The sequence below is a fragment of the Streptomyces sp. ID05-26A genome, from assembly GCF_033794685.1.
Lineage (GTDB): Bacteria > Actinomycetota > Actinomycetes > Mycobacteriales > Pseudonocardiaceae > Lentzea.
On record NZ_JARAYZ010000005.1, the window covers coordinates 338029 to 452420 of the forward strand.

103 protein-coding genes and 4 tRNA genes (2 of these 107 only partly in view) are annotated in these 114392 nt (G+C 68.9%); 45 read left to right on the forward strand and 62 right to left on the reverse strand.

Annotated features, from left to right (window positions below):
• Together PV646_RS36275 and PV646_RS36280 are read left to right on the forward strand one after the other, a co-directional pair.
• On the forward strand, window positions 1-262 hold the end of the coding sequence (locus PV646_RS36275; protein WP_500346824.1) for a 4-hydroxybenzoate 3-monooxygenase. It extends 887 nt beyond the left edge of the window; 262 of the gene's 1149 nt are visible here — the last part of the coding sequence; its start codon lies off the left edge, out of view; its stop codon occupies window positions 260-262.
• Between the two features lie 19 nt (window positions 263-281).
• Window positions 282-1934 (forward strand): methyltransferase, encoded by a 1653-nt coding sequence (locus PV646_RS36280; RefSeq protein WP_500346825.1) that lies wholly within the window; start codon window positions 282-284, stop codon window positions 1932-1934.
• Here PV646_RS36280 and PV646_RS36285 read toward each other — a convergent pair.
• The 3 genes from PV646_RS36285 to sigK are packed head-to-tail and all read right to left on the reverse strand — an operon-like array spanning window position 1931 to window position 3643.
• Entirely contained in the window at window positions 1931-2278 is a 348-nt protein-coding gene (locus tag PV646_RS36285; protein ID WP_500346826.1) for a VOC family protein, read from the reverse strand. The genes PV646_RS36280 and PV646_RS36285 overlap by 4 nt on opposite strands.
• 43 nt (window positions 2279-2321) lie before the next feature.
• Window positions 2322-3047 carry an anti-sigma factor gene (locus tag PV646_RS36290; protein ID WP_500346827.1) on the reverse strand — a complete coding sequence of 242 codons (726 nt, stop codon included), beginning with the start codon at window positions 3045-3047 and terminating at the stop codon, window positions 2322-2324.
• Entirely contained in the window at window positions 3044-3643 is a 600-nt protein-coding gene (gene sigK, locus PV646_RS36295; RefSeq protein ID WP_500346828.1) for an ECF RNA polymerase sigma factor SigK, read from the reverse strand. The genes PV646_RS36290 and sigK overlap by 4 nt, the downstream gene beginning before the upstream one ends.
• Before the next feature lie 185 nt (window positions 3644-3828).
• On the opposite strand from sigK, the gene PV646_RS36300 reads away from it, so the two are divergent.
• From PV646_RS36300 to PV646_RS36320, 5 genes are all read left to right on the forward strand, one after another.
• A complete protein-coding gene (locus PV646_RS36300; protein WP_500346829.1) occupies window positions 3829-4479 on the forward strand; it encodes a fasciclin domain-containing protein in 651 nt (216 codons plus the stop codon).
• 221 nt (window positions 4480-4700) lie between these two features.
• Window positions 4701-5939 carry an MFS transporter gene (locus tag PV646_RS36305; protein ID WP_500346830.1) on the forward strand — a complete coding sequence of 413 codons (1239 nt, stop codon included), beginning with the start codon at window positions 4701-4703 and terminating at the stop codon, window positions 5937-5939.
• Window positions 5940-6278: 339 nt separating this feature from the next.
• Complete coding sequence (locus tag PV646_RS36310) at window positions 6279-7871, forward strand: glycoside hydrolase family 64 protein (protein ID WP_500346831.1); 1593 nt, start codon at window positions 6279-6281, stop codon at window positions 7869-7871.
• A gap of 132 nt (window positions 7872-8003) precedes the next feature.
• Window positions 8004-8492 (forward strand): SigE family RNA polymerase sigma factor, encoded by a 489-nt coding sequence (locus PV646_RS36315; protein ID WP_500346832.1) that lies wholly within the window; start codon window positions 8004-8006, stop codon window positions 8490-8492.
• Window positions 8489-9271 carry a hypothetical protein gene (locus PV646_RS36320; RefSeq protein WP_500346833.1) on the forward strand — a complete coding sequence of 261 codons (783 nt, stop codon included), beginning with the start codon at window positions 8489-8491 and terminating at the stop codon, window positions 9269-9271. Before PV646_RS36315 ends, PV646_RS36320 begins: the two co-directional genes overlap by 4 nt.
• Before the next feature lie 73 nt (window positions 9272-9344).
• On the opposite strand, the gene PV646_RS36325 is transcribed toward PV646_RS36320, so the two are convergent.
• The 4 genes from PV646_RS36325 to PV646_RS36340 all read right to left on the reverse strand — a co-directional run bounded on the left by PV646_RS36325 (window position 9345) and on the right by PV646_RS36340 (window position 13395).
• Window positions 9345-9418, reverse strand: a tRNA-Lys gene (locus PV646_RS36325).
• Between the two features lie 77 nt (window positions 9419-9495).
• The gene (locus tag PV646_RS36330) at window positions 9496-10107 is read right to left on the reverse strand and encodes a lysoplasmalogenase (RefSeq protein ID WP_500346834.1); all 612 of its coding nucleotides are present in this window, start codon (window positions 10105-10107) and stop codon (window positions 9496-9498) included.
• A 36-nt stretch (window positions 10108-10143) separates the two neighbouring features.
• Window positions 10144-12411, reverse strand: coding sequence for a M4 family metallopeptidase (locus tag PV646_RS36335; protein ID WP_500346835.1), 2268 nt, complete (start codon window positions 12409-12411; stop codon window positions 10144-10146).
• 132 nt (window positions 12412-12543) lie between these two features.
• Entirely contained in the window at window positions 12544-13395 is an 852-nt protein-coding gene (locus PV646_RS36340; RefSeq protein ID WP_500346836.1) for a helix-turn-helix domain-containing protein, read from the reverse strand.
• A gap of 109 nt (window positions 13396-13504) precedes the next feature.
• Here PV646_RS36340 and PV646_RS36345 point away from each other — a divergent pair, with 109 nt between their 5' ends.
• Together PV646_RS36345 and PV646_RS36350 are read left to right on the forward strand one after the other, a co-directional pair.
• On the forward strand, window positions 13505-13858 hold the full coding sequence (locus tag PV646_RS36345; RefSeq protein WP_500346837.1) for a VOC family protein: 354 nt from the start codon (window positions 13505-13507) through the stop codon (window positions 13856-13858).
• Window positions 13859-13863: 5 nt separating this feature from the next.
• Entirely contained in the window at window positions 13864-14262 is a 399-nt protein-coding gene (locus PV646_RS36350; protein ID WP_500346838.1) for an SRPBCC family protein, read from the forward strand.
• A 40-nt stretch (window positions 14263-14302) separates the two neighbouring features.
• On the opposite strand, the gene PV646_RS36355 is transcribed toward PV646_RS36350, so the two are convergent.
• Window positions 14303-15784: a flavin-containing monooxygenase gene (locus PV646_RS36355; protein WP_500346839.1), complete on the reverse strand. Its 1482-nt coding sequence runs from the start codon at window positions 15782-15784 to the stop codon at window positions 14303-14305.
• Window positions 15785-15884: 100 nt separating this feature from the next.
• Here PV646_RS36355 and PV646_RS36360 point away from each other — a divergent pair, with 100 nt between their 5' ends.
• The 4 genes from PV646_RS36360 (at window position 15885) to PV646_RS36375 (ending at window position 29757) form a co-directional block, all read left to right on the forward strand.
• Entirely contained in the window at window positions 15885-16511 is a 627-nt protein-coding gene (locus PV646_RS36360) for a TetR/AcrR family transcriptional regulator (RefSeq protein ID WP_500346840.1), read from the forward strand.
• A gap of 371 nt (window positions 16512-16882) precedes the next feature.
• Window positions 16883-26542, forward strand: coding sequence for a polymorphic toxin-type HINT domain-containing protein (locus tag PV646_RS36365; RefSeq protein ID WP_500346841.1), 9660 nt, complete (start codon window positions 16883-16885; stop codon window positions 26540-26542).
• Window position 26543: 1 nt separating this feature from the next.
• The gene (locus PV646_RS36370) at window positions 26544-26972 is read left to right on the forward strand and encodes a hypothetical protein (protein ID WP_500346842.1); all 429 of its coding nucleotides are present in this window, start codon (window positions 26544-26546) and stop codon (window positions 26970-26972) included.
• A gap of 34 nt (window positions 26973-27006) precedes the next feature.
• Complete coding sequence (locus tag PV646_RS36375; protein WP_500346843.1) at window positions 27007-29757, forward strand: tachylectin-related carbohydrate-binding protein; 2751 nt, start codon at window positions 27007-27009, stop codon at window positions 29755-29757.
• Between the two features lie 70 nt (window positions 29758-29827).
• On the opposite strand, the gene PV646_RS36380 is transcribed toward PV646_RS36375, so the two are convergent.
• On the reverse strand, window positions 29828-31018 hold the full coding sequence (locus PV646_RS36380; RefSeq protein ID WP_500346844.1) for an amidohydrolase: 1191 nt from the start codon (window positions 31016-31018) through the stop codon (window positions 29828-29830).
• A 12-nt stretch (window positions 31019-31030) separates the two neighbouring features.
• Window positions 31031-31462: a MarR family winged helix-turn-helix transcriptional regulator gene (locus PV646_RS36385; protein WP_500346845.1), complete on the reverse strand. Its 432-nt coding sequence runs from the start codon at window positions 31460-31462 to the stop codon at window positions 31031-31033.
• A 55-nt stretch (window positions 31463-31517) separates the two neighbouring features.
• Here PV646_RS36385 and PV646_RS36390 point away from each other — a divergent pair, with 55 nt between their 5' ends.
• Window positions 31518-32087, forward strand: coding sequence for a TIGR03086 family metal-binding protein (locus PV646_RS36390; protein ID WP_500346846.1), 570 nt, complete (start codon window positions 31518-31520; stop codon window positions 32085-32087).
• On the opposite strand, the gene PV646_RS36395 is transcribed toward PV646_RS36390, so the two are convergent.
• Window positions 32084-32821, reverse strand: a complete 738-nt coding sequence (locus tag PV646_RS36395) for a class I SAM-dependent methyltransferase (protein WP_500346847.1) — start codon at window positions 32819-32821, stop codon at window positions 32084-32086. The genes PV646_RS36390 and PV646_RS36395 overlap by 4 nt on opposite strands.
• Window positions 32822-32935: 114 nt before the next feature.
• On the opposite strand from PV646_RS36395, the gene PV646_RS36400 reads away from it, so the two are divergent.
• Window positions 32936-33577, forward strand: a complete 642-nt coding sequence (locus PV646_RS36400) for a hypothetical protein (RefSeq protein WP_500346848.1) — start codon at window positions 32936-32938, stop codon at window positions 33575-33577.
• Here PV646_RS36400 and PV646_RS36405 read toward each other — a convergent pair.
• Both PV646_RS36405 and PV646_RS36410 read right to left on the reverse strand, forming a co-directional pair.
• Window positions 33574-34374, reverse strand: a complete 801-nt coding sequence (locus PV646_RS36405; RefSeq protein ID WP_500346849.1) for a hypothetical protein — start codon at window positions 34372-34374, stop codon at window positions 33574-33576. The two genes, PV646_RS36400 and PV646_RS36405, sit on opposite strands and share 4 nt — an antisense overlap.
• Entirely contained in the window at window positions 34371-35249 is an 879-nt protein-coding gene (locus tag PV646_RS36410; RefSeq protein ID WP_500346850.1) for an ATP-binding cassette domain-containing protein, read from the reverse strand. The genes PV646_RS36405 and PV646_RS36410 overlap by 4 nt, the downstream gene beginning before the upstream one ends.
• A gap of 163 nt (window positions 35250-35412) precedes the next feature.
• Between PV646_RS36410 and PV646_RS36415 the strand changes: the two genes are divergently transcribed.
• Window positions 35413-36912: a molybdopterin-dependent oxidoreductase gene (locus PV646_RS36415; RefSeq protein WP_500346851.1), complete on the forward strand. Its 1500-nt coding sequence runs from the start codon at window positions 35413-35415 to the stop codon at window positions 36910-36912.
• Between the two features lie 40 nt (window positions 36913-36952).
• Here the strand turns inward: PV646_RS36415 and PV646_RS36420 are convergent, their stop codons facing one another.
• The gene (locus PV646_RS36420; RefSeq protein WP_500346852.1) at window positions 36953-37405 is read right to left on the reverse strand and encodes a peroxiredoxin; all 453 of its coding nucleotides are present in this window, start codon (window positions 37403-37405) and stop codon (window positions 36953-36955) included.
• Between the two features lie 209 nt (window positions 37406-37614).
• Here PV646_RS36420 and PV646_RS36425 point away from each other — a divergent pair, with 209 nt between their 5' ends.
• Complete coding sequence (locus PV646_RS36425; protein WP_500346853.1) at window positions 37615-38265, forward strand: fasciclin domain-containing protein; 651 nt, start codon at window positions 37615-37617, stop codon at window positions 38263-38265.
• 63 nt (window positions 38266-38328) lie between these two features.
• Here the strand turns inward: PV646_RS36425 and PV646_RS36430 are convergent, their stop codons facing one another.
• The 3 genes from PV646_RS36430 to PV646_RS36440 form a co-directional block, all read right to left on the reverse strand.
• Complete coding sequence (locus PV646_RS36430; protein WP_500346854.1) at window positions 38329-38718, reverse strand: NAD-binding protein; 390 nt, start codon at window positions 38716-38718, stop codon at window positions 38329-38331.
• 42 nt (window positions 38719-38760) lie between these two features.
• Complete coding sequence (locus PV646_RS36435; RefSeq protein WP_500346855.1) at window positions 38761-39477, reverse strand: anti-sigma factor; 717 nt, start codon at window positions 39475-39477, stop codon at window positions 38761-38763.
• A 132-nt stretch (window positions 39478-39609) separates the two neighbouring features.
• The gene (locus PV646_RS36440; RefSeq protein WP_500346856.1) at window positions 39610-40374 is read right to left on the reverse strand and encodes an IniB N-terminal domain-containing protein; all 765 of its coding nucleotides are present in this window, start codon (window positions 40372-40374) and stop codon (window positions 39610-39612) included.
• Window positions 40375-40536: 162 nt separating this feature from the next.
• On the opposite strand from PV646_RS36440, the gene PV646_RS36445 reads away from it, so the two are divergent.
• Together PV646_RS36445 and PV646_RS36450 are read left to right on the forward strand one after the other, a co-directional pair.
• A complete protein-coding gene (locus tag PV646_RS36445; RefSeq protein WP_500346857.1) occupies window positions 40537-42894 on the forward strand; it encodes a LuxR C-terminal-related transcriptional regulator in 2358 nt (785 codons plus the stop codon).
• Window positions 42895-43213: 319 nt separating this feature from the next.
• The gene (locus PV646_RS36450) at window positions 43214-45130 is read left to right on the forward strand and encodes a DUF1996 domain-containing protein (RefSeq protein WP_500346858.1); all 1917 of its coding nucleotides are present in this window, start codon (window positions 43214-43216) and stop codon (window positions 45128-45130) included.
• 221 nt (window positions 45131-45351) lie between these two features.
• Here PV646_RS36450 and PV646_RS36455 read toward each other — a convergent pair.
• Window positions 45352-45425, reverse strand: a tRNA-Lys gene (locus PV646_RS36455).
• Window positions 45426-45692: 267 nt separating this feature from the next.
• Here PV646_RS36455 and PV646_RS36460 point away from each other — a divergent pair.
• Window positions 45693-46844 (forward strand): L,D-transpeptidase, encoded by a 1152-nt coding sequence (locus PV646_RS36460; protein ID WP_500346859.1) that lies wholly within the window; start codon window positions 45693-45695, stop codon window positions 46842-46844.
• A gap of 4 nt (window positions 46845-46848) precedes the next feature.
• On the opposite strand, the gene PV646_RS36465 is transcribed toward PV646_RS36460, so the two are convergent.
• From PV646_RS36465 to orn, 3 genes are all read right to left on the reverse strand, one after another.
• Complete coding sequence (locus PV646_RS36465; protein ID WP_500346860.1) at window positions 46849-48474, reverse strand: ABC-F family ATP-binding cassette domain-containing protein; 1626 nt, start codon at window positions 48472-48474, stop codon at window positions 46849-46851.
• A gap of 58 nt (window positions 48475-48532) precedes the next feature.
• A tRNA-His gene (locus tag PV646_RS36470) sits at window positions 48533-48605 on the reverse strand.
• 66 nt (window positions 48606-48671) lie between these two features.
• Window positions 48672-49277, reverse strand: coding sequence for an oligoribonuclease (gene orn / locus PV646_RS36475; protein WP_500346861.1), 606 nt, complete (start codon window positions 49275-49277; stop codon window positions 48672-48674).
• A 72-nt stretch (window positions 49278-49349) separates the two neighbouring features.
• Here orn and PV646_RS36480 point away from each other — a divergent pair, with 72 nt between their 5' ends.
• On the forward strand, window positions 49350-50873 hold the full coding sequence (locus PV646_RS36480; protein ID WP_500346862.1) for a helicase HerA-like domain-containing protein: 1524 nt from the start codon (window positions 49350-49352) through the stop codon (window positions 50871-50873).
• On the opposite strand, the gene PV646_RS36485 is transcribed toward PV646_RS36480, so the two are convergent.
• A complete protein-coding gene (locus PV646_RS36485) occupies window positions 50805-52070 on the reverse strand; it encodes an MFS transporter (protein ID WP_500346863.1) in 1266 nt (421 codons plus the stop codon). The genes PV646_RS36480 and PV646_RS36485 overlap by 69 nt on opposite strands.
• Window positions 52071-52141: 71 nt before the next feature.
• On the opposite strand from PV646_RS36485, the gene PV646_RS36490 reads away from it, so the two are divergent.
• Window positions 52142-53077 carry a GlxA family transcriptional regulator gene (locus PV646_RS36490; RefSeq protein ID WP_500346864.1) on the forward strand — a complete coding sequence of 312 codons (936 nt, stop codon included), beginning with the start codon at window positions 52142-52144 and terminating at the stop codon, window positions 53075-53077.
• Here PV646_RS36490 and PV646_RS36495 read toward each other — a convergent pair.
• The 3 genes from PV646_RS36495 to PV646_RS36505 all read right to left on the reverse strand — a co-directional run bounded on the left by PV646_RS36495 (window position 53056) and on the right by PV646_RS36505 (window position 55342).
• The gene (locus PV646_RS36495) at window positions 53056-54606 is read right to left on the reverse strand and encodes a PH domain-containing protein (RefSeq protein WP_500346865.1); all 1551 of its coding nucleotides are present in this window, start codon (window positions 54604-54606) and stop codon (window positions 53056-53058) included. The two genes, PV646_RS36490 and PV646_RS36495, sit on opposite strands and share 22 nt — an antisense overlap.
• Window positions 54603-55091: a PH domain-containing protein gene (locus PV646_RS36500; protein WP_500346866.1), complete on the reverse strand. Its 489-nt coding sequence runs from the start codon at window positions 55089-55091 to the stop codon at window positions 54603-54605. Before PV646_RS36500 ends, PV646_RS36495 begins: the two co-directional genes overlap by 4 nt.
• Window positions 55092-55210: 119 nt before the next feature.
• Window positions 55211-55342, reverse strand: a complete 132-nt coding sequence (locus tag PV646_RS36505; RefSeq protein ID WP_500346867.1) for a hypothetical protein — start codon at window positions 55340-55342, stop codon at window positions 55211-55213.
• Window positions 55343-55370: 28 nt separating this feature from the next.
• Between PV646_RS36505 and PV646_RS36510 the strand changes: the two genes are divergently transcribed.
• Window positions 55371-56609, forward strand: coding sequence for a helix-turn-helix domain-containing protein (locus PV646_RS36510; RefSeq protein WP_500346868.1), 1239 nt, complete (start codon window positions 55371-55373; stop codon window positions 56607-56609).
• 234 nt (window positions 56610-56843) lie between these two features.
• Here PV646_RS36510 and PV646_RS36515 read toward each other — a convergent pair whose 3' ends face one another.
• From PV646_RS36515 to PV646_RS36525, 3 genes are read right to left on the reverse strand one after another with little or no spacing between them, the layout of a single operon-like run.
• Complete coding sequence (locus PV646_RS36515; protein WP_500346869.1) at window positions 56844-58154, reverse strand: helix-turn-helix transcriptional regulator; 1311 nt, start codon at window positions 58152-58154, stop codon at window positions 56844-56846.
• A 30-nt stretch (window positions 58155-58184) separates the two neighbouring features.
• Window positions 58185-59684: an AMP-binding protein gene (locus PV646_RS36520; protein WP_500346870.1), complete on the reverse strand. Its 1500-nt coding sequence runs from the start codon at window positions 59682-59684 to the stop codon at window positions 58185-58187.
• Between the two features lie 53 nt (window positions 59685-59737).
• Window positions 59738-59938, reverse strand: a complete 201-nt coding sequence (locus PV646_RS36525; protein ID WP_090010112.1) for a hypothetical protein — start codon at window positions 59936-59938, stop codon at window positions 59738-59740.
• 176 nt (window positions 59939-60114) lie between these two features.
• Here PV646_RS36525 and PV646_RS36530 point away from each other — a divergent pair, with 176 nt between their 5' ends.
• Entirely contained in the window at window positions 60115-61302 is a 1188-nt protein-coding gene (locus PV646_RS36530) for an NAD(P)/FAD-dependent oxidoreductase (protein ID WP_500346871.1), read from the forward strand.
• Here PV646_RS36530 and PV646_RS36535 read toward each other — a convergent pair.
• Window positions 61299-61772 (reverse strand): MarR family winged helix-turn-helix transcriptional regulator, encoded by a 474-nt coding sequence (locus tag PV646_RS36535; RefSeq protein WP_500346872.1) that lies wholly within the window; start codon window positions 61770-61772, stop codon window positions 61299-61301. The two genes, PV646_RS36530 and PV646_RS36535, sit on opposite strands and share 4 nt — an antisense overlap.
• An 82-nt stretch (window positions 61773-61854) precedes the next feature.
• Here PV646_RS36535 and PV646_RS36540 point away from each other — a divergent pair, with 82 nt between their 5' ends.
• On the forward strand, window positions 61855-62436 hold the full coding sequence (locus PV646_RS36540) for an FMN-dependent NADH-azoreductase (protein WP_500346873.1): 582 nt from the start codon (window positions 61855-61857) through the stop codon (window positions 62434-62436).
• Between the two features lie 10 nt (window positions 62437-62446).
• Window positions 62447-62839 (forward strand): NUDIX hydrolase, encoded by a 393-nt coding sequence (locus tag PV646_RS36545; protein WP_500346874.1) that lies wholly within the window; start codon window positions 62447-62449, stop codon window positions 62837-62839.
• Here the strand turns inward: PV646_RS36545 and PV646_RS36550 are convergent.
• Window positions 62783-63931, reverse strand: coding sequence for an MFS transporter (locus tag PV646_RS36550; RefSeq protein WP_500346875.1), 1149 nt, complete (start codon window positions 63929-63931; stop codon window positions 62783-62785). The two genes, PV646_RS36545 and PV646_RS36550, sit on opposite strands and share 57 nt — an antisense overlap.
• Before the next feature lie 149 nt (window positions 63932-64080).
• Here PV646_RS36550 and rox point away from each other — a divergent pair, with 149 nt between their 5' ends.
• From rox to PV646_RS36575, 5 genes are read left to right on the forward strand one after another with little or no spacing between them, the layout of a single operon-like run.
• The gene (gene rox, locus PV646_RS36555; RefSeq protein ID WP_500346876.1) at window positions 64081-65511 is read left to right on the forward strand and encodes a rifampin monooxygenase; all 1431 of its coding nucleotides are present in this window, start codon (window positions 64081-64083) and stop codon (window positions 65509-65511) included.
• A 45-nt stretch (window positions 65512-65556) separates the two neighbouring features.
• Window positions 65557-66507 (forward strand): tetratricopeptide repeat protein, encoded by a 951-nt coding sequence (locus tag PV646_RS36560; RefSeq protein ID WP_500346877.1) that lies wholly within the window; start codon window positions 65557-65559, stop codon window positions 66505-66507.
• Window positions 66507-66830, forward strand: a complete 324-nt coding sequence (locus PV646_RS36565; protein WP_500346878.1) for a hypothetical protein — start codon at window positions 66507-66509, stop codon at window positions 66828-66830. Before PV646_RS36560 ends, PV646_RS36565 begins: the two co-directional genes overlap by 1 nt.
• Window positions 66831-66871: 41 nt before the next feature.
• Window positions 66872-69028: a protein translocase subunit SecD gene (gene secD, locus PV646_RS36570; RefSeq protein WP_500346879.1), complete on the forward strand. Its 2157-nt coding sequence runs from the start codon at window positions 66872-66874 to the stop codon at window positions 69026-69028.
• 34 nt (window positions 69029-69062) lie between these two features.
• The gene (locus tag PV646_RS36575) at window positions 69063-70223 is read left to right on the forward strand and encodes a lactate 2-monooxygenase (protein ID WP_500346880.1); all 1161 of its coding nucleotides are present in this window, start codon (window positions 69063-69065) and stop codon (window positions 70221-70223) included.
• Window positions 70224-70229: 6 nt separating this feature from the next.
• Here PV646_RS36575 and PV646_RS36580 read toward each other — a convergent pair whose 3' ends face one another.
• Genes PV646_RS36580 through PV646_RS36595 form a run of 4 tightly spaced genes read right to left on the reverse strand, consistent with a single transcriptional unit; the run spans window position 70230 to window position 73372 of the window.
• Window positions 70230-71012: an ESX secretion-associated protein EspG gene (locus PV646_RS36580; RefSeq protein ID WP_500346881.1), complete on the reverse strand. Its 783-nt coding sequence runs from the start codon at window positions 71010-71012 to the stop codon at window positions 70230-70232.
• A 9-nt stretch (window positions 71013-71021) separates the two neighbouring features.
• Window positions 71022-72350: a PPE domain-containing protein gene (locus tag PV646_RS36585; protein WP_500346882.1), complete on the reverse strand. Its 1329-nt coding sequence runs from the start codon at window positions 72348-72350 to the stop codon at window positions 71022-71024.
• A 4-nt stretch (window positions 72351-72354) separates the two neighbouring features.
• Window positions 72355-72930 carry a DUF3558 domain-containing protein gene (locus PV646_RS36590; RefSeq protein WP_500346883.1) on the reverse strand — a complete coding sequence of 192 codons (576 nt, stop codon included), beginning with the start codon at window positions 72928-72930 and terminating at the stop codon, window positions 72355-72357.
• A gap of 16 nt (window positions 72931-72946) precedes the next feature.
• Window positions 72947-73372 carry a hypothetical protein gene (locus PV646_RS36595; protein ID WP_500346884.1) on the reverse strand — a complete coding sequence of 142 codons (426 nt, stop codon included), beginning with the start codon at window positions 73370-73372 and terminating at the stop codon, window positions 72947-72949.
• 147 nt (window positions 73373-73519) lie between these two features.
• Here PV646_RS36595 and PV646_RS36600 point away from each other — a divergent pair, with 147 nt between their 5' ends.
• Window positions 73520-74347: a hypothetical protein gene (locus PV646_RS36600; protein WP_500346885.1), complete on the forward strand. Its 828-nt coding sequence runs from the start codon at window positions 73520-73522 to the stop codon at window positions 74345-74347.
• On the opposite strand, the gene PV646_RS36605 is transcribed toward PV646_RS36600, so the two are convergent.
• From PV646_RS36605 to PV646_RS36620, 4 genes are all read right to left on the reverse strand, one after another.
• Window positions 74329-75030, reverse strand: coding sequence for a helix-turn-helix domain-containing protein (locus PV646_RS36605; RefSeq protein ID WP_500346886.1), 702 nt, complete (start codon window positions 75028-75030; stop codon window positions 74329-74331). The genes PV646_RS36600 and PV646_RS36605 overlap by 19 nt on opposite strands.
• A gap of 66 nt (window positions 75031-75096) precedes the next feature.
• Window positions 75097-75168, reverse strand: a tRNA-Val gene (locus PV646_RS36610).
• 56 nt (window positions 75169-75224) lie between these two features.
• Window positions 75225-76604: a carbohydrate-binding protein gene (locus PV646_RS36615; protein ID WP_500346887.1), complete on the reverse strand. Its 1380-nt coding sequence runs from the start codon at window positions 76602-76604 to the stop codon at window positions 75225-75227.
• A 112-nt stretch (window positions 76605-76716) separates the two neighbouring features.
• The gene (locus tag PV646_RS36620) at window positions 76717-78360 is read right to left on the reverse strand and encodes a bifunctional 3'-5' exonuclease/DNA polymerase (protein WP_500346888.1); all 1644 of its coding nucleotides are present in this window, start codon (window positions 78358-78360) and stop codon (window positions 76717-76719) included.
• Window positions 78361-78545: 185 nt separating this feature from the next.
• Between PV646_RS36620 and PV646_RS36625 the strand changes: the two genes are divergently transcribed.
• On the forward strand, window positions 78546-80960 hold the full coding sequence (locus PV646_RS36625) for a hypothetical protein (RefSeq protein ID WP_500346889.1): 2415 nt from the start codon (window positions 78546-78548) through the stop codon (window positions 80958-80960).
• Here the strand turns inward: PV646_RS36625 and PV646_RS36630 are convergent.
• Window positions 80947-81870 (reverse strand): proline dehydrogenase family protein, encoded by a 924-nt coding sequence (locus tag PV646_RS36630; RefSeq protein WP_500346890.1) that lies wholly within the window; start codon window positions 81868-81870, stop codon window positions 80947-80949. The two genes, PV646_RS36625 and PV646_RS36630, sit on opposite strands and share 14 nt — an antisense overlap.
• A gap of 87 nt (window positions 81871-81957) precedes the next feature.
• On the reverse strand, window positions 81958-83583 hold the full coding sequence (gene pruA, locus PV646_RS36635; RefSeq protein WP_500346891.1) for an L-glutamate gamma-semialdehyde dehydrogenase: 1626 nt from the start codon (window positions 83581-83583) through the stop codon (window positions 81958-81960).
• A 110-nt stretch (window positions 83584-83693) separates the two neighbouring features.
• Between pruA and PV646_RS36640 the strand changes: the two genes are divergently transcribed.
• A complete protein-coding gene (locus PV646_RS36640; RefSeq protein ID WP_500346892.1) occupies window positions 83694-85217 on the forward strand; it encodes a PucR family transcriptional regulator in 1524 nt (507 codons plus the stop codon).
• Here PV646_RS36640 and PV646_RS36645 read toward each other — a convergent pair.
• Genes PV646_RS36645 through PV646_RS36680 form a run of 8 tightly spaced genes read right to left on the reverse strand, consistent with a single transcriptional unit; the run spans window position 85199 to window position 91358 of the window.
• The gene (locus tag PV646_RS36645) at window positions 85199-85816 is read right to left on the reverse strand and encodes a YidC/Oxa1 family membrane protein insertase (protein ID WP_500346893.1); all 618 of its coding nucleotides are present in this window, start codon (window positions 85814-85816) and stop codon (window positions 85199-85201) included. The genes PV646_RS36640 and PV646_RS36645 overlap by 19 nt on opposite strands.
• 39 nt (window positions 85817-85855) lie before the next feature.
• Window positions 85856-86140 (reverse strand): DUF6412 domain-containing protein, encoded by a 285-nt coding sequence (locus PV646_RS36650; protein ID WP_500346894.1) that lies wholly within the window; start codon window positions 86138-86140, stop codon window positions 85856-85858.
• 10 nt (window positions 86141-86150) lie between these two features.
• Window positions 86151-86870 carry a hypothetical protein gene (locus tag PV646_RS36655; protein ID WP_500346895.1) on the reverse strand — a complete coding sequence of 240 codons (720 nt, stop codon included), beginning with the start codon at window positions 86868-86870 and terminating at the stop codon, window positions 86151-86153.
• Entirely contained in the window at window positions 86867-87412 is a 546-nt protein-coding gene (locus tag PV646_RS36660; protein WP_500346896.1) for an RNA polymerase sigma factor, read from the reverse strand. The genes PV646_RS36655 and PV646_RS36660 overlap by 4 nt, the downstream gene beginning before the upstream one ends.
• A 46-nt stretch (window positions 87413-87458) precedes the next feature.
• Window positions 87459-88046 (reverse strand): nucleoside/nucleotide kinase family protein, encoded by a 588-nt coding sequence (locus tag PV646_RS36665; protein WP_500346897.1) that lies wholly within the window; start codon window positions 88044-88046, stop codon window positions 87459-87461.
• The gene (locus tag PV646_RS36670; protein ID WP_500346898.1) at window positions 88043-88585 is read right to left on the reverse strand and encodes a DUF402 domain-containing protein; all 543 of its coding nucleotides are present in this window, start codon (window positions 88583-88585) and stop codon (window positions 88043-88045) included. The genes PV646_RS36665 and PV646_RS36670 overlap by 4 nt, the downstream gene beginning before the upstream one ends.
• Entirely contained in the window at window positions 88563-89837 is a 1275-nt protein-coding gene (locus PV646_RS36675; protein ID WP_500346899.1) for an FAD-dependent oxidoreductase, read from the reverse strand. Before PV646_RS36675 ends, PV646_RS36670 begins: the two co-directional genes overlap by 23 nt.
• Window positions 89838-89897: 60 nt before the next feature.
• A complete protein-coding gene (locus PV646_RS36680) occupies window positions 89898-91358 on the reverse strand; it encodes a GAF domain-containing protein (protein WP_500346900.1) in 1461 nt (486 codons plus the stop codon).
• Between the two features lie 92 nt (window positions 91359-91450).
• Between PV646_RS36680 and PV646_RS36685 the strand changes: the two genes are divergently transcribed.
• Window positions 91451-92788 (forward strand): aldehyde dehydrogenase family protein, encoded by a 1338-nt coding sequence (locus PV646_RS36685; RefSeq protein ID WP_500346901.1) that lies wholly within the window; start codon window positions 91451-91453, stop codon window positions 92786-92788.
• Here the strand turns inward: PV646_RS36685 and PV646_RS36690 are convergent.
• On the reverse strand, window positions 92785-94389 hold the full coding sequence (locus PV646_RS36690; protein ID WP_500346902.1) for a beta-N-acetylhexosaminidase: 1605 nt from the start codon (window positions 94387-94389) through the stop codon (window positions 92785-92787). The two genes, PV646_RS36685 and PV646_RS36690, sit on opposite strands and share 4 nt — an antisense overlap.
• A gap of 363 nt (window positions 94390-94752) precedes the next feature.
• A complete protein-coding gene (locus PV646_RS36695; protein WP_500346903.1) occupies window positions 94753-96225 on the reverse strand; it encodes a CYTH and CHAD domain-containing protein in 1473 nt (490 codons plus the stop codon).
• A gap of 150 nt (window positions 96226-96375) precedes the next feature.
• On the opposite strand from PV646_RS36695, the gene PV646_RS36700 reads away from it, so the two are divergent.
• Together PV646_RS36700 and PV646_RS36705 are read left to right on the forward strand one after the other, a co-directional pair.
• Entirely contained in the window at window positions 96376-97185 is an 810-nt protein-coding gene (locus PV646_RS36700) for a hypothetical protein (protein ID WP_500346904.1), read from the forward strand.
• A gap of 38 nt (window positions 97186-97223) precedes the next feature.
• A complete protein-coding gene (locus tag PV646_RS36705; RefSeq protein ID WP_189158398.1) occupies window positions 97224-97535 on the forward strand; it encodes an ArsR/SmtB family transcription factor in 312 nt (103 codons plus the stop codon).
• Here the strand turns inward: PV646_RS36705 and PV646_RS36710 are convergent.
• Together PV646_RS36710 and PV646_RS36715 are read right to left on the reverse strand one after the other, a co-directional pair.
• Entirely contained in the window at window positions 97513-99048 is a 1536-nt protein-coding gene (locus PV646_RS36710; protein ID WP_500346905.1) for an amidohydrolase, read from the reverse strand. The genes PV646_RS36705 and PV646_RS36710 overlap by 23 nt on opposite strands.
• Window positions 99045-100295, reverse strand: a complete 1251-nt coding sequence (locus tag PV646_RS36715; RefSeq protein ID WP_500347073.1) for a lysine N(6)-hydroxylase/L-ornithine N(5)-oxygenase family protein — start codon at window positions 100293-100295, stop codon at window positions 99045-99047. The genes PV646_RS36710 and PV646_RS36715 overlap by 4 nt, the downstream gene beginning before the upstream one ends.
• A 94-nt stretch (window positions 100296-100389) precedes the next feature.
• Here PV646_RS36715 and PV646_RS36720 point away from each other — a divergent pair, with 94 nt between their 5' ends.
• Window positions 100390-101337, forward strand: coding sequence for a methionyl-tRNA formyltransferase (locus tag PV646_RS36720; RefSeq protein ID WP_500346906.1), 948 nt, complete (start codon window positions 100390-100392; stop codon window positions 101335-101337).
• A gap of 63 nt (window positions 101338-101400) precedes the next feature.
• Entirely contained in the window at window positions 101401-102051 is a 651-nt protein-coding gene (locus tag PV646_RS36725) for an HNH endonuclease family protein (RefSeq protein ID WP_500346907.1), read from the forward strand.
• Here PV646_RS36725 and PV646_RS36730 read toward each other — a convergent pair.
• Both PV646_RS36730 and PV646_RS36735 read right to left on the reverse strand, forming a co-directional pair.
• Complete coding sequence (locus tag PV646_RS36730; RefSeq protein WP_500346908.1) at window positions 102038-102505, reverse strand: SMI1/KNR4 family protein; 468 nt, start codon at window positions 102503-102505, stop codon at window positions 102038-102040. The genes PV646_RS36725 and PV646_RS36730 overlap by 14 nt on opposite strands.
• A gap of 63 nt (window positions 102506-102568) precedes the next feature.
• Complete coding sequence (locus PV646_RS36735) at window positions 102569-103249, reverse strand: hypothetical protein (RefSeq protein ID WP_500346909.1); 681 nt, start codon at window positions 103247-103249, stop codon at window positions 102569-102571.
• Window positions 103250-103535: 286 nt separating this feature from the next.
• On the opposite strand from PV646_RS36735, the gene PV646_RS36740 reads away from it, so the two are divergent.
• Window positions 103536-103793 (forward strand): hypothetical protein, encoded by a 258-nt coding sequence (locus PV646_RS36740; RefSeq protein WP_500346910.1) that lies wholly within the window; start codon window positions 103536-103538, stop codon window positions 103791-103793.
• A gap of 102 nt (window positions 103794-103895) precedes the next feature.
• Here PV646_RS36740 and PV646_RS36745 read toward each other — a convergent pair whose 3' ends face one another.
• The gene (locus tag PV646_RS36745) at window positions 103896-104165 is read right to left on the reverse strand and encodes a DUF2277 domain-containing protein (RefSeq protein ID WP_500346911.1); all 270 of its coding nucleotides are present in this window, start codon (window positions 104163-104165) and stop codon (window positions 103896-103898) included.
• A 7-nt stretch (window positions 104166-104172) separates the two neighbouring features.
• The gene (locus PV646_RS36750) at window positions 104173-104733 is read right to left on the reverse strand and encodes a helix-turn-helix domain-containing protein (RefSeq protein ID WP_500346912.1); all 561 of its coding nucleotides are present in this window, start codon (window positions 104731-104733) and stop codon (window positions 104173-104175) included.
• A gap of 50 nt (window positions 104734-104783) precedes the next feature.
• On the opposite strand from PV646_RS36750, the gene PV646_RS36755 reads away from it, so the two are divergent.
• Entirely contained in the window at window positions 104784-105599 is an 816-nt protein-coding gene (locus PV646_RS36755; RefSeq protein ID WP_500346913.1) for an NAD(P)/FAD-dependent oxidoreductase, read from the forward strand.
• On the opposite strand, the gene PV646_RS36760 is transcribed toward PV646_RS36755, so the two are convergent.
• Window positions 105580-107292, reverse strand: a complete 1713-nt coding sequence (locus PV646_RS36760) for a sensor histidine kinase (RefSeq protein ID WP_500346914.1) — start codon at window positions 107290-107292, stop codon at window positions 105580-105582. The two genes, PV646_RS36755 and PV646_RS36760, sit on opposite strands and share 20 nt — an antisense overlap.
• Window positions 107293-107438: 146 nt before the next feature.
• Here PV646_RS36760 and PV646_RS36765 point away from each other — a divergent pair, with 146 nt between their 5' ends.
• Window positions 107439-108632: an RNA-guided endonuclease InsQ/TnpB family protein gene (locus PV646_RS36765; protein ID WP_500346915.1), complete on the forward strand. Its 1194-nt coding sequence runs from the start codon at window positions 107439-107441 to the stop codon at window positions 108630-108632.
• Window positions 108633-108662: 30 nt separating this feature from the next.
• Here the strand turns inward: PV646_RS36765 and PV646_RS36770 are convergent, their stop codons facing one another.
• The gene (locus PV646_RS36770) at window positions 108663-109328 is read right to left on the reverse strand and encodes a response regulator (protein WP_500346916.1); all 666 of its coding nucleotides are present in this window, start codon (window positions 109326-109328) and stop codon (window positions 108663-108665) included.
• Between the two features lie 80 nt (window positions 109329-109408).
• On the opposite strand from PV646_RS36770, the gene PV646_RS36775 reads away from it, so the two are divergent.
• Together PV646_RS36775 and PV646_RS36780 are read left to right on the forward strand one after the other, a co-directional pair.
• Window positions 109409-110197 (forward strand): DUF3152 domain-containing protein, encoded by a 789-nt coding sequence (locus PV646_RS36775; protein WP_500346917.1) that lies wholly within the window; start codon window positions 109409-109411, stop codon window positions 110195-110197.
• Between the two features lie 42 nt (window positions 110198-110239).
• Window positions 110240-111145 (forward strand): LysR family transcriptional regulator, encoded by a 906-nt coding sequence (locus PV646_RS36780; RefSeq protein ID WP_500346918.1) that lies wholly within the window; start codon window positions 110240-110242, stop codon window positions 111143-111145.
• Here PV646_RS36780 and PV646_RS36785 read toward each other — a convergent pair.
• Window positions 111102-111863: an AraC family transcriptional regulator gene (locus PV646_RS36785; RefSeq protein ID WP_500346919.1), complete on the reverse strand. Its 762-nt coding sequence runs from the start codon at window positions 111861-111863 to the stop codon at window positions 111102-111104. The two genes, PV646_RS36780 and PV646_RS36785, sit on opposite strands and share 44 nt — an antisense overlap.
• An 89-nt stretch (window positions 111864-111952) precedes the next feature.
• On the opposite strand from PV646_RS36785, the gene PV646_RS36790 reads away from it, so the two are divergent.
• Complete coding sequence (locus PV646_RS36790; protein WP_500346920.1) at window positions 111953-112750, forward strand: NmrA family NAD(P)-binding protein; 798 nt, start codon at window positions 111953-111955, stop codon at window positions 112748-112750.
• Here PV646_RS36790 and PV646_RS36795 read toward each other — a convergent pair.
• The 3 genes in view from PV646_RS36795 to PV646_RS36805 are tightly spaced (at most 7 nt apart) and all read right to left on the reverse strand, a layout consistent with a single transcriptional unit that may run on beyond the window.
• Window positions 112726-113109 carry a hypothetical protein gene (locus tag PV646_RS36795; RefSeq protein WP_500346921.1) on the reverse strand — a complete coding sequence of 128 codons (384 nt, stop codon included), beginning with the start codon at window positions 113107-113109 and terminating at the stop codon, window positions 112726-112728. The two genes, PV646_RS36790 and PV646_RS36795, sit on opposite strands and share 25 nt — an antisense overlap.
• 7 nt (window positions 113110-113116) lie before the next feature.
• The gene (locus PV646_RS36800; protein ID WP_500346922.1) at window positions 113117-113581 is read right to left on the reverse strand and encodes a very short patch repair endonuclease; all 465 of its coding nucleotides are present in this window, start codon (window positions 113579-113581) and stop codon (window positions 113117-113119) included.
• Window positions 113578-114392: the 3' portion of a DNA cytosine methyltransferase gene (locus PV646_RS36805; RefSeq protein ID WP_500346923.1), read on the reverse strand. Its footprint extends 301 nt past the window's final position; 815 of the gene's 1116 nt are visible here — the last part of the coding sequence; the start codon falls outside the window, past its right edge — the gene reads right to left on this strand; it ends in the stop codon at window positions 113578-113580. The genes PV646_RS36800 and PV646_RS36805 overlap by 4 nt, the downstream gene beginning before the upstream one ends.

Genomic DNA, 114392 nt, shown 5'->3' on the forward strand with positions numbered 1-114392 from the left:
CCTGGCGATCATGGAGGCCGAGACCCTCGCCTCCGCCCTGATCTCCGCACTGCGCCACGACGACGAACGGCCGCTGGCCGCGTACTCGCGCACCTGCCTGCCCCGCGTCTGGCGGGCGCAGGAGTTCTCCCGCTGGATGATCGATCTCCTCCACACCCAGGACGACGACTTCCACCGCGCTCTGCGTCGCGCCCGGCTGCACAGCCTGCGCGACTGCCACGCCCACCAGAACTTCTTCGCCGAGCACTACGTCGGCATCTGAGCCACCAGGAATCGTCACCATGATCTCGACAACCACCCGCATCATCGCCGCGGCGGACCTCGGCCGGCTGACCGCCGCGATCTCCCTCATCGGCAGGCACGACACGCATTCGGCCCTCGCCGCCGCGGTGCCGTCGCTGCCCGCCGACCAGCGCGCCGCCGTGACCAGGCACGCCGCTCTCGACCACGCGGCGTTGCTCATCTTCCCGGAGACCCTGGTGGGCCTCGCGGACGAGCTCGCCCGGCTCGGCCTCGAGGTCGGCACGATGACCCCGAGCGTCGTCGTCCGCGAACGGCTGAGCGCCCGGTACTCGGTGCCCTTGGAGGACCTGAAGGTCGGCATCCTGCGCGCGCCCGTGCCCGACCGCAACGGCTGGCCGTGCGAGCTCGAGATCTTCGTGATGGTGACGCCGCCCGAGCTGGCGCACATCGCGGAGGACGAACGCCGGCACGAACACGAGAACCACGTGGCGCTGGCCGTGCGCAGGCCGGATCCTGTGCTGCTGCGCGGACTGCGCACGATGATCGCCGGTGTCCGGCGTTCCGACGGCGGCGGGTACAACCGCTACGAGAACAACTCGGTCTTCTACTTCCGCGACGCGCACTGCGCCGACCCCGCGTTCCGCCGCCTGGAACTGATCGCCACCGGCCGGTTCGCGCAACTGCAGGCGAGCCACCAGCGAGAGTCCTGCGCAGGCACCGAACTGCTGCGCCTGATGACCGGCGCGTGGGCGACGCAGGCCATCGCGACGGCGGCCGAACTCCGGCTGCTCGACCACCTCGTGACGATCACGGATCTCGAAGGCCTGGCGTCCGCCACCGGCTGCGAACCCCCGAGCCTCGCAAGGCTTCTGCGCTACCTCGGCTCGCTCGGCGTCGTCCACGTCTCCGGCGAGCGGTACGACCTCACCGACCTCGGCGAGCTGCTGCGGTCGGACCTGACGGGGTCGATGCGCCCGCTCGCCCTGATGTACGGCGGCCCGTTCTACCGGTCGTTCGCCGAGCTCACCGAGGCCGTCCGCAGCGGTGAGGAGTCGTACGCGAAGGCCTTCGGCGCCCACCACTTCGCCCACATGGCAACGGAACCGGCGCTGGCGGAGCTCTTCCACGGCTCGATGGCGGCGAGCAACGCCATGTTCACCGGCGTCACCAAGGTCGTCGACTTCTCCGCCGCCCGCACGGTCGTCGACGTGGCCGGCGGCAACGGCGAGCTGCTTTCCCGTGTCCTGCACGCCAATCCGGCGCTGCGCGGCGTGCTGCTCGACCTGCCGAACGCCCTGGCCGCGGCCGAACCCCGGCTCGCCGACCTCGCGGACCGCGTCAGCCTCGTGCCCGGCGACTTCACCCAGGCCGTCCCCGGCGCCGGTGACGTCTACCTGCTGTCCCGCGTGCTGCACGACTGGGACGACGAGCAGTGCCGCACGATCCTGGCCACGTGCGCGCGGAACATGCCCGCACACGCCGAGATCCTGGTGATCGAGCGGCTGCTGCCCGAGACCGGCGACGCCGACTCGCTCTCGATTCCCTGGGACGTCCACATGTTGTGCAACACCGGTGGCCGCGAGCGCACCGAGTCGCACTACCGCGCTTTGCTCGCCGAGGCCGGGTTCGACCTCGTCGAGACGCACGCGCTGCCGTTGGACGCGCACGTGATGCGCGCCCGACTGATCTAGTTCACCAGGCAGAAGGGGTGGCAGGCGGGATCCGCGTAGACGTGGAACCGCTCGCCACCCCCTCCGAGCCTGTGGGCACCCAGTGCCAGCACCTTCTCGCCCGCCGAAGCGAGATCGTCCACGCGCACGTCGAAGTGCATGTGCGCGGTCTCGTCCGGCCAGTTCGGCGGTACCCAGCCGTCGACCAGCGCGAACGCGACGCCGGGCCGGTCCGGGGCGTCACCGATGACGACGAACTTCCCGTCGTCCTGCACCCGGACCATCCCGAGCAGCTTCTCGTAGAACTCCGCGAGGGATCGCGGATCAGGGCAGTCGATCACCAGGCCGTGCCAACGTCCGATCATGCGCGGGATGCTGACACCGAACCAGGACAGCCGACGTCCTCGTTCACGCGAGAGGCATCGCCATCACCGCGGGCAGGGTCGGTTCCGTGGAACCACCCGACGGCTCCACGGTCAGCGCGACCTCCTGCACACCGGTCAGTCCGCTGACGAACACGGGCGCCGTCCGCGAGGCGAGCAGCCCGGCCGAGTGCGGGACCTTGTCGGCACCGATCGTCCAGAGTTGGTAGATCCGCCCGGCACCGGGATCCGGCAGGTCCTTGGCGAGGAACAGGGCCTCGTCGCGGCTCGCCGACACGACGGCGGTACCCGTGGCGCCGTTGGGTGCCCTGCCGTTGACGAGCCGGGCGTCCGGTGTGGACAGGAAGTCGGAGAACCGGCTGTACTCGCTGGAGAGTTGCGCCAGCTGCCGGTCCTGGTCCGAGGATCCCGTGTACTGCACCGTCACGAACACCGCGGCGACGAGGCAGGCCGCCGCGAGCAGCCCTCCCGCCCAGCGCTTGCGGCGCGGGTCCGGCACGCGGTCCGCGTGGGGTGACATCTGCCGGGTCTCGGCCGCGGCGGCGAGCACGCGGGCGCGGAGCTGGGGCGGTGGCGGCGATTCCACCGCGACGCCGAGCCGTGCGGCCGTGGCGGCCAACTCGGTGACCTCGATCGCGCAGCTCTGGCAGCGCGTCAGGTGCGCCTCGAAGGCCGTGCGTTCGATCTCCGACAACGCGTTCACGGCGTAGGCGCCGGTGAGCGTGTGCAGATCAGCGGATGTCGTCCTCATCCGGTCACCCCCATGCAGTCCCGCAGTCGGATCAGGCCGTCGCGCATCCGGGTCTTGACCGTGCCGAGCGGTATGCCCAGCAGGCTCGCGACCTCCGGATAGGAGTAGCCCTGGTAGTAGGCGAGCAGCACGGACTCGCGCTGCAGTTCGGTCAGGAAGCTCAGGCACCGGCGCACCTGACGTTGCTCGAGCCGGCCGTCGACCTGCTCGCTCACCTCGTCGAACGGCCTGGCCGGGTCGAGGCGGGCCGCGCGGTCCTCGCGATGCGTGGCGGCCTGGGCGGACCGGACCCGGTCCACCGCCCGGCGGTGCGTCAGCGTGAGGATCCAGGTGTTGGCGCTGCCTCGCTCGGGGTCGAACCTGGTCGCGGTCCGCCACACCTCGAGCATCACCTCCTGGAACACCTCCTCCGACTGCGCCTGGTCCCGCACGACTCGTCTGATCAGTCCGAACACCGAGCCGGACACGACGTCGTAGAGCCGTTCGAACGCGGCTTCGTCGCCGCGTGCGACGAGCGCGAGCAGATCGTCGGCTGTCGGGCCGACGTCGCGAGGAGTGCTCTGCAGGCTTTGCAGCGCCCGCTCACGCTCAGGCATCCCGAGGTCCTCTCCATCAAGCGTTGTCCTCTGGTGTTCGCAGCCGAGGCGCTCATGGATCGGTCCTGAATGCGTCATCACGTCCGGGCGGTTGGTAACAGGTCGATAACCACACCCATCCGTCTCCCGAGGGGCGGCGAATCACGGGCAGCAACTGCTCGATCACCCTTTGGAGATGTCCTGTCATGAACCAGAACGTCCGCAACACCGTCCTGGCCGTCGGCGCCGTTTCTCTCGCCCTGTTCGGCGCGGCGTGCGGTTCTAGTGACACGGCCAGCACCGGCACGTCTTCTTCCGCCGCCCCGACCACGACCGCGACCTCGTCCGCGGCGATGGCGGACCCGGCCGCGAACCTCGTCGGCCCTGGTTGTGCCGACTACGCCAAGCAGGTTCCGTCCGGTGCGGGTTCCGTGTCGGGCATGGCCGCTGACCCGGTTGCCGTGGCCGCGAGCAACAACCCGCTGCTCACGACGCTGGTCAGTGCTGTGTCGGGCAAGCTGAACCCGAAGGTCAACCTGGTCTCGACGCTGAACGGTGCGGAGTTCACCGTGTTCGCGCCGGTCGACTCGGCGTTCGCGAAGATCGACGCGGCGACGATCGAGAAGCTCAAGACCGATGACGCGCTGCTGACCAAGATCCTGACGTACCACGTCGTTCCCGGCCAGATCACGCCCGACAAGATCGCCGGTGACCAGAAGACCGTGCAGACCGGCACGGTGAAGGTGTCCGGTACCAAGGACGCGCTGAAGGTCAACGACGCCAACGTGATCTGCGGTGGCGTGAAGACCGCGAACGCCACCGTCTACCTCATCGACACGGTTCTGCTCCCTGCCTGATTCCAGGCGCTCGACACCTGTGCACCCACGTCGCTGACGGGGGTGCACAGGTGTCTGTCCACTGTGGATCCACGAGATCGTCTGCGAACTCGCTCCGAAAGCCGTTGGGACCGCCCTACACTGGGGTGAACTGATCAACGTCTTGCGTGTCGAGGCGTGCTACGGGGACCGCAGTTGAACGGCCGCGTTCCCGTGCAGGGACCTGCGGAGGCCGCAGCACGATGAGCAAGACCACCCAGGACGCCGGGGCTCGGATCGGGTACTGGCAGGTCCTGACGACCCGCAACGTGGCGCCGCTGCTGCTGTCGGCGTCGCTGTCGCGGCTGGCGTCGGAGATGACGCTGTTCACCGTCGTGCTGTCGGTGCTCGTCCGATTCGACTCGCCGGTGCTGGCCGGACTGAGCGGGCTCTTCCTGACCCTGCCGGGATTTCTGGTCAGCCCGATCGCCGGTGCCCTGCTCGACCGGGTCGGCGCGCGCCGGGCGGTCATCCTCGACATGCTCGTCAGCGGTGTCCTCATCGGACTGATCGTCGTGGCGTCGGTGGGTGACTGGCTGACCGCGCCGCTGCTGCTCGGCGCGCTGGGCGTGCTCTCGCTGACCAGTCCGCTGAGCGCGGGCGGGGTGCGCACGCTGTTCCCGATGATCGTGCCGCCGCACGCCTACGCCAAGGCGAACGCGCTCGACCTCAGCACGTACTCGGCCATCGAGGTCGCCGGCCCGCTCGCCGCGGGTGCCCTGATCGCGCTGGTCGGCGCAGACCCGGCACTCGCGGTGGTCGCGGTGATCTTCGCACTGGCGGCGCTGAGCCTGCTCGCGGTGCGCGGCCCGTTCACCGAACCCGAACGCGAGCCGCGCAAGCACCTGGTGCGCGAGGCGTGGGACGGCATCGTCTACCTGATGCGCAACGCCACCCTCCGCGGGCTGGCGGCCGCGTACTCGACCTACCAGATCGCGTTCGGCATCCTCGTGGTCGCCGTGCCCGTCGCCGTGGCACAGCGGATCGGCGGCGACGGCGCGACCGAGCAGTGGGTCGGCCTGGTCTGGAGCATCGCCGGTGTCTGCGGCGCGGTCGGCGCACTGGTCGCGGGCAAGGTCATGAACGCGAACACCGAGCGGATCACCATCATCGTCACGCTGATCGCGTCCGCCGCCGTGCTGCCGATCAACGCGATCGCGTCGGTGATCACCCTCGGCACCGGCATGGCGTTGTTCGGGTTGGTCGGGGGCGGGCTCAACGTCGGTCTGCTGTCGTTGCGCCAGCGCCGCACCGAACCGCAGTGGCTCGGCCGGGTCATGACGGTGTCGATCAGCGTCAACCTCATCGGCTTCCCGATCGGCACCGCGCTCGGTGGCGTGCTGGCCGGCCAGTCGGTCGCGGTGGCGTTCTGGGTCGCCGCGGTGTGCGCCGCGATCGGCGCGGTGATGGCGGCCGTGCTCATTCCGCGAGCCGATCGCTGAAACCGGCGCGCGCGACGACCCCGCGATCTCCGGGACTTTCCCTGTCGTGAAACGATTTCCGCGCTGATCGAGGCGAGCCGGCTGCGCGTCGCTGACGTTCGGACCCGATCGTTCCGGGGGTGCAATCGTCCACTATGGACGAAAGTGGGGAAAGCGGACCGAGGCGCGTTTCGGTCTGCTTTTTGTTTGTTCTGGTTCGGTATTGACAGGGCGCATGCCTGCGAACAACCATGGAAGCGCTCTCATAACCGGTCTGGACCAGTTCCCGAACGGAGGTCGCCGACCGCCCTGAAGCCGGTCGGGGGCCTGCTCGCGGAGCACCCCTGCACAAGGAGTCCCATGCGCACTCGAACGAAGTGGTGGAGCGCGCTCGCCGCGCTGGCGGTGACCGCGTCGACGGCCCTCGCGATCCCGCCGGCCCAGGCGATCGGCCCCGACCTGCTGCCGCTCAACGTCACCAACAACAGTGGCCGGTCCGAGGCCGTGCACCTGTACGTCCTGGGCACGGACATCCGCAACGGCCGCCTCGGCTACGTCAACCAGGCGGGCGCGTTCACGCCGTGGTCGCCGGGCGGCAACCCGCCCACGCCCGCACCGGACGTGTCGATCGCCGGACCCGGCCCTGGTGGCACCGCCTCGCTGCGGGTGCCCCGGTTCATCTCCGGCCGCGTCTACATGTCGTTCGGCGAGAAGCTCAAGTTCTTCCTGACCCCCGACGGCCTGGTGCAACCGGCGCCGTGGGCGGGCGGCGACCCGAACAGCGGCATCCTGTTCGACTGGAGCGAGTTCACCTACAACGACGCAGGTCTGTGGCTCAACAGCTCGCAGGTCGACATGTTCGCCGTCCCGCACGCGGTCACCGTGAGGGGCGCGAGCGGTGCGACGAAGAAGACCGGTGAGCTCAAGTCCGGCGGGCGCGACGCCGTCATCAACGGCATCCGCGGCCAGGCGGGCTGGGGCGGGTCGATCATGTCCCGTTCGGACGGCACGGTCCTGCGCGTGCTCGCGCCGGGCAAGGCCGCCGACGTCGGCAACTTCGACCGCAACTACCTGGACTCGTACATCACGCAGGCCTGGAACGCGTACACGGGCAAGACGCTGACGGTGCAGCCGTTCGGCGACCGTCCGGACGTGAAGTACTTCGGTCGTACCTCCGGCAACAACATGAACTTCACGAACACCTCCGGCCAGCAGGTCGCGTCGTTCGCGAAGCCGTCCACGTCGAACGTGTGGGGCTGCGACGGCGCACTGCACGCACCGAACGACCAGGTGGTGGGCCCGATCGCCCGCACCCTGTGCGCGGCACTGCACCGCACCACGCTCGGCCGCATCGACGTCCAGCCGGGAGGCGGCCCCGCCGACTTCTACCAGGGCGCGATCACCAACCACTACTCGCGGCTCGTGCACCAGAACATGGTGGACGGCAAGGCGTACGGGTTCGCGTTCGACGACGTGCAGGCCCAGGAATCGCTGGTGCACGACGGCGACCCGCGCTCGGCCGGGATCATCCTGACCCCGTTCAGCGGCGGCTCCACCCCGCCGCCCGCTCAGGCCGGCAGCATCGTCAGCGACTGGCACGGCAAGTGCATCGACGTCCCGAACGGGAACTACGCCGACGGCCAGCGCCTCATCGTGTGGAACTGCACGGGCGGCACGAACCAGAAGTTCGAGTTCGTCGGCGGCACGCTGCGCACGCAGAACAACAAGTGCGTGGACGTGGCGTGGGGTTCGACCGCCAACGGCGCGGCCGTGCAACTCGCGACCTGCTCCGGCAACGCCGCGCAGCAGTTCGTGCTGAACGGCAACCGCGACCTGGTGAACCCGCAGGCGAACAAGTGCGTGGACATCGCGGAGTGGAACCCGAACAACGACGCCGTCCTGCACATGTGGGACTGCGTGGGCGGCGCCAACCAGAAGTGGCACCGCGGCTAGCACCCGTTCAACCGGAGAAGCAGGTCGGCTTTCGAGCCGGCCTGCTTTTCTGCTGTCCGGGATGCAACGTTGGGGGTGACTTCTCCATTAGGGGTGCGAAATCGAGGTCGAGCCGACGATCGGGAGTTGCCGGTGGAGTTTGCTGAGTACGTGGCGAGGCAGCGTCCCGCGCTGTTGCGGTTCGCCATGGTCCTGTCCTGTCAGACGTGGCTGGCCGAGGACCTGGTGAGCGACGTGCTGGGCCGGGCGTTCGAGCGCTGGGACCGGATCTCTGTGATGGACGAGCCGAACGCCTACGTGCGGCGGATGGTCGTCAACGAGTACCTGTCCTGGCGCAGGACGCTGACCCGCACGTCCCCACGAGCGGAGGTCGAACAGAGGGCGATGCCCGACGGCGCGGACGAGAGGGCAGAGCGCGACGCGATGATCAACCGCCTCGCCGGCCTGCCCAAGAAGCAGCGCGCGGCCGTGGTCCTGCGCTACTACGCGGGCCTGTCCGACAGGGAGATCGCCACACAGCTGGGGTGCCGGGAACCGACAGTGCGCAGCCAGATCCACCGCGCACTCCAGGTTCTGCGCATCGACCTCACCGCCACCCCCAGCTTCCAGGAGACCTCATGAGCGACCTGAGCACCCTCGACGACGCCTTCGCCGAGTTGGAGAGGCGCATCGACACCGCGGCCACGGGCATGGCCCCGGTCGTGCGGCCACGACGAGCCGTGCGCCTGGTGCCGGTAGCGGCCACCGTCGTCGCGGTGGCGGGCCTGTTCGCGGGCGCGATGTGGCTGGTGCCAGGCGACGCCGGCACACCGGCCGCCGGCCCACCGCCCACCGCGCCGTCCACGACCATGACGCGCGTCCCGGCCCCCACCTCGCCGGAAGATCTGACCACCCGGTTCAGGGTGGTGCTCGGCGACACCGCGACGGTCGAGGTGACCGCGGGACACGTCCTGGGATCCCCGCCCCCGTCGAAGAACCTGGAACCGACGGGGACGGGCGTGACGCCACAGCGGTGGGACCCGGACGCCGCCACCCACGCGCTCATCGGCGGAACCCTGACCTCCGCGGGCGTCACCGGGAGCTTCAGCCTGACGATCAAAGCCGGCGACGACTCCGAGCCCGGCACGTGGTGCCGGAACTCCCACCCGGTGGACTGCGTCGTCAGCACACTGCCCGACGGCTCCCAACTGGCGACCGAGACCGCACGACTGGCTCCCGGCGCGGTGTCGTACATGGTGTGCGCCAAGCGGCCCGACGGGACGATGGTCCGCCTGCAGGTCGGCAACCAGGAGGACCCCGCCGGCGCCGCGATCGGCTCGCCGGGCGGCCGGTTCCTCTCGCCGCAGCCCCCGCTGACGCTGGAGCAGCTGAAGGCGATCGCCACCTCGGACAAGTGGTGACGAGTTCCGGCCGGACGAGTGCGTGAAATGCGGAGAAGCGGGTAGAGACGAATCTCTACCCGCTTCTCCGGAGTACGCCGCCAGGGACTCGAACCCCGGACCCGCTGATTAAGAGTCAGCTGCTCTAACCAACTGAGCTAGCGGCGCTTGTTTGTGTGCCGGAGCAGTGCTCGTTCCGACGTGAAGAACGTTAGCACGGGGGTTCCACCGGGTTTTCGCGGGGGTCACCCGTTCGACGTCTTGAACCCCGTGTGCAGGAGCCACTGCGCCGCCGCGTAGGTCGGCATCACCCCGGCTGAGGCGACCTTCGCCGCGCGTCCCCCGAGTACGAAACGGCTGGCGCCGAGCAGGGCGTCCGAGACCGCGAACAGGGCCGCACCACCGAGAACCCGTCGTGCGCCCGGGCCTCGGGTGGTCGAGGCCGCGGCGACCATCGTGCCCAGCGTCAGGGCGTAGAGGCCCACCGGTTTGCCCAGCGGGCCCGCTGCCTTGGCGAACACCGCGGCGCCTGCGGCCGAGGCGGCGACGATGGGGATCACGGCCTTCCGGGAGCCCGGGGTGGAGCGGCGGGCCAGGGCCGTGGTGTAGCCGAGGTGGGCCACCAGGAAGCTGAAGAGTCCTGTTCGGAATGCTTTGTCCGAGTCGCCCAGCAGTGCCACGTCGCCTGCCCACGAGCCGGCCAGGCCGATCGCCATGCCGGGGTCGCGGGGAGGGGTGGCCGCGGCCAGCACCGGCATCAGCGCGGTCTTCGTGACCGGGCGCACGGACCGGGTGCCGCGCATGACCGCCGCGATCGAGTCCACGATCGCGGCGGCCGCGTACGCCTGCTTGTTCATGAGCACCTCTTCGTCGAGGCGCTCAGGGTAAGCCGGTCAGCTCAGGGTCACCGCCGTGTCGTCGATCACGAACGACGTCTGCAGCGAGGCGTCCTCGACGCCGCTGAACTTGAAGGTCACCGTCTGGCCCGCGAACGAGGACACGTCGAACGTCTTGAGCGCGTAGCCCGCCGCGGCGTTCGTGTTCGAGAGCGTGGTGAGGGTGGTGGTGCCCGCCGTGACGGTCAGCTTGTCGTAGGCGGTGCCGCCGGTCTCCTTGGTGTCGATGTGGACGTAGAACGTCAGGGACGCCTTGCAGCCGGCGGGGATCGTCACCGACTGGGACAGCGAGTCGGTGTGCGAGGCGCCGTAGCCGTTCAGCCACGACGACCAGGTGCCGGTGCGGGCCGGTTCGCCGTTGGCGCTGTGCTGGCCGATGACGCCGGAGGTCGCGGTCCAGGAGGTGGCGCCGGACTCGAAGCCCTGGTTGGCGAGCTTCTGGCCGCTGCAGTTGCCGCCGGTGGTGCCGACGGTCCAGCTGAACGACGCGGTGCCGGTCTTGCCCGCGCTGTCCTGCGCGGTCACCGTGACGTTCGAGGTGGCCGCGGTGGTCGGGGTGCCGGAGATGGTGCCGTTGCCCGCGTTGATGGACAGGCCCGCGGGCAGGCCGGTGGCGGACCAGCTGTACGGCGCGGTGCCACCGCTCGCGGACAGCGGCAGGCTGACCGCGGTGCCGGTGGTGCTCGACTGGTTGCCGGGGTTGCCGATCGTCACGGTGCCGGTGGCGCTGCACGTCGGGTCGGCCGACTGGGCGGGCACGCTGATCGCGTCCCAGGCCGCCTTGACGGTGTTGAACTCCGCGCAGCTGCCCGGGTAGAGGTTCTTCGCCGCCGTCAGCGTCCAGGTGCGGTACTTCAGGTACGAGCTGCTGGACGTCTTGAGCAGCATGGCGTTGTAGAAGATCTTGATGGCCTTCTCGACGCCGAGACCGGTGATCGCCGTGTTGTTGCACGTGGTGCTCGCCGGCTGGCCGTTCGTCGGGTTCGTGCCCTGCGAGAGCAGGTAGAACCAGTGGTTGCCGGGGCCCGCCGCCGCGTGGACCTCGGCGTTCGGGATCGAGCTGGAGTAGCAGTTCGCGTGGTTCAGCGCGGACGGGTTGTACATGTTGCGGATCGGGCCGCGGCCGACCAGGTTGATCGTCTCGCCGACGAGGAAGTCCGGGGTGTCGTAGGGCGACGCCTCGTTCGCGAACCACTCGGTGGTGGCGCCGAAGACGTCCGCGACGAACTCCTGGGTGCCCGCGCCGGAGATGCCGCCGGGCGTGTGGTCGTCGATGCCGTGGCCGAGCTCGTGCGCGACGACGTCGATCGAGCCGATCCACTGGCCGGCGGAGTTCTTCCCGATCTGGACCTGGCTGCCGTCGTAGTAGGCGTTCTGGTCGTTCAGGCCGACGCGCATCGGCCAGCCGCCGCCGTTGCCGTCGAAACCGTTGCGGCCCAGCCACTGCGAGAGCATCTTCGCTTCGGTCTGCGCGGCGAACAGCACGTCGACGCAGCCCGTCTCGCGGTTGGTCTGGGTGCCGTTGCCCCACGTGTCGGTGGTCTTGGTGAACGTGGTGTTGTTCGCCGCGTCCTGGCAGCTGACGTTGGTCAGCGTCGGGTCCTCGAGCGAGTAGTTCGCACCGGACTGCGTGGTGGCGATGCCGACGGGGCCGTTCCAGCCGCTCGTGCCGGTGCCGTGCAGGACGCGTTCCTGCTTGCGCAGCACCTTGCCGGTGGCGGCGTCGACGACCACGTCGAGCTTGCTCGGGCCCTCGGAGTCACGGCCGGTGACCGTGATCTTCCACGCGAGCGCCGGCGCGGAGTCGAGCGCGTACACGACCTGTTCCGCGGCGCCGACGCCGTCCACAGTGGACATCGCGGTGCGGGCGGTGGCCTCGGCCTGGGCCTTGGTCACGGACGGCGTGGTGCTCGCCAGGTCGATCGTGGTGTTCTGGCTGACGGAGGTCTGCAGGACCTGGCCGGTCGAGTTCGTCACGACGACGAAGTCGCCGCCCACGACCGGGATCCCCTTGTAGGTCCGGTCGTACGGGACGTACTTCAGGCCGTTCGTCGACGAGATGACGCCGTGCCGGACGAACGAGTCGTCCGTCCCGGCGTGCAGCTGTGCCGGGCGGTCCGCGACGAGGCTCGCGGCCGCGTCCACGGCCAGGGCTTCGGCGGTCGGACCTGGTTGGGCGGTGGCTGTCTGCGCGCCGGTCTGGGTGAGAACGGCGGCGACCAGTGAACCTGCCGCAGCCAGCACGAGTGTGCGTCTCGCTTGCATTTTTCTCCTCGTTGCAGGGCGAACAGCCCGGCCCTCGATTGCAGGGCGAGCCGGGTGTTCGTCGAGGTGAATGTGGTGGCGGAGCAGGGAAAGAATGAGTTCCCGGGCGATCGTCAACAAGTACTAACTTATTCACACAGATAATTCGTGCGCATTTGTAGGGCTTGCTGCCGAACATTCCTTTGTCTGGTCCGATGTTCGATTTGCCCCGAGAAGTCTGCGCAGTGCGGTTGGTGTGTGGCCGAGGTGTTCGCGCACCGTCCGGCACAAATGCGCCTGGTCGGCGAACCCGAGGTCGGCGGCGAGCACGGCGAGGCCGGGTTCGCCTTCCTGCAACCGATCCAGCGCACGGGAGACGCGAACACCGTTGCGGTAGCGGGTCAGCGACACCCCCAGCACGCGGGTGAAGGCACGACTCAGCCGATAGGGCGAGACACCGAGCAGGTGGGCGAGTGGAATCAACCCCGAGGCCGCGGGATCACCGTCGCCGATCACCCCGCGCGCCTTCGCGACCAACGCCTCGTCACCGCCACCGGACGGCACCGGGGTGGTGACGACCTGCCGGACGGCCTGCGCCACCAGGCCCACCAGCTCCTCCGCCCCGTCCTCGCGCGCGGCCGCGACCAGCCGGCGGTGGGCGAGATCCAGCCTGCCGTCCACGTACAGCGAAGAACCGGCGAGCCCCGGCGCGTCGCCCGCCAGCGACCGCCACAGCTCGGGCCGCAGGCTGATCGACGTGCATACGTCGCCGCCCACGGGATGGGAGAAGTGCTCTTCCTCCTCCGGTAACCCGAGATAACCGACCGTGCGGTCGAGATCGGTGCACACGCCCCGGACGCGGCGGCGGAACCCGCCGCTGCGCACGAGCACCAGCCGCACGTCCCCGCGCGGCTGCTCGGCCGACCAGCCGCGACGGTCGTCCGTGCAGTCCACCGCGGACACGGTGAACTCCGGACGGGCCGCGAGAGCGTTGATGGAGAGCACCACTTCAGGCTAGAGCTGGAGTCTGACAATTTTTTCGCCGCAAGGATGTTCAAGACCCGGGAGGCGGTCGCGCGGCAGGCTGGGCGCACCAACCCGGAAGGAACCGACCATGCCCGCCCTGGCCCAGCTCACCACGATCGTCCTCGACTGCGCCGATCCCGGCCCGCTCGCCGAGTTCTACCGCGCGGTCACCGGCTGGAAGATCACCTCCAGCGACGACGACTCCGCCTACCTGGGCGAGGACGGCGTCCAGCTCGCCCTCGTCCGCGTGCCCGACCACCAGTCGCCCGCGTGGCCCGGTCCGGGCAAGCAGGCACACCTCGACTTCCGCGTCGAGGACGTCGAGCTCGCGGTGAAGCAACTGCGGGAACTCGGCGCCACCAAACCGGATTTCCAGCCCGGTGAGGGCCAGTGGACCGTGCTGGCCGACCCGCAGGGCCACCTGCTCTGTCTGTCGGCGTGACGCGCATGGCGTCCATTAGCAGGGAAGTCGTGATCGAGTCGAGTGCCGACGACGTGTGGAAGGTGATCGGCGAGTTCGCCACCGGGCCGTCCGCCATGGCGCCGGGATTCGTGCTGGAGACCCAGGCCGACGGCGACCACAGGACCGTCACGTTCGCCGACGGCACGGTGGTCGTGGAACGGCTCGTCGGCATCGACCCCGGCGCACGCCGGATCGCCTACTCCATCGTCGGCGGCTCGGTGAAGCCGGAGCACGACAACGCGTCCATGCAGGCCTTTCCCGACGGTGAACGGTGCCGGCTGGTCTGGACTCGCGACGTGCTCCCCGACCGGCTGGCCGCACCCATCGCGGACTCGATGGCGCGCGGTCTGGAAGTCGTCGAACGGACTCTCAGCTCCCGTTGAGCCGTGCGCGACCGGCGGGCCAGGCGCCAGCGGATCGAGGTCACGCAGCTTCCACGAGCGCGGGCGAGAAGTCGTAGTCCGACAACGGAAACCTGCCCGCGGCACGATGCGCGCTGACCGTCGAGGTCGGCCGCAGGAGCGTGGCCTCGCCGTGCTGGTTGAAGTAGTAGCTGTGCGCGGTGGCGCACTGGCCGAGCGAGAACACGGAATTCTGCGTGACCTTGGAGCGCATTCGGGACAGGAACTCGTCGTTGGCCCGTTGCGTGACCTCGAAGACCGACGACCCACGGGCGCGCATCGCCGTGAACAACCGCCGCATGTGCGTCATCTGGCACTCGATCGTCGTGAAGTACGACAACCCGCTGTAGGAGTACGGACTGTTGAGCGACAGGTGGTTCGGGAACCCCGGCACCGTCACGCCCTCGTAGGCCTGGAACCGGTTCTGCCGCCACCACGCGCCGAGGTCCTTGCCGTCCCGCCCGATCACCTCGAACGCCGGGAAGTTGGTGTCCCACAGGTTGAACCCCGTCGCCAGCACCAGCACGTCGACCTCGGTGCGGCCGGCGGCCGTGACGATCCCGCCCTCGTCGATCCGCTCGATCGCCGAGGTCTCCAGTCGCACGTGCGGCCGCGTGAACGTGCGGAAGTAGTCGTTGGAGAACGTCGGCCGCTTGCAGCCGAACGAGTAGTCCGGCGTGAGCGCGCGCCGCAGCCCGGGATCGCGGACCTGCCGGTGCAGGTGCAGCCGGCACCACCGCTCGGCCAGCCGGTTCACCACCCGCAACTGCTTGTAGCGCACCACTCCGGAGATCATCATCAGCTCGAGGATCGAACTGCCCACCCACCGCACCGCCCGCTGCACGAACGGCAACCGCGCGAACAACGTCCGCACGGCGGCGGGAACCGGGTAGTCGGGCTTCGGGCTGACCCAGATCGGCGTGCGCTGGAAGACGGTCAGCGCGGAGGCGGTCCTGGCCAGTTCGGGGATCAGCTGCACCGCGGTCGCGCCGGTGCCGATGATCGCCACCCTCTTGCCGGCCAGGTCGACGGGCTCCCAGGCGGCGGTGTGCACCACCTCGCCCCGGAACGACTCGATGCCGTCGATGTCCGGCGTCCTCGGCATGGACAGGAATCCCGTGGCGGTCACCAGGTAGCGCGCGGTGAAGGTCTCCTCACCGGCGGAGACCTCCCAGTGGTCGCCCCGCCAGCGAGCGCCGTCCACCGTCACGCCGAAGCGCATCAACGGCCGCAGCCCGTACTTCACGGCCACGTGCCCGGCGTACCGCTTGAGCTCCGCACCCGGCGCGAACAACCGCGACCAGTGCGGGTTCGGCTCGAACGAGTACGAGTAGGTCGAGGACGGGATGTCGACGGCGAGCCCCGGATAGCGGTTCACGTGCCAGGTGCCGCCGAGGTCGTCCTCCCGCTCCAGGATCAGCAGGTCGTGCAGCCCGAGCCGCTTGAGTTCGATCGCCGCGCCCATGCCCCCGAACCCCGCTCCGACGATCACCGCGTCGTGCATGTCCGACCTCCCGAGCCAGAGCGGAATCACATGTCAGTTTCGGAACCGTATGTCAGTTTCGGCGATGATCGCAAGACTCCGCAGGTCATAGACTCAAGCCATGACGTCCAGTGCCGAACCCGTCAGCCGCGCCGAGCGCAGGAAGCAGGAGTTGCGCCGCGAGATCATCGACGCGGCCTTCGACTGCTTCGCCGAACGCGGCTACCACGCCACCGGGATCGCCGACGTGGCCACGCGGCTCGGCATCGGGCACGGCACGTTCTACCGCTACTTCCAGAACAAGCGGGACATCGTCGACCACGTGGTGGACGACCTGGTCGGCCGCATCACCGGAGCGCTGACGGCGGAGAACGCGCCGGACGCGGTGTCTACGCTCGCCGAGTACCGCGAGCAGTCCGCCCGCATCGGCGAGTCGCTCGGCCGCATCTTCGGCGAGGACCCCCGAGTGCCGCGCCTGCTGCTGTTCGAGGCGCCCGGCATCGACCGCGCCATGGCCGAGCGGATCCTCGACCTGTTCGACCTGGCCGCAGCACTCACGGCCGCGTACCTCTCGCACGGCGTCGAACTGGGCTACTTGCGCGCCGACCTCGACGTCGACAACACGGCCAGGGCCATCAACGGCATGATCCTCGGCACCGCGATCTCCTCGCTGCGCGCGCCGGAGGCCCAGGCGGCGCAGAGCGAGGCGCTGCGCCGCGTCATGTACGACGGGATCGCGGCCACCTGACCCACGCGCGTGGCTGAGTCATACCTCACGCCGTCCGAATGAGACTGTCGTGAGCACGTGTGCCACCAACGGCGAGGCGCTCCGCCACGTGCCTGTGGTGGTGTCGCGTGTGGACTCGAACGACCGTGCGCCAGCAGCGGATTTCGGGGTCCGCGCGCTCGAAGCCGCGGCTCGGCTCGTCCCGTTCGGCGCGGAAACATGCGAGACGTAGCGGTTCAGAGCCTGCGTTCGTTACGCAGGACGCATGTGACGTAACGCACAGCAACCCTCAGGCGTAGTTCCGGTTGTGAAGTCCGCATGAATGCCGCACTCTGTTGACCGCGTACGCGGCGACGAAGCTCCGCGTGCCGGTATTCCTGGGGGGAATTCCAGTGCCACGTGGCTCTGTGCTGCGCAAACGCGTTCTGCTGCTCGTCGTCCTGATGCTCGTGGGCTGGCTCGGCCCGGCCGCCTCACAGCTCATGCCGCCTCTCTTCGACGACTACGAAGAGCTCATCGAGGCGATGGAGCTGGCGCCCGACCAGCACTGGGACAGATCACCCGAGTCGCTCGCCAAAGCCAAGGCGCTGCTCGCGAACGTCTCGACCAGCGCGCAGAACCGCAAGGCCGAGTCCGAGCAGCTGAAGTTCCCTCCGCTGGACTTCGGCAGCGACAACGCCGCCGGAAACGGAGTCACGGCATCCGTGCACGGCCCCCAGGCCGCCGGGTTCGACCCGAAGACCAGCCGTGAGCTTCCCGGCGAGCGCAAGGAGAACGAGCGCTCCTACCTGAACACCGACGGCACGGTCACCACCGAGATCAGCCGCGAGGCGCTGAACTACCGCAAGGCCGACGGCACGATGGCGCCGATCGACACCGCGCTCGTGCGCGACGGCTCCGGCTGGCGCAACGCGGCCGACGCCACCGACATGAGGTTCGCGGGCACCGCCTCCGCCACCGGCACGGTCCGGCTCGCCTTCGACGACAGCCACAAGCTCGGCTACGGCATCGCGGACAGCGCCCCGGTCAAGGCCGAGGCGACCGGAGGCACCCTCACCTACAGCGGTGTCCGTCCCGAGGCGGACCTGCGCTTCGACGTCCGGCCCGGCGCGTTGAAGGAGACGATCGTCCTGCGGTCGCCGTCCGCGCCCCGCTCGTGGCTCTTCCCGCTGCAGCTCGAGAACCTGCGTGCCGAGGTCGTCGACGGCAGGGTCGCGCTCTTCGACGAGAAGAACGCCGAACGCGTCCGCTTCCCGCGCGGCTTCATGGTCGACTCCAAGGTGAACCCCGACTCCGGTGAGGCACCCCGGTCCGAGGGCGTGCGGTACGAGATCGTCAAGCACGGCAACGGTGTCGCGTTGAAGGTCGAGCTCGACCACGCCTGGCTCGACGACAAGGCGCGGCAGTACCCGGTCCTCGTCGACCCGACCGTCGAGCCGGTCAACCCGTCCGTCGCGATGAACGCGCAGGACGGCTTCGACGACACCACCGGTGGCGAACTCAAGGCCGGTTCGGTCGAGGGCACCACCTCGGCGGTGTACCTGAAGTTCCCCGGCATCGAGAACTCGATGCGCAACCACAAGATCTTCAACGCGCACCTGGCCGTCGCGAACATCCACTCCTACTCGTGCAAACCGCGTCCGGTCACCGTGCACGAGGTCACCGAGAACTGGCCGCGGGCGACGAAGGGCTACCCCGGCGCCTCCTTCGGCCCCGCGCTCGCCGAGTCGTGGTTCGCGCTCGGCCGTGCTGGGTGCGATGCCGACTGGCAGATCATCAACCTCGGTGACGCCGGTCGTGGCGTGGTGCAGAAGTGGGTCGACCACGAGAAGCCCAACTACGGCCTCACCCTGCGCGCACCGACCAACGACGTGTACGCGTGGAAGAAGTTCGCTTCCGGCCGCCAGGGCACGCAGGGCGCCGCTCCCGCGCTCTACATCACGCACTCGCCGTACAACGTGAGCTACGAGTTCACGCGGTCGCGTCCCGAGCCGCCGATCACCCGCACGACGGCCGGCAAGGTCAAGCTCACCGCGAAGAACCTGGGCTCCGCCACGTGGACGAAGACCGGCTACGGCCTGGGTTACCGCATCTTCAACAAGAAGGACGGGTCGCGCGTCTCCGAGGTCGAGACGGCGGCGAACCTGCCGGAGGACGTCCCCCGCGGCGGCAGCGTCGCCCTGGAGCCGGAGATCCAGAAGCTCAACCCCGGCGAGTACATCATCGACTTCACGATCGTCCACAGAGGAGTCAAGTTCCTCGTCGACGACATGATGCCGGCGCTGCGGCTCGTGCTGGAGGTCTACGAACAGCCGCCGAAGATCGTCGACATGACGCCGCCGAACGGCTACCCGTCACCGGTGCTGTCGCCGACGCTGTGGGCGAGGGCGGTCGACATCGCGCCGCCGCCGGGCGCGTCGCTCACCTACAACTTCCAGGTCTGCCGCAAGGACAAGGACAACAAGGACACCGGCTGCTTCGACTCCGGGTACCAGCCGAGCCAGAGCTGGACGGTGCCGAAGGACAAGCTGCGGTGGAGTGAGACGTACTTCTGGCGCGTCACGGCCTTCAACGGCACGATCCACAGCACGCCGAGCGACCAGGCCGCGCTGCAGACCGTCGTTCCGCAGCCGGAGATCACCTCTCACCTCGCGACCGCGCCGTACAGCGGTGCGACGCCGGACTTCGACCCGCAGACCGGCAACTACTTCAGCAGCGCCGTCGACGTCACGGTCGCGACGGCCGGGCCCGCGCTCGGCGTCGTGCGCACCTACAACAGCCTCGACCCGCGCAACGAGCTGGCGTTCGGCACCGGCTGGTCGTCGATGTACGACATGCGTGCCGTGCCGGACGACGACGGCAGCGGCAACGTCGTCGTCACCTACACCGACGGCCAGCAGGCCCGGTTCGGCCTCAACGCCGACGGCAGCTTCTCCCCGCCCGCGGGCCGCACCGCCGCGTTCCGCAAGGACCTCGCCACCGGCGGCTGGAGCCTGCAGGACAAGGCCGGTAGCGCGTACGCGTTCGGCACCGACGGCAAGCTCGCGCGCATCGTCGACAACCAGCGCCGCGAGGTGCTGCTCGCCTACGAGGGCGGCAAGGTCAAGACCGCGAGGAGCGCGACGAGCGGCCGCACGCTGACGTTCGCCTGGAACGGCGCGCACATCTCGTCCGTCACCACCGACGAGATCGGCGGCAAGCGCCTCACCTGGAACTACACCTACTCCGGCGACAAGCTGACGAAGGTCTGCGACCCGCAGGACAGGTGCACCGGCTACGACTACGGCCAGGGTTCGCACTACCGCTCCAGCGTCGTCGACTCCAAGCCCGACTCGTACTGGCGCCTCAACGAGGCCGCCGGCGACGTCGCGGCCAGCCAGATCGCCCGTCACATCGGCAAGGACAACGGCAAGGCCGTGAACGTCGGCCGTGCCGCCCAGGGCCCGCTCACCGGGTCGGGCACCGGCGCCACCACGTTCAACGGCACGTCGTCGGTCGTGACCCTGCCCAAGGACACCGCGGTCAAGAGCCTCAACATGGCCGTGGAGCTGTGGTTCCGCACCACCGCGTCCGGTCCGCTCTTCGCCCACCAGCGCAAGCCGATCGGCGAGGACTCCGACGGCGCCGTGCCCGCGCTCTACGTGGGCACGGACGGCAAGCTGCGCGGCCAGTTCTGGCACGGCTCCGTCGCTCCGATCACGACGGCGGGACCCGTCAACGACGGCCAGTGGCACCACGTCGTGCTCTCCGGCGAGATCGGCTCGCAGTCGCTCTACCTCGACGGTGCCAAGGTCGGCAGCCTGGCCGGCACCATCGCGCCGCAGGACGTGCCGCACACCCAGCTCGGCGCCGGGTACGCGGCGGGCACGTGGCCGGCGTGGGGACCGTCGCCGCGCTGGTTCTACAACGGCGAGATGGCCGAGGCCGCGGTCTACCTGCACCCCTTGGGCCTGCCCGCCGTGCGTGCGCACTGGGCCGCTCGTTCGGCGGCCGACCAGCTGACGAAGGTGGCGCTGCCGTCCGGCCGCACCGCCGCGTCGATCACCTACGACACCACGCGCGACCGGGTGAAGGAGTTCGTCGACGCCAACGGCGGCACGTGGCGTCTCGGCGCCCCGTCGGCCAGCGGCGACGAGAAGAACCCGCTCGTCAGCGTCTCGGCGACCGACCCCGGCAACCGCCCGCACGACTACGGGTACGACTCCCAGCGGTCCCGCATCGTCTGGTACGCCTCGCCTCTCGGTCTGCACGCGCGGGAGAAGGACACCGCTGTCCCGACGCCGGCTCCGACCACACCCGCACCCTGCACCACACAGCCTTCGCCCCCGTCGGGCGAACCGCAGTGGTGCGGTGGCCCGATCACGTCCCCGCCGAAGTGGGAGACCGGGCGGATCGAGGGCCAGGGCGTCCGCACGTTCGGCTACGACGAGCGCGGCTTCCAGAACTCGGTGGTCAACGAGGTCGGCAACAAGGTCGAGTACGACTACGACGAGCGCGGCAACATGACGTCGTCGAAGTCGTGCCGCACCGACGGTGACTGCCAGACCACCCACACCACGTACTTCCTCAACGCCGGCAACTCGCTCGACCCGCGCAACGACAAGCCGATCGAGTCGAGGGACGCGCGGTCGTCCGGCCCCGCCGACAACACGTACGTCAAGAAGATCGACTACCTGGTCACGGGCGAGGAGTCGCAGCGGACGATGCCGGACGGCGGCACCGTCAAGCACACGTACACGACCGACTCCGACTGGGCGTACGGCGGCGGCAACGCCCCCGGCGGTCTGCTCGCGACGACGACGGACTCGCGTGGAGGCGTCACCCGCTACACGTACTACCGCAACGGCGACATGGCCGAGGTCGTGCAGCCGAGCGGGCTGACCAACGTCTACGAGTACGACGTGCTGGGGCGCAAGACGAAGCAGACGCAGCTGACGGCGGACTTCCCCGACGGCCTCGTCACCACCTACGCCTACGACGAGCTGTCCCGTCAGGTCGAGGTGCGCAGTCCCGGCGTGCGCAACGCGATCACCGGTGTCACGCACACCTCCGTGTCGAAGACGAGCTACGACGCCGACGGCCTGAAGACCTCGATCGAGGTGTCCGACGCGACCGGTGGTGATCGGCCGCGCAAGACGTCCTTCGCTTTCGACGACCGGGGCCGCGTCGCCAAGGCGACCGACTCGCTGGGCCGCGAGACCACGCAGGGCTACGACGTCTACGGCAACGTGACGTGGAAGGTCGACCCGGCGGGCACCCGCTCGGAGATCTCCTACACCGCCCGGAACCAGGTCTCCGCGGTGCGCGTGACCAACTGGACGGGTGACGAGGGCACGCCGGGAGGCGGGGTGCTCACGTTGGAGGAGAACACCTACGACCACGCGGGCCGCCTCGCGCAGCGCACGGACGCGATGAACCGCACGCAGCTGTTCTCGTACTACCGCGACGACCGGCTGTGGAAGACGACCGCGATCGGCGAAGAGCAGGACATCGTCCTGCAGGAGAACTTCTACGACGCCGCGGGCAACGTGGTGAAGCAGCTCAGCGGCAACGGGCTGATGACCACGGTCATGGAGTACGACGCCACCGGCCGCGTGAAGAGCTCGACGGCCGACCCGGCGAAGGTCCAGCGCCGCATGGACTACACCTACAACCAGGCCGGTGACCTCGTCCGCGAGGTGCGCGGCGGCCTGCCGTCGAACGTGCCGTTCCAGGCGTCGGCCGCCTCCACGAGGGTCGACTACACCTTCGACACCGCCGGTCGCCAGACCGAGCAGAAGGCATGGGTCGACGGCCAGTTCCTGACCACACGACGGGTCTACGACGAGCGCAACCTCCTGCGCTCGGTCACCGACCCGCGCGGTGAGGGCTTCACCACCGAGTACGCCTACGACGAGATGGGCCGTGAGGTCACCGCGACCTCGCCCGAGGTCTCCGTCGAGGCCCTGGGCGCGGAGACCGTGCGCGCTCGTCCGACGACGAACAAGGCCTACAACACGTTCGACGAGCCCACCCAGGTGCGCGACGCGAACGGCCGGCTGACCACCACGTCGTTCGACGACGGCGGTCGTTCGGTGCGCACGCAGCTGCCGTCGTACACGCCACCGGGTTCGTCCAGCCCGATCACGCCGGTCCTCACCACCGAGTACGACGAGTTGGACAACGTCGTGGCGTCGAAGAACGCCCGCGACCACACCATCCGGATGCGGTACGACCAGTTCGGCAGGCTCGTCGAGCGCACGACCCCGGACAACGCGGTCTGGCGCTACACCTACACCCGCAACGGCGAGGAGCTCTCCGCCACCACGCCGCTGGGCGGCCGGGTCCAGTCGACCTACGACGAGTTCGGCCGGGTGAAGACCTCGACGCAGCTCGAGCGCTACCCGCGCCCGGAGGCGTTCTCGTCGACCTTCACGCACGACGAGCTGGGCCGCGTGGTCACCGCGACCGCGCCGTCGGGTGACAAGGTCACGAACCAGTACGACACGGCGGGCCAGCTGATCCGCACGGTCGACGCCGCGGGCGTGAAGGTCGACTACGGCTACGACCAGGTCGGGCGCCAGATCACGGTGCGCGACGGTCTCGGCCGCACCTCGTCGAAGAGGTTCGACGAGTCGGGCCGGCTGACCGCGCTCATGGACCTCAACCCGCGCAATCAGATGGTGCGGGCGAGCCAGTTCACCTACGACGCCGCGGGCAACCAGACGGAGGCGACCGACCCGTACGGCCGCACGACCGCCATGACCTACGACGCGATGAACCGGCCGCAGACGCAGGTCGAGCCCGTGACCGACTCGTCGTCGATCACGACGTCGTTCGGTTATGACGCGACGGGCAACCGCACGCGCTACACCGACGGCCGTCAGCACGCGACGTTCTACACGTTCAACTCGCTGGGGCTGCCCGAGTCCGTTGTGGAGCCTTCGACGGCGGCACACACGGCGGCGTCGGATCGCACGTGGACCGTCGCGTACGACGCAGCGGGCAACGCCGTCACGGCGAAGGCGCCCGGAAACGTTGTACGGCAACGGACCTACGACGCCCTGAACCGGTTGGAGAAGGAGACCGGCGCGGGCGCGGAGTCCGCGACGGCGGACCGCGAGCAGACCTATGACCTCGCGGGTCGCATCAAGACGGTCAGCGCTCCCGGCAGTGTGAACACGTTCGAGTACAACGACCGCAACGCCCTGCTGTCCGCGACCGGCCCGTCCGGCGACTCGTCGTTCTCCTACGACGAGAACGGCCGGGTCGTGCAGCGGACCGACGCCGCCGGCACCTCGAACTACACCTACAACCGCGGTCGTCTCATGTCCGTCCAGGACGGTGTGACGAACGGCGTGCAGCTGCTCGGGTACGACGACTCGGGCACCGTCGACAAGGTCAGCTACAGCTCCGGGCACACGCGTGCCCTGACCTTCGACGACCTGGGCCGTCCGGTGAAGGACAGCCTGAAGACCACGGCCGGCGTCGAGGTCACGTCGATCGGCTACGAGTTCGACCTGGTCGGCAACATGACGGCCAAGACGACGACCGGCACGGCCGGTTCGTCGGTGAACAAGTACGGCTACGACTACACCGGCCGGATGACGTCGTGGACCAGCGGCAGCAAGACCGTCGCGTACGAGTGGGACGCCTCCGGCAACCGCACGCGCGCCGGTGACAAGGTCGCCACCTACGACGAGCGCAACCGCCTGCTGTCCGACGGCGACTACACCTACAAGTGGACCGCCCGCGGCACGATGAAGTCGCGCACCTCCTCCGGTTTCGAGGAGAAGTTCGGCTTCGACGCGTTCGACCGCAAGGTCTCGCAGGACAGCACGCAGTTCGCGTACGACGGTCTCGACCGCCTGGTGTCGCGCAACACCAAGAAGTTCGCGTACAGCGGCGGCGGTGACGTGCTGGCGAGCGACGGCAGCGCGTCCTACAGCCGCGGCCCGTCCGGCGAGCTGATGTCGTTGCAGGAGAACGGCGCCAAGCGCATCACGATCTCCGACCTGCACGGCGACGTCATCGGCGGCATCGACCCGGCCAACGGCACCGCGGGTCTCGCGGACTCGGCCGCGTTCGACCCGTTCGGCAAGGTGCTCGGCGTCACCGGCAGCAAGCGTTCGGTCGGCTACCAGGGCGCCTGGACCGACCCGGACAGCGGCCAGGTGGACATGGGCGCGCGCTGGTACGACCCGTCCACGGGCGGTTTCGCCTCCCGTGACTCGGTCCGTGCCAGCGGCGGCGACTCGGTGCTGTACAACGGTTACACCTACGCGGGCGGCTCTCCGCTCTCGGCCACCGACCCGGACGGCCACTGGCCGGACTGGCTCGACAAGGCAGCCTCCGCCGTGGGCCGAGCCGCCTCGTCAGCAGGCAGCTGGGCGAACCGCAACGTGGTGCAGCCGGTGGTCAACACCGCGAAGTCGGTCGGCAACTGGGTCAGCTCGACGGTGAGCGCCGGCGTCGGCTGGGTGAAGCAGACCTTCAACCAGGCCGTCAACTACGCCACCCAGTTCGCCAACACGGTGAAGAACTGGGCGAAGGACACCTGGAACAAGGTCAGCCCAGCCCTCAAGGCGGGCTGGAACAAGATCACCAGCATGGCCTCGGCAGGCTGGAACAAGATCGCGGCAGGCTTCAACGACGCGAAGAACTGGGCCTCCAACAAACTCGCCCCGATCATCAACTCGGTGACGAGCGCGTGGAACTTCGTCCACGACAACATCGTCGAGCCGATGAGCGACATGACCCGCCGCTACATCATCGAGCCGGTCATGGACACCAAGCGCCTGATCATCTCGGGCATCAAGTCGGCACCCGCGGCGATCGTCAGTGCCGTCACCGACCTGAGCTTCGACGAGGCGCAGCAGCAGATCGACGCGGCCTGGAACGCGGCCCTGGTGGCGGTCCCGCAGCTGCAGTACGCCGTCGACTACTACAAGGGCGTCGGCGAGTTCCTGGACGAGGCCAGCGATCTCCTGATCAACGGCGCCATCCGCACCATGTTCGATCCGATCGGGTACTTCATGGACCAGGTCGAGGGTGGCATGGGGATGCTGAGCAGCCCGATCGACAGCCTGAAGTCGATCGTGAACTGGGACACGTGGGCGGAGAGCCCGGCCAAGGGGCTGGGCAAGACGCTGCCGGACGTCGTGCTGGCCATCGTGTCGGGTGGCAGCGCCGGGGCCGGGCGGGCCGTCGGCAAGGGCGTTGCGAAGGAGATCGCGGAGGGGGCCGCCGAGGGCGGTGCCAAGAGGTCGCTCAGGCAGAAGATCGACGACTGCAACAGTTTCATCGCGGGCACGATGGTGTTGATGGCGGACGGCAGTCGCCGGCCCATCGAGGACGTCGCTGTCGGAGATCTCGTGCTGGCAACGGATCCGACGACCGGAGTCACCGAGGCCAAGCCGGTCACCGACGTCATCGTCGGTGACGGTGAGAAGAACCTCGTCGCGCTGTCCGTGCGCGGATCGGCTGCGTCGTCGGCGGTGGTCGCGACCGACGGGCACCCGTTCTACGTCGACAGCAGGAAGACGTGGCTCCTCGCGAGCGAGGTACAGGCAGGCGACTCGCTGCGGACCGATGACGGGGCGATCGTCGCCGTCATCGCTACGCGGGCGTGGACCGAGGAACGCCCGGTCTACAACCTGACGGTCGACGGGATCCACACGTTCTACGTGTCGGCTGCCGGTCAGGACTTCCTCGTCCACAACTGCGAGGAGGAGCTTCGTCCCGGGTACACGTCGTCGCCCGCGCTCAAGGGAGACCCGTACCACCCGGACAGCGTTGCGGCACGCAGCGATAAGAACGTGTCTCACTACGTCACTCACAAGGAGATGGCGCAGCAGCTTGGTTTCACCAGGCGTATGAACTCGGGCCAGTTCAGGGATGAAACCGGCGGGGGCAACTCGCACCGCCAAGATGTTTACCACCACGCGAAGGACGACCTCTACATCTCGCGTGACCACACTGAGCACAAGACGGTCGGATGGAAGTTGTTCAACCGGCGAGGTGAGCGGATCGGCACCTACAACTACGACCTGTCCGTACGGGTGGGGAAGTGAAATGTTCTCAATCGAAGTGATCGATCTCGGCAACGCGGTCGAAGGAACCGGCCGGATCACGATCGCGGAGTTCAGCGAGACGTTCCCGATGTCGTTCGAGCACTGGAGTCCTGACGACTACCGGAGCAGTTGGCGTGAGTCCTTCGCGGTTCTCGAAGGTGGTCAGTCGGGGATCTCGTGCCTCATCACGTCGATGAGCGAACCGGTGAGCACCGGTTTCGTCACGACCTGGCCGATGTACCGCGAGGGAGATGTCGTTCATCTTCAGAACCGCATGTTGTTCCTCGGCGATCTCGACACGCCGTTCGACGAGCATGCGCCCTGGCTGTCGATGCTGCCGCATCGGACCTTCGACGAGAGCGGCTACGAGATATCGCAGTGGGACGTACCGGTGCGAGAAGTCCGGCAGTTCTTCGAATCTGCACGTTGAACCTGGGGGGAATGAACAAATGAGAGGAACCGAAGTGCGCAGATCGCGCTCGTCCGGAAGAGCAGGCCGCGCGATCGCCGCACTGCTCACCGCCACCACCACCGCAACCCTCGCGGTGGCGGTCACCGCCCTGACCGCGACCACGGCCCAGGCCAGCACTCCGCCGGCCAACGCCCTGAGCTGCCTGCCCGAGGTGCCGGTCCTGGCCAAGATGGGCACCGAGTTCGTGCGCGTGTACCGGCACAACGACAGCGTCGCCGGCAGCGCGGCCTGGAGTGAGACGACCGAACTCGGTGGTGGGTTCCCGGGCCGGGTGTTCGCCTCGGCCGGGCGGGTCGCCTACAACATGCGGCCGAACGGCGAGTTCTACCGCATGGAGAACTTCGACAAGTCGACCGCGATCAAGGTTTCGGAGGGCTGGTTCGGGTGGGACCTCGACGGGTACCGCAACCGCATCACCTTCGACAGCGCCGGTGACCTGTGGACGGTAGAGTCCGACAACCAGTTGCGTCGCTTTGTGTACGACGCCACCACCAAGCGCCTTGAGGGCGAGGTCGTCGAGGCCGGGTGGGGACGCTTCAACCTGATCGTGGCCGCCGGTGACGGTGTGCTCTACGCGCGTGACCCCAATGTCGCCGGTGGTTCGTTGCTGCGGTTCCAGTGGGACAAGGTCAACCGGAAGTGGTTGCAGCGCGACGGGAACGCGGGCAGCGGCTGGAACATGCACTCCGGCCTGTTCTCTCCCGGTGGGGACGTCATTTTCGGGCGCACTCAGGACAACGGGCCGCACGGGTATCCGGGTGAGCTCTTCTGGTACCGCATGGATCAGCAGGGTGCCGGTTCGCTCGCCGACCGCACCTACAACGGCTGGGGCTGGTCGCGCGACTGGGACGTGACCGCGCAGACCGACGCGTGCAAGTGGGTGCCCTCGAACGCGGCCACCATCACCTGTGCGAGCACCGTGCCGTTCATGGCGAAGATCGGTGACGTGCCGCGGAAGTACTACTACAACGATCCGGCCAACGGCACGACGAACTGGGGCACCGACCACGACGTCGCGCCGTCGTTCGCCGGCAGGCTGCTTTCCAGCAAGGACAACATCTTCTACAACGTGCGGACCAACGGCGACGTCTTCCGCATGGAGTGGACCGGCAGCGAGTGGAAGAAGCTCGACGGCGACTCCATCCACAAGAAGATCGCGTCCGGCTGGTCCAATTGGGACCAAGCAGAGTACCGCAACCGCATCACCATCGACAGCCGCGGCGACTTCTTCACCGTGCAGGACGACGGCAAGCTGCGCTGGAAGCGGCACGTGTCGGGCGAGCAGTGGGACGTGCGGGTCATCGACACCGGCTGGCTGAAGTTCGACCTGATCACCGCCGCCGGTGACGGCGTGATCTACGCGCGCGACAAGAACGCCAACGGAGGCACGCTCTACCGCTTCCAGTACGACGTGCCGTCGCAGCGGTGGGTGCAGCAGAACTCCGTGGTGAGCGGTGGCTGGAACCGGTACAGCCGCGTGTTCTCGCCGGGTGCGGACATCCTCTACAGCACCACGGCGGAGAAGGGTGAGCACGTCGACCAGTTCGGCGAGATCACCTGGACGCGCCTCGACGAGAACGGCCAGGTGCTGTCCGGCCGCCGCTACAACGGCTGGGGCTGGAACAAGGACTGGGACGTCACCGCGCAGAGCAACGCGTGCGTGCTGACCCGCTCGATCACGCCGCAGCGGCCCGCGGTGGTGGAGAACGACAAGACGCCGTTGCTGTTGCAGAACGCAGACGGCGCGCTGGAGCACTTCTACACCGCCTCGAAGGTGCTCTACCACGGTCGTCAGCACAACATCAACGACCTCAACAGCGTGCAGTTCAGGCCGTTCACGTCGCCTTCCGGCTTCGTCAACAAGCCGGCCGCGGCGTTCTTCGCGGACGGCAGGCTGCAGCTCGTCGGCCAGAACTTCGACAGCGAGTTCCGCGGCGCCCGCAACAACATCCCGAACGGCCTGATGTCGGACCCGTACGGCATGGGCGGGTTCATGGCCAGCAACGTCGCGCTGCTGAAGGGCCCCGGCGACAAGCTGTACTCGTTCGCCGTGGACGCGCAGGGCCGCCTGTGGTGGCGTGACCAGGACGGCGCCACCGAGGGCGACCTCGACGGCTGGAACGAGATCGCCGGAGGCGGCGGCAACAGCACCCGCACGCCGGCGGTCGCGGTGCAGGGCAACGGGTTCCGCATCGTCACCACCGACACCACGGGCTCGCTGCGCACGGCGACGCTGATCGACGGCAAGCTCAGCGCGTGGATCAGCTTCGGCGGCAAGATCGAGGGCACGCCCGCGCTGGTCATCCCGCCGGACGGCGCCATGCGGGTCTTCGCCCGTCGTGCCGACAACCGCATCCACCTGTGGGGTGAGGGCTTCAGCGACTGGCAGACCCTGCCCGGCGCCGTGACCATGGCCGGCTCGCCCGCCGCGCTGTGGACGCCCGCGGGCAACCTCGCCGTCGTCGTGCGCTCGGCGGCCGGCCCGATGTACGAGACCAGCCCGATCACGCCCGGCGGCGAGGAGTACCGGGAGTGGAAGATCACCGGGCAGGAGTTCTCCGGCACGGACGCGTCGGTCCTCGCGCTGAAGGACGGCACGTGGGCGTTCACCTTCCGCAGCAAGGGAGGCACGCTCTACCTCTACCGCGACGTGTCGAACCAGAACCAGCAGCCGGCGGCGCGCACCGCGTCGGCCGAGGCGGAGACGAAGGCGCCTGCCTTCCAGGTGACGAAGGTCAACTGACGCCGAGGTGATGGCCAGGACGGCCCGTGACCGGAACTCCGGTCACGGGCCGTCTGCCGTAGTACAGGGCCTACCCGAGCCACGCCCGCGCCGCCACCACCAGCGCGTCGACCCCGGTGGACAGCGTCGGCTCCACGTCCGGCGCGAACTCGGGGGAGTGGTTCATCGCCACGGGCCTGCCGGGCTCGCGGGTGCTGAAGTCGGTGCCGCCCAGGAACCAGAACACGGTCGGCACGCCCGCGGACGTGCCGAACACGCCGACGTCCTCGCTGGCGTTCACGACCGCGCCGGGGATCAGGTTGCCCGTGCCGAAGTGCTCGGCGAACGCGGCCATCGTCCTCGTGGTCGCATCCGGATCGGACACGAGCACCGGAGTGCCGTCGTACCAGTCGAACTCGGGCTCGCGCGGCGCCCCGGACGCGGTGGCCTCGGCGCGCACGATCCGTTCGACCGCGGCACGGACGATGCCGCGGATGTGGTCGCTGAACGTCCGGATGTTGACGCCGATCTCGGCCGTCTCCGGGATGACGTTCTCCTTGGTGCCCGCCTGCAACCGTCCGACCGTGACGACAGCACGTTCCGACGGTGCGATCTCGCGCGAGACGATGCCTTGCAGCCGCACGACGGTGTGCGCGGCCATCAGCACCGGGTCCACCGCGATCTCCGGCGCCGAGCCGTGGCCGCCTCGCCCGAACAACGTGACGCGGACCGAGTCGGAGGCCGCCATCAGCGGGCCGCTGCCGTACGCGATCATCCCGGCGGGCAACGGGCTGACGTGTTGCGCCAGCACGACTTCCGGCTTGCCGAACCGCTCGAACAACCCGTCGGCGACCATGTTCCGGGCGCCGAGGCCCAGTTCCTCGGCCGGCTGGAACACCACGAGCAGCGTGCCGGACCACTCCTCACGCGTCTCCGACAAACGTGCCGCCGCGCCGATCAGGCACGTGGCGTGCATGTCGTGCCCGCACGCGTGCGACACCGGCACGTCCTCGCCGTCCGAATTGGTCGCACGGGCCGTGGACGCGTAAGGCAGCCCCGTCGTCTCCTCCACGGGCAACGCGTCGATGTCCGCACGCAGCATCACGACCGGTCCGTCGCCGTTGCGCAGCACACCCACCACGCCCGTGCCGCCGACCTCGGGCGTGACCTCGTATCCCAACGGGCGCAACGCGTCCGCGAGCACACCGGCAGTGCGGAACTCCTGCAGCGACAGCTCGGGGTGCTGGTGCAGATCGCGGTAGAGCGCGTGCAGGTCGGGCACGGTGTGTCTCCCTCAGCCGGGCTTCGGCAACTCGTCGGCGAGCAGGGTCAGCGAGCGCAGCAACGCCTCGCGGTCGGCCGGGGCCAGCCGGGCGAGCAGGCGTTCCTCACCGCGCTGGATCTCGGTCTGGACCTCGCTGTGGCGGCGGCGGCCCGCCGAGGTGATGGTGACGAGCCGCGCGCGCCGGTCCGCCGGATCGCGGGTGCGCTCCAGCAGTCCGTCGTTCTCCAGTTCGTCCAGCACGCCGATGATGCGGCTCTTGTCCGCGCCGATGAACTCCGCGAGCGCGGCCTGGGTGCGCACCGGCTGGCCTTCGAGCGCGTCGAGCACGACGTAGCCCCACATGCTCAGGCCGTGGGCGCGCAGCACCGGCTGCTCGGCGGCGACCAGCGCTCGTTGCAACGGCGCGATCATCGCCGCGAGGTCACGTCGCCGGCCATCCACGACCAGGATGATACCGACCTTGCGGCAATCATGTGCAGCTGCTTATCGTAAGCACGTGCTTATTAATGACCTGCTGGCTCACCACCGCGAAGTGGTGCTGACCAGCGTCGAGATCGTGTCCCAGGTGTCCCGCGACGACCTGGACAGACGCACTCCGTGTGCCGAGTGGACCCTCGCCGACCTGCTCGCCCACATGACCGCCCAGCACCACGGCTTCGCCGCCGCGGCACGGGGCAGGGGAGGAGATCTCGCGGCCTGGGAGACCGGCCCGGGCGACTACGCCGAGGCGGCGGAGGACGTCCTGGCCGCGTTCGCGGAACCCGAGGTGCCGCAACGGAAGTTCGAGCTGCCGGAGTTCGGTGCGAGCTTCCCCGCGGTCCAGGCCATCGGGTTCCACCTGATCGACTACGTGGTGCACGGCTGGGACGTCGCGCGCTCCCTCGGACTCGGCTACCACCTGGCCGGCGAGATCGCCGAACCCGCGTTGCGGATCGCGCTGGCGGTCCCGGACGGCGACGGCAGGCTGAAGCCCGGTGCGCCGTTCAAGCCCGCGGTGGAGGAGCACGACCCGGACCCGTTGCGCCGGATCCTGGCGACGCTGGGACGGTCGCCCGACTGGGCCTAGCCCGACACGATGAGACGGAACCCGGCGTCCCACTCGTCGAGTTCGAGCAGGTCCCGGTGGGTGTCGTGCCACCGGCCGGTGCGCAGGTCCTCACGCAGCCTGCAGACACCCCGTTCGACGGCGTCCGGAGCGGTCTGGGCGAGGGCGGAGCACGCGCGGCGGACACCGGGGTCGAGGTAGGCGGCCGGGCGCCGCCAGTAGGCCGGGAACACGCCGTCGGTGAAGTCCCACGGCAGCGGCAGGGCGGTGACGCTGTCCGCGCCGAGCTCGTCCGCGATGTCGTCCGCGGACGGCCGGGTGCGTTCCAGCTCCGCGATCTCGGGCACGTACTCGCGGACGAACCAGAACTCGCTGTGCCGCCGCGTGTCGTAGGCCAGGACGACCCGGCGAGGCGCGATCCGGCGGAGTTCAGCGAGCCCCGCCCGCCAGTCCGTCCAGTGGTGGACGGTGAGCACGGCCAGCGCGGCGTCGACGGCGTTGTCGCGCAACGGCAAGGCTTCGGCGACGGCACGCACGGCGGGACTCGCGCCGGGCGGTCGCTGCCGGATCATCTCGCCGGACGGTTCGAGCGCGAGCACCGTCCGCCCGGGCGGTTCGTACGAACCGGTGCCCGCGCCCACGTCGGCGATGGATCGCGCCGTGCCGAGAGCGGCGAGGATCTCCGCCATCCAGCGCGGATCGGTCCGCCGCCCCAGCGAGTACCCGGTGCCGATCTCGTCGTAAAGCTCGGTCACGCCCGCCCCCAGTCGTCCGGCTGTCCCCGACGGTACCGATGTCACCCGGTCGTGCGGGCGGACGAACCGCGCAAACCACCATCAGAAGATCGCGGATGTGCTGAACTTGGCCGCATGGGCACGATCCGCTCCACCGCCGTCCTGGCCGCCATCCTGGCACTCACGGCCTGCACCTCGCCGCCGGAACCGCCGCTGAGCTCACCGGGGCCGGTCCTCGACCCGCAGGCGATCGCCTACGACAACCTCGACTTCAACCTGGCCCGGCCGCCGGTCTTCGACAACACCTGCGAGACGTTGCCGCCGAACCTGCAGAAGCTGATCGGCTCCCCCAAGAAGCCGATCTCGGGCAACGGTGGCAGCTGCTTCACCGACTTCGAGTGGGGCCGGCTGACGATCTCGCTGCTGGGCCCCGGCGCCGGGAGGAAGTCGAACGCGCGGCACTTCGTGGACGTGTGGAACGGCGACCGGGGCGCCGGGCACTACTTCCAGCGCTCCGTCCTGCTCGACCGCTACTACGCGACCACGGTGATCAGCGGCGAGGTGAACGAGAGCTGCACGGTCACCGTCGACACCGGGTCCGAGCTGCCGTTCGAGGTGCAGGCGTCGATGGACTTCGAGGAGAGCATCGCGTTGCAGGCCCAGGACGTCGACCAGCCGATCGACCGGGCCATGCGCGAGTTCTGCCCTCCGGCGCGCGAGGTGGCGGAGAAGGTGCTGCCGCTGATCGACGAGAGCGGCGGCAGCCGGGCCCGCTAACCGGCGTCGCGCCGCTGCAGCCGGAAGAGCGAGAAGGCGAGCAGCGACAGCCAGAGGATCAGCGAGCAGATCGTCTGCGCCCACCCCGTGCCGAGGCCCGCCAGGTGCCAGGCGGCCTCAAGCGGGTAGATCAGGCCGAAGACCTCCGGCAGGGCCAGCCTGGCGAGCATCAGGATCGGCACCACGATGAAGAACACCGTCAACGCGCCGCCCGTGTTCGCGACCAGCAGCGAGACGATCAACGCGGTGAGCAGCACGAGGGCCGTGGCCAGCATGGTCACGCCGAGCACCCAGCCCAGGCGCAGGCCGAGCAGGTAGTTGTGGTTGTTCCCGTTCGCCGCGGTCTTGATGAGCAACGGGAACAGCACGAACGTGAACAGCGAGCACCCGAGCCACACCGTCGCGAGCACCGTGCCCTGAGCCAGGAAGTAGCGCATGCGGGAGGGCTGCACCAGCAACGTCGGCTGCACGCTCTTGTACTGCCACTCACCCGCGACCAGCTTGATCACAGTCGCGAACACGAGCAGCAGGCCGAGCTGGACCACGATCAGCAGCGGCCCGATCTGCTTGCCCGCGCTCGCGAGGTTCGTCTGCGGGAGCGTGAACAGCACCATCAGGCCGACCAGGAAGACCGGGGCGAAGGCCAGCACGAGCTTGTCCGAGCGGGTGCCGACGAGCTTGCGCAGCTCGACCGCGACCAGCCGCCAGAACGGGGAGCGCTCGGCGGCCCGTGCCGCCCAGGGACCACCGGCCGCGGGCGGTGCGGTCATCGGCGGGGCGACGTGGCCGGGGATCATGCCCTGCCTCCACTCGTGAGACGGAAGAACAGGTCCTCGAGGCTCATCTGCTCCTCGCGCAAGCCCAGCAACGGGATGCCCGCGGCGAACGTGACGTCCGAGACCCGTTCGACCGGCGCGTGGGCGGCGATGTACCCGTCCGGCGCCGGCTGGATCGCGACGCCGCCCTGCTGCAGCGCGGCGGCGAGGCGGTTCATGTCCTTGGCGCGCACCAGCGAACGTGACGACGTGGTCAGGCTCGCCAGCGGGCCGTCGGCGACGATGCGGCCGTTGCCGATCACCAGTACGCGGTCGGCGGTCTGGTCCACTTCGGACAGCACGTGGCTGGACAGCAGCACGGTGCCGCCCCGGGAGGCGTGGCCCCGCAACAGGGTGCGCACCGCGCGAATGCCCTCGGGGTCGAGCCCGTTGATGGGTTCGTCGAGCACGAGCAGCGGCGGGTTGGTGAGCAGGGCGTGGGCGATGCCCAGGCGCTGGCGCATGCCGAGGCTGTACTTGCCGATCTTGCGGGTGGCCGCGTCGGCGAGGCCCAGCATCTCGAGCACCTCGTCCGCCCTGCGGCTGGGCACCCCGGCCAGCGTGGCGGCCATGCGCAGGTGCCCGCGCCCACTGCGTCCCGGGTGGACTGCGGCGGCGTCGAGCAGCACCCCGGCCACGTGAGCCGGGTTCGGCCACGCGGTGAACGGGCGGCCCGCCACCGTCGCCTGACCCCGGTCGGGTCTGGTGAGTCCGGTGATCATCCGTAGGGTCGTCGACTTGCCGGCCCCGTTGGGCCCGAGGAAGGCCGTCACGGTGCCCGGTTGGAGCTCGAAGCCCACCTGATCAACGACCGTCCGACCCTCGTAGGCCTTGGTCAGCCCCCACGCCGTGAGCATCGGGCCACCGTAGCGCCAGTCACTCTCCGTCGCGGGCTGATTCGGCCAGTTACGACGCTTGGGGTGAACCGTTGTGATCTGGAGCACTGCCCCGTTCGGGGCTCGGAAAGCCCCGAACGGGTCTGGTGCCAATCTGGTGCGCGGTTCGTTTCGAACACCACGTGTGAAGGCAACACGATCCGTCCTCATCGGCCTGGTGTCGGTCGCTGCGGCGCTGGCGGCGGGACACCTCGTCGCGGGCCTCGTGAGTCCGCTGGCGTCGCCGTTCCTCGCGGTCGGCAACACCGCGATCGACCTGACGCCCCATCCGGTCAAGGACTTCGCCATCCGCACGTTCGGCGAGAACGACAAGCTGGTGCTGCTCGGCGGCATGGCGGTCGTGCTCGCGGTGCTCGGGGTGGTGGCGGGTCTGCTGTCGCGCCGCAGCCCGTGGCCCGGCACAGCGCTCGCCGGCGCGCTCGGCCTGCTCGGGGTGGCCGCGGTGCTGGCCAGGCCCACCACGACGGGGTGGGCCGTGATCGCCCCGTTGGTCAGTCTCGTGGTCGGCGTCCTGGCGTTCCGCTGGCTGTGGTCCCAGGCGCCCGCCGAGGTGCCGGGGCGGCGGAAGTTCCTGCTGTCGACCGCGGCGATCGCGGTCGGCGCCGGAGTCGCGGCCGTGGGCGGTCAGTTCCTCGCCGGCCGCGTGGACGTCGAGGCCTCGCGGCGTGGCATCACGTTGCGGCCCAGGGAGAAGGCACCGGAGATCCCGTTCGACGCCGACTTCGCCCGCGAGGGCACGCCGTCGTTCATCACGCCGAACGAGAAGTTCTACCGGGTCGACACCGCCCTCTCCATCCCTCGCCTGCGCGCGGAGGACTGGCGCCTGCGGGTGCACGGCATGGTGGACAACGAGATGGTGCTGACCTACGACGACCTGCTGAGGCGTCCGTTGGTGGAGAAGACCATCACGCTGGTGTGCGTGTCGAACGAGGTCGGCGGCCCGTACATCTCCACGTCGAACTTCATCGGCGTCTCGCTGCCGGACCTGTTGCGGGACGCGGGTGTGCGTCCCGGCGCCGACCAGCTCGCGACCAGGAGCGTGGACGGCTGGACGTGCGGCACGCCGGTCGAGTCGATCATGGCTCCCGGCTCGAACGCCATGCTGGCCATCGGGATGAACGGTGAGCCGTTGCCGTTGGAGCGAGGTTTCCCGGTCCGCATGGTCGTTCCCGGCCTGTACGGCTACGTCTCCGCGACGAAGTGGCTGGTGGACGCGGAACTCACGACCTTCGACACGTTCGACCCGTACTGGGCGCAGCGCGGCTGGGGCAAGAAGGCCCCGGTCAAGGTGATGTCCAGGGTGGACCGGCCGAAGTCGTTCGAACGGGTGCCGGCGGGGAAGTTCGTCGCGGCGGGCATCGCGTGGGCCCAGCACACCGGCATCGACCGCGTCGAGGTCCGCGTCGACGGCGGGCCGTGGCAGGAGACGACGCTGAGCACCGAGGTCAACGTCGACACCTGGCGCATGTGGCGCATCGAGCTGGACCTCAAGGAGGGCAACCACACCGTGGAGTGCCGTGCCACCGACCGCAAGGGGTACACGCAGACCAACGAGCGCGCCGCCCCCATCCCGGACGGCGCCACCGGCTGGCACTCGATGGTCTTCACCTCGGTCGCCGGCTGATCGATCCGGCCCCGCGGCGACGCGGGGCCGGTATCGCTGTCTAGACGCGCGCTCGCAGGACCTCGAGGGCCTCGTCGGCGTGGACGGTGAACTTCAGCTCGCTCTTGACCACGGCGAGGACCTCGCGGTTCGTGTCGATGACGAAGGTGTGCCGCTTCGCGTGCAGTGGGCTGAAGCGCCGCCAGACGCCGAACTGCTTCGCGACCACACCGTCCACATCGGACAGCAGTGGGTAGTCGAAGCCGTGGGTGGCCGAGAACGTGCGTTGCTTGCTCACACCGTCGGGACTGATCCCGACCCGGTGCGCGCCCACCTCCTCGAACTCCGCTGCCAGATCGCGGAAGTGGCAGCTCTCGGCGGTGCAGCCGCCCGTCATCGCGGCCGGGTAGAAGAACAGCACGACCGGGCCGGAGGCCAGGAAGCCGGACAGCGTGCGGGCTTCGCCGTTGTCGTCGGGCAGGGTGAAGTCGGGGGCGGTGTCTCCTTGTTCCATGACAGGTGTTCGAGTCTGTGAGCGGCACGGATTGCGCGTTCCCCCGATCGTCCACTGTGGACGGTCGACCGACTGTGGAGCGTTTCCGCTGGTCACGTGCGATGTGTGGATTCTTTGGTAACAGGTCGATAACCGCACCCATCCGACTCCTCGGGGGCGGCGAATCACGAGTAGCAACTTCCCCGAACACTCCTTGGAGATGTCTCGTCATGAACAAGACCGTCCGCAACACCGTCCTGGCCCTCGGCGCCGCCTCGCTCGCCCTGTTCGGCGCGGCGTGCGGTTCGGGCGACATGGCCAGCACCGGCACCTCGTCGAGCGCCGCCCCGACCTCGACCGCGACCTCTTCCGCCGCGATGGCGGACCCGGCCGCGAACCTCGTCGGCCCCGGTTGTGCCGACTACGCCAAGCAGGTCCCGTCCGGTGCCGGTTCCGTCAGCGGCATGGCCGCTGACCCGGTCGCCGTTGCCGCGAGCAACAACCCGCTGCTCACGACGCTGGTCAGTGCCGTGTCGGGCAAGCTGAACCCGAAGGTCAACCTGGTCTCGACGCTCAACGGCGCCGAGTTCACCGTCTTCGCGCCGGTCGACTCCGCGTTCGCCAAGATCGACGCCGCGACGATCGAGACGCTCAAGACCGACGACGCGCTGCTGACCAAGATCCTGACCTACCACGTCGTCCCCGGCCAGATCACGCCCGACAAGATCGCCGGTGACCAGAAGACCGTCCAGACCGGCACCGTCAAGGTCACCGGCTCGGGCAACGCGATCAAGGTCAACGACGCCAACGTGATTTGCGGTGGCGTGAAGACCGCGAACGCGACCGTCTACCTCATCGACTCGGTCCTGATGCCCGCCTGACATCTCCAGGGCAGCAGTACCGCGACTCCGGGAACCGCGCTGTGCAGGCGGTTCCCGGAGTTTTCACGTCTGCCGGTCGTCTGATTGTCGCAAGTGGATGGTCATGGTCCCGTCGTTCTCGAAGATCGCGTGGTTCTCGGCTTCGCGGATGATGACCACGATCACCGTGTCGGGGTTGAGCGGGCGCACCGCTCTCGTGATCAGGAACGCGTTGAGGTCGTCCGGGACCGCGACGATGACCCGATCGGCGGCGTCGACGGCGGCTTCGTCGAGTGCGCATCTGTCCCGCCCGTCGCCGACGACCGCGGCGGCGCCGTTGGCCGTCGCCTCGGCGACAGCGAGGTAGTCGGTGTCGAGCACGGTCAGTCGCGCGTCCGGCTGCGTGGCCAGCACCGAGTTCACGGCGCAGCGCCCGGCATCGCCATATCCGACGACGAGAATGTGATCGGTCACGCTCTGGATTCGACGCGCGGCGCGAACCGGATTGCGTCCGGTTCAGCGAAGAACGACGGTGAGGACCGGAGCACTCGTCGGGCCCGGTGATCCACCGGCAGGCTCGACGGTGAGGATCGCTTCGCCGACGCCCTCGATCCCGTGCACGAGCAACGACGTCACCTCGTTCGCTGGACGCACTGTTCCCGCTGGTCGCGGGCCGTGCTCGTCCACCAGCCACAGCTGGTAGACCTGGTCGCGCGGCAACGTCCGCAGCCCGCCTGCCAGGAGCAGCATCTCGTCGCGGCCGGGGGACATCGCCGCGCTGCCCGCCGGATCCTCTCCCGTGACGAGCCGCAGGTCCGGCGCCGCCAGCAGATCACCGATCAGGGTGCGCGGGGAGGCGGTCACAGGAGTGATCGTCGACGTCGTCAGCGCGCTGTGCGCGCCGGCCACCGCCGCGGCGATCACGCAGGCGGCCGCGACGAGAGCCGCCGCACGCCGGAAGCCCTGGCGTCGTGAGAGATCCGTCGTGATCTCCGAGGTCGGCGGCGCCTGCCGCACCTGCCGGGCCGCGTCCAGGACCCGTGGCCGCAACGCGAGCGGGAACACGCGGTCGACGGCGGCACCGAGCCGGGCCGCGGTCTCCCGCAGGCCGATCAGCTCGTCCGCGCAGTGGCGGCACCTGTCCAGATGCGTCTCGAACGCGTCCCGCTCGGCGTCGGGCAGCGCGCCGAGTGCGTGTGCACCGGTCAGCAGGTGCGGGTTGATCGCACGCATCGGTCCCGGTTTCACGTGGTGACTTCGAAGCCGTCCGATGAACGGATTGCCCCAGGTGATCGCGTTCTTGCCGGACGAACGCCGAAAGGCCACCCCGGAGCGCGGTCGGGGTGGCCTTTCGCGAGCGGTGGGTCAGAGGCTCAGGTCGAGGTCGTTCAGCACGCCGCCGACGTTGACGTCGCCCAGTTCGCCGGAGATGTCGCCGATCTTGCCGATGTCACCGACGTGGCCGACGCCGGTCAGGTCGCCGACGTTGCCCACGTGGGACACGACGTCGCCGACGTTGCCGACCTCGTGCAGCGACAGGTCGTTGCCCGTCACGTTGCCGATGGCGGAGGTGACGTCGCCGCTGAGCACGTCGTTCACGCCCAGGTCGCCGGTGTGCAGGGTGCTGGTGACGTCGCCGACGACGTCCGTGACGTGCGTGGTGTCGAGCACGTCGGTGCCGTTGCCGAAGGTGTCGGTCACCCCGAGGTCGGTGACGGTCTCGGTGACGTCGGTGATCTCGGTCTTCCCGACGACGTCCAGCGCGCTGGACGGGTCGCTGAGCACGTCGAAGCCGGTGGTGACGCCGTGCACGGCGGCGGTGAGGCCCGAGACCGCGCCGAGGACCGTGTTGTCGTCGACCTGCGTGCCGACGGTGTTCTGCAGCGTGCTCATCAGGTCGAGCTGCTGGTCGAGGTCCAGGCCGGAGATCGTCGAGCCGAAGTCGCCGAGCGAGGTGACCGGCGCGAAGTCGAGCACGAGCGGCAGCAGCTCCTGGATGTCCGCCGGGTGCACGTCACCGAGACCGGCCGCGTCGAGCGAGCCCTGCGGGTCGAGCTGGAAGGCCGACCGGGCGTCCGGGTCGCTGAGCAGGTTGAGGGTGAAGTCGTGCAGCGTCTGCGGCAGGGTCACGTCGAACTCCAGGGTGCGTCGTTGTGCTTGTGCGACTCAAAGCTACGAAGAACAGGCTGATCACCACATCGGGTGACATGCCTGGTCCTGTCCGCCGGGGACTGATCGGGGATCGGCACCACCGCGCGTAGGGGAATAGGGGTGTCTCCCGATCTTCGGGCCGTGACCAAACCTGAACGGGTGATGTACCGAAGTACTGAGGTGGAGGTCGGCCACCAGGAGGTTCACGCGCTCATGTCCCCGCTGTCGGACACGCCCTTGCTGCTCGACACTGGGACCGCCCGGACGCTCGAACGCGCACGTGGCGCGGACCACGTCGTGCTGGTGGGCCCGGCCGGGTGCGGCAAGACCACGTTGCTGCGGACCTTCGGGCAGTCGATCGTCGTCGACGACGGGCACGCGCTCGGGGACGACGAGGTAGGCCGCCTGCTGGCCGAGGTGAGCGCCGGAGGCCGGCTCGCGCTCGCTCATCGGCCGTGGCCGGACAACCGCGCGCTGAGCCGGTTGATCAGCGAACTGCCCGGTGCCGTGGTCCGGGTGCGTCTGCGGCCACTGACGCGCGCCCATGTCCGTTCCCTCGCCGCGCACCTCCTGGACGCCGAGGTGAGCGAGGAGTTCGCGGACCGCCTGCACGAGCGAACCGGTGGCACGCCGGCGTTCGTGCTCGACGAACTGTCACCGGAGCCGCGCAGCGCGTTCGCCCGCCACTTCGACGGCCTGTCCGTCGCCGCGAGCGACCTGCTGCTGGCCCGCGCCCTCGGTGCCCCCTTCGACGTGAACCTGCTCGCGACGGTGCTCGCCCTGGACCTGCCCGCGGTGTCGGAGTCCATCGAGGCCCTCAGGTCGGCGGGCCTGCTCCAGATCGACGGAGCCCCACTACCCGTCGCCGCCGACGCGATCGAGGTGCTGGCACCCGCCGAACAACGCGCGGACCTGCTGCGCAAACTCGCTCTCACCCAGGCCGCACGCGCACGACCGGTGCACGGCTACGCCCGGCCACTGCTGGACCTCGGCGTGGTGGATCCCGGACTCGCGGACGTGTTCACCGCCGCGGGCCACGAGGTGATCGACGACGATCCGGCCCTGGCGGCCAGGCTCTTCACCGCCGCCGGCGCACCCGCGCTCCTGGCACGGGCCCGCGCTCTCAGCGGTGACCTCGACGGCGCGGTGGAGGTGGTGGACCTCGAACACGCCGACGCGGACGCGTTGCTGGTCGCCGCCACCGTGCTGACGCTGCGCGGACAGGTGGGCCGAGGCGGCGAACTGCTCCAGCGCTCGGACAACGTCCTCGCCCTGGGCTACGCCGTGACCGGCCTGCTCGGCGCCGGTCGACTGGAGCAGGCCCGCACCCTCCAGTTCGGCACGCGGTCGCAACCGGCCAGGTCCCTGACCGACACCCTCGGCCACCGTCTGGCGGACGTGGTGCTCGAGACCGTCACCGGACCCCCGATGGCTGCTGTCGCCGCCGCGGTGGCCACGGCAGGGGTGAACCAGGCCGGTTCCAGGGCCTCGGTGCAGCCGGACAGCCCCACCGCGCTCGCCGCGCTGATCTGCGTCCACGCGGGTGAGTTGACGGTCGCGAAGTCGTTGCTCACCAAGGCCGTCCAGGGCGACGACGGCAGAGGAGTGCACGCGGACAGGCACCGACTGCTGCTCGCCTGCGTAGAACTCTTCGGAGGCGATGTCGAAGCAGCACAACACCCGGCTTCTCTTGGAGAACCCCGGGAAGCGTTGTTCGCCGCGGCGTTGGAGCTGGGCATCACCCGCCGCGCCGGTGACCTCCGCGCCCTGCGATCGGCATGGGAACCGGCCCAGCAGGCGCTCGTCGTGCACCCCGTCGATCTGTACACCCTGATCCCGTTGACCGAGATCGCCGTCGCCGCAGCGAGAATCGGCCAGTTCCACCGAGTCGAGACACACCTGGCCGAGGCGTGGACGCTGCTGGCCAACCTGGGCGACCCTCCACTGTGGTCAGCGCTCCCGCGCTGGAACGCCTTCCACGCCGCGCTCCTCCTCGGCGACCACCAGGCAACCCAGGAACACCTCGCGGCACTGGACGACGCCGCAGACGCACTCCCGTTCGCCAGAGCACTCGCCACCGCCGCACACTGCTGGAACCAGGCGGCCCGAGGCGACGTCGACCACGCGCGAGTCGAGTCGGCGGCCCAGGAACTGCACGCCCACGGCATGGGCGCGGACGCGGCACGACTGGCAGGGCACGCGGCCATGCACACCACGGACCGCAAGGCGATGACCCAGTTGCTCGACATCGCCCGCCAGTTCCACGGCACTCACAGCGGCCAGGCCAACGGCGGCGCGGAAGTGCTGAGCGACCGCGAGCAGGAAGTGGCCGCACTGGTGCGTGACGGCCTCACCTACCGCGAGGTCGGGGACGCCCTGTTCATCTCGGCCAAGACCGTCGAACACCACGTCACCCGCATCAGGAACAAACTCGGCGCGAAGAACCGCCGCGAACTCGAACGCGCGCTGGAGGACGTCGACCTGACGTCCGCGAGGTAGTCACACCATCAGGTGCATCCGGCCCTGACACCGATCCGAGCTGGACACGGCCTACGGATACAAGGTGCGCGGATCCGCCAGATGCGGTTCAGCCGGCTCGGGACGGCGCCACGCACGTCCCTGTGCGTCCGCAGGCACGAACCCGGACGCACAGGGACGCGGCGCCCAGGACCGGGAAACGGCAGTCCTCACCAGCGCCGATGGAGTCGGAGCGTGCGGGCGGCCGCGCTCGCTCTCGAAAGTCGGTAACAATTCGGTTGAGCCGATGAACCTCTCTGTACGTACTCCCGTTCATGCGCCGCACGAACGAGGAGTACGCATGACGCACCGCGTGACGGACAGACGGAAGTTTCGCCTGATCGCCGGGTTGTCGGCGGTGGCCGTGGTCGCAGCGGGCACCGCAACCGTTGCCCTGGCCGCCAAGAACGGCGAGCCGGCACCGCTCAGCGCCTTCGTACCCATCGAGAAGGTGAACAAGAACGTCGTGGTGCCGAAGGTCGGCAAGGACGGCGCCAGTGGCGTCTTCAGGGTCGACTGCGGCACGAACGAGAGCGGCAAGTTCAGCGCCGACAACCCGGTCGCCCAGCCGGGTCTGAAGCACGGCGCGCAGCACGTCCACGACTTCGTCGGCAACCAGTCGATCAGCGCGGAGTCGACTGACGAGAGCCTGGTCGACGCGGAGACGTCCTGCCGCAACGGAGACCGCTCGTCCTACTTCTGGCCGGTCGTGCGGATCAACCCCAAGGCCAATCCGCAGGACGTCGGCTCGAACCCTGACAAGATCAAGGAGAACGGCCCGGGAGAGGTCGCGTGTCCGGGCGTCGCCCAGCGCCTGCCCGCCGTTCCGCAGCGGGTGCGCGACGAGATCATCAAGAACCTCCAGCAGCTCGCGCAGCAGCTCAGGGAAGCCAACGACCGCGTCGCGCGCGCTCAGAACCCCGGTGACCCGAACTTCGTCAACAACACGGTTCTCGGTCCGTTGCGCGCCAAGCGCGTCGCCACTCTCGAACGCATCGCGAACGCCCTCAGCAGGTCCGCGCGCAAGCCGAACCTGACGTCGCTGGCCGACTGCGACCTGCGGTGGGGTCATGGAGGCGGTGGCGGTCACGGCGGCGGCAACCACGGGTCGAAGCCGCGCAAGTTCGCCTCGGGCGGCCTTTTCCAGCAGGCCGAGCAGAACGACAACGACGAGCAGAAAGCGGCCGGTCAGAACGGCGCCGAGCAGGACGCCGCCACGCCGACCATCAAGTGCCCGTCAGTGCGCGAAGCACTGCCCGGCGTGCCGGATCAGGCCCTCGACGAGGTGGACGACAACCTCAACCAGCTCGACAAGCAGATCGCCGAGGCCAACCAGCGCCTGGTGAAGACCAAGGGCCAGGGCGGGCCGAACTTCATCGACAACGCGATTCTCGGGCCGTTGAAGGACAAGCGGGTCGCGACCCTCGACCGGATCGCGATCGCGATCGGCCGCAACGCCGAGAAGCCGAAGGACCTGGGCCGCCTCGCGAAGTGCGGTCTCAACGAGGCCGAAGAAGGCAACGGCAACGAGGGCAACGGCAACGAGGGCAACAACAACGGCGGCAACAACAACGGCGGCAACAACGGTGGTGCCACGACCACCACCGCCCCGCCCGCGACCACCACCGCCCCGCCCGCGCCGCCGCTGGCCGCTCCCACCGGCAAGAACCTCGAACTGGTCGGCAACCTCGGCAAGATCGTCCGGCCCGCCGAGGTGAAGATCGAGTACCGGGGCAACGCGACCAGCAAGGTCACGGGCATGCCGAAGTTCCTGAAGATGGTCGTCGGTGACGCCAAGCCGACCAGCCGCGGCCCCGCCAACGCCCGCGCGACGTGGACGTGCAGCGGGTTCGAGGACCGCCTGTCCGACAAGTACGTGATCTGCCCGAACGGCAGCAAGGTCATGCGAGTGCACGACTTCGCGGGCTGCTGGGACGGTCAGAACGCCGACAGCGCCAACCACCGCGACCACGTCCGGTTCGCCGACAAGCAGACCGGCGCGTGCCCGCAGGGCTTCAAGGCCATCCCGCAGCTGCGGATCAGCATCTCCTACAACATCTCCCGCGACGTCCAGCAGAAGGGGCAGTACCAGCTCGACGCCTTCCCGGAGGAGAACCACAACCCGTTCTCCGACCACAACGACTTCGCCAACGTCAACTCCGACCAGACCATGGCGAAGATCGTGAAGTGCGTCAACGACGGGCGCAGGTGCTCCTGACCGTCACCTGAACCACCACAGGGGCTTGCCCGGGCTTTTGGTCCGGGCAAGCCCTTTCTAGTGGGCCTCGAAGCCGCCTGCACGACCTGCGCCACGGGGCAGCAAACTCTCGCGCTCGTTTCCGAGGCGGACTGGAAGGTCGTGTCCAGCAAGAGAATTCGGATGAGTACCCGAAAAGCAAAGAAGCAGGTAGAGACGAATCTCTACCTGCTTCTCTGGAGTACGCCGCCAGGGACTCGAACCCCGGACCCGCTGATTAAGAGTCAGCTGCTCTAACCAACTGAGCTAGCGGCGCTTGTTTGTGTGCCGGAGTCTTGCTCGTTCCGACGTGAAGAACGTTAGCACAACGCCTCCGCGCGCTCCCAATCGGCAGGTCAGCGAGGGTTTGAGAGCGCATCGGCCACGTAACGATCCGGCCACTTGCGCAACTTCGGACCACCCCCTGTCGTCACCTAGTCGGGGGACGCCAAAACACCTTCGTGCAGGCAGTCTCGGGAGCGGACACAAGCAGATCGGAAGTACGTCCATGGGGATGTGGAGCAGGCGCGGTCGTGGGGTGGTCATGGCGGGAATCGCTGTGATGCTGATCGCAGGCTGTTCGGGCGGCGGTGACGCGGCGACCGGTGCCGGTGGTGAGTCGAGCAGTGCTCCTCCGCCTCCGCCTAAGCCCGTCACGCTGACGCTGGCGTTGAACAACGGCGCGGCCGACGTCATGCCGGGGCTGCCCGTCATCGCGACGGCGGCGGACGGGAAGCTGACCGAGGTCAAGCTGACCAACCCCGAGGGCAAGGTCGTCGAGGGCAAGATGAACGCCGAGTCGACGCAGTGGACCAACACGGAGCCGCTCGGGTACTCGAAGGCCTACAAGCTGGTCGCCACGGCCACCGGTGCGGACGGCAAGGCGGAGACCAAGGAGTCGAACTTCACCACGGTGAAGCCGCGGACGCTCACCTACGTGTCGACGAACCCCCAGGACGGCACCACGATCGGCGTCGGGCAGCCGCTCGCCTTCTACTTCGACGAGAAGGTGGCCGACAAGGTCGCGGCCGAGAAGATGCTGGAGATCACCACCGAGCCCAAGGTCGAGGGCGCCTTCTACTGGTTCAACGAGAAGGAGGTGCACTGGCGTCCGGAGAAGTTCTGGAAGGCGGGCACCAAGATCACCATGCACGTGAAGGTCTACGGCAAGCACGTCGGCAACGGCATCTACGGCCAGGAAGACCGCATCATCACCACGACGGTCGGTGACGAGGTCATCCACGAGGCCGACGGCCAGACGCACCAGGTGATCACCAAGGTCAACGGCCAGGTCGTCCGCACCATGCCGACGTCGATGGGCAAGCCGGCCGACGCCACCCCCACCGGCACGTACGTGCTGATGGAGAAGCACGACCACATGATCATGGACTCGACGACGTACGGTCTCGCGCTCGAGAACGGCGGCTACAAGACGCCCGTCGACTGGGCGTACCGGATGTCCAACAGCGGCATCTTCTTCCACGGCGCGCCGTGGTCCATCGGTGACCAGGGCAAGCGCAACGTGAGCCACGGCTGCCTGAACCTCTCGCCGGAGAACGCCAAGTGGGTGTTCGACAACAGCAAGCAGGGCGACGTCGTCATCGTCACCAACTCCGGCGGGCCGGCACTCGAGTCGTGGGACGGCTTCGGCGACTGGCAGGTCCCGTGGGCCACGTGGGTCCAGGGCAACCGCTAACTCACTAGGAGACCGTCACCTGGCCGCCCGACACGGCCAGGTGACGGTTCACCTGCACCGCCTCCAGCATCCGCCGGTCGTGCGTCACCAGCAGCAACGTGCCCGGGTAGTTCTCCAGCGCCGACTCCAGCTGCTCGATCGCGGCCAGGTCGAGGTGGTTCGTCGGCTCGTCCAGCACCAGCAGGTTCACCCCGCTGCCCTGCAGCAACGCCAGCGCCGCCCGCGTCCGCTCACCCGGTGACAGCGACGCGGCCGGCCGCATCACGTGGGCCGCCTTCAGGCCGAACTTCGCGAGCAACGTCCGCACGTCGGCCGGGTTCATCTCCGGCACCGCCTCCTGGAACGCGTCCACCAGCGGCAGGTCGCCCAGGAACAGCCCGCGTGCCTGGTCCACCTCGCCCACCACGACGCCGGAGCCCAGGGTCGCGTACCCCGAGGTCAGCTCCAGGCGCCCCAGCAACGCGGCCAGCAGCGTCGACTTGCCCGCGCCGTTCGCGCCGGTGATCGCGACCCGGTCCGCCCAGTCGATCTGCAGGTCCACCGGGCCGAGTGTGAACGAGCCCCGGGAGACCACGGCCGCCCGCAACGACGCCACCACGGCACCGGAACGCGGGGCCGCGGCGATCTCCATCCGCAGCTCCCACTCCTTGCGGGGCTCCTCGACGACCTCCAGCCGTTCGATCATGCGGTCGGTCTGCCGCGCTTTCGAGGCCTGCTTCTCCGTGGCGTCGGCACGGAACTTACGAGCGTTCTTGTCGTTGTCGGTCGCCTTGCGCCGTGCGTTCTTCACGCCCTTGTCCATCCATGCGCGCTGCATGCGGCCACGGGCTTCCAACGACGACTTCGTGTCCGCGTACTCGTCGTAGTCGTCACGGGCGTGCTGACGGGCCCGTGCGCGCTCTTCGAGGTACGACTCGTAGCCGCCGCCGAACAGGCGCACGGAGTTCTGGTGCAGGTCGAGCTCCAGCACGCTGGTGACCGTGCGGGCCAGGAACTCGCGGTCGTGCGAGACCAGCACGGTGCCGGCGCGCAGGCCCGTGACGAACTTCTCCAGCCGCTCCAGGCCGTCGAGGTCCAGGTCGTTGGTCGGCTCGTCGAGCAGGAAGATGTCGTACCGGCTGAGCAGCAACGAGGCCATGCCCGCCCGCGCCGCCTGGCCGCCGGACAGCGAGGTCATCAACGCGTCCAGGCCTACGGTCAACCCCAGGTCGGCGACGACCTCCAGAGAGCGCTCCTCGAGGTCGGCACCGCCCAGCGCGAGCCACTGGTCCAGCGCGTCCGAGTAGCCCTCGTCGTTGCCGGCGGTCAACGCTTCGGTGGCCACGTCCAGCACCCTCTGAGCTTCCGCGACACCGGTGCGGCGAGCCAGGAAGTCGCGGACGGTCTCGCCTTCGAGGCGCTCCGGTTCCTGCGCGAGGTGTCCGACGTTGGCCGCGGGCGGGCTCAGCGTCACGCGGCCGGACTCGGCGGGGATCAGCCCGGCCAGGGTCTTGAGCAACGTCGACTTGCCCGCGCCGTTCACGCCGACGAGCCCGATGACGTCGCCGGGAGCGACGACGAGGTTCAGGTCGGAGAACAGGACGCGGTCTCCGTGACCGGCGGCGAGGTCCTTGGCGACGAGCGTGGTCATGAAGGCTCCCGTAAACGTGAAGAAAGGCCCCCGCGAGTGCGGAGGCCTTTCGACAAAGGGTGAGTGACGGGACTTGAACCCGCGACACCTGGGATCACAACCCAGTGCTCTACCGGCTGAGCTACACCCACCATTGCCAGTCGTTGACCGGCGAGGAAAGCATAGCAACGGTAGCCACCGATATTGAAATCAGGGGGTCATTCGACGTTCTTGAGCAGGTCAGCGGCCACGGCCTGGGCCTGCTCGGTCGACGGGCCGGGCTGCGGCACGAACGCCGTCCGCCGGTAGTACGCGAGCTCCCGGATCGACTCGACGATGTCCGCGAGCGCCCGGTGCGCGAGGCCCTTGCCCGGCTGCGCGTAGTAGATGCGCGGGTACCAGCGCCGGCACAGCTCCTTGATCGACGACACGTCGACCATGCGGTAGTGCAGGTGGGCGTCGAGCGCCGGCATGTCGCGCGCGATGAACCCGCGGTCGGTGGCGATGGAGTTGCCGGCCAGGGGAGCGGTGCGGGGATCGGGCACCCACTCCTTGATGTAGGCCAGCACGGCGGCCTCGGCCTCCTCCAGGGAGACGGTGGACGCGCGCACCTCCTCGGTCAGGCCCGACTTGGCGTGCATCTGCATGACGACCTCCGGCATCGAGGCCAGCACGTCATCGGGAGCGTGGATCACGATGTCCACACCCTCGCCGAGCACGTTGAGCTCGGCGTCCGTGACCAGTGCCGCGATCTCGATCAGAGCGTCCTTGCCCAAGTCGAGTCCGGTCATCTCGCAGTCGATCCACACCAGACGATCCATCACGCCCCGAACATTACTGCGCGGAGCGTCAACTTCGAGTGGCGGCGTGCAGCAACCTGGTTACGCTCCCCGTGCATGACGGCTCAAGCTGAGATCGCCGCGGGGTACGCGTCCGAGGGCGCGGCCATCGAACTCGGCGCCGTGCTGGTCGACGGGACCGTCGAGTCGACCGCGCACGTCCGCATCCCGTTGTCCATGGTCAACCGCCACGGACTTGTCGCAGGCGCAACGGGAACCGGCAAGACCAAGACCCTCCAGCTGCTCGCCGAGCAGCTGTCGAACAACGGCGTCCCGGTGCTGATGGCGGACGTGAAGGGCGATCTGTCCGGTCTGTCGCAGCAGGGCGCCGAGAGCGACCGGACGAAAACCCGCGCGCAGGACACCGGCGACGACTGGCAGTCCCAGGCCTTCCCGGTGCAGTTCCTGTCGATCGGCACGGGCGGCATCGGTGTGCCGCTGCGGGCGACGGTCACGAGCTTCGGGCCGATCCTGCTGTCGAAGGTGCTGGGGCTGAACGACACCCAGGAGTCGACGCTCGGCCTGATCTTCCACTGGGCGGACTCGAAAGGTCTGCCGCTGCTCGACACCAAGGACCTGCGCAGCGTCATCCAGCACCTCACCAGCGACGAGGGCAAGGCCGACCTCAAGGGCATCGGCGGCGTCTCCGGTTCCACGGCGGGCGTGATCCTGCGGGCGCTGGTCAACCTGGAGGCGCAGGGCGGCGACAGGTTCTTCGGCGAACCCGAGCTCGACCCGGCCGACCTGATGCGCCAGCGCGACGGCAAGGGCGTCGTGAGCCTGCTCGAACTCGCTGAGCTGCAGGGCAACCCGGCGCTGTTCTCCACGTTCCTGATGTGGCTGCTGGCGGAGCTCTTCGAGACGCTGCCCGAGGAGGGCGACGTCGAGAAGCCCAAGCTCGTCTTCTTCTTCGACGAGGCGCATCTGCTGTTCTCCAACGCCTCCAAGGCGTTCCTCGACCAGATCACCCAGACCGTGAAGCTCATCCGGTCCAAGGGCATCGGCGTGTTCTTCTGCACGCAGCTGCCGACCGACATCCCGAACGACGTGCTGTCGCAGCTCGGCGCGCGCGTCCAGCACGCCCTGCGCGCGTTCACGCCCGACGACCAGAAGGCGTTGGCGCGCACGGTGAAGACGTACCCGACGACGCCGCACTACGACCTGGAGAAGGCCCTCACGTCGCTCGGCATCGGCGAGGCGGTCATCACCGTGCTGAGCGAGAAGGGCGCGCCGACCCCGGTGGCGTGGACCCGGCTGCGGGCGCCGCGCTCGTTGATGGACACCATCGGCAACGACGCGATCAAGCAGGCCGCCTCGTCCAGCGACCTCCACGGCAAGTACTCGGAGACCGTCGACCGCGAGTCGGCCTACGAACAGTTGATGGCGAAGGTCGCGCCGCCACCCCAGGAGGAACAGCAGCAGGCCCCGGAACCTCCTCGCCGGGAGGAGAAGGAGGAACCGGGGATGGTCGAGAAGGTGCTGGGCAACAGCGCTGTGAAGTCGTTCCTGCGGTCAGCCGGCAGCGCCCTGGCGCGTGAGATCACGCGAGGGCTCTTCGGGACTTCGCGCAAGCGACGCTGACAGCACGGCCGCGCCGATGCAGAGGGCGCCCGCGACGTACCAGGCCAGGTCGTAGCTGCCCAGGTGGTCGCGGGTGAGCCCGGCCGCCGAGGCCGCGATCGCCGCGCCGAGCTGGTGCGACGCGAACACCCAGCCGAACACGACCGGACCGGACATGCCGAAGTACTGGCGGCACAACGCCACGGTCGGCGGCACCGTCGCGACCCAGTCCAGGCCGTAGAAGATGATGAACACCAGCATCGACGGGTGTGCCGACTCGCCGAACAGCTGGGGCAGCAGCATCAGCGAGAGGCCGCGCAACGCGTAGTAGCCCGCCAGCAGCAGCCGCGAGTCCACCCGGTCGGTCAGCCAGCCGGACGCGATCGTGCCCACGATGTCGAACACGCCGACCAGCGCGAGCAGTCCGGCCGCGGTCGTCGTCGGCATGCCGTGGTCGTGCGCGGCGGGGATGAAGTGCGTGCCCACCAGGCCGTTCGTCGAGGCGCCGCAGATCGCGAACCCGCCGGCCAGCAGCCAGAACGGCCGGGTCTTCGCGGCCATCGTCAACGCACCGAGGGCACGCTTGGCGGCACCACCACCGGGTGGCGGGGGAGTGTCCTCGGACGCGCCGAGCGGCAGCAGTCCCACGTCCCGCGGGTACTCGCGCAGGAAGAACGCGGCCAGCGGCACGACGGCCAGCGCGGCGATGCAGATGACCAGCGACGCGGGCCGCCAGCCGTAGCTCTCGGACAGCCACGCCACCGTCGGCAGGAACACCAGCTGACCGGCCGCGCCACCCGCCGTCAGCACGCCCGTGACCAGGCCGCGGTGCTTCACGAACCAGCGTCCGGTGATCGTCGCGACGAACGCCAGCGCCATCGAACCGGTGCCGAGCCCGACCACGACACCCCACAGCAGGATCAGCTGCCAGGACGCGGTCATGAACACCGTCAGCCCGCTGCCGATCGCGACCATGGTCAACGCCCAGGTCACCACGACCCGCACGCCGAACTTGTCCATCAGCGCGGCCGCGAACGGCGCGGTCAGCCCGTACAGCAACAGGTTGATCGAGATCGCGAGCGAGATCGTGGCGGTGCTCCAGCCGAACTCCGCCCGCAACGGCTCGATCAACGCACCCGGCGCCGCGCGGAACGACGCCGCGCCCACCAGGGCGATGAAGGACACGCCTGCGACAACCCAGGCCCAATGGAGTCTCACGACGACAAGGTTCGGTGAAGGCCGACGCTTCAACCAGTGGCCCGATGGCCAACATGTGAAAGAATCAGGCCATGCACCGGATCGCCGTCCTCGCGCTGGAGCAGTCGGTCGCGTTCGACATCGGCAGCTCGACGCACATGTTCGCCCGGCTCGCCGACCGCTACGAGGTGGTCGTCTGCTCGCCGGACCGCCGCCCGATCCCCACGACCGGTGGCTTCACCATCACGCCCGAGCACGGCTTGGAGGTGCTCCAAGACGCGGACACGGTGCTCGTGCCCGGCACCCACTACAAGCCCGCGCGAGAGGGGTGGCTCGAACCCGCGGTGCTGGAGGCGCTCACGACGACGAACGCGCGCCGGATCATGTCGATCTGCACCGGAGCGTTCGTGCTCGCCGCCGCCGGACTGCTCGACGGCAGACCCGCGACCACGCACTGGGGCACCACGGACCAGTTCCGCGCGCTGTACCCGAAGGTGCGGCTCAACCCGGACGTGCTGTTCATCGACGACGGCGACGTGCTCACCTCGGCGGGCGTCGCCGCGGGCATCGACCTGTGCCTGCACGTCATCAGGTCCGACCACGGCAGCGAGGTGGCGAACTGGATCGCCCGCTACTGCGTCGTCCCGGCGTGGCGGCAGGGCGGCCAGTCCCAGTTCGTCGACCGGCCGGTGCCGAGCTACCCGGACACCTCGACCGCGCTCGCCCGCGAATGGGCCTTGGAGCGGCTCCAAGAACCGCTCGACCTCGCCGCGATGGCCGGGCAGGTGCGGATGAGCGTGCGCACGTTCACCCGCCGGTTCCGCGCGGAGACCGGCATGTCACCGGGCCAGTGGCTGACGCAGCAGCGCGTCGACCGGGCCCGGCACCTGCTGGAGTCGACCGACCTGCCGATCGACCAGGTCGCGAACCACGCCGGCTTCGGCACCGGCGCGGCTCTGCGACAGCAGCTGGCCGCCTCGATCGGGGTCTCGCCGAGCGCCTACCGTCAGACGTTCCGCTCGGCTTGATCGTCCACAGTGGAGTCGATCAGGAACGGGCGCAGCAGGTCCGGCACCGCCTCGTCGGCCAGCGCCAGGCCGTGGGACTCGCCGACGTCCGTGACGTGGTAGACACCCGCGCCCGCCGCGGTGGTCGCGCCGATCGTCACCAGCCCGCTGCGGCGCTGGAAGAACGACCGGTGGATGCGCCACCCGATGATGCCGGTGCGCTGCAACGCCACGGTGCTGCGGACGAGGGAGTTGTTGCGCGTCACCAGATACCGCTCGTCCAGCGCGTTGCCGAGTGAACGGTAGTTGTCCCAGCCGACCAGCGCGGCGAACGGGAGGATCGCCACCGGGATCGGCCACGCCCAGGACGGCGCCCAGATCGCGAGGCCCACGGCGATCACGACCCACGGCAGCACGTGCCGGAACATGCTGCGGCGCAACGCGGCGAACGGGTGCTTGCGCAGCCTCAGCGTCGTCGGGTCGTTGCCGACCTTCAGCACGTCCCGCGAGACCTGGTGCGCCACGGACAACGGCGCGGGCGGCAGCAGCAGGTTGCTCTCGCCCTTCGAACCCAGGCCCGTCGTCACCGCGGCGAGCTTCGCGCCCTTGCCCGCGCGCACCAGCAGCGGTTCCTGGATGTCGACGCCGCGAAGCCGTTGCTCCTCCACCGAAACCGAGCGGGTGGTGAGCAGACCCCGTTGCACGCGCACGGTTCCGTCCGGCTCGCGGGTCAGCTGGTAGTTCCAGAACTGCAGGATGTAGAGCGGGACCGACAGGATCAGTCCGACCACGGCCAGCCCGACCAGGAACGCCGCGATGAGCGCGAGGCTCGGGTTCTCGAACAGCCACTCCCACAGGTCCTGCACCGGGTGCAGGCCGAGGTCGTCGGCGTAGTTCGACAGCACGCCGAACACGGCGCCGATCGCGACGAGGCCCGACAACGACAGCGGCGCGTACTTGAGCCACTTCAGGTCGAGCTTCGAGATGACCTCGGACTCGGGCAGCGGAACCGGTTCCGCGCTCTCGCCCTCCGAAGCGACCGGCCTGGGCGCGGTTCCCTTCTGCAGCAACAACAACCGCAGCCGTTCGGCCTCCTGCTGCGTCACCGCGTCGAGCGTGAGGCCGTCCGTGCCCGGCACGTCCTGCTGCCCGGTGCCGATCCGCACCGCCGAGAGCCCGAAGATCCGGTGGCCCGGCTTGGACGTCAGGTCGACCGTCCTGATGCGATCACGCGGCACCGCGAGCTGCTTGCGGGTCAACAGACCCGTGTGCAGCTCGACCTGGTCGTCGGTGATGCGGTACCTCGTGGTGCGCCAGATGAGGTAGCTGAACGCGAGGATCGCCGCGACCGTCGCGCCGGACGCGATGAGCCGCCACTTCTCGCCGTTGCCGGTGAACAGCAGCACGAGGATCGGCACCAGCATCGCGATGCCCTCGTTGAGCGGCCGCACGACCAGCATCCGCACGTGCAGGCGGTGCCACTCCTGCAACGGCTCGGTGAACTCCGGCGCGGCGGGCAGCCCGGCCGGAACCTCCGCCGGGGTGGTCACGTGGCATCACCGGGCGTGGCCTGGGTGGTGTTCGTCAGTTCCACCACGAGCCTCTGCGCGACCTCGTGCTCCAGGCCCTCGATCTCCACCGGGCCGGCGGCCGACGCCGTCGTCACCGTGACGGTCGAGAGGCCGAGCATCTGCTGGAACGGCCCGCGTTTCGTGTCGATCGTCTGGATGCGCGACACCGGCGCGACCCGCCACTCCTGGTTCAGCCAGCCGGAGAGGGTGTAGACGGCGTCCGGCGTGGTCTCCCAGCGGTGCACGCGGTAGCGCCAGCTCGGTTCGACCGCGGTGTGCACGACGCCGACGACGCCGGTGGCGATCATGAGCACGAGCTCCCACGTCGGCGGGTTGCTCACCAGCAGGAACACGATCAGCTGGGGCACGAACAGCACGAGCCAGAAGACGGCGGCCTGCATCGTCCACAGCAGGACGGACTTCGGGCTCACCTGGTGACGAGGCGTGCGCAGTTGCAGAGTCACCCCACAAGGGTGCCTCACCCGCACCTGCCGGTGTGGTCAGGTGTGTCAATTGGTGTGTCGGTGACCGGGGTGGTCCCGCTTGCGAGGGAGGCGGGACCACCCCGGTTCGGGCTAACGGGTCAGGGCTGGGCGCAGTACGGCGGCGTGAACTTGTCGGGCTCGTCCGCCGATGCCGCACCGGACATCGCGAGCAGCGCCCCCAAACTGAGGATCACGGCCGCGACGGTTCGAGCGATAGTGTTCAACTTCATTGAGGGGCTCCTTCGTTAGGTGGCGGCCGTGGATGAGGGCAGGAAGTCGTTGACCAGGTTCGGTGCGCGGTTGCGCGCGGTCCGGCTGCAGCGCGGTTTGTCGCAAAAGGACCTCGCGTGCCCCGGTGTCTCCATGAGCTACGTGTCGCGGCTCGAGTCCGGCGAACGGGTGCCGTCGCCCACCGTCGTCCGCAGGCTCGCCGAGGTGCTCGGCGTCGACCCGTCCGAGCTCGTCGTCGACGAGGACCGCACCGCCATGCAGGACGAGGCGCTGGCGTGGTGCGAGGCCCTGATGGCCTACCACGACGGCGACCTGGTGCTGGCCGTCGATCTGCTGGAAACGCTGGGAAAGCGCACCGACGAGGAGATGTTCGGCTGGTGCGTGCGCTGGACGCGCCTGGTGGTGCTCGCCCGGCAGCGCGACCACGAGGGTCTGCTGCTGGCGGCGTCGAAGCTGCGCAAGTCGTGGTCTCCCGGTCCGGCGGTGGACGCGCTCGTGGAGATCCTGCGCGCATCCTCGTTGCGGCGCCTCGCCCGGACGGCCGAATCCGTGAAGGCCGCGACCGAGGCCGTCGAGTTGGCGAACGGCGACGGTGAACGGGTGCGCCGCGTCCACACGCGCGCGCTCATCGCGTTGTGCGCGGAGCTCACCGCGGCCGGGCGCCTGGCCGACGCCGAACAGGTCGTGGACCAGCTTTCCGTGCGGCTGCCCGAACTCGGCCGCGACCGGCTCGCGATCTCCACGTGGTGGGTGCGCGCGAAGGTCGCGGATCGCCTGGGGGACCGGATGGAGGCCGCGCACTGCATCCGCGAGGCCATCGGGATGCTCGGCGACCACGGCGGTGATCCCGAGTACGGCTGCCGGGTCCGCCTGGCCGGGGCGGCCATCGCGCTGCGCACACCGGGAGCGAACCTCGACGACGTGGTCGCGTTGCTGGACGAGGTGGAGACGACGATCGCGGCCCTGCGAGGGCAGGACGGCCTGCTCGCCCACGCCCGCGCGCTGCGAGCGGAACTGGCGCTGCGCGACGGAGAGGTCGACCGGGCGCGCGCACTCGCCGAGGTGGCGCTCGCGACCGGACGGCTCGACGCCGAACAGCAGCTGCGGTGCCACCTCCTGCTCGTGCGGGCGGCGGACGAGGGTGATCCGGAGGACGGTGCCGGAGCGCGGACGGCGCTGGCGGCACTGCTGGAGAACATCAACCCCGAGGGCGTCGACCCGCTGCTGTGGCGAGACGTGGCACGCATCGCGCTCCGGAAGCACTAGTGCTTCGAGCGCCAGGCGGCGTTGCCTCCCCATGACCGTCCCTCGCTCATGAACCGGACACCTTGTTAACGGAGCATGACACAGACCAGTTACCCATCACATCACCCAATTCCACCTCGTGGACATGGGTAAAAAACCCGGGAACCGGCAGTTCCCGGTGAACGACAAGCGGCCGAACGGGCGATGGTCAACCGGTCCGCTCGGCCTATTTGTCAATACCTTGCCAATGCATGTCTAGGTGGTGGTGAGGTTCATCCACCACACGATGGCGCCGGCGCGGCCGTTGACGTCAAGGGTCGTGTAGATGCGCTGGAGGTGGTTCTGCACGGTCTTGGGCGACAGGCCGAGCGACTCCGCGATCATCGCCGTGCTCGCCCCGGCGGCCACGAGCCGCAACACTTCGATGCCGCGTTTGGTGAGTCCTGCCCGCAGTGCGCGGGCGATCCGCGTGTTCGTGTGCTCCGCGGTGCCGGTCTCGTGCAGCTCGCCGACGCGCGGGACGCGCACCACCGCGTCCTCCCGCTTGGGCTCGAAACGCCTGTGCGCCAACTGTTCCACGAGACGTGACGACAGGTCGTGCTCGCGCATCCGGAGCAGGTCGCGGCCCTCCTGCAGTTCCCACAACCGGTACTGCTCCAACTGCATCCGCGCGTGGCGCAGCGCGCGTTCGAACTCACCTGTCCGTTCGTGCGCCTCGCTCAACTGCTGGTGCGCGTGCACCGCCACTTCCCGTGCCAGGCAGCTCATCGCGAGCTCGGCGGCCTGGGAGAGCTGGGCTATCTGCTCGGGGTGACGCCCCCGCGCCCCGCTGAGCCGCGCCCGGACCATCAGCGCCTCCGCCCGTGCCACCGGGCGGGTCCTTCCGGCAAGCAACTGGTCAGCGCGCTGCCAGCTGCGGTGCGCGCGGTCAAGTTCACCCAGATCGATGCGCACGTGTGTCAGCAGAACGTTGACCATCGCCATCCGCACCGGGTCGCCGAGCGTCTTCCACCGGTCGCGGACCTGAGCGCACAACGCTTCCGCACGGCGGAGTTTGCGCACGCACGGCTCTCCGTCGAGGCTGCAGCGGTTCTCCTCGGTGCGCATCATGCAGTGCTCGTGGTACTGCATCCGCATCACCCGCGCCTGTTCGAACAGCACCGAGCCGATCAGCTCGTTGTCACCGGTGAGCTCCGCGAGACCGAGCGCGCGGGCGAAGGAGTTGAAGCTCCGTTCCCGCGAATCGAGACGCAGTTCCACCACGGCACGGGAAAAGCTGCACCGCGCCTGGAGTCCGATGTGGCGGTTCGCCGCCGCGATCGCCTGCACCTTGTCGATCGTGTCGAGCGCGCTGGGCCACAGCCCTCGCTTGCCCAGCGCGACCGATTGGGCCAGAACGCCCTCGGCCACGCCCTCCGCGTCGTCCAGCCACGAGAACGCGGCCACGGCCTTCTCCGCGTACTCCAACGCCTCGCCGGGCCTGCCCTCGTCCAGGGCGATGCGTGCCTCGCGCAGGTTGTGCACGGCGTTGGACCGCGGATCCGCGGACCTGCCGGGAACCGTCATGGTGAAGCCCCCTCACTTCGAGGGCTGACTCTAGTGCTGCTCCCGCAATTGACGTTTCAACACTTTTCCGGCTGCGTTGCGGGGCAACTCGTTGACGAAGAAAACATCCCGGGGAACGGAGTATCGCGCCAGGTTCGCCTTCACGTGTTCACGTACGTGTTCGGCCGTCAGGGTTTTTGCGCCGACAACGAAAGCGGCGAGGCGCTGGCCCCATTCCTCGTCCGGCACACCGAGAACCGCGACCTCGGTGACGCCGTCGAGCATCGAGAGGAGTTCCTCCACGTCGTGCGGGTAAACGTTCTCGCCACCTGAGACGATCATTTCGTCGTCACGGCCGGCCACGAACAGCAAGCCGTCCTTGAGGTAACCGAGATCACCGGTCGACATGAGGCCGTTCAACGATTCCTTGCTGGTGCCGTTGGTGTAGCCGTCGAACAGCATCTCGTTGCCGACGAAGATCCGCCCGGTGTCGCCCGGCGTCACCGGCTTGCCCTGATCATCCACAATGGCCAGTCGGGTGCCGAGCGGTGGCTGGCCCGCCGTGCCGGGCTCGCGCAGCATCTCTTCGGGCGTGGCGATGCTCGCCCAGCTCACTTCCGTTGAGCCGTAGAGGTTGTAGAGCACCGGGCCGAACTCCCGCAGGGTGCGGGCGGCGACCTTCGGCGGGAGGGCCGAGCCGCTGGACGCGATGATCCGCAGCTTCGGCCGGTGCTCGGTCTCCAGCATGCGTTGCAGCATCACGGGAACCACGAACATCGCGGTGCACCTCGCCGCGTCCTGCAGCGCCTGTGCCGGGTCGAACTTGCGGCGCAGCACGAGGGTCGCGCCGAGCACGAGCCCGAGCTGGAACGCGGCGAGCCCCCAGGCGTGGAAGAGCGGGGAGGTGATGGAGATGACGTCGCCGTGCTTGAGCGGGATCCGCGAGAGCAGCGCGGCGGCGGGGGCGAGGCTCGCGGGCTCCGGGCGGCGGGCGCCCTTCGGCGTGCCGGTGGTGCCGGAGGTGAGGATGATCAGCCGGCCGCGCGGAGGTCTGCGGGGGAGCGGCTTCACGGGCCCGTCAGCGATCAGCGACTCGAGCTCGTCGGTGAAGTAGGTGGGCAGGTCGGGCACCACGCCGGCGAACTCGCGGTCCGCGACGATCCTGTCGATCTTCTGGTCCTGCGCGACCTGGGCCAGTTGTCCTTTGCTCAGGCTGGTGTTGAGCAGCACGGCGTCGGCGCCGATCTTCGTGCACGCCGTCATCGTCTCGATGAACGCGCGGCCGTTGCGGCACAGCAGCCCGACGCGTTCCTTGGCGCGGAACGCATGCGCGAGCCTGCTGGTGCGCTCGTTCACCTCCGCGTACGTGAGCACGCCGTCGTCGTCGATGATCGCCGCGCGGTCCGGATGCCGTCCCGCGCCTGTCTGGTACCCCCACGCCAGTGTGATGTCCCACTGCAGATACCCGCGCACGGTGCCGGAGAGCCCTCGCGGGCCCAACGGCCGGATCACTCCGGCTTTGACCAGGGTCAGCAGCACGCGGGTCACCATGAGACCCACTCTGCCATCTACCTACTAGCGAGTAGGTAACGGTGTGACGGCGGTCACATATCGGTGTTGGACGCGCTCACGACGGCGTCCCGCAACGCCGCCCGCAGGCGACCGACCTCCAGTGGTGTCAGCACGGCGGCCTCTCCCGGCGGCACGGTGATCACGATGTGCCCCTGGCTGACGAACACCGTCATGTCCCGTCGGCGCGAAGCGATGTCGCGGCAGCTCACCTGCCACTCCTCTTTGGCTCCCACGGGTTTCTTCCTCCAGCTCACTCGGCACGCCGGCTCGGTGCCGCCGGCGCTCACGTCAGAGAGACGTGCGTCACCGTTGGTCATGACGGAGGTTTCGGCTTCTCCGTCCGGCGACCGCGCCGAGCTGCGGTTAGCGTCGCACGTGGGATGAGAATAGATCACCTGGAGGGGTGAAAATGGCGGAACCGCAACGCATCGTGATCGTCGGCACGGGTCTTGCCGGTGCCTCCGCGGCGAGCGCTCTCCGCGACCGCGGCTACGACGGCAAGATCACCATGTTCGGCACCGAACGCCACCGCCCGTACGAACTTCCCGCGCTGTCCAAGGACGTGCTGCTCGGCAAGGCCGCCGAACCGGCCTGGGTGCACGAGCCGAGCTTCTACTCCGACAACGAGATCGACCTCCGGCTCGGGGTGTCCGTCCTGGACCTGCGACCCGGTGATCACGCGATCGCCGACTCGGACGGAGCAGTGCGTTCCTACGATCGGCTCTTGCTCGCGACCGGCTCCCGCCCCCGCGTTCTGCCTGGAGCGCAAGGACATGTGCTGCGGACGCTGGACGACTCGCTGGCGTTGAAGTCGGCTCTGCGCGAGGGCCGGCACGTCGTGATCGTCGGCGCGGGCTGGATCGGCTGCGAGGTGGCGTCCGCCGCCCGCACCCACGGCTGCCGCGTCACGGTGGTCGATCCACTGAACGAACCGCTCGTGCGCGTGCTCGGTGCCGAGATGGGCGCGATGTTCCGCGGCCTGCACGAGGAGCATGGCGTGGAGTTCAAGCTGGGTACGGGGGTCGCGAACTTCTCACCGTCCGGCCTGCGGCTGGACGACGGCACCGAACTGCATCCGGACGTGACGGTGCTCGCCGTGGGGGCGACACCACGGCTCGAACTGGCCGAGGCCGCCGGGCTGGAGCTGGCCTCCGGCGGCGTCGCGGTCGACGCGCTGCTGCGCACGTCCGCGCCCGACGTCTTCGCGGCCGGCGACATCGCGGCGCAGGACCACCCCCGCTACGGCGACCGGATCCGCGTCGAGCACTGGGCGAACGCGAAGGACCAGGGCACGCACGTCGCGGGATCGTTGCTCGGGCTGGACGAGCCCTACGCGAAGTCGCCGTACTTCTTCACCGACCAGTACGACCTGGGCATGGAGTACCGCGGGCTCGCCGGCCCGGACGACGAACTCGTCGTGCGCGGTGACGTGGCGGCACGGGAGTTCATCGCGTTCTGGCTGCGTGACGGGCGGCTGCGGGCGGCGATGAACGTTAACGTCTGGGACCACGGCACGGCGTTGAAGGCGCTGGTGGACGCGCAGGCGACGGTGACGCCGGAGCAGCTTCGTGAGGCGGACCTGGGCGCTTTGGTCTAGATGCAGGAGCCCTGCATGGGACCTTCTCCGCGGGAGAGGTCCTGCAGGGCCTTGCGGATGATCACCATCTCCTCGTGGGAGAAGCGGGAGTGGAAGCCGCGCTCCACCTCGGCGAGCGCCTCGCCCGCCTCCTTCTGCAGCTCCCGGCCCTGGTCGGTGATCACCGGTGTGCGCACCCGCCGGTCGTTCGGGTCGGGGACGCGCTGGACCAGGCCGGCCCGTTCGAGCTTGTCGAGCTCGCTCGTCAGCGTGGTCTTGTCGAGGCCGAGCATCGCGCCGAGCTTGAGCTGGGTGCGCTGGAGCTCCTCGTTGGCGAGCGCCTGCAGCACCAGCTGGCCGCGCAGTGAGATCCCGAACTTCGCGATCTCGTCGGCGAACGCGCCGCCGACGCGCTGGGTGGCGCGGTGCAGCAGCCAGTTGAAGTCCCACTTCTCCAAGCAGGCTTCGACGAGTTCTGACTGCTCCTCCATGTGTTCCATCCTACATCCCGGAGGAGATGTTCTTGAGTAAGAACATCTTGACTCGGAAGTTCTTCACTCGTATGTTCCGAGTATGACCAATCTGCTTCACATCGACACGAGCATTCGGTACGAGGGCTCCGTGACCCGCGAGGTCTCGGGTTCGTTCGCGGAGAGCTGGCGCGCCGCGAACCCCGGCTCCGGCTACACCTACCGCGACCTGCACGCGTCGCCGATCCCGCACAAGGACGGCACCGACCAGGGCATCGCCGCAGGTCTGATCGCCGAGGTCGACGCGGCGGACGTGATCCTCATCGGTGCCCCGATGTACAACTTCTCGATCCCGTCGACCCTCAAGGCCTGGATCGACCAGGTGGCGACATCCGCCAACTTCGCCCGTGAGGACGGCACGTTCGCGTGGGGCGGCAAGCGCGTTGTCGTCGTGACGGCCCGTGGGGGCTCGTACAAGCCGGGCACGCCTCGCGAGGGTTTCGACTTCCAGGAGCCGTACCTGCGCGCGGTGCTGTCGATGGTCGGCCTCGACCAGAACCTGGAGTTCGTGCACGCCGAGCTGACGCTGGCGGACGTGGTGCCGCAGATGCACCAGTTCCGCGAGCTCGCCGTCGAGTCGCTCGCCGACGCGCACCGCGTGGTCAAGGAGCTCGCCAGCGCCTAATGTCGGCCCCGTGATCGACAAGGTGGCTTGGATCTATCTGAACGACGGCCAGGTGCTCGGCACCCGGTCGAGGGGCAAGGACACGTACTACCTGCCCGGCGGCAAGCGCGAGCCGGGGGAGTCCGACGTCGAGACGCTCGTGCGCGAGATCCGCGAGGAGCTGTCCGTCGAGATCGACGGGGCGTCGGCGAAGCACCTGGGGACGTTCGAAGCGCAGGCGCACGGCCACACGTCGGGGGTGACCGTGCGGATGACCTGCTACACCGCGTCGTTCGACGGGGAACCGGTGGCGTCGGCCGAGATCGAGGAACTCGCCTGGCTGACCACCGCGGACGCGGACCGGATCTCACCGGTCGACCGGATCATCTTCGCCCACCTGCACGGTCTGGGAGTGCTGTCCTGACGTTCGCGGACCGCGGCCGCGAACGCCCGTCCACAGCGCCGTCCCCGCCGTGAGCACGGCGATCGCCAGGTAGATCACCTCGAAGCTCACGTTCGCCACGAGAGCGGCACCGGTGGCCAGCCCGATCGGCACGGCACCGAACACGACGCTCATCGCCGTGGCGCTGACCCGGCCGAGCACCGCCGCCGGCGTGCATTGCTGGACCAGGGTCGACACGGCGATCACGGTCCAGGCGAGCCCCACACCGTTCACGAACCCCGACACCAGCACTGCGGGCAACCACGCCGACATGCGTGCTGCCGCGGCGACGGCCATCAGCACCAACCCCACCGTCACGTTCGCGCGCCTGCCCAGCAGGCCCGCGAGCACCGATCCCGCGCCCTGCGCCGCGGCGAGGACGCCCAGGAACTCGGGCCCGTAGCGCAGACCGTTCTCCACCAGCGGAAACGCCGCCGCGGTGTTCAGCGAGGACGCGAACAACGCCACCGCCGTGCCGACGATCGGCCACCTCAACGCCTTCAGGTGCGGCAGGCTCGCGAACTCGCGCGGAGCCGGCGCCGGTTCGTCGACCCTGATCATCGCGGTGGCACCCGCCGCGAGCAGGAACGACAGCGCGTCGATCGTCACCACCGGCCACGCCCCGTGTGCCGCGAACAGCGCAGCGCCCGCCAACGGCGCCACGAGCTTCATGCCCTCCTGCAGCGACATGCGCAGGCCGTTGACCCTGGCCAGCCGGTCGGGCGGGAGCATCGCCACCAGCAACGCCGGTTCGGCCGCGCTGACGAGCACCGCCTTCGTGCCGTAGAGCAGCAGGACCGCGAAGATCACCCAGATCTCGTCGGTCAGCAGCAGCACGGCCAGCGCGGGCACGATCGCCAGGTCCGTGCAGATCAGCAACGGCTTGCGGCGGTACGAGTCGGCGAACCGGCCGATCCACGGCGACAGCACGCCCGGCGCGTAGACGCAGAGCAGGGCGAGGGTCGCGAGCGCGTCGCTGCCCGTGAGCGACTTCACCCAGATCCCCGCGACCAGCATCATCGCGCTCGTCCCGAAGAACGACAGCACGAGACCGGCGAAGTACCAGCGCACCACGTCGTGACCCCCAGAAACGACGAAAGAGGAGAGCGCTGCTCTCCTCCCACTTCAACGTATAGCGCACCCGGGGTCTTGCCACAAGACCCCGGGTGTACCTCATCATTTCCCAGCCAACGTCATCTACCTGGGGAAATGGGGAAGACTCCATGATCGACGTCATCATCGCCGGCGGTGGACCGACCGGCATGATGCTGGCTGGCGAGTTGCGGCTGCACGGCGTGAGCGTGGTGGTGCTGGAGCGGGACGCCGAGCCGACCAAGGTCGTCCGGGCGCTCGGCATGCACGCGCGCAGCATCGAGATCCTGGACCAGCGCGGCATCGCCGACCGGTTCCTGGAGGCGGGCACGACCCATCCGCTCGCCGGGTTCTTCGCGGGCATCGACAAGCCCGCGCCCGAGAAGCTCGGCACGAAGTACCCGGTGGTGCTCGGTCTTCCGCAGCCGAACATCGATCGTCTGCTCACCGAGCACGCTCTGGAGGCCGGCGCCGAGATCCGGCGCGGCAGCACGCTGACGGCATTCGCACAGGACGAGGACGGTGTGACCGTCGACCTGGCGGACGGCACGTCCTTGCGGGCCCGGTACCTGGTCGGGTGCGACGGCGGGCGCAGCACCGTGCGCAAACTGGCCGGCATCGACTTCCCCGGCGAACCGTCGCGGGTGGAGACGCTGCTCGGCGAGATGGAGATCGGCGTTCCGTGGGAGGAGGCGATGCCGTTGATGCTGGAGGTCCGCAAGACGCAGAAGCGGTTCGGCATCGGCCCGATCGGAGGCACCGCGACGTACCGCGTCATCGTGCCCGCGGAGGGGGTGAACGAGGACCGCGCCGTCGTGCCGACGCTCGACGACTTCAAGGAACAGCTGGTCAAGGTCGCCGGGACCGACTTCGGCGTGCACTCGCCGCGCTGGCTGTCCCGGTTCGGCGACGCCACCCGGCAGGCCGAGCGCTACCGGTCCGGGCGCGTGTTCCTCGCGGGCGACGCGGCGCACGTCCACCCGCCGACCGGTGGGCAGGGCCTCAACCTGGGCGTGCAGGACGCGTTCAACCTGGGCTGGAAGCTCGCGGCGGTCGTGCACGGCCGGGCTCCCTCTGCGTTGCTGGACACCTACGAGGCCGAACGGCATCCGGTGGCCGAGGAGGTGCTGAACAACACCCGCGCGCAGATCGAGCTGATGAAGGTCGAGCCCGGTCCGCAGTCGGTGCGACGGCTGTTCACCGAGCTCGTGCAGTTCGAGGAGGTCAACCGGTACCTGATCGAGAAGATCATCGCGGTCTCGGTCCGGTACGACCTCGGGTCGGAGAACGACCTGGTCGGGCGCCGGATCGGGGACCTCGTGCTGAAGCGCGGCGGGCTGTACGCGCAGATGCACGCCGGTCGCGGCATCCTGCTCGACCAGGCCGGAGCGTTGTCCGCCGGCGGCTGGACGGACCGGGTCGACCACGTCGTCGACGTCAGCGAGGACCTGGACGCGCCCGCCGTGCTGATCCGGCCCGACGGGCACGTGGCGTGGGCCGGCGAGGACCAGGAGGGGCTGGACCGGGAGCTCGCTCGCTGGTTCGGAGAAGCCTCCGACTGAGGTCACCCGTTCGGGGGCCGGAGGCGCTTTGTCACACTGTGCGGCGTGTCCGAGCCGATGACAGCGGTGCTCCTGCGTGCCGCCGACCTCACCGCCTCGGGGAAGCCGCGGCAGGCCATCGACCTGTTGCGGCCCCTCGTGGCGGCGAACCCTCGGCACGCCGAGGCGTGGTGCCGGCTCGCCGCCGCCCACCTCGACCTCGGCGAGGCGGACCAGGCACTCGACTCCGCCAAGCGCGCGATGGTGCTCGACGGCGAGCCCGCGTGGCCTCAGCGGCTGGCGGCGCTGGCGTTGAGCGACCTCGGCCGGCACCAGGAGGCGGCGGTCGCGGCGCGGGAGTCCGTGCGGCGCAAGCCCGGCGACTGGCGTTGTTACGTCGTGCTCGCCGAGGTCCTGGCCGACGCTCCCGACGGCGCCGTCGAGGCGTTCGACTCGGCCCTGCACGCCTCGCAGCTCGCGCCGACCGAGGCGCGGGCGTTCCAGGTGCTGGGTGACGCGGCCCTGCGGATGCGTGACTGGGGCACCGCCGAGCACGCGTACCGGTCGGCGATCAAGCTCGATCCGTCCGACGCGGACTCGAAGGCCAACCTCGCGACCGTGCAACGGCGGCGTTCGACGAAGCCCGTTCAGCTGCAGTTGAACAAGGTGCAGGTGTGGCGTGCGCTGCGCATGCTCTCGTTGCTGCTGATCGGCGGCGGTTTACTGGCGTTGATCGCCGGCATGCCCCGGCCGACGCCCTACCTGGGGTTCTTCACCGGTGCGCTGGTGCTGTGCTGCCTGGTCGTGGCGTTGCGGCTGCGTCCGTTCAAGCTGCTCTTCAGCCTGCGCAAGCTCGCCGTGACGGTGACGCTGCTCGCTGTTTCGGCCGTTGTCCTCGTCGGCTGGACCGTCGCTTTGTTCTTCGGGGCTACGACGATGCAGCCACTTGTGCTTTCCTGGTTGTGCGCTGTCGTGGGGGGAGCGCTCGTCTACGTCGGTGGAGGCAGGAAGCGGTGATGCGTCGCAACGCGGTCGCGCTCGCGTTCCTGCTGTTCCTCGGGCAGCTGTTCATCGTCGCCGCGCCCGCCGAGCCCGTCACCGCCGGATCCGTCGTCCGGCACGGCCACGACTTCGCGAACCTGCCGGTCACCGCGCCGAAGCCGCACAACCCCAACGCCGCCCAGGTCCCGCAGGCCCAGGTGGCCTCCGACGTGCCGCCGGTCGCGAAGCCCGCGATGCCGTTGCGGTTCATCGTCTCCTTCGCACGGCGCGTGCACCGCACGCCCGAGGGCATCCGCTGGACCCCGCAGCCCGCACGTTCCCCGCCTTCCGGTCGCTGAATCCCTTTTCCAGCAACCCACTCCGGAAGGTCTTCTCACCCATGTCGCGCGACACCGCGCGACGGGGTCTCCTCCTGCGTGCTCTCCTAGCGCTCGGGGTCCTCGTCGCATCCGCATTCCTGCTGCTCACCACAGATCCCCGCCTCGGCCTCGACCTGCGTGGCGGAACCCAGATCGTCCTCGAGGCCAAGGGCGACTCCGACGCCGCCGACCGTTCCCTGGAGGTGCTCAGGCGCCGCGTCGACGCGTTGGGCGTGGCCGAACCGGTGATCGCCCGCTCCGGCGAGAACCGGATCGTCGTCGAACTGCCCGGCGTCCAGGACCCGGCCGAGGCCGTGAAGGTCCTCGGCCAGACCGCGCAGCTCACGGTGCAGCGCAACGGTCAGACCGTCATGACCGGCGAGGGCATCTCCGACGCCCAGTCCACGCGCAACTCGCAGGGCGCGGGTTTCGTGGTCAACATCCAGTTCCAGGGCGAGGGCTCCAAGACCTGGCAGAAGGTCACCGGTGAGGCGGCCTGCGAGCCGTCCGGCACCCCCGGCCGGCAGATCGCGTTCGTGCTGGACGGCAAGCCCATCTCGTCGCCCGAGGTCAGCCTCGACACTCCCTGCGGTGCGGGTCAGGCAGGTGGCGCGACCACGATCACCGGCCGTTTCTCCCAGCCCGAGGCCAAGGAACTCGCCCTCGTCATCCGTTCCGGCGCGCTGCCCGTGCCGGTCGAGGTGATCGAACAGCGGACCGTCGGCGCCACCCTGGGCGCGGAGGCCATCGAGGCCAGCGCCAAGGCCGCGATCATCGGCATCGCCCTGACCTCGTTGTTCCTCATGTTCGCCTACCGCCTGGCCGGATTCCTGGCCGTCGTCGCGCTGGTCGGCTACGCGGGTGTCGCCTACGCCGGTCTGCTGGCGGTGGGGGCGACGCTGACCTTGCCGGGCCTGGCCGGCTTCGTGCTGGCGATCGGCATGGCGGTCGACGCGAACGTCCTGATCTTCGAGCGAGCCCGTGAGGAGTACGCCCGAAAACCGAATCTCCGGCGTGCCTCCGAGAGCGGCTTCCGCGGCGCGTTGAGTGCGATCGCCGACTCGAACGTGACGACCCTTCTGGCCGCCGGGCTGTTGTTCTGGCTGGCCACGGGCCCGGTACGAGGCTTCGGTGTCACCCTGACCATCGGTGTGCTGGCGTCGATGTTCAGCGCTCTGGTGCTCTCACGCGTGCTGGTGGTGTGGGCCATGGGCCTGAAGTTCGTGGCTCGTCGTCCTCGGTTGAGCGGCCTGCACACGCTGGGCTTCGTCCGCCAGCGGCTGTCCGTCCTGCTCTACCGCCGCCCGTCGTTGTGGCTGATCAGCGCGGGTGCCGTGGTGCTCGTGGCGGTCGCGGGCCTCTTCGCGCGGGGCCTGAACCTGGGCGTCGAGTTCACCGGCGGCCGCATGCTCGACTTCACCGCGGGCGGCCCGATCGACGCGGGTCGTGTGCGCACCGCCCTGGCCGACGCGGGGTTCTCCGAGGTCGTCGTCTCGTCCTCGGGCAACGAGGTCTCGCTGCGCACCAGTCCGATCGACGAGGCCACCTCGTCGCGGCTGGGACAGATCGTCTCCTCGGCCGTCGACGGAGGCGCCCGCCAGTCCAGCAACGAGCTGATCGGCCCGTCGCTCTCGTCCGAACTGCGCCGCAACGCCGTGATCGGCCTCGCCATCGCCGTCCTCGCGCAGCTCGGCTACCTGGCCGTGCGCTTCGACTGGCGACTCGGCCTCGCCACGGTCGCCGCGCTGCTCAGCGACGTGCTGGTGCTGGTCGGCATCTTCGCGTGGATGGGCAAGACGGCCGACGGAGTGTTCCTCGCCGCCCTGCTGACCGTGATCGGCTACTCGGTCAACGACTCGGTCGTCGTCTTCGACCGCCTGCGCGAACTGCGCGGCTCCCGGTTGAAGGCGCTGTACCCGGACGTGGTGTCGGACGCGGTCGTCCAGACCGTGCCACGCACCGTGAACACCGGTATCGGCGTGCTCTTCGTGCTGTCGGCGTTGCTCGTGCTCGGCGACGGCTCACTGGCGAACTTCGCCGTGGCACTGCTGATCGGTCTGGTGGCCGGCACCGTGTCCACAGTGGTCACCGCCGCGCCCGTGGCGATCTGGCTCGAGTCGCGCTGGCCCAGGCAGGTGGTCGCGAAGAAGACGCGCTCTGCTGCCGCGCGGGTCTAGTGCGTGCTGTTGGTTTCGTAGCAAAGTAGGCGCCATGACCTCCTTCGCCTCGTACCAGAACGAGATCTACCTGCAGGGGCTCGGCGGTGCGGTTCCGCCGTTCACCACCGACCCGGACGCGCTGGAGCAGTCCGCGCGCGACCGGCTGGGACCGGGTCCGTTCTGGTACGTGGCAGGAGGTGCGGGGTCGGGTGCCACCGTGCGGACCAACCGCGAGGCGTTCGACCGCGTCCGGATCGTGCCCCGGATGCTGACGAACTCGACCGAACGGCACCTCGGTGTCACCGTTCTCGGCACCGAGCTGCCCGCGCCCGTCATGCTCGCACCCGTTGGCGTGCAGTCGATCCTGCATCCGGACGGCGAGCTGGCGACCGCGCGTGCCGCCGCTGAACTCGGCATCCCGATGGTGCTGTCGACCGCCTCCTCGCACACCATCGAGGAGGTCGCGGAAGCTTCCGGTGACGGGCCGCGCTGGTACCAGCTCTACTGGCCGAACGACCCCGACGTGTGCGCGTCGCTGCTGGACCGGGCGCGCAAGGCTGGGTACACGGCGCTGGTCGTCACCTTGGACACGTGGACGTTGGCGTGGCGGCCGCACGACCTGGACCAGGCCTACCTGCCGTTCCTGCGTGCTGTCGGCACGGCGATCCCGTTCAGCGACCCGGCTTTCCGCGCCGGTCTGCAGAAGTCGCCCGAGGAGGACCTGCCGATGGCGATCCTGCGGTGGGTGCAGCTGTTCACCGGTACCGACAAGTCGTGGGACCAGTTGTCGTTCCTGCGCGAGCACTGGGACGGGCCGATCGTCCTCAAAGGAATCCAGCACGCCGACGACGCGCGCAAGGCCGTCGAGTACGGAATGGACGGTGTCGTCGTCTCGAACCACGGCGGTCGTCAGGTCGACGGTGCGATCGGGTCGCTGGACGCGCTGCCGTCGATCGTCGAGGCGGTGGGGGAGCAGGTCGACGTGCTGTTCGACTCCGGGATCCGCACCGGTGCCGACGTCGTGAAGGCGCTGGCGCTGGGAGCCAAGGCCGTGATGGTCGGGCGGCCGTTCGCGTACGGGCTGGCGCACGGTGGTCAGGTCGGCGTGCGGCACGTGCTGCGCAGCCTGCTCGCGGACTTCGACCTGACGCTCGGGCTGTCGGGGCACCGCAGCCCGGCCGACCTGGGGCCGGACGCGCTGCGGTTCTCCTGACAGGTCTTACGGCATGGTGGCGGTCATGTGCGCCAGCGTGCCGAAGTCGGCCGGCTGCACCCGCAGCCAGCCGTCGCTCTTGGCCGCGAGGTACCGCCCGCTCGGCGTGTCGATGTACGTCAGCGGGTTGGCGCAGCGCTGTTTGCGGCCCAGGTGGTCGCGCTTGGCCGAGAAGACCTGACCGCCGCCGGTGCGCGGCTGCGACATGATCTCGTTGAGCTGCGCGACGAGCTGGTCGTTCGGCGTGCTCGTCGGCCTGCTCTGCTGCAGGAACGAGCCGGTGTCCTCGTAGGACGGCTGCTGCCGCTTCTGCTGCAGGGCTTCCTCGGGCAGCGTGATCGGGCTGCCCTTGCCCGCCGGTGTGGGCGGCAGCGCGCCGACCAACGCCTGCGGTGCCTCCTCCGGCCGCACCGGTTCGAGCACGAACTGCTGGTCCGGCGTGAGCTGGATCCGCAGCGCGTCCTGACCGTTCGACACGACCAGCACGCTCTGCTGCGGGCCGTCCTTCAGGCTGAAGAACGCGTAGTACTCCACGCCCGCCTCGACCACGAGCCGCAGCGCGTTCGTCAGATCCGGGTGGATCTGCCCGCCGCGCGCGAGCCCGTACTGCTCGAGCTGCGCCCACGCCGACCTCTGCAACCGTTCGAGCTCGCTCACGTCACCCGACTCGAGGAGTCCCTCGTCGAAGTCGACCTGAGCGAGCAACGCACGGTGCAGCGTCGGCAGGCCCGCGGTCTGCCAGGCCTGATACAGCGCCGTGACAGGGATTGCGACCCTGCTCCGCAGCACGTTTCCCCCTTATCCGCCGATGACCGGCGGAGCGACCATCGTTCCGTCGCCGAAGATGTCTTCGGTCTCCTGCAGGTACGAGGCGGACTTGTGCTCCGCGTCGTCCCCGCCTTCACCACGCTGGCCACCGGCACCCATACCGCCGGCGCCCATGCCGGCCGCACCACCACGACCGGCGGCACCCGCCGCACCGGCACCAGCGGGCCCGAAACCACCACCGGCACCGCTACCGGCAACACCGGCAGCACCACCGAAGTTGCCGCCCATGCCACCGGGACCACCCATGCCCTTGGCCGCCGCGGCACCACCGAGACCACCACCACCGGGTCCACCAGGAGGCCCGCCGATGCCACCACCGCCGCCGCCACGACCGCCGCCGGCACCACCACCGGGCCCACCGGGAGGCCCGCCGATGCCACGCCCACCAGGCCCGTTGGGCCCGTTGGGTCCGCCGGGACGGTTGCGCGGGTTGTTGGGGTCGAGCGGCCCGCCGGGACGACGCGGGTCGTTCGGGTTGTACACGCCGTCCGGCGGTGAGATCGGCACGCCGATGTCGGGCCGCGGCCGGCCGGTGTCGGTCGGCGGAGGGGTGAACCGGGGGTCGTTGACGCCGGACGTGCCGGTGTCGTCGCCACCGCCGGTGCCCGGAGGCTTCCAGCCGGACAGGTTGGTGTCCCCACCACCGCTGCGGTCACCGCTGCCAGGCGGGGGGTTGCTGCCGATCGGCGGCGGGTTCTTGCCGTTGGGGCCGACCTCGTCGATCCGGTACTTGCCGTCGGGCGGGCCCTGCTCGACGTTCGCGTCGTCGGCAGTCGGCGAGATGAACGTGGGCTGGTTGTTGGTGCTCGCGGTGACAGCGTCCGCGTACTGGTTGAACGCGCGAACGTTCTGCTCGCTGACCTCCTGGTTCTTCTCTAGCGCCTTGTCGTAGTCGGTGTCCCACGGGCGCCAGTCGTTCAGGAACGGCTTGTCGGGAACGGTCGGCGGCATGGACATCGCGTTCTTGGCGTTGACGTACGCGTTGCCGACGGCATCCGCGCTTTCGCCTGCCTGAGACGCGGAATCGCCGGTCACCGTGGCCCACGTCGCCAGGGGCGACGTCCCACCGCGCGCCGCGTCGCCGGCTGAGCCCTCCCAGGCGGCACCGGAATCGCGCACGGCCTTCTCGATCAACTGGGCCACGTCTCCGTGCCCGGTCGCGAGGTTGCGCCAGGACTGCGCGGTGGGCGTGGTGCTCTGGCCCGGGCCCTTGCCGTTCTCGAACCACTTGTAGATGGTCTCGCCGCCCGCGAAGGGAAGCATCGCGAAACCGCCGATGTTCGGTTCATCCCCAGCCATCTCGCTACCCCTTCAGGTTGCCGATGATCAACTGGGCCACCCGCTCGCCCTCGACACATGCTTTCTTGGCCGCCTGCTCGTCCGAGGCGACGTTGACCTGGATGGTGACCGAGTCCGTCTTGGACACCTGAATGGAGACCAGACAGGTGATCAGGCCGTCGAGCCGGTCAGTCGAGATCACCCGCGCGCCGGCGATCTTCTTGTCGGTGAAGACCGCGTCGTTCTTCACCTCGTTGACCTGCTTCTCGAAGTCCTGGTCTGCGGTCACGTGCACGGTGTAACGCGAGTTCTTGATGACGTCTTGGCCGGACCACACGCAGTTGGGTCCGAGCAGCCCCGAGCCGGGAGCCGGCGCGCGCACAGAACCGAGCGTCTTGGCCTGGTCCGCTGTGAGGATGTTGCAGGGTGCGCTCGTGTACTTGGCGATGCTGAGTCCTGAGTCGGACCCGTCGCTGGTGGGCTGGCTGCTCGTCTGCTCTGTCCCGGTCGTAGGCGCTGAAGTGGGGTTTCCGCCGGTTTGAGTGCTCGTGCAGCCCGCCAGCGCACCGAAGGCGAGCACGGCGGTCAGCAGGGCGGTCATGCGCTTCAAGATCGTGTCAGCCCTTCATGGCGGACGACGCCGCCTCGTCGGTCTTCTGGTACTCGGCCAGAGCCTTCTCGATGTTCTTGATCGTCTGCTCGAGCGCTTTCCGCGCTTCCCGATTCGCCCAGAGATAACCGCCCGGCTCGCCACCGGCCGTCTTGCGCTGCGCGAGCGTCGCGTAGCCGCTGTACGGATCGGGGCCGGGCGCACCGTGGTAGTGGATCTCGGCGCTCTTGTCCTCCAGCACCAGCAGCTGCTCGAGCGCCTGCTTGAGGCCGTCGATCATCTTCTGAGCCTGGTCAGGGTCGACGCTGAACTTCGTGACTCCGCCACCGCCCGCGCCCGCCGCTGCCCCAGCGGCCGCGCCGAGTGCCGCACCGACACCCTTACCGACGGACCCGGCTGTCTTCACGGGTACGAGCGCGTCGAACATCAGCATCCTGGCCAGCTCCCCTCAGAACTCCACACCCCACTCAGAGGATTTTCGCATAGGACCGGTTCCCGGTGGAGGTGAACGAATCAGCAGATCAGGTCACATGGCCGTTTCGTTCAAGACCCCGCGCGGCCACCGGCATAGGTTCGAGCCATGATCGGACAAGCGAGGACCTTCCTCTGGCTCAACGCCCGCACGCTGGAACAACGCTGGTTCGAGCACGCGTTCGACGGCGGCAGTGCCGAGGCGGTGGTCAGGGCGGTGCTGGCCTACCGCAACGACGACGGCGGGTACGGCTACGGGCTCGAACCCGACCACCGCGGGCCCACCAGCCAGCCGCTGCACGCCCTGCGCGCGCTCCAGGTGTTCGCCGAGGTCGGTGCTCCGGAACACGCCGAAGGCATCCTGACCTGGCTGAACGCCACCTGCCCCGACGGCAGCGTCCCGTTCGGTTTGTCCACCTCCAAGGACCACCCGAAGGCGCCGTGGGTGCAGGCCGACGACCAGGGCGGACTCCTTCTGACCAGCCAGATCGCCGCCGCGCTGCACGCGCTCGGGGCGTCCGGCCCGTGGCTCGACCGGGCGACCGACTACTGCTGGCGCCATGTCGAACAGCTCGACCAGTCCCATCCGTACGAGCTGCGGGGTGCGGCGATGTTCCTGGACGAGGTGCCCGACCGGACCCGTGCCGAACTCGCCGCGGAGAGGCTCAAGAACCTCAAGCTGAGCACCGAGGGGTATGCGGAAGGTGAGGGGCTGGACCCGCACGCGTACGCGCAGAAGCCCACCAGCCTCGCCCGCGCCTGGTTCACCGAGGACGAACTGAACAAGGACCTGGACGCACTCCAGCAGGGCCAGCAGGAGGACGGCGGCTGGAACTTCGGTTTCCCGGCGTTCACGCCGATCACGAACTTCGAATGGCGTTCCATCGCCACGGTCGACGCCCTGCTGACCCTGCGCCGCTACGGCCGGATCAGCTGACCCAGCGGCACGCCGGCCAACGCACGCACTTCGCGGGCCAGGTGCGCCTGGTCCGCGTAACCGGCCTCGAAAGCCACCGAGGCGAACGGCAGCCCACCCCAAGCCAGCCGCAGTGCCGTGTCGAACCGCAGCACCCGCTGCAGCACCTTGGGCGGATACCCGAACGCGTCCAGGCACCGCCGCCGCAGCTGACGCGAGCTCAACCCGATCTCCCACGCGACGGCACCGACATCACCGGACCGCAGCAGCGAAGCGGTGGCGGCCAGCGCCGGATCGACGACCACCCGCGAAGCGCAGAACTCCACCATCGAAGAGAACGAGTCCAGCCGAGCCGAGGGAACGAGCTCGGCCAGCGGCACTCGCTGATCCCGCACGGCATGCGCGGGCACCCCGAACACCGACGGGAACGCCCCCGGTGGCAACCGCACCCCGTACAGCGTTCCGGGAGCGACGGAAGCGAACTGGGCGGCCGTGTCCGGTCCGGCCACGTTCAGCGCACCGGACTCGGGCGTCCAGATCAGGTCCGTGCACCCGTCCGGCACCACGCGCTGCACGGTCGGTGAAGCCACCGTGCGCGTCCACAGGCAAGCCAGACCCGGAGGAGCGGGACGTTCGGCGTACACAGCCCGACGGTACCGGGGGTCCGGGGGCGAAGCCCGCCGGGCGGGGACTGGGGGTTGCACCCCCAGAAAACACAACGGAGCGAGCAGGTTCGCGCTTTCCGCGAACACAACTCGCTCCGAGTGGAGTGGACGATACTGGGATTGAACCAGTGACCCCTACCGTGTCAAGGTAGTGCTCTCCCGCTGAGCTAATCATCCGTTGTCGTACGGATGCCATCTTAGCGGACGAGCCCCGAAGGCTGCTAACCCAGGGGTCAGGTTCCGAACTTCACCCAGTTCACGCTCACGTAAGGCGCAGGCTGCCCGCTCGTGAAGGTGACGTAGACGTCGTGCGTACCGGTGATGTTCGAGATGTTCGCGGGGATGGTTCTCCACGCGTCCCATCCACCGGTGTTGCCCACCGCGAACGACCCGACCGGGGTGGCCGTGCGCGACCCGAGCCGCACTTCGACCAGTCCGCTCACCCCGCCTCCCGCACCGGAGGCGACGCGGGCGTTGAACTGGCGTGCGGGTCCGGTGCCGAAGTTCACGCCGGAGAACTTCAGGTAGCCGCCGTTCGCGATCTGATGCACGCCCGAGCCACCATCACCGGGCGCAACGGAACCGCCGGAGCGCTCGGAAGCGTTCTCCGCCTGCAGTTCGTTGTACGCGGAACCCCCACCGCCGGGGTTCGACGTCGTGGTCGTAGTGGTGGTGGTCGGGACGGTGCCACCAGCCGAGTAGACGGCCACGTAGTCCACGACCATCGAGTGCCCGGATTGCGTGGCTGCGACAGGGGTCGGCTGGTTGTTGTTGAGCGCGTTCGGGAACGCGCCGCCCATCGCGAGGTTGAGCAGGATGAAGTGGCCCGCGTGCGACGTCATCGCGTTCCACACGTTGACGCCTACACGTGCCTGCGTCACCTGGTGGAACGACTGGCCGTCGACGAACCACGTGAACGTCTTCGCGGCGTCGTCCCACTCGAAGCGGTACGTGTGGAACGCGGACTGGCAGGACGCGCCGGGGCACGTCCGCGAGTTGCCGATGCCGGTGAACTCGCCGCAGGCACCGCCGGGAGCGACGTCGCAGTGCAGGACGCCCCACACGGAGTTGATGCCGTTGACGTTCTCCATGATGTCGAACTCGCCGATGCCCGGCCAGTTCCAGTAGTTGCCGCGGTACGGCGCGCCGAGGGTCCAGAACGCGGGCCAGTAGCCCAGGGCTGCTTCACCCGTGACGTTCGGCATCTGGATGCGGCCCTCGATGGCGAGCTTGCCGCCGGCCGCGGGCTTGAAGTTCGAGCGCTGGGTCTCGATGCGCGCCGACGTCCAGTTGCCACCGCCGTCCTTCAGCGCGGTGATGCGCAGGTTGCCGTTGCCGTCGAGCTTCAGGTTGTTCGTGCTGTTCGTGTAGTTCTGGATCTCGCCCGTACCCCAGTTGGCAGGTCCGCCGGGGTAGCCGTGGCCGGTGTCGATGATCCAGTTGGCGCTCGACGGCAGCGATCCGTTCGAACCGTTGAAGTCGTCACCCCACACCTGCGTCCATCCCGATGCAGGGGGTGGGATCGAAGCGTTGGCGGACATGGCGGCTATCGCCAGGGGTACCGCGGCAATTAGCGCTGTCGTGGCCGCGAGTACGCGGCGGCGTTGCTTCATGCGCGAGTGACCTCCTTGTCACGGGTGCAGTCCACTTATGAGAGCGCTCTCACGGTGTAAGAACAAGCGCCCGTTCGGACCAACGGCACAAACCGAACCGTCTCGTTTGGACTTATTTCGCGTCGGCGTAGCAGGTCACGGGCACCGCCTTCATCGGGAAGCGCACCGATGTCTCGCCGAACAGCAGCCGCGTCGCCTCGCGCCCCGCCGAGGCGATCGCCTCGATCACCTCGTCGGCGTCGGCCAGCGGGCAGTGCACGAGCACCTCGTCGTGCTGGAAGAACACCAGGTGGGCCTCGGCGGGGAGCTTGGTGCGCAGCACGCCCAGCAACGCCGCCGTCCAGTCCGCCGCGCTGCCCTGCACCACGAAGTTCCTGGTGAACCGGCCCCAGTTCCGAGCCGCCTGCCTCGACGACCGCGACACGTCCCCCGAGTCGTCCGCGCCTCCGGTCAGCTCCTGCCAGGCCGCGGACGGTTCGGGGGAGGTGCGGCCCAGCCGGGTGCGCACCATCCGTCCCTGCTCACCGGCCTGCGCGGCGGCCTCCACGTACCCGACGGCGATCGGGAACCGCTTGCGCAGCACGGCCAGCAGCGGCCCCGCCTCGCCCGAGGTGCCGCCGTACATCGCCGACAGCATCGCGATCTTCGCGCGCGGTCGCTCGCCCTTGAACGAGTCCTCCGCCAGCGCCGCGTACAGGTCCTCGTCCCCGCACACCTCGATCAACCGCGAATCCCCTGACAGCGCAGCGAGAATCCGCGGTTCGAGCTGGGAGGCGTCCGCCGCCACGAGACACCAGCCGTCGTCCGCGATCACGGCCTGCCGCATCAGCCGCGGGATCTGCAACGCCGCCCCGCCGCGCGACGCCCAGCGTCCGGTGACCACGCCCCCGACGACGTAGTCCGGTCGGAACCGCCCGTCGGAAACCCACGCGTCGAGCCACGTCCAGCCGTGCGCCACCCACAACCGGGCGCGCTCCTTGTAGTCCAGAAGCGGTGCGACAGCAGGGTGATCGACCTTCTTGAGCACCCACCGCCGCGCCGACGGCACCTCGATGCCCGCCCGCGCGAACGCCCGCACGATGCTGGCCGGCGCGTCCGGGTTGATCTCCTTGCCGCCGAACGCCTCCTGGATCTCGTCCGCCAGCGCCTGCAACAGCTTCGGCCGCTGACCGGGTGCCGGACGCGGCCCGAGCACCTCCTGCAGCAACCGGTTGTGCACGTCCTCCCGCCACGGCAGCCCGTGGAACGTCATCTCCGCCGCCACGAGTGCCGACGCCGACTCCGCCGCGATCAGCAGCCCGAGCGCCGGATTCCGTTGCTGCGCCCGGAAAACCAGCGACAACGCGGCCAGCGGGTCCGTGTCGCCCGGCAGCACCACCGGCTCGGGCCCGAACAACGTCAGCGCGTCGTCCTTCTTCGGCGGCCCGACGTCGGCCGGGGCGGGCAGCCGCAGCACCCGCGCCAACGCTCCCGGGAGCTCCTTCGGCTCGCGGTGCCGGCCCTCGACCCCGAGCAGCAACGCCTCGGTCAGGTGCAGGTCCCAGCAGCGGTCGACGCGCACCCCGGCGGCCAGCAGCACGGGGTAGACCTCGGACGTGTCCGCCCACACCCAGCGCGGCCGATGGGCGCGCTCCAGCGACGCGACGGCCGAGGCGATCGACGAAGCCTCCATCGCGGGACCTGCCGGGGTCCCGTCGTCGTGCAGCTTCTGCCACCGCCCCGCACCGTCCGCGTCCAGAACCAGAGCGACCAGCACACCTCGGATTGTGCCGAGGGGGTCTGACAGTTTCAGTCCAGGCTGAACTGGAAACGTTTGCAGGGAATGGGTAGCCGTTGGAGTTCCTCCAATCCAGTCAACAAATGAGTGAAGGAAAAACGGAAAAAGACCACGATGGTGTGGTCTTGCTACCCCTGGCCTGACCTGCGGTCGACTATGAATTGGTGGACCGAGCACTCAGCGTCGCCGCTTTGCTGGATCCCACCCATCAGGTGGTCCCCTTTCACGGCAGAGAATCCGAGCTGCACACACTCACGCTCTGGCGCGACAGCGCCGCGCCCAGGGCGTCCCTGTTGCTGCACGCCCCGGCGGGCGCCGGCAAGACCAGGCTGCTCCAGCGCTTCCAGGAGGAGCACTGGGACACCGAGACGCACGGCAGGCTGCTCGTCATCGACGACGCCGACCGGCTGAGGTGGCAGGACGTCTTCCTGCAGCTGCAGGACACGCTCCGGCACGGGCCGGCGCGCACGCGGGTGCTGCTCGCGTCGAGGAACACGGGCTGGTGGTGGTCCTCGACCCGCCAGCGCATCGCGGACTTCGACCACGAGGTCATGGCCGTCGAGCTCGCGCCGACGCTCGAGGACCGGGTGGAGTCGTTCACGCTCGCCTGCCAGCACTTCGCCAAGCACCTCGACGTCACGGCCCCGGACGAGCCGCCGCCCAACATCGCCCAGGAGACGGTCCTCGACCTGCACATGGCCGCGCTGACCGTCGTGCACGGCGACCCGTGCGACGTGAACCGCACCCAGCTCGTCCGGCAGCTGCTCAAGCGCGACAACGGCCGCAAGACCGGTCGAATCGCGGAGGACTACCTGGCCGCCGCCACCCCGGCGACCCCGGACCCGGACCTGCTCGCCCGCGCCGCGCAACGCTGGCCGCAGCTGCGCGCCAAGCTCGACGAGCTCGTCACCGGCACCCCGGCGGTCGTGCGCGACATGGCCCGCGACAGCCTCCGCGCCGCCGCGGAGATCGGATCCTTCACCACCGTCGAGACCATCGCCCGCGAGGTCTTCCGCGACGAGCGGTTCGCCACCGACGCGATCCCGTCGATCCTCACCCGCCGTCTGATCGAGCGCGCCGACGACGTCCTCGAACGCGCCGAGATGTACGGGATGCTCAGCGCCAGAACGATGTTGTGCGGCCTGCGCCATGAGTCCGTCGAGGCCTCCCAGGCCGAGGTCGAGTGCTACCGCGAGCTCGCACGACAGGACCCGGAGAACCGCCCGCTGCTCGCGGACGCGTTGGGAGACCTGGGCCTGCGGCTCATCAACGCCCAGCGCAACGACGAGGTGCTCGCCGTCTCCGAGGAGGCGATCGACCTCTGGCGCACGATCGCGGAGGCCGACCCGGAGACCATCCCGCAGCTCGCCTCGGCCCTGGAGCAGATCAGCTACCGCTACCAGGCGCTCGGCCGCGACGAGGACGCGATGACCGCGATCAGCCGCGCCACCCTGCTCTTCCAGGAGCTCGCGAAGAACCACCCGGCGCTCTTCCGCGCCGACTTCGCCAGGGTCGCCGCCGTGATGGCCCGCCGCTTCCAGATGGAGGGCAACCGGCTGCACGCGGCCGACTCGATGCAGCTCTCCATCGCGAACTGGCGGGTGGTCGCGCAGGAGGACCCGCGCTTCGAACCGGAGCTGGCGCGCAACCTCGTCACGGGGGGCACCATGTTCCTCGACCTGGGCCGGGCCGAGGCCTCGAACGAGGCGCTCGAGGAGGCCGTGGACCTGTTCCGCCGCCTCGCCGTCGCGCACCCCGAGACGTTCGGCAAGGAACTCGCGGACGCGCTGACGCGACGCAGCCAGGCGTTGCTGGAACTGGCCGATGACGTCGACGCCGCGCTCACCGCGCGCGAGGCCGTGATGCTCTGGCGCGAGACAGGGGACCGCAAGGGCCTGGGCGGCTCCCTGCTCAACGTCGCCAAGGTCGTGGGCGACGTCGACGCGGCCGCGGAAGCCGTCGAGGTGTACCGGGACCTGGTCGCCGAGGACCTCGTCTGGAACCAGGCCGGCCTGGTGATCGCGCTGGCGACCCTGGTCGACCAACAACTCCGGCACGGCCAGGACGGTCAGGCGATGGACTCGGCCGACGAGTGCCTCGACCTCTGCCACCGCCTGCCGTCGCAGCTCGTCGAGTTCTTCGGCGCGACACTGGCGCCGCCACTGCAGAACACGGCCCGCGCACTGTCCGATTCGGACCACCACGTCCGCGCGGTGCGGATGTCCGAGTTCACGGTCGAGGTCTGCCGGGCGCTGCGGCCGAAGACGGCGCCCACGGTCTACCTCGACGCTCTCCAGCGGCACGTGTGCAGACTCCGTGCCGCGGAACGGAAGGAAGACGCGCGCGGCACCGCGCACATCGCGATCGTGCTGTGGCACATGTCCGGACTCGAGCTCGACGTGAACGCCGCCTACGCCGACGCGCTGACGATCTACGGCCGGCTCTGCGCGGAGACGAAGTACGAGACGGAGAAAGCACTTCGGCTCACCCGCCGCGCGGTCGACGTCCTCCGCGCGGCAGGTGAGCCGGTGAAACTGCAGTTCGCCCTCGAAACGGTCGAGGACCTCAGCTCTTGGTGAGCAGCGAGCGCGCGAAGAACGCCACGTTGGCCGGACGCTCCGCGAGGCGGCGCATGAAGTAGCCGTACCACTCGTCGCCGTAGGGCAGGTACACGCGCATGCGGTTGCCCTCGGCGGCGATGCGACGCTGCTCCTCGGGCCGGATGCCGTACAGCATCTGGAACTCGTAGGAGTCCTGGGAGCGGGCGGACGCCAGGTCGGCGGCGATCGCGATCAGGCGCGGGTCGTGCGAGGCCACCATCGGGTAGCCGTCGCCCTCCATGAGCACCTTCAGGCAGCGCACGTACGACAGGTCGACGTCGTGCTTGTCCTGGTACGCAACGGAAGCGGGCTCCTGGTACGCGCCCTTGCACAGCCGCACACGCGAACCGGCGTACGCCAGGTCGCGGCAGTCCTGCTCGGTGCGGTGCAGGTACGCCTGCAGCACCGCGCCGACCCACGGGAAGTCGATCCGCAGCTCACGCAGGATGCTCAGCGTGGAGTCCGTGGTGGTGTGGTCCTCCATGTCGAGCGTCACGGTCGTGCCGACGACGGCCGCCGCCGTGCAGATGCGCCGCGCGTTCTCCAGTGCGATCTTCTCGCCGTCGATCGCCAGCGACTGACCGACGGCCGACAGCTTCACCGACACCTCGGCGCCGTTCGTGAGCCCGAACGACTCCAGCCGCGCCAGCAACGTCAGGTACGCCTCGACGGTGGCGTTGGCCTGCGACTCCTCGAAGGTGTCCTCACCGAGGTGGTCGAGGGTCACCAGACGACCGTCGGCGAGCACCTCGGCGGTCGCGCGGATCGCCGAGTCGACGTCGGCGCCGGCGATGAACCGCTCGACGACGGGCCGGGTCAGCGGCGTCGACTCGACGAGCTTGCGGGCACCCGCGTTGCGGGCCGCGAAAAGAAGGCTGGAGCGCAACATGGTTCACGTCCTCAGGGTGTGAAAGGTGAGAGGAACGTCGAAGTGCTTGTGGCTCAACGACGTTCCCCTCACTCAGGAGGGCCTGGTCTAGCCCTGGTGCGGGTGGAGGTGGTTGGTGGGCGCCGCGAAGGTCTCCTTGATGGAGCGCGGGCTGACCCAGCGGAGCAGGTTGTGGACCGACCCCGCCTTGTCGTTCGTGCCGGACGCGCGGCCGCCGCCGAACGGCTGCTGGCCCACGACGGCACCGGTGGGCTTGTCGTTGACGTAGAAGTTGCCGGCGGCGAACCGCAGCTCCTCCTGCGCGTGCGCCACCGCGGCACGGTCACGCGAGATGATCGAGCCGGTCAGGCCGTAGGGCGCCGCGCTCTCCATCTGCTTGAGCACGGTCAGGTAGTCGGCGTCCTCGAAGACGTGGACCGCGAGCACCGGGCCGAAGAACTCGGTGGTGAACACGGAGTTCGCCGGGTCGGAACCGACGAGCACGGTCGGCCGGACGAAGAAGCCGTCCGAGTCGTCCGCGGTGCCACCGGCGGCGATCTCCAGCGAGGAGTCGGCGCGAGCGGCCTGCAGCACGCCCGACAGCTTGTCGAACGAGCGGCGGTCGATCACCGCGCCACCGAAGTTCGAGAAGTCGGTGACGTCGCCGTAGGTCAGGGCGTCGACCTCGGCCAGGAACTGGTCCTTGATCTTGTTCCACACCGAGCGCGGCACGTAGGCGCGCGACGCGGCGGAGCACTTCTGGCCCTGGTACTCGAAAGCACCGCGGATCATGGCCACGCGCAGCACGTCCGGGTCGGCCGACGGGTGCGCCAGGATGAAGTCCTTGCCGCCGGTCTCGCCGACGATGCGCGGGTACGAGCGGTAGTTGGCGATGTTCGCGCCGACCTGCGCCCACAGCTTCTGGAACGTCGGCGTGGAGCCGGTGAAGTGGATGCCCGCGAGGTCGGGGGAGTTCAGCGCCACCTCGGACACCGCGAGGCCGTCACCGGGCAGCAGGTTGATGACGCCGGGCGGCATGCCCGCCTCTTCCAGCAGCCGCATGGTGAGGTGCGCGGCGAACGACTGGGTGGGCGACGGCTTCCACAGCACGACGTTGCCCATCAGCGCGGGCGCGGTCGGCAGGTTGCCGGCGATGGCGGTGAAGTTGAACGGCGTGATCGCGTAGACGAAACCCTCGAGCGGACGGTGGTCCGTGCGGTTCCACACACCGGGGGAGGAGATCGGCTGCTCGGCCATCAGGGTGCGGGCGAACTGCACGTTGAAGCGCCAGAAGTCGATCAGCTCGCACGCCGCGTCGATCTCCGCCTGGATCGCGGTCTTCGACTGGCCGAGCATCGTGGCCGCGTTCAGCGTCTGCCGCCACGGGCCGGCGAGCAGCTCGGCGGCACGCAGGATGATCGCCGCGCGGTCGTCGAACGACATCGCGCGCCACGCCGGGGCGGCCTCGCGGGCCGCGGCCAGGGCGTCGACGGTGTCCTGCTGGGTCGCGCCGGCCAGCGTGCCGAGGACGGAGCGGTGGTTGTGCGGCTGGACGACGTCGAAACGCTCCCCGCCACCCATGCGCTGCTCGCCACCGATGGTCAACGTCAGCTCGAGCGGCTCCTTCTGCAGCTCGGCCAGCTTGGCCTGCAGTTCAGCACGCTCCGGGGTACCGGGGGCGTACTGCAGGACCGGCTCGTTGACCGGGGCGGGAACCTGGGTGACCGCGTCCACTCGCAACTCCTTCTGGGCTTGTTCGGTACGCAAACCGTAAGTCCGCGCGACCTGGCCTCGGTTGTTCAACAGGCCAAGATTCATCAGGTCAGATGTACGATCGAACAGTCATGAGTCTCCGGCACATCCTGATCGCCCTCGGTGATCCACTCGTCGAACTGCAGGTCGCCCCCCACGGCCTGGAGGTCGAGGTGCGCGACGTCGTGATCATGGATCCGGACGACCCACCCGATGTTGCCGCAGGTGACCTCGCGCTGCTGATCGGCGCACGAGGCCGCGCCGCGTTGCCGCTGATCAGGGCCGCCGGACGAGCGAAAGCCGCGGCTGTGGCCGTCAAAGAAAGTTCACAAGCCCTCGCACAGGCCGCCACGGACGCCGGCGTCGCGCTCCTCGAAGTCCGGCCCGAGGTCCGCTGGGGTCACCTGGAGTCCCTCGCCAAAGGTGTCCTCACCACGACCACTGACGACGGAGAGATCCTCGGCGACCTGTTCGCGCTCGCGCAAACGATTGCCACGCTGACCGGCGGCATCGTGAGCATCGAGGACACCGCGAGCCGCGTGCTGGCGTACTCCCGCTCGTCCGACGAGGTCGACGAACTGCGCCGGCTCTCGATCCTCGGCCGCCAGGGCCCCGAGCCGTACCTGAAGATGCTGCGCGAGTGGGGCGTCTACAACCTGCTGCGCTCGGGCGAGGAGGTCGTCCGCATCGACGAACGCCCCGAGCTGGGCATTCGCCGGCGCATCGCCGTCGGCATCCACGCGGGCCGCCAGCCGCTCGGCACGATCTGGGTGCAGGAGGGCGACCAGCCGCTGACCGAGCAGGCCGAACGAGCCCTGCTCGGCGCCGCCCGCGTCACCGCCCCGCACCTCATCCAGCAGCGCAACCAACCGACGTCGAGGTTCCGCGAGAACCTGCTGGCGGCGTTGCTCACCGGCCGCATGGACGCGGCCACCGTCGCCGGCCAGATCGGCGCCGACCCGAAGAAACCTGCCGCCGTCGTGGTGTTCGCGGTCCGCAGTGCCGAGGGTGACCGCAGCGAACACGAACTCCGCCGCGCCGAGATGACCGGCCTGATCTCCGTGCACGCGGCGGCGTACCGGCGCAGCGCGCTGGTCAGCGAGTCCGGCGGCCGCACCTACGTCCTGCTTCCGGACCTCGCCCCGAACGCCCAGCTCCTCAGCCTGACCAGGGAGATCGTCACCACCGCACGCCGTCACCTGCACACGGCGGTGCAGGCCGCCGTCGGCTCGACGGTGTCCACACTGGACGACGCGCAGATCTCCCGCCAGGAGGCCGAACGCGTGCTGGACGCGATGGCCCGAGACCTCGACGCCGAGGTGGCGACGCTCGCCGACGTCCGCTCCCAGGTGCTGGTGAGCGAGATCCTGGCGCTGCTCCAGGACAACCCGCGCATCAGGGACCCGCGAATCGACGCGCTCGACCCCGAACTCGCGAAGTCGTTGCTGACCTACCTCGACGCGTTGGGCGACGTGCGCGCCGCAGCCGACAAGCTGCACGTGCACCCGAACACGTTGAGGTACCGGCTCAAGCGTGCCAAAGAGAGTGGTGACGGCCTCGACCTGGACGACCCGCTCGTCCGGCTCGTCGCGCAGCTTCAGCTCAGGATGCGGTAGAGCAACGCCCGTTCCGCGATCGTCCACGTCGTGGTCGTGAGCAGGTACAACCCGGCGGCCAGTGGAAGATAGGCCGCCACCAGGATCGTGCCGAACGGCAGCACCTTGATCAGCCCGGTCATGAACCCCGGCTGGGGCGTGGTCGTCATCCGCGACTGCTGCCACTTCACGGTCAGATAGGCCACCACGGCGAGCAGCCCGAACAGCACGAAGAACACCCACGCGAAGCCGGACGTGAAGTGCGTGCCGAGCGAGGTGCCGAACAAAGTGCCCTCCAGCAACGGGTTCGGCGTCGTGACAACCTGGTAGATGACCATGAAGAACGGCACGGTCGCGAGCATCGGCAGCATGCCCGCGAACATCGAGACGCCGTTCTTCTTGTAGACCTTCTGCGACTCCTCGGAGAGCCGCATCAGGTCCTTGCCGTACTTCTTCTGCAGCTTCTGGATCTCCGGCGCGAGCTTGGCCTTGGCCTTCTCCCCGCGCACGGCCGCGCGGTAGAAGGGGTGCAGCGCGAGCCGCACGACGATCGTGAACAGAACGATGGCGAGCGCGGGCATGCCGAAGCTCGCCAGGGCAGCGCCCAGGTCAGCGAACAAGGGAGGTTCTCCGTCTTGAGTTGGGGACGTGCGGACGTGTCAGAACGTCCGGCATCCCGGTGCTCGGGGACGGGCTTTGCCTGCGGCGTCAGGGTTTCGCAGACGCAGCTGTGCCGTGCGCTGGGCTCGTTCGCGGAGGGAGAGCGACCGCGCCGGTGCCACCGACAGCGGCACCAGCGCGACGACCACGATCAACGCGAGGGCGAGCGCGGTCACGGCCGCGACGACCTCGGTCGGAGACGAGAACAGCGTGAAGGCGTAGAGGGCAGGCAGGAAGACCGCGAGCACCAACAGCGCTCGTTGCTTCGTCTCCGGCCGCCACATGCCTCGCAGCCTACCTGTGCTTGACGGGGATTGGTGCGGTCAACAGAACAACGCCCGCCTCGTCGTAGAGCTTGACGTCCTTCGGCTTGCCCAAGCTCGGCCACCAGGCCACGACCCGGCCGTTGCCGATGGTCGCGGTCACCTCCAGCCCGTCCTCGATGCTGATGACCACCTTGCCGACCGCGCGGCTCACCCGACCGGTCAGGACGGTCATGGCGTTGCGACCGTCCACGTCGTGCATGCCCACGGCCGGGGAGAAGTCGGCGAACAGCCTGTCGCCGAGCGGTTCCTGGTTCTGGAGGTTCCCCCTTCCGTTCGCGCCGACGCCTGCCGGTGTTCGCAGGCACAGCATCTCGGACTGCGGACCGATGTACTGCACCATCGTCATGTCTCCGCGCTGGTCGACGACGGCCACGTCCCGGGGGGCGGGCCAGTCCGGCCCGTTCACCCCCCGTTCGGCGTCGTGCCGGTCGAGCGTCCTCCCGCAGTCCGCCAGCACGGGTGCCAGGTCGCCGGGCGCCCGCGGTTCGGCGGTCCACGCCGCGGAGGCTTCCTGGGTCGTCGGGGTCCACAGCACCAGCGTCACGGCGACGGCGGCCACGAGAGCCGTCGCGGGCACCGTGAAGCGCCACCACCGCCGGGACGGCCTCGGGCTGATCTCGTTGAGCAGCGCGTGCTTGCGGACCTGGAGCCGCATCGGGTCCAGCTGCGGGATGTCGGGCTTGATCACAGTGCCTCCTCAACCAGGGCGCCACGCACGGTGCGTTGCGCGCGAGCGAGTCGGGACTTCACCGTGCCGACCGGGATGCCGAGCACCCGGGCGATCTGCGCCTGCGTCAGGTCCGACCACGCGGACATCTCCAGCACCTCCCGGTCCCCGGCGGGCAGCTTCTTCAACTCCGCGATCACGGCCCGAGTCCTGGCCTCCGCGTCCACGCGTCGTGCCACGTCATCGGCGTGGTCGTCGTCCGCGTGCTGCGGCGAAACCTTGCCAAGCGCTGCCTTGTACCGCGTACGGGCACGTTGATGGTTGCGGGTGACGCCGAGTGCGACGGTGTACAGCCACGGCAGCAGCGAGTCCTCAACGGTCACGGACGTGCGTTTGCGCCAGGTCTCCATGAACACCACGGACACCAGGTCCTCGGCGACCGCCCATGTACCGGTGCGGCGCAGGCAGTAGGCGAACACGGCTTGGGCGTGGCGTTCGAACAACAGCCCGAACGCCTCGCTCTCGCCGGTCCGGACCTGCCCCCAGAGTTCTTCGTCGGTCACGGACCCTCCTCTCTGCCCCGCCTATGTCCGCGGAGGGAGATCGGGTTCACGACTCGACCAGACCCGGCCGTTCCGGGTGGTCGTAGCGCACGAAGAGGTCGGCCACCGGGTCGTAGTCGTCGAACGCCGGCAGCGTCCACTCCTCCGCGGTCTTGCGTCGGAGAGCGCCGGGGGAGAGCCACAGGTGCACGGTCAGATCGGCGGGCAGCCGGCGGTCGAGCATCAGGGTGCCGTCGACGAGCACGACCCCGTTCTCCGGCACGTCGACGTACTCGGCGCGGCTGGCCCGGTCGGTGGCGGCGTTCCACAGCGACGGCAGCACCTTGCCGTCCGTCGCCGGGTCGAGCACCTCGCGTTGCAGCCCTTTGTAGTCGAACCAGTCGTGCCGGTACGAGTACGAGTCGGTGCGGCCGTGCTCCAGCCGGATCGACGCCGGTCGCAGGAAGTCCTCGAGGGACACTCGTTGTACGGGGCGACCCAAGGCGCGCAACGGTTCCACGACAGCGTCCGCCAGCCTGCCGGGTTCGGCCGCGGGCGCTCCGTCGATCAGGACGCGCACCCGTCCGTCCAGCTCCGACACCTGGTCGACGATCACGGCGACGAGTGCGTCGAAGGTCAGGGGCCGTACCTTCACGGCTGCCAGTCCGCCCAGGCCGTGTCCCACCAGATCTCACCGGACGCCAGCATCTTCTCGATCTCGAACCCCTGGGCCCGGATCTCCTCGGCCTCCCGCGCGGAGTACTTGCCCGAAGCGACCTGCTCCTCGAACTCGTCGAGGTCGCGCTGCTGCCACGCGCCGTCCGGCGCCAGGGTGTAGTCCAGCGCGTGGTCGAGGGTCTCGAACCCGTCCTCGACACGGCGGTACGGCGCCTGCAGGTTCAGGTAGTAGTTGCCGAACGTCCTGTCCTCGCCCTTCCAGAACAGGTCGACGGAGTAGGCGTCCTGCGGGCGGTGCAGCATGAGCTTGCCGTGGCCGCGCCAGAAACCGCGTTCCGGCTTGTCCCACGGGTGCGGGTGGTGGTGGTCGGGGTAGGTGAGCCGGGTGCCCGGCTCCACGAACACCGCGAGCAGTCCCGGCTCGTCGACGACCACCCTCGTCGGCATCTCCGACCAGACCTTGCCGTGCAGCACCTCACGCCGCACCACGACCTCACCGGGCGTGAACAACCTCATGCGCAGAACTTACGTGATCACGTTCGGCCGCGTCCTCGGCCAGCATCTTCCGCTTGAGCACGGGCACCGCGTTGGTCACGCGCAGGAAAGTCCGCGAGAACGCCGCCGCGACCCGTCCGATGACGGGCTTGTGGATCAGGCTGGTGCCGTCCATCATCTCGCGCGACGCTTCCACGGCCTGGAAGCCGTACTCGACCATCTCCCGCTCGTACTCGCCGATCGCCTGCACGGCGTCCTTGCCGTGGTGGGCCTCGACGAGCTTGCGGCACAACAACTCCGCGTCCCGCAGCGCCGTGTTCGCGCCGATGCCGCGACCGGGGGTCATGAGGTGCACCGAGTCACCGATCATCGTGACGTTGTTCGGCTCCCACGGCTGCAGGCGTTCGGAGGTGCGGACCTTGATCTGGAACACGGTCTCCGGGGTGGCCAGCGCGAACAGCTTGCGCAGGTCCGGGTGGAACTTCGGGGTCGTGGTCAGCACGACCTGCTTGAGCTCCGCCTGGCTCATCCCCTTCATGTCCGGGAACCTGTCGTGCGCGGCCGCGTAGCCCCACATGATGTAGTCGTCCTCGACGCCAGTCCCGTCGAAGCGCATCACGTGGATGATCACGAACTCGCCGCGCGTGCCGAACAGCAACGTGATGCCGCCGTCGGCCAGGGGTGGCAGCAGCTTCGCGTTCTCCTCGGTCAGCGGCAGCTTGCCCGCGATCGACGTGATGCCGGTGTCGACCACCCGGGCGTCCGGCAGGCGCAGCTTGCGCACCCTGGACTGCGCGCCGTCCGCGCCCACCAGCACATCACCGGTCTCGGAGGTGCCGTCGTCGAAGTACGCGGTGACCGTGCCGTCGTCGTTGCGGCTGTAGTGCCGGAACGCCTTGTCGAAGTGGACGACGTCGTCCAGGCCGCCGAGCAACGCCGTGCGCATCGCGATCCGGCTGACCGACTTCTCGCTGCGGCTGTCGTCGCGGTCCGTGTCGACCTCGCCGACCAGGAGTTCCTTGTACTTCTCGGTCCGCATGACGATGTGCTTCGGCGGCCTGGCCGTGGTGCGGACGAACTCGGCGAACACGTCCGGCGGTAAGCAGCTGTGCAGCGCTTGGCTCCCGTCCGGGCTGATCCCGACCCGGTAGCCGATCAGCATGCTGCGCGGCGTGCGATCCCGTTCGAACAGCGCCACGTCCACGCCGGCCTTCTTGAGCCCGTGCGCCAGGCACAGGCCACCGGTCCCCGCTCCGATGATGAGTACGCGCATGACAACCTCCCCCTTACTAAGTCTCTTAGTTGGGAAGATATTCAGTTCTTGAGACTCTTGTCAATCGTCCTGACTGAGTCTCCGGAGTCTGGCGGTGACGATGGCGAGCCTGACGTCGTCCGGCGGAAGCAGCCTGACCAGCTGTTCCATCGCCTCCACGTCGTGTTCCCCCGAGTCGGTCTGGGTGAACGTCCACAGCGCGTTCGCGTCGCCGCGGGAGAGGACGGCCGTGCGCACGCCCGTCGCCAGCTCGTCCCGTTCGGCCAGCACGACCGGTGCTTCGGAGCGGCGCAGCAGTGAGCCGCGGTACCTGCTCGTGGCCAGAGGGACGTCCGCGTCCTTGAGGGCGGCCCGCACCGCCAGGAAGTCCGTCTCGACGTCGGCGGTGAGCCGGTAGGGCCTGGTCGCGAGCACGTCCGGGCCCAGCTGGGCGCGCAACCGGTGCAACTCGGCGCGCACGGTCGTGGGGTTGCCGCGCTCGCCGTAGAGGCGCAGTGCGAGCTGGTCGGCGGTGAGCCTGCCCTGCAACGTCAGCGCGGCCAGGATCTCCGCGTGCCGCAACGAGATCGGCACCTCGCGGCCGTCCAGCACGACCTTGGGTTCGGGCAGCAGGAACGACAGCGACAGCACGCTGCGCCGGACGTGCCGCTGCCGGGGGATGCGCAGCAGGTAGCCGTGGGCGAGCGGTTCCAGCACCGCCTCGCGGCCGTCCGGCAGCACGACGCGGTCGGTGGAGACGTCGACGCGCGGGGGGAGCAGCCCGTACGGCTCGACGGCGACGACCCGGCCGGTGGGGCTGAGCAGCGCGCCGGGCTCACCGCGCAACGCGATCAGGTGCCGCATGTTGCGCGCCCGCAGTTCCTCGTCCTGGGCGTGCATCCGCGCGAGCATCTCCGACTCGGCGAGCCGGGCCGACGCGGAGACGAGTGCCACCATCGAGGGATGCACGGTCTCGATCGGGCCACTGAGGTCGACGACCCCGATCGTGGTGCCCGTGTCGGGGTCCCGGATGGGACTCGCCGCGCACGTCCAGTGGTGGTAGGTCCGCACCAGGTGCTCGGCCGAGTGGACCGTGACGGGGGAGTTCACCGCCAGCGCGGTGCCCATGCCGTTCGTTCCCGCCGCACCCTCTGACCAGAGCGTTCCCTCCGCCAGGCCGACCTCCTCGGCGATGCCACGGGTGTGCTTGGACCCCTCGCACCACAGGATGTGCCCCTGGGCGTCCGCGACGATCATGATGTGCCCGGCCTCCTCCGCGAAGCCCAGCAAGGTCTCGCGCAGCAGCGGCAGCGTCGGGTGCAGCGGATGCCGTTCGCGCAGGTCGGAAAGCTCGTCGGCGGCGAAGACGGTCGGCGCGGTGTGCAGGTCGGGATCGACGTTGGCGGCGAGTGACCGTTGCCACGACGCGGAAATCACTGAGCGTGGCAAATCAACCGTGTGAGTACCACTCAACACGGCATCTCTGACTCGACTCAGCAACAGTGCGTGTTGCCCGGGTTCGTGGGTCACTGATCCATCCACGGCTTGCAACGAGCATGCAACGTTCTGCTGCCTACTTTCTCACTTCCCCCACTTCTGGTAACGGGTGGGCCATCTCTGGCAGGGAGTCGAGAATGACGCAGTACGCGGCACCGGGTCAGCCCGGCAGCGTGGTCGCGTACCGGGCGAGGTACGACCACTTCATCGGCGGTGACTACGTGTCGCCCGTGACCGGCGAGTACGTCGAGAACATCACGCCGGTGACCGGCGACGTGTTCACCGAAGTCGCCCGCGGTACCGACGCCGACCGCGCCCGTGCGATGCACGCGGCCAGCGGCGCCGCACGCGCGTGGGGGAACACCACGCCCCGAGAGCGCGCCACGGTGCTGTGCGAGATCGCGGACCGCATCGAGGAGCACGCGACCGAACTCGCCGTCGCCGAGACCTGGGACAACGGCAAGCCGGTCCGCGAGGCCCTGGTCGCCGACGTCCCGATGCTGATCGAGCTGTTCCGCCAGTTCGCCGCCGTCATCCGCGCCGAGGTCGGCGAGGTCGAGCAGCTCGGCCGCCACTCGTACGACTACCGCTCGTTCCAGCCGCTCGGCGTCGTGCACGAGCGCATCTCGTGGACGTTCCCGCTGATGAACGCCTGCCGCGTGCTCGCGCCCGCGCTGGCCGCCGGCAACGCCGTGGTGCTGGAGCCCGCCCTGCAGACCCCGGCCTCGATCCACGTCCTGATGGGCGTCATCGCCGACCTGCTGCCGCCCGGCGTCGTCAACGTCGTCACCGGGTCCGACGACCACCCCGCGGTGGTCGGGCGTTGCCCGAACATCTTCTTCTCCGACGTCACGGCGCAACGTGACAGCTTCCTGGACAAGGCTCTGGAGGGGTTCGCGATGTTCGCGGCCAACCAGGGCGAGATCGCCACGGCTCCGTCGCGCGCGTTGATCCAGACCGCCGGTTACGAGGAGCTCCTGCACCTCGCGACGCTGCGCACGCAGGCGTTGCGGATGGGCGACCCGCTCGACACGGACACGATGGTCGGCGCTGTCGTGAGTCTTGCGCAGCGCGATCGAGTTCTTGCGTACGTGGAGCGGGGCAAGGCCGAGGGCGCGCGTCTGGTTCTCGGTGGTGAGGCCTCGGGGCACTACGTGCAGCCCACGATCTTCGAGGGCGATCATCGTTCTGGTGTGTTCGCGGAGGATGTGCTCGGGCCTGTTGTGTCCGTGACCCGGTTCGACGACCGCGATGACGCCGTGAAGATCGCCAACGAGGCCGTCGCCCAGCTCGGCGCCGGCATCTGGTGCCGCGACGTCGCGCTGGCGCACAACGTCGGCCAGGACCTGCGCGCCGAGCGGGTGTGGGTCAACAACTACTTCGCGTACCCGGCGAACACCGCTGTGCTCGCCGAGTACCGGCGGGTGAAGCACCTGCTGGTCAGTTATTCCGACCGTGGGCAGGGGTACTTCTAGCGCTTCCAGGGCACCTGCGGGCTCGCGTAGAAGTTGATGCCCTGGATCTTCCAGCGCGGTGCCTGCGCGCCGAGGCGTGGTGCGAACCTGTCCCAGTTGTGGGTGCTCGCCGGGGACCAGCCGAGTTCTGCTGCTACCGGGAGCCTCGGGAAGGCCATGTACTCGATGTCTGCCGAGGACTTGATGGTCTCTGTCCAGAGTGGAGCTTCGATGCCTCGGACGTTGGCTTCTGTGACGCCGTTGAGGTACGCGCCTGGGTTCCAGCTGTAGGCGTCCTTGACCTCTACCAGGCCTGCCCAGTCCAGGCCCAGCTTGGTGTCCTTGTTGTACTTCATGTCCAGGTAGATCTTGTTCGCCGGGGACATGAGGATCTTGTTGCCCCGCTTGGCTGCCGCTGCCACGTTCGCGTCTGTTGTGGTGGTGCCCCAGAACTGCGGGATCGTGGTCGTGTCTGTGGTGGTCTTGATGTACTCGTGCCAGCCGACTGTGGTCTTGCCGTACTTCTTGACCAGTGGGAGTACTCGGGTCATGAACGTGGTGTAGTCCGCGTCCGGGGTGCTCAGGGCCTCGTCGCCACCGATGTGGAAGTACGGGCCCGGGGTGATCGCTGAGACCTCTTTGATGACGTCTTCCACGAACTTGTAGGTGATGTCCTTGTTGATGCAGAGCGAGCTGAAGCCGACCTCGGTGCCTGTGTAGAGGGGGCGCTTCTTGTTGTCGCAGTTCAGTTCGGCGTAGCTGGCTTGGGCGGCGTTGGTGTGGCCCGGCATGTCGAACTCCGGGATCGTCGTTATGCCCCTGGACTGGGCGTAGGCGACGATGTCCTTGTATTCGGACTGGGTGTAGAAAAGTTTGCCCGTTCGGCCACCTACTTCAGTGCTGCCGCCGATTTTCGTCAGCTCTGGCCAACTGCTGATCTCCAGGCGCCAGCCCTGGTCGTCGCTCAGGTGGAGGTGGAAGTAGTTGATTTTGAACGCTGCCAGTTGGTCTATGTAGCGTTTTACCTGGGCTGGGGTGAAGAAGTGCCTGGAGACGTCCAGCATGGCGCCCCTGTGGTGGTACCTGGGGTGGTCCAGGATGCTTGCTCCTGGGATTTGCCACGGGCCCGGTTGTTTTGTTTTGGCCTCGGCTTTTGGCGGGAGGAGTTGGCGGAGGGTGGCTATGCCGTTGAAGTGGCCGGCCGGTGTGTTGGCTCGGATGACCACCTGTTTTGGGGTCACGTCGAGTTGGTAGCCCTCCGGGCCCGTTTTCTGGTCTGCGCCTGCGGTCAGGACTATGCCTTCGCCTGAGATTTCGTTTGTGATCGGGAGTTTGTAGCCGGTGGAGTTGCGGAGGATGCCGGCCAGTAGTTCTGCTGGCTTGCGGGCGTCCTGCGTCGCCAGTTGGATCTTGGCGGTGGGGGTGAGGGTGAAGGTTGTCTGGCGGGACTTCACCTGGACTGGTTGAGGGACCAGTTCCTGCAGGGGTGTGGCTGCGGTGGCTGTGTCGGTCACCAGTGCTCCTGATACGGCGATCACCAGCGCCGCTAGTGCGGCCTGCAGTGGGGATGGCTTCACGCCTTGACCTCCGGGGTGCGCGAGGGTGGGGCGGCGTTCGTTCACCGTTTCAGTGGTGCTGGGTGGTGTCAAGGTCCAGACCAATGCGCTGGGGCTCCGCCCCAGACCCCGCCAATCTGATCCAAAGCCGGGGCCTGCGCCGTGCGTGGGTAGATGGCACGCCTGTTGCGTTGGGCGGAGGCGCGTTGCGTTGGGGGGCGCGGTGGTGGGGTGGCTTCGTCACGAGTCGAGCCAAGAGCGGGCCACATGCAAGGAGGGGTGTCAACCCGACGAAAAGCGTGTCGGGTTGACACCCCTCCTTGCATGCAGCAAGAGCTATGGCACGACTCGTGACGAAGCCACCCCACCCGGACCGTTTGGTAAGTACGGCTCGCCTGCGGCGTCGCGTTGGGGTGGGCGTGCCTGGGGCTAGAGGTGTTCCTTGCTCAGTTTGTGCCACAGGGCGGGGAGGGCTGCCTCTGTTTTGTGTGCCAGCTCTACCTCTTGGCCGTACAGGAGGCCGAAGGTGAAGCCGTTCTCGTCGCCCCTGCCCAGCTCTAGCAGGACTGGGCGTGCCACTACCGAGTCCTGGTGGTCGCCCAGCAGGGTTTGGACGTCCTTTGCTCGCTTGCGGAGCGCTTTGGCGTGCTTGCCCAGGGCTGGTTCTGCCACCTCTGCCGAGTAGCGGAGGCGTTTGCCTGCCTTGCGGGCCTCGTGCAGGGGCTCGTCGTTGTTGTTGGCTTGCAGTGCTGCTTGCACTCGGACGTCCAGGCGGTGGCGGGCCTTTTCGACCAGTTTGGGGAGGACCTCTTTTGCCTTGTCTGCCGCCAGAGGCGTTAGAGGGGGTGCGGTGAGGAGGGTGTCGATGGTGTTGAGGAGGGTGAAGTAGCGCTTGCTGTCCAGGGCTGCGACGGAGTCGTTGTGCGCCTTGGCTTCCAATGGGGCGAAGTAGCGGGTCATGCGGGCTGCCACGTCGCCCAGGGCCAGTTCTGGTGGGAGGGCGTGCAGGGCGGTTTCGAAGCGTTCGCGGAGTACTTCCAGGTCGCGTGAGGTGCCCAGGACTGAGGCGAGCCACTTCAGTTCGTCCGTGAGGGCTCGGGTCTTGTCCCGGTCGATGATCTTGCCGAATGCTTGGAGAGCCGAGCGCATGCGGCGGGTGGCCACTCGCATCTGGTGGACTGCGTCGTCCTCGTTGCGGCGGACTCTGGGGTCCTGGTTCTGGAGTGCTGCTCGCTGGTCGTAGAGGTAGGCGAGCAGGACGTCGCCTGCCGTTGGTTTCTTGCCCAGGGTCGGGCCCGCGTCTCGTTTCACGCCGATCACCTGGGAGAGCTTGGACTTTGAGGACGACGGGACTATGCCTGCGTCGCCCAGGTGGCGTTCTACGGTGTCGAGGAGGTCGCGGTCGCCGCCTTCGCCCAGTTCTACCTCGATCTCGCGCCAGCTCGTGGTGGTGGTCGAGGAGCCCATGGTTTGGGCGGTGACGACGTCGTCGACCACCTCGGCGAGCATTTCGCCGGTGCCGTTGCTCAGTTGCCAGCGGCGGCGGTTGGTGCGGATTTCTGCCACCGGGGTCAGGGTGTGGCCCCTGGTGTGGGCGCGGACGAGGGTGGAGAGGTCCTTCGGGGGCTTCTTGACTGCCTTGCCCAGGGGGACTCGGAGTTCTTGCCTCGAGTCTTCGCCTGCTGGGAGTTTGAGGTGCCAGCCCTCGTCGGAGCCGCCGGTGCGCCTGCGCAGGGTCACGCCCGCGCGGGCCAGGCGGTAGTCGCTCGTGTCGAAGTAGGTGGCTTCGAGGTCGAACTCTTCCGGGCCGGTCGCCACGCCGGTGATCTCTGTGAGGTCCGGCAGACTCGCGTCCGATGGTGCCTCGTACTTGCGTTCGGTCTCAGTAACGGAGGTCGCCATTTTCTATTAATACCTCGTTTTGTCCGGGTTCACCCAGTGTTGTGACGGTGCGTGAGGGTGGTGCCACGGCCGGGCGGAACCACGCCTCTAATGCGTGTAATCGACGGGTACCCGCTTTTCTGGGTCTGTGGTGTCCGGTTCGCTGGTCGCGTGCCCACGGAGAAGGAACGACTCGACGTGGTCGAGCCGCAGGTCGCCACGTTGATCAGTCACGTCGGCCAGCTCTCGGCCGAGCTCGAGCGCGTCACGGCCCGGCTGACTGTGCTGGAGCGGCGGTTGGCCGGTGCGGGGGACGGGCCGCTGGCCGACCTCGACGCCGTGTCCGGTGACGTCGAGCCGCTGGTCGAGGCGCTGCGCAAGGGGTGGGACGCCGAGCAGGAGATCCTCGCGGATCCCGCTCGGGTCGATCTCCGGCAGGAGGTGCTCGAGTTCGACGGGCTCAAGGCGCGGCGGGACGACGCCCGGTCCAAACTGGACGGTGGGCGGGTGCCCCGGTTCGAGCGGGACGCGTTGTCGCACGAGGTGCGCCAGATGGAGTGGCTGATCAACGCGAACGAGGCGAGCGCGCAACGGGCCGCCGAGCGGCTGGAGGCCGACGAGGACGCCCTCGGGGAGGAGTGGCGCACCGAGGCCGTGCTCGCCGGGGACAAGGCTCGTGGCGAGATCAAGGACGCGGCCGCGCGGCGCATCTCCGAGGCGCTCGCGCAGTACGCGCGGATGCCCGTGTGGTTCCGGGTCGGGCTCGGCGAGATTCCGACGCCGGACCCGTCGTTCTGGCTCGAGTCGGCGATCGCGGTGCTCGCGTACCGGCTGGAGTACGGGGTCACGGACGCGGTCGCGCCGCTCGGCACGCCGCCGTCCGCGTCGTCCGGCAGCCAGAACTGGGTGCGCCGCACCAATGTCCACGCCGACATCACCGACCGCCTGACGACGTTGGCCGCGACCTTCCACCTGCAGTAGCCTGTTCTGCAACCGTCCGGTTGCAGAAGGGTGCGCGAGTGAGTCAGGTCGACGACGTCTTGGCCGCGCTCGCCGATCCCATGCGCCGGCGGATCCTCGACCTGGTCGCGGCGAAGGGTGCTGTGTCGGCGTCGGCGCTCGCCGCCGAGTTGCCGGTGAGCAGGCAGGCCATCGTGAAGCACCTGGGCGTGCTGGAGAAGGCCGAGCTGGTGGCGTCCGAGCGCGTCGGCCGGGAGAACAACTTCTCGGTCCGGTCCGGCGCGCTCGACGTCACCGCCACCTGGATGGCGTCGCTCGCCTCCCAGTGGGACCAGCGGCTGGCCGCCATCAAGAAGATCGCTGAAAGCTGAAGGCGCCGCCGACCATCGTGGCGAGCACGGGGATGTCCGCGATCGCACCACTCGTGCGCGGGTCCTCGCCGAGCACCACGAGGTCCGCGAGCTTGCCCGGCGTGAGGCTGCCCAGCGCGTGCTCCTTGCGGCACGCGTAGGCACCGCCGAGCGTGTACGCGCGGATCGCCTCCTCGACGGTGATCGCCTCGTCCGGGCCGACCGGCCTGCCGCTGGACGACCTTCTGCGCACCATGAACTCGATGGCGCGCAACGGGGCTCCGTCCGCGACCGGGCGATCCGAGCTGCCCGCGACGGTGATGCCGTGGTCGAGGAACGAACGGCCGCGGTACATCCACGGTGCCCGTTCGGAGCCCATGATCTCGCTGTAGTCGTCGCCGTAGGCGTGCAGGAACGTCGGCTGGATGACCGGGATCATGTCGAGGGCCGCGATCCTGGCGAGCTGGTCCGGGCGGACGAGGCCGCAGTGCTCGATGCGGTGGCGGGCGTTCGGGCGTGAGCGTTGCTGTTGTGCTTCTTGGACCGCGTCCAAGGTGAAGTCGATGGCTCGGTCGCCGATCGCGTGGATCGCGAGCTGCCAGCCGGCGTGGTGACCGTCGAGGATCGCGGCCCGCATGAGCTCCTCGGACTCGGCGAGCTGACCCGAGCCGTTCGTGCCTCGGTAGGGCTCGGACAACGCGGCCGTGCGCGCCATCATGCCGCCGTCGGTCCACAGCTTCATGGCGCCCAACGACAGCATGTCGTCGCCGAAACCGGTGTGCAGGCCCAGGTCGATCGCGCGTGGGATTCCGTCGGACGGTGCGGCGGCCACGTCGTGCAGGACGTGCGCGGACACCATGAGCTGCACGCGGATCGGCAGCTTCGCGCGCTGGTACGCGGCGGCTTCGAGCGGGCTGCTGGCGATCAGGCCCGCGCCGATGCCCGCCTCCGCGCACATCGTGATGCCCTCGGACAGCACCTGCCGTGCGCTCTCGTGCAGTTCGGCGGTGATCTCGTCGAGTGAGTAGGGCAGTCGCAACGTGCGGGCGGCCAGCTGCTCGTTCTCGGTCAGCCAGCCGTCGCTCTCGATCTCCGGAAGTCGCTCGAGAACCCGGGAGTTCACGACGCAGGCGTGGCCGGACAGGTCGGCGACGTAGACGGGCCTGTCGCCGCTGATCCGGTCGAGGTCGAGGGCGGTGAGCGGGCGGTCCATGATCCGGCGGTCGTACCCGGACGCCTCGATCCAGCCCGTGCCCGGGGCGTTCGTCAGGCGGTCGAGGACGTGGGCGACCGTGGTCAGGCCGGTGATGTCGATCGTGCGGCGGCCGTTCCACGCGAGGTGCGTGTGGGCGTCGATGAAACCGGGCAGGACGGTGGCGTCGCTGAGGTCGATCGTTTCGGTGGCGGGGAGGTCCTGGACCTGCTCGTCCAGCCCGGCGATGCGGCCCTGCCAGATGCCGATCGTGTGCGCGGCGGGGCGTGCCGGGTCCATCGTGAGGGCCCGGCAGCCCGTCAGCTTGAGATCGAGTTTCACGCGGTCGCGAGGACCGGCACGGGAGTGTTCGTCAGCACGGACGCCAGGATCTCACCCGAGCGCACCGCGACGTTGGACAGCAACGACGACGTGATGCCGTGCGAGTGCTCGGTGCCACCCTGCAGGTAGATGCCGCCGCGCAACGACGTCTGCACGCGGTAGTCGCGGCCCACGACGAGACGAGACGACTCGTCTCGCCGGCAGGTCTCCTCCAGCGAACCGAGCATCGGCGCGGCCTCGTCGTACCCGGTCGCGAGCAGCACGACGTCCGCGTCGAGGAACTCCTGCTCACCGGTCACGAGCGACTGGACCACCGCACGCGCGCCGTCGGCGGACTCCTCGACGGCGACGAGCCGGGTCATCTTCATCATCTTCAGGCGTTCGGTGCCGAGCACCTTCTCCTGGTACTCGGTGCGGTAGAGCTGCGCGATCAGGTCGACGTCGACCACGGAGTAGTTGGTGTTGCGGTGGTAGTCCATCAACCGCTGCTTCACCGCGTCCGGGGCGTCGAAGTAGTGGTCGACGGCCTCGGGGTCGAAGATCCGGTTCGCGAACGAGCTGTCGTCCGCGGGGGAGTAGCCGTAGCGGGAGAACACCGAGCACACCTCGGCGCCGGGGAACTCGCGGTGCAGGTACGCCACGGCCTCCGCGGCACTCTGCCCGGCGCCCACGACGACGCAGCGCTTCGGGTCGGTCAGTTCGCCGACGCGGTGCAGGAACTCGCTGTTGTGCCACACGCGGTCCGACAGCGTGACGCCCTCGGGCACGGTCGGGCGCAGTCCGGTGGCGAAGACGAGGTTGCGGGCGTGGTACACGTCACCCGTGGCCGTCGTCACCTCGAACAGGTCGTCCTGGATCGCTTCCACGCCAACGGCTTCGGTGCCGTAGGACACCACGTCGTCGACCTGGGCGGCAGCCCACTCGAAGTAGTCGTGGAACTCGACGCGCAACGGGAACAGGTTCTTGTGGTTGACGAAGTCGATCAACCGGCCGCGGTCCTGGAGATAGCACAGGAACGTGAAGCGGCTGGTCGGGTTCCGCATGGTGACCAGGTCCTTGAGGAACGACACCTGCATGGTGGCGTCGTCCAGGAGCATGCCCCGATGCCAGCCGAACGCCTGCTGGCGTTCCAGGAACACCGCCGTGACAGGGGTTTCCGCCTGCTCGTTGTGCTCGGTGAGAGCGATGGCGAGCGCCAGGTTCGAGGGACCGAACCCGATGCCGACGATGTCGTAGATCGGATGCATGAGCACCTAACTTAGGGAAGCCTAAGCTTGCTGCGCAAGCCGTCAGTTAGGTTAGCCTGACCGTATCGCATCGCAGTGGAGGAGGACACCACCCATGAGGGTCGTCATGTTCGGGTTCCAGACCTGGGGTCATCGCACCCTGCAGGCACTTTTGGCGTCCGAGCACGAGGTCGTCCTGGTGGTGACCCATCCCAAGGGTGAAGGCGTGTACGAGAAGGTCTGGAGCGATTCGGTCGAGGACCTGGCCCGTGAGAACGGCGTCGACGTCCTCGTCCGCGAACGCCCGGAGGACCAGGAACTGCTCGACGCGCTCAAGGCAGCCGAGCCCGACGTGATCGTCGCCTGCAACTGGCGGACCTGGATCCCGCCGCAGGTCTTCGCGCTGCCCCAGCACGGCACGTTGAACGTGCACGACTCGTTGCTGCCGAAGTACGCGGGCTTCTCGCCGTTGATCTGGGCGCTTCTCAACGACGAGAAGGAAGTCGGCGTGACGGCGCACATGATGGACGACACGCTCGACGCCGGCGACATCGTGCTGCAGCGCTCGGTCGCGGTCGGCCCGCGCGACACGACGGCGGTGCTGTTCGAGAAGACCCTGGAACTGTTCGGCCCGATCACCGTCGACGGCCTCGCCGAGATCGCGTCCGGCCGCACGGACTTCCAGAAGCAGGACCGTTCGCAGGCCTCGTTCTTCCACAAGCGCGCCGAGGAAGACCTGCGCATCGACTTCACGTGGACCGCAGAGGAGCTGGATCGCCTGGTGCGGGCCCAGTGCGCGCCCTACCCGAGCGCGTTCTGCTTCCACCGCGGCCAGCGCCTGGAGATCATCGAGGCGGACGTCTCCGCCGAGGTCTACGGCGGCACCCCCGGCCGGATCTTCTACCGCGAGGGCGACGGCGTGACGATCGTCGCGGGCTCCGAGGCTCGGCGCGGCACCAGCAAGGCGTTGCTGGTCAAGAAGGTTCGCACCGCTGATGGCACCGAGCTCAAGGCGCACGAGTACTTCAAGCACATGGGCGGCTACCTGACCTCGCGTCCGTAGTCCCGACACGCTGATCGCGGGCCGGGTGACCGGTCCGTGATCAGCATGGTCGATCATTGGCGCATGAATCGCGCGGCGGTGACGTCACTGGTGGTCTTCGTGCTGCTGGTGGCAGTGGGTTGGTACCTCACGAATCTCCAGTCATCGCAGGAGAATCCGCCCACCACGCCCGTGCCCACCGGGTCCGCTCCGGCTGGTTCGTCCGATCTCGGCGCGTTGAAGATCGCGCCCGAGGGCAAGATGGCCGGCTACAGCCGCGACCGCTTCCCGCACTGGGCCTCGCAGGGGAACTCCTGCGACACCAGGGAGATCGTCCTGCAGAAGCAGGGCGCCGACGTGAAGACCGACAAGGACTGCAAGGCGGTCTCCGGCACCTGGAACAGCGTCTACGACGGCGTGGTGATCAAGGAAGCCGGTGAGGTCGACATCGACCACACCGTGCCGCTCGCCGAAGCCTGGCGTTCCGGTGCCGACAAGTGGACCGACGACGAGCGCAAGGCGTTCGCCAACGACCTCGGCGGCATCCAGCTGCTCGCGGTCACAGCGAAGTCCAACCGCTCCAAGGGCGACCAGGACCCGGCGAAGTGGAAGCCGCCGGTAGCGGCGTACGGGTGCACGTACGCGCAGCACTGGATCGCGGTGAAGATCACCTACAAGCTGACCGTGGACCAGGCCGAGCACGACGCGCTCGGCGTCCTGCTCAAAACCTGTTAGGCCAGAACCCGGGATCGGGGGTCGGCGTGAACTCGATGAGCTCGCTGCGGATCGCGCCGGTGAGCAGGTCGAACAGGAACGCGCTCATCGGCCCGTCGTAGCTCTCCCACGCACGGAAGTCCGCGTCTCCGAACGTGATCGTCCACTCGTCGGGCGGACCTTCGGCACGCCAGAACAAGAGGCAGCCGCGGTCGGCCCGGCCCCACGGGACGAGGCCGTCCGGAGCGTCGTACGCGTCGCTCATGTAGCTGTTGAGCGACTCCTCGTCGGCGACCGGTGAAGTGACCTCGACGACGTGGTCGAAGACGCCGTTGCCGACCGCGGACATCAGTTCCTTGTAGTCGCGCGGGAACGCGAACCCCACGTACTCCTCGGCCTCGGCCCAGGACAGCTCCGGCTCCTGCCTCCGCTCCCACTTCAGCAATGCCAGAAGGTCCGCGCTCCGCGACAACATTCCCCCTCGTCCGGTGCCGACGACACGGCCCGACCCCCCAGGCGGGCCGCGTCGTCCCTTCCCCTACCCGACCTGGACGGACTCGAACAGGCCGGACAGCTTCCAGTGCGTCACGTACCCCATCGCCTCGGCGGCGATCAGCACGTCGAGCTTCCCGAGGTTCGTGCGCGCGGGCATCTGGTACGCCTTGCCGCGCCGCGCGTCGAGCACCATCGGGACCGCGCCGGGCAGCGTGTCCGCCACCGTGTGCTGCAGGATCCGCAATCCGACGTTCGCCGCCTCCCTGGTCAGCGGCGCCTCCTTGGTGTGCACGAGCACCGCGTACGTCGTGCCGTCCTTCTTGCGCAGCCCCAGGTGCGGCCGCACCTTCAAGGTCAGCTCGCCGGCGCGGTAGGTGGCCCCCTCCACCGGCACCCCCGTGGCCTTGAACGACGCCAGCCAGGGCAGGAAGCCGTCGGCGATCTCCTCGAACGCCCGCGGCTGCCCCGTGCGGTTGGCGTTCATGATCGCCTTCTTGAGCTCGATCTCGGGTTCGGTCGAGCTGACCGCTCGTCGCATGGCGTCGCGGATCGGGTTGTAGAACCCGCAGACCCGCGTGTCGGCGGCCAGGTACATCCCCCGCTGTTCCGACACGATGTTGATGCGTCCACGCTGACCGCTCATGACGTACTCGGTGAACGACAGTGCGGTGACGCTGACGTTGTTGTCCGGCAACGTTTTCTCCCCTCGTACCGCGAGCTTCACCTGACGTTATCGAAGGGGTCTGACAAAAACGGCGCTACGCCGAACGGCGTAACCGTCACTTTGCGTCGAACGGTCACCTGAGTGGGTGACACGCAGAGTTGCGATCTAGATCGCAATCGGTAAACGGACGGTGACGGCCCGGCAACCGATCGCACGGATGACCGTTCGTCTGCCGTTCGCCGACGCTCACCGAACGCTCACCGCAAGACCAGCGGGAGTAACACTCCGTAGAAGATCAACTCAGGAGAATGGAGTTCGTCAGGAGCAATCACGGCGAGGGAGCACGATGTCGGTCAAGGCGGAGCGTTCACCCGATAGAGCGGGTGACGTGGAGGTTCCGCAGCCGCGGCAGCTGGACAGGTGGCCGGTCCATCCCGGCCACTGGCCGCACGCGGTGCAGGTGACGGTCATCCTCGTGCTGATCGCGCTGCTGCTGTGGGCCATCGCCGTGACACTCGGGCCCGATCAGGCCTTCATCGTCGGCTCCGCGGGCATCGCGGCCAAGCTGATCTGCATGTACCTCGACACCCGCGTCCAGAGCTAGTGGTGCGACCCGGAACGTCGGCGAGGTAATCCACGCTCAGCAGGACACCACGACGCACCCGTCTGACCGCGAATTCCCCCGGCAACGTTCCGGGTCACACCACTAACTCCCGTACCGCTCCGCGGAGCGTGCCTTCGCCTTCGCCGCCTCGACCTCGCGGTCCTTGGGCGGCGCGGTGGTCACCAGCGCGTCGAGCAGTTCCTGCGTCGCCGCCGCGACGGCCGCGACCGCCTTGTCGTACGCGGCCTGGTTCGCCGCGGACGGTTTCGCCGCCCCGCCGACCTTCCGCACGTACTGCAGAGCGGCGGCCTGCACCTCGTCGGACGTGGCGGGCGGTTCGAAGTTGTGGAGCACCCGGATGTTTCGGCACATGCCTCCACTATGACCTGTCCGGCGGCGCCGCGCGGGTGTGGATGCGTTCGCCCTGCTTGCCGAACAGGCTGAGGATCTCGGCGGGCCGGCCGTCGGCGCTGCACAGCGCGTGCGGCTGGCGGCAGTCGAACTCCGCGACCTCGCCCGCCCGCAGCACCACTTCCTTGTCGCCGATCCGCAGTCGGATCCGTCCGCTCAGCACGTAGAACCACTCGTAGCCCTCGTGCACGCGCGGTTCGTGCAGATCGGCGTCGGACAGGATCATCTTCCACGCCTGCAGCGGCCCGATCGACCTGGTCAGCGGGATGCCGACGCGGCCGTGGTCGAGCTCGCGCGGTTTCATCTGCACGCGCGGATCACCCACCTCGGGCGCGCCCACCAGGTCGTCCAGCGTCACCTGGTACGTCCGCGACAACGGCAGCAGCAGTTCCAGCGTCGGCTTGCGCTGGTCGGTCTCGAGGCGGGACAGCGTCGACTTCGAGATGCCCGTCATCTCGGACAGCGACGCCAGCGTCAGATCGTGTTCGGCCCTCAGCGCGGCGAGCCGTTGCCCCACGGTTGTTGCCATAATGGCAACTTACTTTGCCAAAACTGGACTGTCGACCGCACTCTCGAACCATGACGTACGAAGTGGTGATCATTGGTGGGGGAGCGGCCGGACTGAGCGCTGCCCTGATGCTGACCAGGGCGCGCCGCAGCGTGCTCGTGGTCGATGGTGCCGAGCCGCGCAACGCCCCGGCCGCGCACATGCACAACTACCTCTCTCGCGACGGCCTTTCGCCGTTGGAGCTCCTCAAGCACGGACGAGCCGAGGTCGAGGGCTACGGCGGAGAGATCGTCAACGACGAGGTTCGCGGCGTGACCAGGCTCGACGACGGGTTCGCGGTCGAGCTCGCCGGACGCACGGTGCACGCCCAGCGCTTGCTGTTCGCGACCGGCCTGGTCGACGAGGTGCCGGACAAGCTGCGTGAACGCTGGGGCCGGGACGTCTTCGGCTGCCCGTACTGCCACGGTTACGAGGTCCGCGACCAGAAGCTCGTGGTGTTCGGCGAGGAGATGAAGGTCGCGCTGGTCCGGCAGTGGTCCGACGACGTCACGCACGTCCCGTCGGTCGACGCCGTCGAGGTCGAGGACGACCGGCTGGTCGCGGTGATCTCCGAGGGCAGGCGGGTGCCGGCCGACGCACTCGTGTACTCCGCACCGGTCAAACCGCGCGACGAGTTCCTGCTGGCGTTGGGTGCCGAAACCGCGGAGACGATGGCAGGCCAGTTCGTGCGCACGGACGACAAGGGACGCACGAGCGTGCCCGGTGTCTACGCGGCGGGCAACGTCACGGACCCGACGGCCATCGTGATCGTCGCCGCCGCACAGGGTGCCCAGGCCGGCGCGATGATCAACGTCGACCTGCTCGGCCTCATGCCGAAGGCAGGCTGATCCGGAACGTCGAGCCCTCGTCGAGCGTGCTCGTCACCGACACTGTGCCGCCGTGGGCCTCCACCAGGTGCCGGGTGATCGCGAGCCCTAGCCCGCTGCCACCCGTGCGGCGGCTGCGGGACTTGTCCGCCCGCCAGAACCGGTCGAACACGTGCGGCACGTCCTGCGGCGCGATGCCGGTACCGGTGTCCGTGACCTCGAGGATCGCCCTGTCCTGCCACTGGAACAGCTTCACCACGACCTCGCCGCCCGGCGGGGTGTAGCGCACGGCGTTCGCGACGAGGTTGCCGAGCGCCTGCCGCAGCCGCACCGGGTCCGCGCTGAGGTGCACCGGCGTGGTCTCGGCGCGCAGCAGGATCTCGCGGTTCTGCTGCGCGTTGACGACCTGCTCCACGACGTCGTCGAGCGCGATCGGCTCGGGGTGCAACCGCAGCGTGCCCGCGTCGGCCTGCGCGAGGTCGTGCAGGTCGTCCACGAGTCGTTGCAGCAGAAGGGATTCCTCCAGCAGCATGCCGATCAGGTGCGGGTCCGGTTCGGCCAGCCCGTCCTGCGTCGCCTCCAGCCAGCCGGTGATGTTGCCCAGTGGCGTGCGCAGCTCGTGCGCGACGTCGCTGACCATGGCCTGGCGTTGCCGTTCGGTCTCGGCGAGCTTCTCGGACATGGCGTTGAACGACTTGGCCAGCTCACCGATCTCGCCCGCGCCACCGTCGACCCGTGCCGTCCGGTCCCCTTCGGCGGTGCGCTTGGTCGCGGCGGTGAGTGCGCGGATCGGTCGCACGAGCTGGGTGGCGGTGACCCACGACGCGAAGCCCGCGATCGCGAGGATCCCCAGCGCCACCAGGGTGATCCGGGTGGCGCCGGTCGTCGACAGGTCGATCGACTGCGGCTCGGACCCGGTCGGCGACGTGATGAAGAGCTGTGCCGGTCCGGCCACGTACGCCTTCAGCATCTCGTGGCGGGCGGTGTCCATGCACTGCACCACGTCGGGAGACGCGTCGGCGGTCACCAGGTAGTCCCAGTCGAGCGTGACCCGCCCGGCGGCCTTGGGCGGTAGCAGGTCGTTGCCCGGCAGCGTTTTCAGGCAGTCCGTGAAGTACGGCTGCAGCTCCTCGTAGGCAGCCTTCTCGGTCGTCGTCATCGTGTAGAGGAAGTCGCCGGCCGGGCACGACTCCCACACCGAGGACCGGCCGGGATCCAGGCCCTTGACCCGGGGCCTGCCGTTCGGGGCGTACTCGATCTCGATCCTGTCGTTGCAGCCGACGAGCTGATCGGAGTAGGAGCGCAGCTTGCGGCTCTCGTCGTCGGTGAGCTTGAACGGCCCGACCGCGCGAGGGTCGGGCTTTCCGTTGACGTTCAACGGGTCGATCAGCGCCTTGGGTGTGACGGGCAGCGGCGGCGCGTTCCCGGTGCCCGTGTCGAACAGCTTCTTCCCGGTCTGGTCCGTCAGCGCGATGCGGCGGTCGTACGTCCCCGCGAGCCCGTCCACCACGGACTTCGCCTGGCTCCAGTCCTTGTGCGTGGCCGCGTACTTCAGCAGTTCGTCGTAGATCTGGGCGTCCGTGGTGAGCGCCTCGCCCTGCTCCTGCCGGATCGCGCCCGTCGTCGCCTGCGACGCGAGCCACGCCGTGACGGCGATCGAGCAGGCCGCGATCACCAGGGAGAACAGGAAGAACCGGACGAGGAGGCTTTTCATCTGAAGTCCTCCGAGGAGACCTCGTCGTTCAGGACGAGGGATTGGACCTTTGCGGAGCAGAGCGGGAACAGCCGTGTCGCTGCCGGGGCGTGCGGTGTCCACGACCCATGTCGTACAGGGCACAGCGGCAAGATAATCTGTGAACTGTGAACGGTCTGGTGAAGCGGGCGTTTCGGTACCGCTTCTATCCGAGTGAGGCGCAGGCGGCGGAGTTGTCGCGCACGTTCGGGTGTGTCCGCAAGGTCTACAACTTGGCATTGCAGGCCCGCGCGGAGGCGTGGACGCTGCGTGCGGAGCGGGTTGGCTACGAGGCCACGTCGGCGTTGCTGACCGTGTGGAAGCGCACCGACGAGCTGGCGTTTCTGGCCGAGGTGTCGGCGGTGCCGTTGCAGCAGGCGTTGCGGCATCTGCAGGCTGGGTTCACGAACTTCTTCGCCAGGCGTGCGCGGTTTCCGCGGTTCAAGTCGCGGAAGAAGTCGCGCGCCAGCGCGGAGTACACGCGTTCGGCGTTCCGCTGGCGTGACGGTGCGTTGACGCTGGCCAAGATGGCCGAGCCGCTGGACATCCGCTGGTCCCGGCCGCTGCCTGAGGACGTGGTGCCGTCGACGGTGACGGTGTCGCGGGACTCGGCTGGGCGATGGTTCGTGTCCCTGCTGTGCGAGGATCCCGGTGTGCGGCCTTTGCCTGCCGCAGATGCGGTGGTGGGCATCGATGTCGGTCTCGACCACCTGCTGGTTCTTTCGACCGGGGAGAAGATCGGTAACCCCCGGCACGAGCGGCGGGATCGCACGGCGTTGGCCAGGGCCCAGCGGGCGTTGTGCCGCAAGCAGAAGGGCAGCGGCAACCGGGACAGGGCCCGCGTCAAGGTCGCCCGTATCCACGCTCGGATCGCCGATCGGCGATCCGATTTCCTGCACAAGGCCACTACTCGGCTCGTGCGTGACACTCAAACGCTCGTGATCGAGGATCTGGCCGTGTCGAACATGACCGGCAACCATCGCCTGGCCCGCGCGATCAACGACGCGGGCTGGTGGCAGTTCCGGCAACAGCTGCAGTACAAAGCGAGCTGGTACGGGCGGGACGTGATCCTCGTTGATCGCTGGTTCCCGTCGTCCAAGCTGTGCTCGGTCTGCGGCGCACGCGCAGCGGCGATGCCGTTGCGTGTGCGCACGTGGACCTGTGGCTGCGGCACGACCCATGACCGGGACGTGAACGCGGCGCGAAACATCCTGGCCGCCGGGCTGGCGGCGTCGGTCTGTGGAGCCGATGTAAGACCTCAACGGAACCCTCCGGGCGGGCAGTCGGCGACGAAGCAGAAAACCCTGCAGCGCGAGCCGTAGGACTCTCCCTCGTTCACGAGGAAGAGGAAGTCAAACGAGCTTGTATCCGATGCCGTAGACGGTGAGGAGTCGTTCCGGACGGCGGGAGTCCTGCTCGATCTTGCGGCGCAGTTTCATCATGTGCACGTCAACCGTGCGTGCGGTGATGAACCCGTCTTCCAGCAGTTGTTCGCGCGTGAACACCCGTTGTGGCTGCGCGGCCATCTTGGCCAGCAGGCGGAACTCGGCGGGCGTGAGGCTCACCAACTCGTCCTTGATGCGCACTTCATGCCGGATCGGGTCGACGGTCAGATCGCCGACCTTCAGCACCGTCGCATTCGTCTCGCGCGCACGGCCGGTGCGGCGCAGGATCGTCCGCACCCGCGCGACCATCTGCCGTGGCCGGAACGGTTTGGTGATGTAGTCGTCGGCGCCCAGGTCGAACCCGAGCAGCACGTCGTCCTCAGTGGACCGCGCGGTGAGCAGCACGATCGGCACGTCCGACTCGGACCGGATGGCGCGCATCACGTCGATGCCGTCGACCAGCGGCATCATCACGTCGAGGACCAGCAGGTCGGGGTTGCGGCGCCGGGTCTCGTCGATCGCCGCCCGTCCGTCGTGCACGACGACCACGGAATGCCCGTCGTGCTCCAGGTACCGGCGGACGAGTTCAGCCTGGTGAACGTTGTCCTCGGCGACGAGAATGTGGGCGCACACAGTTCGAAGTATGCAGTCCTTCACGACAGTCAAGCGGGACGTAAACAGGTTCTTCATCAGTTCCGGCGAGCGTTGCGGTCATGAAGGTGCACCTGGCCCTGGGGGCCGTCGGTCTGACGGCACTCCTGCTGACGACGGCTCAGCTGGCAGGCGAAACGGCCCCGGCGGCGGCTCCGACGACTGTCGCGAGCACCACGCCTTCGTCGCCGGCCCCGTCCGCGCCCGTGACATCGACGCCGCCTCGCGTGTACGCGTCCAGTTCGGACCTGCCCGACGGCCCGGAGTTCCCGGTGGCGGGCGCCGGCACGTTCCACGTCGTGCCGGGAAACGGCCCGATCGTCGGCACGGGACCGGTGCGCACCTACGCCGTCGAGGTCGAGGACGGCATCACCGTCGACGAGCAGGCGTTCGCGGCTTTCGTGGACGCCACGCTCGCCGACCCGCGCGGCTGGACAGCCCGTGGCGCACGTTCGGTGCAGCGCGTGTCCGGAGCCGCATCGGTGCGTGTGCGGCTGACGTCGCAGCAGACCGCGCGCAACGTCTGCGGGTTCGAGATCCCGGTCGACGTCTCGTGCCGTGACGGCAACTTCGTGTTCTTGAGCGCCGCCCGCTGGATCCGCGGCGCCGTCGCGTTCCTGCCGGACCTGACCTCGTACCGGACGTACATGGTCAACCACGAGGTGGGGCACGCGTTCGGGCAGGGCCACCGCCCGTGCGAGGTGGCCGGTGGTCCGGCGCCGGTGATGATGCAGCAGTCGTTCAGCGTGGCCAATGACGAGATCGTCCGCATCACCGGTGGCGTGCCCCAGGGCGCGGTCATCCCGCAGGACGGGAAGGTGTGCACGCCGAACGGGTGGCCGTATCCGTGACCTCTCACTTGTGGTTGATGTCCGGCTCCATAGCCTGACGGCATGGACGTGGACACGAGGCTGCTGAGATATTTCGCCGCCATCGCCGAGGAGGGCAACCTCACGCGCGCTGCGCACCGGCTCTTCGTGTCGCAACCATCGCTGACAAAACAACTCAAACACCTGGAGTCGCAGCTGGGCGTACGGCTGTTCACGCGGTCCAGCACCGGGATGAGGCTGACCGAGGCGGGCCACGCCCTCGCCGCGCGCGTGCCGCCGGTGCTCGCGGGCTGGGACGCCGCGGTGAGCGAGACCCGCAGCGCCGCCCGTGTGCTGCGGGTCGGGTTCCTGGCCAGCGCGGCGAACGACGCGACGCAGGCGATCGTCACGGCGTTCGGCAGGGTCCGGCCGGGCTGGCGCGTCGACCTGCGGCAGGCACCGTGGTCGGATCCGACGGCGGGCCTCGCCGGGGCGGAGGTGCCCGTCGCGTTGCTGCGATTGCCGTTCCCGGGCGAGGAGACCTTCGGCGTGCGGACGTTGTTCAGTGAACCCCGTTGTGTGGCAATGCCTTCCGTTCACCCGCTGGCAGGCCGTTCGTCGATCGAGTTCCGCGAGCTGTGGGACGACCCGGTCATCGTCGCCCCCGCGCTGAAGGGGAACTGGCGCGAGCACTGGCTGGCGCTGTCCGAAAGGGACGGTCGCGAGGTACGCGTCGGAGCCGTGACCGAACACCCCGACGAGTTCCTGGGCGCGATCGCCTCCGGCTACGGCGTCGCCCTGGTTCCGGCGTCCACGCCCCACTTCTACTCCCGGCCGGACATCGTCTACGTGCCCGTGACCGGCGTGAGTCCCAGCGACGTGGCCGTGGCGTGGCTGCCGAACGCCGGCGACGCGACCGCCGACTTCGTCCGCTGCTGCCTGGACGTCACGCGCTCGCGGCGCACCGGCTGCGGCACTCGCTCGGGCTGAACCCGTGCACGCGCTTGAACGCGACGCTGAACCCGAACGCGTCCGCGTACCCGACCCGGCGCGCCACCGAAGCCACCGTCGCCGACGACTCGGCCAGCAGATCGGCCGCCACCGCCATCCGCCACTCCGTCAGGTACGTCAACGGCGGCACCCCGACCAGCTTGGCGAACCTGCTCGCCAGCGTCGTCCGCGCCACCCCGGCCTCCTTGGCCAGCAAGGCGAGCGTCCAGGCGCGTTCAGGCTGTGCGTGCATGGCTTTCAGGACCGGCCCCACCACGGCGTCCGCCTGAGCGCCCAGCCACCCGTCACCGTGCTCGCGGTCGAACCACTCCTTGAGCGCGCACACCATCAACCAGTCCAGCAACCGATCCGCGATGACGCTCGGCCCGTCCGTGCCGACGCCGGCGTAGAAGGCCGCGCACTCCTCGGTGCCCGGTGCCACCAACGCGTCCGGCAACACCGCCGTGAGCCGGCGAGCCACCGCTCCGGTGATCGCGTACGTCCCGCTCACCACCGAAGCACGCCCTCGCGCCGCAACGGACTCCTGCACCACCAGGATGTCCCCGGCCCTGGCGACCTCCCCGCGCACGCTGATCTCACCCGACGCCACCGCGTACAACGTGAGCCCGGGCAACACCCGCGTTCCGTCGATCTCGGTCCGGCTCACCCCGGCACCATCCGCGCGCACCCCGCGCAACAGTTCGTCGAACGGCTCCATACCCCTCACGATACGGCCCGAACGATCGAACATCATCGATGAACTCTCACCCATGTGCTCGAGCCCCGCTCGCCGGTTGGCTTGGGTGCATGACACAAGAGATCCTCGTACTGGGCGCCACCGGCAAGACGGGCCGCCGCGTCGTCAACACCCTCGAAGCCGCCGGTTCGGTGGTGCGCAAGGCCTCCCGCGCGACCGGCTTCGACTGGAACGACCCGTCGACCTGGAAGCCGTTCCTGCACGGCGCCACCGCGGCCTACGTCATCGCCCCGGAAGACCCGTCCGCGGCATCCCCCTTCGTAGAACAGGCCGCAGGCCTGCGCCGCCTCGTCCTGCTCTCAGGCCGAGGCCTCGACAAGACCCCACCCGAGGTCTTCCAGGGCATGCACGCGGCCGAGAAGGCAGTCCGCGAAGGCACGGTGCCCTGGACCATCCTGCGCGCCAACAACTTCAACCAGAACTTCTCCGAACAGGTCTGGCAGCCCGAAATCGAGGCAGGCCGCCTCTCCCTGCCCGCCGACGACACCCCAGAACCGTTCGTGGACGTCCAGGACATCGCCGAGGTAGCCGCCTTGGCCCTGACCACGGACGACCACCAGGGCCAGACCTACGACCTCAGCGGCCCGGAAGGAATCACCTTCGAGTCAGCCGTGGCCAAGATCGCAGCAGCCACCGGCCGCCCCGTGGAACTGGTGAAACTGACCCGGGCCGAATACCGAGAGGCCCTGCTCGCCTCAGGCGCCCCCGAAGAGGTCGCCACCGAACTGAACGGCATGTTCGAAAGCATGCGGGCAGGCCACCTCGCCACCCCCGCAGACGACATCGCCCGTCTGCTGGGCCGCCCGGCGAAGTCGTTCGACGCCTACGTCTCCGACACCTGGCGCTGACGCGGCAGCAGAAGGTGCACGGCAAACCCAGCCGCCGTGGCCATCACCGCCTGGTAGACGACCGACCCCTGGTACCCGCCACCAACGAGGAACGCGGCGTCCAGCCCGGTCGTCCACCAGCCGGCCAGCTCACCGAGCCCGAGCGCGTGCCACCCGAAGAACCCGGCACACCACCCGCCGACGACCCACGCCGCCTGCCCGCCGCGCCTGATGAAGAGGAACGTCGACACGGCGGCCACGGCGTTGAAGGTGAGGGCGATGCCGGTCAGCGTCGGGTCGGGGTTCCACAGCAGGCTGGCGACCGTTTGCACCACGAGCACACCTACGACCAGCCCGATGCCCAACCGCGTCTTGTCCACGGGCCGATTATTCAGGGGCGCCGGGCGAGGCGCCTCGCCTGCTCGACAACGCGACAACAGCTGAAATGTCGTCCACCGCCGTCACTGGGTCCTGATGTTCCCAGATTCGAATCGGCAACCAGCCGGCGTCGCGCAGCAGCCGGTCGGTCTCCTGGTCGCGCTCACGATTCCGGCGGACCTTCTCGGCCCAGTAGGCCGCGTTCGTCGCCGCGACCGTGTGATGGTCTTCGCAGCCGTGCCAGAAGCAGCCGTCTACGAACACGGCCACCTTGAGCCGGGTGAACACGATGTCCGCAGTACGCCGAACCCTGGGCAGCGGTCGGTACGAGACGCGATAGCGCAGGCCGCGCGCGTGCAACAGCTTCCGGATCGCCAACTCCGGTTTCGTGTCGCGGCCCTTGTTGCTCTGCATGCTGCGGCGAACCCCGGCGTTGGCTGCCTTCGTCGGTCGTTCGATGCTCATCTCGGTCATCCGCCGGCTCGGTCGGCCAATCCTTTGGCGATGTGTCCTGCCAGGTATCGAGCCAACTGCACCGGCACCGCGTTACCGATCTGGCGAGCGATCTCGAGCTTGGGACCGCACCATTCGAAGGTGTCGGGGAAACCCTGCAGCCTGGCGGCTTCGTGGTGGGTCAGAGCACGATTCTCGGTCGGGTGGATGTAGCGGCCCTTCTCGGGCTTGAAGAACTCCGTGCGGATCGTGACCGATGGCTTGTCCCAGCGCAGCCGGCCCATCACGTCGCCGGACCCGGTCGTGTGCTTGATCCAGCAGGGCGCCTTCAGGTGATCGGGAAGGTCGAACCGGTTCCCACCCTCCGGGATCGCCTCGAACCGGTCCTTCGACAGCTTCTGATAGTTCCGCGTGATGTGCAGTTCGTTCGCGGTGTACTTACCCGGAACCACCCGCCCGAAGACCTCGTACGCGCGCCCTGGGGGCAGATCGACCTGGGCCGCCGGAACCACTTGGTTGAGGTCGCTGATCGCGTCCTTCACCGTCGCCCATGCTTCAGGGGCGACTTGGCGCGCAGGCAGAGATATCGGGTCGATGTCACGATGGGTGCCGATGACGATGGCACGGCGACGATGCTGGTACGAGTTGAAGTCGGTGGCCCGGAGGATTCCGAAATCGATGCTGTAGTCGCTCAGCGCCCCACCAGGTCGGGTCAGCTTCTGGAGCGCGGCGAACTGCTTCGTCTTCAGGAACTGGTCGACGTTCTCGAGGAGGAAGGCCCTGGGCCTCACTTTGAGCAGCGTGTCGACGTAGCGCTCCCACAGGTCGTTGC

Bases quoted from the DNA above. Each gene is read 5' to 3' on its own strand.
- PV646_RS36280 (WP_500346825.1), top strand. From the start codon at position 282: ATGATCTCGACAACCACCCGCATCATCGCCGCGGCGGACCTCGGCCGG.
- PV646_RS36285 (WP_500346826.1), bottom strand. From the start codon at position 2,278: ATGATCGGACGTTGGCACGGCCTGGTGATCGACTGCCCTGATCCGCGA.
- PV646_RS36290 (WP_500346827.1), bottom strand. From the start codon at position 3,047: ATGAGGACGACATCCGCTGATCTGCACACGCTCACCGGCGCCTACGCC.
- sigK (WP_500346828.1), bottom strand. From the start codon at position 3,643: ATGCCTGAGCGTGAGCGGGCGCTGCAAAGCCTGCAGAGCACTCCTCGC.
- PV646_RS36300 (WP_500346829.1), top strand. From the start codon at position 3,829: ATGAACCAGAACGTCCGCAACACCGTCCTGGCCGTCGGCGCCGTTTCT.
- PV646_RS36305 (WP_500346830.1), top strand. From the start codon at position 4,701: ATGAGCAAGACCACCCAGGACGCCGGGGCTCGGATCGGGTACTGGCAG.
- PV646_RS36310 (WP_500346831.1), top strand. From the start codon at position 6,279: ATGCGCACTCGAACGAAGTGGTGGAGCGCGCTCGCCGCGCTGGCGGTG.
- PV646_RS36320 (WP_500346833.1), top strand. From the start codon at position 8,489: ATGAGCGACCTGAGCACCCTCGACGACGCCTTCGCCGAGTTGGAGAGG.
- PV646_RS36330 (WP_500346834.1), bottom strand. From the start codon at position 10,107: ATGAACAAGCAGGCGTACGCGGCCGCCGCGATCGTGGACTCGATCGCG.
- PV646_RS36335 (WP_500346835.1), bottom strand. From the start codon at position 12,411: ATGCAAGCGAGACGCACACTCGTGCTGGCTGCGGCAGGTTCACTGGTC.
- PV646_RS36345 (WP_500346837.1), top strand. From the start codon at position 13,505: ATGCCCGCCCTGGCCCAGCTCACCACGATCGTCCTCGACTGCGCCGAT.
- PV646_RS36350 (WP_500346838.1), top strand. From the start codon at position 13,864: ATGGCGTCCATTAGCAGGGAAGTCGTGATCGAGTCGAGTGCCGACGAC.
- PV646_RS36355 (WP_500346839.1), bottom strand. From the start codon at position 15,784: ATGCACGACGCGGTGATCGTCGGAGCGGGGTTCGGGGGCATGGGCGCG.
- PV646_RS36360 (WP_500346840.1), top strand. From the start codon at position 15,885: ATGACGTCCAGTGCCGAACCCGTCAGCCGCGCCGAGCGCAGGAAGCAG.
- PV646_RS36370 (WP_500346842.1), top strand. From the start codon at position 26,544: ATGTTCTCAATCGAAGTGATCGATCTCGGCAACGCGGTCGAAGGAACC.
- PV646_RS36400 (WP_500346848.1), top strand. From the start codon at position 32,936: ATGGGCACGATCCGCTCCACCGCCGTCCTGGCCGCCATCCTGGCACTC.
- PV646_RS36405 (WP_500346849.1), bottom strand. From the start codon at position 34,374: ATGATCCCCGGCCACGTCGCCCCGCCGATGACCGCACCGCCCGCGGCC.
- PV646_RS36410 (WP_500346850.1), bottom strand. From the start codon at position 35,249: ATGCTCACGGCGTGGGGGCTGACCAAGGCCTACGAGGGTCGGACGGTC.
- PV646_RS36420 (WP_500346852.1), bottom strand. From the start codon at position 37,405: ATGGAACAAGGAGACACCGCCCCCGACTTCACCCTGCCCGACGACAAC.
- PV646_RS36425 (WP_500346853.1), top strand. From the start codon at position 37,615: ATGAACAAGACCGTCCGCAACACCGTCCTGGCCCTCGGCGCCGCCTCG.
- PV646_RS36435 (WP_500346855.1), bottom strand. From the start codon at position 39,477: ATGCGTGCGATCAACCCGCACCTGCTGACCGGTGCACACGCACTCGGC.
- PV646_RS36450 (WP_500346858.1), top strand. From the start codon at position 43,214: ATGACGCACCGCGTGACGGACAGACGGAAGTTTCGCCTGATCGCCGGG.
- PV646_RS36460 (WP_500346859.1), top strand. From the start codon at position 45,693: ATGGCGGGAATCGCTGTGATGCTGATCGCAGGCTGTTCGGGCGGCGGT.
- PV646_RS36465 (WP_500346860.1), bottom strand. From the start codon at position 48,474: ATGACCACGCTCGTCGCCAAGGACCTCGCCGCCGGTCACGGAGACCGC.
- PV646_RS36480 (WP_500346862.1), top strand. From the start codon at position 49,350: ATGACGGCTCAAGCTGAGATCGCCGCGGGGTACGCGTCCGAGGGCGCG.
- PV646_RS36490 (WP_500346864.1), top strand. From the start codon at position 52,142: ATGCACCGGATCGCCGTCCTCGCGCTGGAGCAGTCGGTCGCGTTCGAC.
- PV646_RS36505 (WP_500346867.1), bottom strand. From the start codon at position 55,342: ATGAAGTTGAACACTATCGCTCGAACCGTCGCGGCCGTGATCCTCAGT.
- PV646_RS36515 (WP_500346869.1), bottom strand. From the start codon at position 58,154: ATGACGGTTCCCGGCAGGTCCGCGGATCCGCGGTCCAACGCCGTGCAC.
- PV646_RS36520 (WP_500346870.1), bottom strand. From the start codon at position 59,684: ATGGTGACCCGCGTGCTGCTGACCCTGGTCAAAGCCGGAGTGATCCGG.
- PV646_RS36530 (WP_500346871.1), top strand. From the start codon at position 60,115: ATGGCGGAACCGCAACGCATCGTGATCGTCGGCACGGGTCTTGCCGGT.
- PV646_RS36535 (WP_500346872.1), bottom strand. From the start codon at position 61,772: ATGGAGGAGCAGTCAGAACTCGTCGAAGCCTGCTTGGAGAAGTGGGAC.
- PV646_RS36540 (WP_500346873.1), top strand. From the start codon at position 61,855: ATGACCAATCTGCTTCACATCGACACGAGCATTCGGTACGAGGGCTCC.
- rox (WP_500346876.1), top strand. From the start codon at position 64,081: ATGATCGACGTCATCATCGCCGGCGGTGGACCGACCGGCATGATGCTG.
- PV646_RS36565 (WP_500346878.1), top strand. From the start codon at position 66,507: ATGCGTCGCAACGCGGTCGCGCTCGCGTTCCTGCTGTTCCTCGGGCAG.
- secD (WP_500346879.1), top strand. From the start codon at position 66,872: ATGTCGCGCGACACCGCGCGACGGGGTCTCCTCCTGCGTGCTCTCCTA.
- PV646_RS36575 (WP_500346880.1), top strand. From the start codon at position 69,063: ATGACCTCCTTCGCCTCGTACCAGAACGAGATCTACCTGCAGGGGCTC.
- PV646_RS36585 (WP_500346882.1), bottom strand. From the start codon at position 72,350: ATGGCTGGGGATGAACCGAACATCGGCGGTTTCGCGATGCTTCCCTTC.
- PV646_RS36590 (WP_500346883.1), bottom strand. From the start codon at position 72,930: ATGACCGCCCTGCTGACCGCCGTGCTCGCCTTCGGTGCGCTGGCGGGC.
- PV646_RS36595 (WP_500346884.1), bottom strand. From the start codon at position 73,372: ATGCTGATGTTCGACGCGCTCGTACCCGTGAAGACAGCCGGGTCCGTC.
- PV646_RS36600 (WP_500346885.1), top strand. From the start codon at position 73,520: ATGATCGGACAAGCGAGGACCTTCCTCTGGCTCAACGCCCGCACGCTG.
- PV646_RS36615 (WP_500346887.1), bottom strand. From the start codon at position 76,604: ATGAAGCAACGCCGCCGCGTACTCGCGGCCACGACAGCGCTAATTGCC.
- PV646_RS36630 (WP_500346890.1), bottom strand. From the start codon at position 81,870: ATGTTGCGCTCCAGCCTTCTTTTCGCGGCCCGCAACGCGGGTGCCCGC.
- PV646_RS36640 (WP_500346892.1), top strand. From the start codon at position 83,694: ATGAGTCTCCGGCACATCCTGATCGCCCTCGGTGATCCACTCGTCGAA.
- PV646_RS36650 (WP_500346894.1), bottom strand. From the start codon at position 86,140: ATGTGGCGGCCGGAGACGAAGCAACGAGCGCTGTTGGTGCTCGCGGTC.
- PV646_RS36670 (WP_500346898.1), bottom strand. From the start codon at position 88,585: ATGAGGTTGTTCACGCCCGGTGAGGTCGTGGTGCGGCGTGAGGTGCTG.
- PV646_RS36675 (WP_500346899.1), bottom strand. From the start codon at position 89,837: ATGCGCGTACTCATCATCGGAGCGGGGACCGGTGGCCTGTGCCTGGCG.
- PV646_RS36685 (WP_500346901.1), top strand. From the start codon at position 91,451: ATGACGCAGTACGCGGCACCGGGTCAGCCCGGCAGCGTGGTCGCGTAC.
- PV646_RS36695 (WP_500346903.1), bottom strand. From the start codon at position 96,225: ATGGCGACCTCCGTTACTGAGACCGAACGCAAGTACGAGGCACCATCG.
- PV646_RS36715 (WP_500347073.1), bottom strand. From the start codon at position 100,295: ATGCATCCGATCTACGACATCGTCGGCATCGGGTTCGGTCCCTCGAAC.
- PV646_RS36720 (WP_500346906.1), top strand. From the start codon at position 100,390: ATGAGGGTCGTCATGTTCGGGTTCCAGACCTGGGGTCATCGCACCCTG.
- PV646_RS36725 (WP_500346907.1), top strand. From the start codon at position 101,401: ATGAATCGCGCGGCGGTGACGTCACTGGTGGTCTTCGTGCTGCTGGTG.
- PV646_RS36730 (WP_500346908.1), bottom strand. From the start codon at position 102,505: ATGTTGTCGCGGAGCGCGGACCTTCTGGCATTGCTGAAGTGGGAGCGG.
- PV646_RS36740 (WP_500346910.1), top strand. From the start codon at position 103,536: ATGTCGGTCAAGGCGGAGCGTTCACCCGATAGAGCGGGTGACGTGGAG.
- PV646_RS36745 (WP_500346911.1), bottom strand. From the start codon at position 104,165: ATGTGCCGAAACATCCGGGTGCTCCACAACTTCGAACCGCCCGCCACG.
- PV646_RS36750 (WP_500346912.1), bottom strand. From the start codon at position 104,733: ATGGCAACAACCGTGGGGCAACGGCTCGCCGCGCTGAGGGCCGAACAC.
- PV646_RS36755 (WP_500346913.1), top strand. From the start codon at position 104,784: ATGACGTACGAAGTGGTGATCATTGGTGGGGGAGCGGCCGGACTGAGC.
- PV646_RS36760 (WP_500346914.1), bottom strand. From the start codon at position 107,292: ATGAAAAGCCTCCTCGTCCGGTTCTTCCTGTTCTCCCTGGTGATCGCG.
- PV646_RS36775 (WP_500346917.1), top strand. From the start codon at position 109,409: ATGAAGGTGCACCTGGCCCTGGGGGCCGTCGGTCTGACGGCACTCCTG.
- PV646_RS36780 (WP_500346918.1), top strand. From the start codon at position 110,240: ATGGACGTGGACACGAGGCTGCTGAGATATTTCGCCGCCATCGCCGAG.
- PV646_RS36785 (WP_500346919.1), bottom strand. From the start codon at position 111,863: ATGGAGCCGTTCGACGAACTGTTGCGCGGGGTGCGCGCGGATGGTGCC.
- PV646_RS36790 (WP_500346920.1), top strand. From the start codon at position 111,953: ATGACACAAGAGATCCTCGTACTGGGCGCCACCGGCAAGACGGGCCGC.
- PV646_RS36800 (WP_500346922.1), bottom strand. From the start codon at position 113,581: ATGACCGAGATGAGCATCGAACGACCGACGAAGGCAGCCAACGCCGGG.